100 protein-coding genes and 1 pseudogene (1 of these 101 only partly in view) are annotated in these 112,209 nt (G+C 70.1%); 59 read left to right on the forward strand and 42 right to left on the reverse strand.

The window, feature by feature from the left end; all coding sequences use genetic code 11:
- The first annotated feature begins 332 nt into the window (after positions 1-332).
- Both ABWV53_RS16475 and ABWV53_RS16480 read left to right on the forward strand, forming a co-directional pair.
- Positions 333-1,022: a response regulator gene (locus tag ABWV53_RS16475; protein WP_353367235.1), complete on the forward strand. Its 690-nt coding sequence runs from the start codon at positions 333-335 to the stop codon at positions 1,020-1,022.
- A 102-nt stretch (positions 1,023-1,124) separates the two neighbouring features.
- Positions 1,125-2,591: a sensor histidine kinase gene (locus ABWV53_RS16480; protein ID WP_353367236.1), complete on the forward strand. Its 1,467-nt coding sequence runs from the start codon at positions 1,125-1,127 to the stop codon at positions 2,589-2,591.
- Positions 2,592-2,705: 114 nt separating this feature from the next.
- Here the strand turns inward: ABWV53_RS16480 and ABWV53_RS16485 are convergent, their stop codons facing one another.
- The 3 genes from ABWV53_RS16485 to ABWV53_RS16495 all read right to left on the reverse strand — a co-directional run bounded on the left by ABWV53_RS16485 (position 2,706) and on the right by ABWV53_RS16495 (position 5,685).
- The gene (locus ABWV53_RS16485; RefSeq protein WP_353367237.1) at positions 2,706-3,083 is read right to left on the reverse strand and encodes a DUF4148 domain-containing protein; all 378 of its coding nucleotides are present in this window, start codon (positions 3,081-3,083) and stop codon (positions 2,706-2,708) included.
- A gap of 425 nt (positions 3,084-3,508) precedes the next feature.
- A complete protein-coding gene (locus tag ABWV53_RS16490; protein WP_353367238.1) occupies positions 3,509-3,859 on the reverse strand; it encodes a DUF4148 domain-containing protein in 351 nt (116 codons plus the stop codon).
- Positions 3,860-4,020: 161 nt separating this feature from the next.
- Positions 4,021-5,685, reverse strand: coding sequence for an adenylate/guanylate cyclase domain-containing protein (locus ABWV53_RS16495; protein WP_353367239.1), 1,665 nt, complete (start codon positions 5,683-5,685; stop codon positions 4,021-4,023).
- Positions 5,686-5,842: 157 nt separating this feature from the next.
- Here ABWV53_RS16495 and ABWV53_RS16500 point away from each other — a divergent pair, with 157 nt between their 5' ends.
- Positions 5,843-6,559 carry a Crp/Fnr family transcriptional regulator gene (locus ABWV53_RS16500; protein ID WP_353367240.1) on the forward strand — a complete coding sequence of 239 codons (717 nt, stop codon included), beginning with the start codon at positions 5,843-5,845 and terminating at the stop codon, positions 6,557-6,559.
- A gap of 34 nt (positions 6,560-6,593) precedes the next feature.
- Here ABWV53_RS16500 and ABWV53_RS16505 read toward each other — a convergent pair whose 3' ends face one another.
- From ABWV53_RS16505 to ABWV53_RS16520, 4 genes are all read right to left on the reverse strand, one after another.
- Positions 6,594-7,922, reverse strand: coding sequence for an MFS family transporter (locus tag ABWV53_RS16505; RefSeq protein WP_353367241.1), 1,329 nt, complete (start codon positions 7,920-7,922; stop codon positions 6,594-6,596).
- A 177-nt stretch (positions 7,923-8,099) separates the two neighbouring features.
- Positions 8,100-8,729, reverse strand: coding sequence for a response regulator transcription factor (locus tag ABWV53_RS16510; protein WP_353367242.1), 630 nt, complete (start codon positions 8,727-8,729; stop codon positions 8,100-8,102).
- The gene (locus tag ABWV53_RS16515) at positions 8,726-10,867 is read right to left on the reverse strand and encodes an ATP-binding protein (protein ID WP_353367243.1); all 2,142 of its coding nucleotides are present in this window, start codon (positions 10,865-10,867) and stop codon (positions 8,726-8,728) included. The genes ABWV53_RS16510 and ABWV53_RS16515 overlap by 4 nt, the downstream gene beginning before the upstream one ends.
- Positions 10,867-11,793 carry a LysR family transcriptional regulator gene (locus tag ABWV53_RS16520; RefSeq protein WP_353367244.1) on the reverse strand — a complete coding sequence of 309 codons (927 nt, stop codon included), beginning with the start codon at positions 11,791-11,793 and terminating at the stop codon, positions 10,867-10,869. The genes ABWV53_RS16515 and ABWV53_RS16520 overlap by 1 nt, the downstream gene beginning before the upstream one ends.
- A gap of 141 nt (positions 11,794-11,934) precedes the next feature.
- Between ABWV53_RS16520 and ABWV53_RS16525 the strand changes: the two genes are divergently transcribed.
- Complete coding sequence (locus tag ABWV53_RS16525) at positions 11,935-12,897, forward strand: tripartite tricarboxylate transporter substrate binding protein BugE (protein WP_353367245.1); 963 nt, start codon at positions 11,935-11,937, stop codon at positions 12,895-12,897.
- Between the two features lie 24 nt (positions 12,898-12,921).
- Entirely contained in the window at positions 12,922-13,851 is a 930-nt protein-coding gene (locus ABWV53_RS16530) for an N-formylglutamate amidohydrolase (protein ID WP_353367472.1), read from the forward strand.
- Between the two features lie 31 nt (positions 13,852-13,882).
- On the opposite strand, the gene ABWV53_RS16535 is transcribed toward ABWV53_RS16530, so the two are convergent.
- Together ABWV53_RS16535 and lplT are read right to left on the reverse strand one after the other, a co-directional pair.
- Complete coding sequence (locus tag ABWV53_RS16535; protein WP_353367246.1) at positions 13,883-14,764, reverse strand: EamA family transporter; 882 nt, start codon at positions 14,762-14,764, stop codon at positions 13,883-13,885.
- An 88-nt stretch (positions 14,765-14,852) separates the two neighbouring features.
- Positions 14,853-16,133, reverse strand: a complete 1,281-nt coding sequence (lplT, locus tag ABWV53_RS16540; protein ID WP_353367247.1) for a lysophospholipid transporter LplT — start codon at positions 16,131-16,133, stop codon at positions 14,853-14,855.
- Positions 16,134-16,273: 140 nt separating this feature from the next.
- Here lplT and alr point away from each other — a divergent pair, with 140 nt between their 5' ends.
- On the forward strand, positions 16,274-17,368 hold the full coding sequence (gene alr / locus ABWV53_RS16545) for an alanine racemase (protein WP_353367248.1): 1,095 nt from the start codon (positions 16,274-16,276) through the stop codon (positions 17,366-17,368).
- A 4-nt stretch (positions 17,369-17,372) separates the two neighbouring features.
- Positions 17,373-18,200 (forward strand): hypothetical protein, encoded by an 828-nt coding sequence (locus ABWV53_RS16550; protein WP_353367249.1) that lies wholly within the window; start codon positions 17,373-17,375, stop codon positions 18,198-18,200.
- A gap of 311 nt (positions 18,201-18,511) precedes the next feature.
- On the opposite strand, the gene ABWV53_RS16555 is transcribed toward ABWV53_RS16550, so the two are convergent.
- On the reverse strand, positions 18,512-20,173 hold the full coding sequence (locus ABWV53_RS16555) for an IPTL-CTERM sorting domain-containing protein (RefSeq protein WP_353367250.1): 1,662 nt from the start codon (positions 20,171-20,173) through the stop codon (positions 18,512-18,514).
- 199 nt (positions 20,174-20,372) lie between these two features.
- Here ABWV53_RS16555 and ABWV53_RS16560 point away from each other — a divergent pair, with 199 nt between their 5' ends.
- Together ABWV53_RS16560 and ABWV53_RS16565 are read left to right on the forward strand one after the other, a co-directional pair.
- Positions 20,373-21,464: a hypothetical protein gene (locus tag ABWV53_RS16560; RefSeq protein WP_353367251.1), complete on the forward strand. Its 1,092-nt coding sequence runs from the start codon at positions 20,373-20,375 to the stop codon at positions 21,462-21,464.
- Between the two features lie 133 nt (positions 21,465-21,597).
- Positions 21,598-23,208: an ABC transporter substrate-binding protein gene (locus ABWV53_RS16565; RefSeq protein ID WP_353367252.1), complete on the forward strand. Its 1,611-nt coding sequence runs from the start codon at positions 21,598-21,600 to the stop codon at positions 23,206-23,208.
- Between the two features lie 34 nt (positions 23,209-23,242).
- On the opposite strand, the gene ABWV53_RS16570 is transcribed toward ABWV53_RS16565, so the two are convergent.
- Both ABWV53_RS16570 and ABWV53_RS16575 read right to left on the reverse strand, forming a co-directional pair.
- Positions 23,243-23,860 carry a glutathione S-transferase family protein gene (locus ABWV53_RS16570; protein WP_353367253.1) on the reverse strand — a complete coding sequence of 206 codons (618 nt, stop codon included), beginning with the start codon at positions 23,858-23,860 and terminating at the stop codon, positions 23,243-23,245.
- A 284-nt stretch (positions 23,861-24,144) separates the two neighbouring features.
- Positions 24,145-24,465 carry a hypothetical protein gene (locus ABWV53_RS16575; protein ID WP_353367254.1) on the reverse strand — a complete coding sequence of 107 codons (321 nt, stop codon included), beginning with the start codon at positions 24,463-24,465 and terminating at the stop codon, positions 24,145-24,147.
- A 262-nt stretch (positions 24,466-24,727) separates the two neighbouring features.
- Here ABWV53_RS16575 and radA point away from each other — a divergent pair, with 262 nt between their 5' ends.
- From radA to ABWV53_RS16620, 9 genes are all read left to right on the forward strand, one after another.
- Positions 24,728-26,107: a DNA repair protein RadA gene (gene radA, locus ABWV53_RS16580; protein WP_353367255.1), complete on the forward strand. Its 1,380-nt coding sequence runs from the start codon at positions 24,728-24,730 to the stop codon at positions 26,105-26,107.
- Positions 26,108-26,451: 344 nt separating this feature from the next.
- The gene (locus ABWV53_RS16585; RefSeq protein ID WP_353367256.1) at positions 26,452-28,911 is read left to right on the forward strand and encodes an autotransporter outer membrane beta-barrel domain-containing protein; all 2,460 of its coding nucleotides are present in this window, start codon (positions 26,452-26,454) and stop codon (positions 28,909-28,911) included.
- A gap of 259 nt (positions 28,912-29,170) precedes the next feature.
- Complete coding sequence (locus ABWV53_RS16590; protein ID WP_353367257.1) at positions 29,171-29,638, forward strand: glycerate kinase; 468 nt, start codon at positions 29,171-29,173, stop codon at positions 29,636-29,638.
- A gap of 104 nt (positions 29,639-29,742) precedes the next feature.
- Positions 29,743-30,681, forward strand: a complete 939-nt coding sequence (locus ABWV53_RS16595) for a branched-chain amino acid transaminase (RefSeq protein WP_353367258.1) — start codon at positions 29,743-29,745, stop codon at positions 30,679-30,681.
- Between the two features lie 41 nt (positions 30,682-30,722).
- Positions 30,723-30,929 carry a zinc-finger domain-containing protein gene (locus ABWV53_RS16600; RefSeq protein WP_353367259.1) on the forward strand — a complete coding sequence of 69 codons (207 nt, stop codon included), beginning with the start codon at positions 30,723-30,725 and terminating at the stop codon, positions 30,927-30,929.
- Between the two features lie 210 nt (positions 30,930-31,139).
- Positions 31,140-32,450 (forward strand): O-antigen ligase family protein, encoded by a 1,311-nt coding sequence (locus ABWV53_RS16605; RefSeq protein ID WP_353367260.1) that lies wholly within the window; start codon positions 31,140-31,142, stop codon positions 32,448-32,450.
- Positions 32,447-33,604, forward strand: a complete 1,158-nt coding sequence (locus tag ABWV53_RS16610; RefSeq protein WP_353367261.1) for a glycosyltransferase — start codon at positions 32,447-32,449, stop codon at positions 33,602-33,604. The genes ABWV53_RS16605 and ABWV53_RS16610 overlap by 4 nt, the downstream gene beginning before the upstream one ends.
- The gene (locus ABWV53_RS16615) at positions 33,591-34,634 is read left to right on the forward strand and encodes a glycosyltransferase family 2 protein (protein WP_353367262.1); all 1,044 of its coding nucleotides are present in this window, start codon (positions 33,591-33,593) and stop codon (positions 34,632-34,634) included. Before ABWV53_RS16610 ends, ABWV53_RS16615 begins: the two co-directional genes overlap by 14 nt.
- 23 nt (positions 34,635-34,657) lie before the next feature.
- Positions 34,658-35,632 (forward strand): glycosyltransferase family 32 protein, encoded by a 975-nt coding sequence (locus tag ABWV53_RS16620; protein ID WP_502903924.1) that lies wholly within the window; start codon positions 34,658-34,660, stop codon positions 35,630-35,632.
- 65 nt (positions 35,633-35,697) lie between these two features.
- Here the strand turns inward: ABWV53_RS16620 and ABWV53_RS16625 are convergent, their stop codons facing one another.
- Together ABWV53_RS16625 and ABWV53_RS16630 are read right to left on the reverse strand one after the other, a co-directional pair.
- Positions 35,698-36,825 (reverse strand): NAD(P)H-dependent flavin oxidoreductase, encoded by a 1,128-nt coding sequence (locus ABWV53_RS16625; protein ID WP_353367264.1) that lies wholly within the window; start codon positions 36,823-36,825, stop codon positions 35,698-35,700.
- 38 nt (positions 36,826-36,863) lie between these two features.
- The gene (locus ABWV53_RS16630) at positions 36,864-37,736 is read right to left on the reverse strand and encodes a LysR family transcriptional regulator (protein ID WP_353367265.1); all 873 of its coding nucleotides are present in this window, start codon (positions 37,734-37,736) and stop codon (positions 36,864-36,866) included.
- Positions 37,737-37,810: 74 nt separating this feature from the next.
- Between ABWV53_RS16630 and ABWV53_RS16635 the strand changes: the two genes are divergently transcribed.
- The gene (locus ABWV53_RS16635) at positions 37,811-39,067 is read left to right on the forward strand and encodes a YbfB/YjiJ family MFS transporter (protein WP_353367266.1); all 1,257 of its coding nucleotides are present in this window, start codon (positions 37,811-37,813) and stop codon (positions 39,065-39,067) included.
- A 40-nt stretch (positions 39,068-39,107) separates the two neighbouring features.
- Here the strand turns inward: ABWV53_RS16635 and ABWV53_RS16640 are convergent, their stop codons facing one another.
- From ABWV53_RS16640 to ABWV53_RS16660, 5 genes are all read right to left on the reverse strand, one after another.
- On the reverse strand, positions 39,108-40,337 hold the full coding sequence (locus ABWV53_RS16640) for an ATP-binding protein (protein ID WP_353367267.1): 1,230 nt from the start codon (positions 40,335-40,337) through the stop codon (positions 39,108-39,110).
- The gene (locus ABWV53_RS16645; RefSeq protein WP_353367268.1) at positions 40,338-41,054 is read right to left on the reverse strand and encodes a response regulator; all 717 of its coding nucleotides are present in this window, start codon (positions 41,052-41,054) and stop codon (positions 40,338-40,340) included.
- A gap of 117 nt (positions 41,055-41,171) precedes the next feature.
- A complete protein-coding gene (locus ABWV53_RS16650; protein WP_353367269.1) occupies positions 41,172-41,738 on the reverse strand; it encodes an isochorismatase family protein in 567 nt (188 codons plus the stop codon).
- Between the two features lie 37 nt (positions 41,739-41,775).
- Positions 41,776-43,161 carry an AmpG family muropeptide MFS transporter gene (locus tag ABWV53_RS16655; RefSeq protein WP_353367270.1) on the reverse strand — a complete coding sequence of 462 codons (1,386 nt, stop codon included), beginning with the start codon at positions 43,159-43,161 and terminating at the stop codon, positions 41,776-41,778.
- Positions 43,162-43,422: 261 nt separating this feature from the next.
- Positions 43,423-44,370: a LysR family transcriptional regulator gene (locus ABWV53_RS16660; protein ID WP_353367271.1), complete on the reverse strand. Its 948-nt coding sequence runs from the start codon at positions 44,368-44,370 to the stop codon at positions 43,423-43,425.
- Between the two features lie 126 nt (positions 44,371-44,496).
- Between ABWV53_RS16660 and ABWV53_RS16665 the strand changes: the two genes are divergently transcribed.
- The 3 genes from ABWV53_RS16665 (at position 44,497) to ABWV53_RS16675 (ending at position 48,034) form a co-directional block, all read left to right on the forward strand.
- Entirely contained in the window at positions 44,497-45,528 is a 1,032-nt protein-coding gene (locus tag ABWV53_RS16665) for a hydroxymethylglutaryl-CoA lyase (protein WP_353367272.1), read from the forward strand.
- Positions 45,529-45,643: 115 nt separating this feature from the next.
- Positions 45,644-46,867, forward strand: a complete 1,224-nt coding sequence (locus tag ABWV53_RS16670; RefSeq protein ID WP_353367273.1) for a CaiB/BaiF CoA transferase family protein — start codon at positions 45,644-45,646, stop codon at positions 46,865-46,867.
- An 81-nt stretch (positions 46,868-46,948) separates the two neighbouring features.
- On the forward strand, positions 46,949-48,034 hold the full coding sequence (locus tag ABWV53_RS16675; RefSeq protein ID WP_353367274.1) for a Bug family tripartite tricarboxylate transporter substrate binding protein: 1,086 nt from the start codon (positions 46,949-46,951) through the stop codon (positions 48,032-48,034).
- Between the two features lie 83 nt (positions 48,035-48,117).
- Here the strand turns inward: ABWV53_RS16675 and ABWV53_RS16680 are convergent, their stop codons facing one another.
- Positions 48,118-50,394 carry a putative bifunctional diguanylate cyclase/phosphodiesterase gene (locus ABWV53_RS16680; protein WP_353367275.1) on the reverse strand — a complete coding sequence of 759 codons (2,277 nt, stop codon included), beginning with the start codon at positions 50,392-50,394 and terminating at the stop codon, positions 48,118-48,120.
- A 142-nt stretch (positions 50,395-50,536) separates the two neighbouring features.
- Between ABWV53_RS16680 and ABWV53_RS16685 the strand changes: the two genes are divergently transcribed.
- From ABWV53_RS16685 to ABWV53_RS16695, 3 genes are all read left to right on the forward strand, one after another.
- Positions 50,537-51,292 (forward strand): helix-turn-helix domain-containing protein, encoded by a 756-nt coding sequence (locus tag ABWV53_RS16685; protein WP_353367276.1) that lies wholly within the window; start codon positions 50,537-50,539, stop codon positions 51,290-51,292.
- A gap of 191 nt (positions 51,293-51,483) precedes the next feature.
- Positions 51,484-52,431: a DMT family transporter gene (locus tag ABWV53_RS16690; RefSeq protein WP_353367277.1), complete on the forward strand. Its 948-nt coding sequence runs from the start codon at positions 51,484-51,486 to the stop codon at positions 52,429-52,431.
- A 73-nt stretch (positions 52,432-52,504) separates the two neighbouring features.
- Positions 52,505-53,410, forward strand: a complete 906-nt coding sequence (locus ABWV53_RS16695) for a M48 family metallopeptidase (RefSeq protein WP_353367278.1) — start codon at positions 52,505-52,507, stop codon at positions 53,408-53,410.
- 105 nt (positions 53,411-53,515) lie between these two features.
- On the opposite strand, the gene ABWV53_RS16700 is transcribed toward ABWV53_RS16695, so the two are convergent.
- From ABWV53_RS16700 to ABWV53_RS16710, 3 genes are all read right to left on the reverse strand, one after another.
- Positions 53,516-54,898 carry a tripartite tricarboxylate transporter permease gene (locus ABWV53_RS16700; RefSeq protein WP_353367279.1) on the reverse strand — a complete coding sequence of 461 codons (1,383 nt, stop codon included), beginning with the start codon at positions 54,896-54,898 and terminating at the stop codon, positions 53,516-53,518.
- An 18-nt stretch (positions 54,899-54,916) separates the two neighbouring features.
- Positions 54,917-55,378 carry a hypothetical protein gene (locus ABWV53_RS16705; RefSeq protein ID WP_353367280.1) on the reverse strand — a complete coding sequence of 154 codons (462 nt, stop codon included), beginning with the start codon at positions 55,376-55,378 and terminating at the stop codon, positions 54,917-54,919.
- Positions 55,379-55,474: 96 nt separating this feature from the next.
- Entirely contained in the window at positions 55,475-56,764 is a 1,290-nt protein-coding gene (locus ABWV53_RS16710) for a hydroxymethylglutaryl-CoA reductase, degradative (RefSeq protein ID WP_353367281.1), read from the reverse strand.
- A gap of 125 nt (positions 56,765-56,889) precedes the next feature.
- On the opposite strand from ABWV53_RS16710, the gene ABWV53_RS16715 reads away from it, so the two are divergent.
- On the forward strand, positions 56,890-58,326 hold the full coding sequence (locus tag ABWV53_RS16715; RefSeq protein WP_353367282.1) for an aminotransferase-like domain-containing protein: 1,437 nt from the start codon (positions 56,890-56,892) through the stop codon (positions 58,324-58,326).
- 142 nt (positions 58,327-58,468) lie between these two features.
- Here the strand turns inward: ABWV53_RS16715 and ABWV53_RS16720 are convergent, their stop codons facing one another.
- A complete protein-coding gene (locus ABWV53_RS16720) occupies positions 58,469-59,107 on the reverse strand; it encodes an MBL fold metallo-hydrolase (RefSeq protein WP_353367283.1) in 639 nt (212 codons plus the stop codon).
- A 249-nt stretch (positions 59,108-59,356) separates the two neighbouring features.
- On the opposite strand from ABWV53_RS16720, the gene ABWV53_RS16725 reads away from it, so the two are divergent.
- Positions 59,357-59,911, forward strand: coding sequence for a hypothetical protein (locus ABWV53_RS16725; RefSeq protein ID WP_353367284.1), 555 nt, complete (start codon positions 59,357-59,359; stop codon positions 59,909-59,911).
- A 32-nt stretch (positions 59,912-59,943) separates the two neighbouring features.
- The gene (locus tag ABWV53_RS16730; RefSeq protein WP_353367285.1) at positions 59,944-60,510 is read left to right on the forward strand and encodes a 2'-5' RNA ligase family protein; all 567 of its coding nucleotides are present in this window, start codon (positions 59,944-59,946) and stop codon (positions 60,508-60,510) included.
- A 41-nt stretch (positions 60,511-60,551) separates the two neighbouring features.
- On the opposite strand, the gene ABWV53_RS16735 is transcribed toward ABWV53_RS16730, so the two are convergent.
- Positions 60,552-62,873 (reverse strand): TonB-dependent receptor, encoded by a 2,322-nt coding sequence (locus ABWV53_RS16735; RefSeq protein ID WP_353367286.1) that lies wholly within the window; start codon positions 62,871-62,873, stop codon positions 60,552-60,554.
- Between the two features lie 59 nt (positions 62,874-62,932).
- Entirely contained in the window at positions 62,933-65,053 is a 2,121-nt protein-coding gene (locus ABWV53_RS16740; protein ID WP_353367287.1) for a sensor histidine kinase, read from the reverse strand.
- Between the two features lie 50 nt (positions 65,054-65,103).
- On the opposite strand from ABWV53_RS16740, the gene ABWV53_RS16745 reads away from it, so the two are divergent.
- From ABWV53_RS16745 to ABWV53_RS16760, 4 genes are all read left to right on the forward strand, one after another.
- Complete coding sequence (locus ABWV53_RS16745) at positions 65,104-65,862, forward strand: response regulator transcription factor (protein ID WP_353367288.1); 759 nt, start codon at positions 65,104-65,106, stop codon at positions 65,860-65,862.
- Between the two features lie 209 nt (positions 65,863-66,071).
- Positions 66,072-69,683 (forward strand): IPTL-CTERM sorting domain-containing protein, encoded by a 3,612-nt coding sequence (locus tag ABWV53_RS16750; protein WP_353367289.1) that lies wholly within the window; start codon positions 66,072-66,074, stop codon positions 69,681-69,683.
- A gap of 240 nt (positions 69,684-69,923) precedes the next feature.
- On the forward strand, positions 69,924-70,736 hold the full coding sequence (locus tag ABWV53_RS16755; RefSeq protein ID WP_353367290.1) for an OBAP family protein: 813 nt from the start codon (positions 69,924-69,926) through the stop codon (positions 70,734-70,736).
- 126 nt (positions 70,737-70,862) lie between these two features.
- Positions 70,863-71,573, forward strand: coding sequence for an SOS response-associated peptidase (locus ABWV53_RS16760; protein WP_353367291.1), 711 nt, complete (start codon positions 70,863-70,865; stop codon positions 71,571-71,573).
- A gap of 30 nt (positions 71,574-71,603) precedes the next feature.
- Here ABWV53_RS16760 and ABWV53_RS16765 read toward each other — a convergent pair whose 3' ends face one another.
- Entirely contained in the window at positions 71,604-72,038 is a 435-nt protein-coding gene (locus ABWV53_RS16765) for a pyridoxamine 5'-phosphate oxidase family protein (protein WP_353367292.1), read from the reverse strand.
- Between the two features lie 419 nt (positions 72,039-72,457).
- Between ABWV53_RS16765 and ABWV53_RS16770 the strand changes: the two genes are divergently transcribed.
- The 3 genes from ABWV53_RS16770 (at position 72,458) to ABWV53_RS16780 (ending at position 76,037) form a co-directional block, all read left to right on the forward strand.
- Entirely contained in the window at positions 72,458-72,931 is a 474-nt protein-coding gene (locus ABWV53_RS16770; protein WP_353367293.1) for a prepilin-type cleavage/methylation domain-containing protein, read from the forward strand.
- 3 nt (positions 72,932-72,934) lie between these two features.
- Positions 72,935-75,580 carry a putative bifunctional diguanylate cyclase/phosphodiesterase gene (locus ABWV53_RS16775; RefSeq protein ID WP_353367294.1) on the forward strand — a complete coding sequence of 882 codons (2,646 nt, stop codon included), beginning with the start codon at positions 72,935-72,937 and terminating at the stop codon, positions 75,578-75,580.
- A gap of 175 nt (positions 75,581-75,755) precedes the next feature.
- Entirely contained in the window at positions 75,756-76,037 is a 282-nt protein-coding gene (locus ABWV53_RS16780; protein WP_353367295.1) for a hypothetical protein, read from the forward strand.
- A gap of 76 nt (positions 76,038-76,113) precedes the next feature.
- Here ABWV53_RS16780 and ABWV53_RS16785 read toward each other — a convergent pair whose 3' ends face one another.
- Entirely contained in the window at positions 76,114-77,013 is a 900-nt protein-coding gene (locus ABWV53_RS16785; RefSeq protein WP_353367296.1) for a LysR family transcriptional regulator, read from the reverse strand.
- 104 nt (positions 77,014-77,117) lie between these two features.
- Here ABWV53_RS16785 and ABWV53_RS16790 point away from each other — a divergent pair, with 104 nt between their 5' ends.
- The 7 genes and pseudogenes from ABWV53_RS16790 to ABWV53_RS16820 all read left to right on the forward strand — a co-directional run bounded on the left by ABWV53_RS16790 (position 77,118) and on the right by ABWV53_RS16820 (position 83,320).
- Positions 77,118-78,092 (forward strand): Bug family tripartite tricarboxylate transporter substrate binding protein, encoded by a 975-nt coding sequence (locus ABWV53_RS16790; RefSeq protein ID WP_353367297.1) that lies wholly within the window; start codon positions 77,118-77,120, stop codon positions 78,090-78,092.
- Positions 78,093-78,237: 145 nt separating this feature from the next.
- On the forward strand, positions 78,238-79,014 hold the full coding sequence (locus tag ABWV53_RS16795; protein WP_353367473.1) for a substrate-binding domain-containing protein: 777 nt from the start codon (positions 78,238-78,240) through the stop codon (positions 79,012-79,014).
- Positions 79,015-79,184: 170 nt separating this feature from the next.
- A complete protein-coding gene (locus tag ABWV53_RS16800) occupies positions 79,185-80,255 on the forward strand; it encodes a porin (RefSeq protein WP_353367298.1) in 1,071 nt (356 codons plus the stop codon).
- Positions 80,256-80,384: 129 nt separating this feature from the next.
- Positions 80,385-80,765: a hypothetical protein gene (locus ABWV53_RS16805; protein ID WP_353367299.1), complete on the forward strand. Its 381-nt coding sequence runs from the start codon at positions 80,385-80,387 to the stop codon at positions 80,763-80,765.
- A gap of 41 nt (positions 80,766-80,806) precedes the next feature.
- Complete coding sequence (locus ABWV53_RS16810; protein WP_353367300.1) at positions 80,807-81,133, forward strand: hypothetical protein; 327 nt, start codon at positions 80,807-80,809, stop codon at positions 81,131-81,133.
- Between the two features lie 169 nt (positions 81,134-81,302).
- The gene (locus ABWV53_RS16815) at positions 81,303-82,076 is read left to right on the forward strand and encodes a ferritin-like domain-containing protein (RefSeq protein ID WP_353367301.1); all 774 of its coding nucleotides are present in this window, start codon (positions 81,303-81,305) and stop codon (positions 82,074-82,076) included.
- Positions 82,077-82,137: 61 nt separating this feature from the next.
- Positions 82,138-83,320: pseudogene (locus ABWV53_RS16820) on the forward strand (hypothetical protein).
- Positions 83,321-83,440: 120 nt separating this feature from the next.
- Here the strand turns inward: ABWV53_RS16820 and ABWV53_RS16825 are convergent.
- Both ABWV53_RS16825 and ABWV53_RS16830 read right to left on the reverse strand, forming a co-directional pair.
- On the reverse strand, positions 83,441-83,938 hold the full coding sequence (locus ABWV53_RS16825; protein WP_353367302.1) for a YciE/YciF ferroxidase family protein: 498 nt from the start codon (positions 83,936-83,938) through the stop codon (positions 83,441-83,443).
- 122 nt (positions 83,939-84,060) lie between these two features.
- A complete protein-coding gene (locus ABWV53_RS16830; protein WP_353367303.1) occupies positions 84,061-84,333 on the reverse strand; it encodes a hypothetical protein in 273 nt (90 codons plus the stop codon).
- A 331-nt stretch (positions 84,334-84,664) separates the two neighbouring features.
- Between ABWV53_RS16830 and ABWV53_RS16835 the strand changes: the two genes are divergently transcribed.
- Positions 84,665-85,420 carry a LysR substrate-binding domain-containing protein gene (locus tag ABWV53_RS16835; RefSeq protein ID WP_353367304.1) on the forward strand — a complete coding sequence of 252 codons (756 nt, stop codon included), beginning with the start codon at positions 84,665-84,667 and terminating at the stop codon, positions 85,418-85,420.
- A 22-nt stretch (positions 85,421-85,442) separates the two neighbouring features.
- Here ABWV53_RS16835 and ABWV53_RS16840 read toward each other — a convergent pair whose 3' ends face one another.
- A complete protein-coding gene (locus ABWV53_RS16840; protein ID WP_353367305.1) occupies positions 85,443-86,246 on the reverse strand; it encodes an exodeoxyribonuclease III in 804 nt (267 codons plus the stop codon).
- A gap of 10 nt (positions 86,247-86,256) precedes the next feature.
- Between ABWV53_RS16840 and pyrE the strand changes: the two genes are divergently transcribed.
- Both pyrE and ABWV53_RS16850 read left to right on the forward strand, forming a co-directional pair.
- A complete protein-coding gene (gene pyrE, locus ABWV53_RS16845) occupies positions 86,257-86,958 on the forward strand; it encodes an orotate phosphoribosyltransferase (protein ID WP_353367306.1) in 702 nt (233 codons plus the stop codon).
- Positions 86,959-87,107: 149 nt separating this feature from the next.
- Complete coding sequence (locus tag ABWV53_RS16850) at positions 87,108-87,782, forward strand: DUF4124 domain-containing protein (RefSeq protein ID WP_502903931.1); 675 nt, start codon at positions 87,108-87,110, stop codon at positions 87,780-87,782.
- Between the two features lie 74 nt (positions 87,783-87,856).
- On the opposite strand, the gene gatB is transcribed toward ABWV53_RS16850, so the two are convergent.
- From gatB to gatC, 3 genes are read right to left on the reverse strand one after another with little or no spacing between them, the layout of a single operon-like run.
- Positions 87,857-89,320, reverse strand: coding sequence for an Asp-tRNA(Asn)/Glu-tRNA(Gln) amidotransferase subunit GatB (gatB, locus tag ABWV53_RS16855; RefSeq protein WP_353367307.1), 1,464 nt, complete (start codon positions 89,318-89,320; stop codon positions 87,857-87,859).
- A gap of 1 nt (position 89,321) precedes the next feature.
- Entirely contained in the window at positions 89,322-90,824 is a 1,503-nt protein-coding gene (gene gatA / locus ABWV53_RS16860) for an Asp-tRNA(Asn)/Glu-tRNA(Gln) amidotransferase subunit GatA (RefSeq protein WP_353367308.1), read from the reverse strand.
- Positions 90,825-90,837: 13 nt separating this feature from the next.
- Positions 90,838-91,137 carry an Asp-tRNA(Asn)/Glu-tRNA(Gln) amidotransferase subunit GatC gene (gene gatC / locus ABWV53_RS16865; RefSeq protein WP_353367309.1) on the reverse strand — a complete coding sequence of 100 codons (300 nt, stop codon included), beginning with the start codon at positions 91,135-91,137 and terminating at the stop codon, positions 90,838-90,840.
- A gap of 206 nt (positions 91,138-91,343) precedes the next feature.
- Here gatC and ABWV53_RS16870 point away from each other — a divergent pair, with 206 nt between their 5' ends.
- From ABWV53_RS16870 to mrdA, 4 genes are all read left to right on the forward strand, one after another.
- Positions 91,344-92,387 (forward strand): rod shape-determining protein, encoded by a 1,044-nt coding sequence (locus ABWV53_RS16870; RefSeq protein ID WP_353367310.1) that lies wholly within the window; start codon positions 91,344-91,346, stop codon positions 92,385-92,387.
- 193 nt (positions 92,388-92,580) lie between these two features.
- Positions 92,581-93,498: a rod shape-determining protein MreC gene (gene mreC, locus ABWV53_RS16875; RefSeq protein WP_353367311.1), complete on the forward strand. Its 918-nt coding sequence runs from the start codon at positions 92,581-92,583 to the stop codon at positions 93,496-93,498.
- Positions 93,495-94,013 carry a rod shape-determining protein MreD gene (gene mreD / locus ABWV53_RS16880; protein ID WP_353367312.1) on the forward strand — a complete coding sequence of 173 codons (519 nt, stop codon included), beginning with the start codon at positions 93,495-93,497 and terminating at the stop codon, positions 94,011-94,013. The genes mreC and mreD overlap by 4 nt, the downstream gene beginning before the upstream one ends.
- 76 nt (positions 94,014-94,089) lie before the next feature.
- Positions 94,090-96,030, forward strand: a complete 1,941-nt coding sequence (mrdA, locus tag ABWV53_RS16885; protein WP_353367313.1) for a penicillin-binding protein 2 — start codon at positions 94,090-94,092, stop codon at positions 96,028-96,030.
- A gap of 13 nt (positions 96,031-96,043) precedes the next feature.
- Here mrdA and ABWV53_RS16890 read toward each other — a convergent pair whose 3' ends face one another.
- The 6 genes from ABWV53_RS16890 to ABWV53_RS16915 form a co-directional block, all read right to left on the reverse strand.
- Complete coding sequence (locus tag ABWV53_RS16890) at positions 96,044-96,919, reverse strand: DMT family transporter (RefSeq protein WP_353367314.1); 876 nt, start codon at positions 96,917-96,919, stop codon at positions 96,044-96,046.
- Between the two features lie 184 nt (positions 96,920-97,103).
- Positions 97,104-97,847, reverse strand: coding sequence for an amino acid ABC transporter ATP-binding protein (locus ABWV53_RS16895; RefSeq protein WP_353367315.1), 744 nt, complete (start codon positions 97,845-97,847; stop codon positions 97,104-97,106).
- Entirely contained in the window at positions 97,848-98,630 is a 783-nt protein-coding gene (locus ABWV53_RS16900; RefSeq protein WP_353367316.1) for an amino acid ABC transporter permease, read from the reverse strand. It lies immediately after the preceding gene.
- A 66-nt stretch (positions 98,631-98,696) separates the two neighbouring features.
- Positions 98,697-99,461, reverse strand: coding sequence for an ABC transporter substrate-binding protein (locus tag ABWV53_RS16905; RefSeq protein ID WP_353367317.1), 765 nt, complete (start codon positions 99,459-99,461; stop codon positions 98,697-98,699).
- Between the two features lie 181 nt (positions 99,462-99,642).
- Positions 99,643-100,569 (reverse strand): arginase, encoded by a 927-nt coding sequence (rocF, locus tag ABWV53_RS16910; RefSeq protein WP_353367318.1) that lies wholly within the window; start codon positions 100,567-100,569, stop codon positions 99,643-99,645.
- Between the two features lie 34 nt (positions 100,570-100,603).
- On the reverse strand, positions 100,604-101,362 hold the full coding sequence (locus ABWV53_RS16915) for a sulfite exporter TauE/SafE family protein (RefSeq protein WP_353367319.1): 759 nt from the start codon (positions 101,360-101,362) through the stop codon (positions 100,604-100,606).
- Positions 101,363-101,793: 431 nt separating this feature from the next.
- On the opposite strand from ABWV53_RS16915, the gene ABWV53_RS16920 reads away from it, so the two are divergent.
- Together ABWV53_RS16920 and ABWV53_RS16925 are read left to right on the forward strand one after the other, a co-directional pair.
- On the forward strand, positions 101,794-103,173 hold the full coding sequence (locus tag ABWV53_RS16920) for an ammonium transporter (RefSeq protein ID WP_353367320.1): 1,380 nt from the start codon (positions 101,794-101,796) through the stop codon (positions 103,171-103,173).
- A gap of 30 nt (positions 103,174-103,203) precedes the next feature.
- Positions 103,204-103,515 (forward strand): hypothetical protein, encoded by a 312-nt coding sequence (locus ABWV53_RS16925; protein WP_353367321.1) that lies wholly within the window; start codon positions 103,204-103,206, stop codon positions 103,513-103,515.
- Between the two features lie 61 nt (positions 103,516-103,576).
- Here the strand turns inward: ABWV53_RS16925 and ABWV53_RS16930 are convergent, their stop codons facing one another.
- Positions 103,577-105,262, reverse strand: coding sequence for a GMC family oxidoreductase (locus ABWV53_RS16930; protein ID WP_353367322.1), 1,686 nt, complete (start codon positions 105,260-105,262; stop codon positions 103,577-103,579).
- Positions 105,263-105,558: 296 nt separating this feature from the next.
- On the opposite strand from ABWV53_RS16930, the gene ABWV53_RS16935 reads away from it, so the two are divergent.
- The 8 genes from ABWV53_RS16935 to ABWV53_RS16970 all read left to right on the forward strand — a co-directional run bounded on the left by ABWV53_RS16935 (position 105,559) and on the right by ABWV53_RS16970 (position 112,055).
- Positions 105,559-106,683 (forward strand): MlaE family ABC transporter permease, encoded by a 1,125-nt coding sequence (locus ABWV53_RS16935; protein ID WP_353367323.1) that lies wholly within the window; start codon positions 105,559-105,561, stop codon positions 106,681-106,683.
- Between the two features lie 10 nt (positions 106,684-106,693).
- Positions 106,694-107,587 (forward strand): ABC transporter ATP-binding protein, encoded by an 894-nt coding sequence (locus ABWV53_RS16940; protein WP_353367324.1) that lies wholly within the window; start codon positions 106,694-106,696, stop codon positions 107,585-107,587.
- Positions 107,587-108,573, forward strand: coding sequence for an MlaD family protein (locus ABWV53_RS16945; RefSeq protein ID WP_353367325.1), 987 nt, complete (start codon positions 107,587-107,589; stop codon positions 108,571-108,573). The genes ABWV53_RS16940 and ABWV53_RS16945 overlap by 1 nt, the downstream gene beginning before the upstream one ends.
- Before the next feature lie 50 nt (positions 108,574-108,623).
- Positions 108,624-109,337, forward strand: a complete 714-nt coding sequence (locus tag ABWV53_RS16950) for an ABC-type transport auxiliary lipoprotein family protein (protein WP_353367326.1) — start codon at positions 108,624-108,626, stop codon at positions 109,335-109,337.
- Between the two features lie 122 nt (positions 109,338-109,459).
- Positions 109,460-110,080: a phosphoadenosine phosphosulfate reductase domain-containing protein gene (locus ABWV53_RS16955; RefSeq protein WP_353367327.1), complete on the forward strand. Its 621-nt coding sequence runs from the start codon at positions 109,460-109,462 to the stop codon at positions 110,078-110,080.
- Between the two features lie 220 nt (positions 110,081-110,300).
- Positions 110,301-110,519: a CsbD family protein gene (locus ABWV53_RS16960; RefSeq protein WP_056669973.1), complete on the forward strand. Its 219-nt coding sequence runs from the start codon at positions 110,301-110,303 to the stop codon at positions 110,517-110,519.
- Between the two features lie 171 nt (positions 110,520-110,690).
- On the forward strand, positions 110,691-111,269 hold the full coding sequence (locus tag ABWV53_RS16965; protein WP_353367328.1) for a hypothetical protein: 579 nt from the start codon (positions 110,691-110,693) through the stop codon (positions 111,267-111,269).
- Between the two features lie 267 nt (positions 111,270-111,536).
- Positions 111,537-112,055, forward strand: coding sequence for a hemerythrin domain-containing protein (locus ABWV53_RS16970; RefSeq protein ID WP_353367329.1), 519 nt, complete (start codon positions 111,537-111,539; stop codon positions 112,053-112,055).
- A 17-nt stretch (positions 112,056-112,072) separates the two neighbouring features.
- On the opposite strand, the gene ABWV53_RS16975 is transcribed toward ABWV53_RS16970, so the two are convergent.
- On the reverse strand, positions 112,073-112,209 hold the 3' portion of the coding sequence (locus tag ABWV53_RS16975) for a hypothetical protein (protein ID WP_353367330.1). Its footprint extends 118 nt past the window's final position; the window shows 137 of its 255 coding nt (coding positions 119-255); its start codon lies off the right edge, out of view; its stop codon occupies positions 112,073-112,075.

Consider the following 112,209-nt stretch of genomic DNA (forward strand, 5'->3'; position numbering starts at 1 on the left):
CGGTGAGCGTGAAGGCGATATGCGCTAAGCGTTGAAGCCTAAGCAGAATACGGCGCAGATCTTCACGCTTCTTCCACTGGAACGACCTATAGATGGCAAGGCGCTAGTTGCTCGTAATGCGGTAGGTGCACGCCCCCGTAAAGACAAAGCCTGCGGAACGGCAGGAATGCGCGGCGAACGCGGAGGCCTTGTTCACGCTATCCGCAGAAGACTGGCAGATCTTCGATCAGGCAAGAGCGATTTGCGCAGACCATCCCTAGAATCCGGCATCCAGCGGCAGGGCGATGGCGCCCCAAGAAATTCCACGGCCGCGCACCAGGAGACAACGACCCATGCGCATCCTCATCGCCGAAGACGACCAGGTGCTGGCCGACGGACTGCTGCGGACCCTGCGCGGCTCGGGCGCGGCGGTGGACCATGTGGCGAGCGGCACCGAGGCCGACGCCGCGCTGATGGCCAACAGCGAATTCGATCTGCTCATCCTCGACCTGGGGCTGCCCCGCCTGCACGGGCTGGAGGTGCTCAAGCGCCTGCGCGGCCGGGGCTCCGCCCTGCCGGTGCTGATCCTGACGGCGGCCGACAGCGTGGACGAGCGCGTCAAGGGCCTGGACTTCGGCGCCGACGACTACATGGCCAAGCCCTTCTCGCTGCAGGAGCTGGAGGCGCGCGTGCGGGCGCTGACCCGGCGCGGCATGGGCAGCACCACCAGCGTCATCCGCCATGGCCCGCTGGTGTACGACCAGGCCGGGCGCGTGGCCACCATCGACGGGCGCATGGTCGAGTTGTCGGCCCGCGAGCTCGGCCTGCTGGAAGTGCTGCTGCAGCGCGCCGGCCGGCTGGTCAGCAAGGAGCAGCTGGTGGAACGCCTCTGCGAATGGGGCGAAGAAGTGAGCAACAACGCCATCGAGGTGTACATCCACCGCCTGCGCAAGAAGATCGAGAGCGGCCCGATCCGCATCGCCACCGTGCGCGGGCTGGGCTACTGCCTGGAGAAGGTGGCGCCCGACCGGGTGGTCGCCTGACCAGTTGCGGATCGATTGCTATGAATTTAATAGCTTCTGGCGCTTGATTGACGGGCGCTGCGGCATGAAAACACCTTGAAGATCGGCGGCAGGGCCGGCGGCATGAAAATCTTCCAGCGCGAGCAGCGCTCCCTCTTCGGCGAGATCCTCGACTGGATGCTCACGCCCCTGCTGCTGCTCTGGCCCGTCAGCCTGGCGCTGACCTGGCTGGTGGCGCAGGGGCTGGCCAACAAGCCGTTCGACCGGGCGCTGGAATACAACGCCCACGCCCTGGCGCAACTGGTCACGGTGCAGGGCAGCCGGGTGCAGTTCAACCTGCCGCAGCCGGCCAGCGAGATCCTGCGCGCCGACGAGTCCGACATCGTCTACTACCAGGTCGTGTCGCCAGATGGCACGCACCTCTCGGGCGAGCGCGAGCTGCCCAAGCCGTCCGACGACGAGAAGCCCTTCTCGGGCGAGGTGCGGCTGCGCGACGCCGAACTGCGCGGGGTGGACATCCGCATCGCCTACCTATGGGTGCGGGTGCCGCTGCCGGGCGCGCCGGCCGTGCTGGTGCAGGTGGCCGAGACGCGCGAAAAGCGCAGCGTGCTGGCCACCGAGATCATCAAGGGCGTGATGCTGCCGCAGTTCGCCATCCTGCCCCTTGCCGTGCTGCTGGTGTGGCTGGCGCTGGCGCGCGGCATCAAGCCGCTGTCGCAGCTGGAAGAGCGCATCCGCGCGCGCAAGCCCGACGACCTCTCGCCGCTGGACCACAAGGCCGTGCCCATGGAAGTCGCGCCGCTGGTCGATTCGGTGAACGACCTGCTCGGCCGGCTCAACGACTCCATCGCCACGCAAAAGCGCTTCCTGGCCGATGCGGCGCACCAGTTGAAGACGCCGCTGGCCGGCCTGCGCATGCAGGCCGACCTGGCGCAGCGCGAGGGCTCGGACACCGAGGCGCTGCGCCGCTCGCTGCAGCAGATCGGCCGCAGCAGCATGCGCGCCACCCACACCGTCAACCAGCTGCTGGCGCTGGCGCGGGCCGAGGGCGGCACGGGCATGGTCCGCCATCCGGTGGACCTGGCGCAGCTCGTGATCGAGGTGGTGCACGACTGCGTGCCGCGCGCGCTGGAGCTGCGCATCGACCTGGGGTATGAAGGCGCCCGGCCGGGCACGCCGGGCGTCTGGATGCAGGGCAACGCCACCCTGCTCAAGGAGCTGGCGCGCAACCTGCTGGACAACGCCATGAACTACACGCCCTCCAGCGCCAAGCACCCGGGCGTCATCACCGCCCGCGTGCTGGCCGACACCTTCGGACAGGTGCTGCTGCTGCAGATCGAAGACTCCGGCCCGGGCGTGCCCGCCAGCGAGCGGGAGCTGGTCTTTCAGCCCTTCTACCGGGCGCTCGGCACCGACGCGGACGGCTCGGGCCTCGGCCTGCCCATCGTGCTGGAGATCGCGCGCCAGCACGGCGGCACGGTGCGGCTGGAAGACGCGCACCCGGGCCACACGCCGCCCGGTGCGCGCTTCACCGTGCAGTTCGCTTCCCGTCCCGCGCCCGGCCCTGCTCCCGCACCGGCAGCGCCGTGAACGGTGGCCTGCGATGCACGGGGGCGGACGCCACGCGAGCGCGGCATGAAAAAAGCCCGCGCATCGGCGCGGGCTGGTCGCGGCAGGTCACGCCCCGAGAGGGCGCGGCGCCGATCAGTTCGTCATCGGGACGGTGCGGCTTTCGTACACCGAGGCCACGGCGCTGGTCTCGCCGCCCAGGCGACGGACTTCGGCCAAGTACTCGGGGCCGCTGCGCAGGCGCTGGTATTCGGCGTAGCGCTGCTGGTACATCGGGTCGGCGGCAGGCGAGCCTTCACCCACCTGGTACATGCCCAGGCCCGCCTTCTGCCACAGGTTCCAGTCGGCCTGCACTTCGGCGCGCGACACCTGGCGCGACGTGTCCGACACCATCGGCACGGGCGTGGGGCCCGCCCAGACTTCCTGGTTCACGGGGCCGGTCATGGCCGGGCCGGCAAAGGCGGCACCGGAGAGGGCGAGGGTGGCGGCAGCGATGATGTGCTTGCTGTTCATGGTCTGAAGTCCTTTCGGGTGTGGATCGGTGAGATCGTCGGTACGAGGATTGCAATCCAAGGGGTTGCCGGTCTGGCGGGTCGGTCGGTGACCCTGGTGCCGTGTCGGCAGCGCTTTGGGCTGCGAGGAAGTTCAGTGTCTGCCGCCCTGCGGGGCGCGCCGTGTGCGAATCGGCAGAGATTGGTGTCGGGCCCCGTCCGACGGTGCTGTGCGGTGCGGCGCCAGGCCGTGTCCGCCAGCCGTCCGTTTCTCCAATGGCGCAGTGCCACCGCCGGCGGGCCCGTGAAAGCGGTATCGTTTCCCACCGCGCCGGCGGCGTCATCGCGCCGTCACGCGCTGTCTGTATGCATTTGCACGCGTCTCGATACGAGTGGAGACGCGTATTGATGCATAGTTACAGCGCGGGCCCGCACACGGCTGTGCGATCAGTTGACCGCGTTGCGCACGGCGGCGCCGGCGGTGTTCACGCTGCCGCCCAGGCGCTGGACTTCGGCCACGTATTCCGGGCCGCTGCGCAGGCGCTGGTAGGTGGCCAGGCGCTGTGCGTAGGCGGGGTCCGCCACGTCGTTGTGGTCACCGGCGTTCAGCTGGTTCAGGCCGGCACGGTTCCACAGGTTGAGGTCGGCCTGGACTTCGGCACGCGACAGCGGAGCGCCCGAGGCCACAGGTTCTGCGCCGAACCAGACTTCCTGCGAGGGGGCCGCGGCGGAGGCGGTACCCGCGAAGGTGGCGGCGGCCAGGGCGGCGATGGCGATCAGGTGTTGGGTGTTCTTCATGGCAGTGCTCTCTTTCAGTGAATTGCAGGGCGTGATTGCCAACTGCATGGACTGAAGTGTGGGCTCGTGCGGCGCCGGTGTATGTGCGCAAACGCACAGCTTTCGGCCATCGGGCAGCGGCGTCGCAGCGGGCGCGGCGGCGCGCTCGGAGCCCAGCTGTCTCAGCCCGGCGGCCACTGGCGCGCCGGGTGCGGCACGTGCAGCACCTCGAGCGGCTGCGAGCGCCCGCGCACCGCCACCTCCACCGGCATGCCCAGCGCCCGTTCCACGCCGGCACCGCGCGCGGCCTGCAGCGACAGCACCAGCCGCGCGCCCGCCACCTTGGAATAGTCCTGCAGGCGGCTGGCGGTGTTCACCACCTCGCCCACGGCGCTGAAGGTGGTGGACTCGCCCCAGCCCACCCGGCCCACCGCCACCCGGCCCGCGTGCAGCCCCATGCCGAAGTCCAGCGCATGGCCGAACTGCGCGGCGAAGCTCTCGCCCCAGGCGTCCATGCGCGCCTCGATCAGCGCGGCGGCCTGCACGGCCTGGCGGCAGGCGGTGGGCAGGTCGGTCTGCAGGCCGAAGATGGCCATCACGCTGTCGCCCACGAACTGGTTGGCCAGGCCGCCGCTGGCCTGCACGGCGGCGCCCACGCGGGCGAAGTACTGGTCCAGCACCCAGGCCAGGTCGAACGGCCACTGCCGCTCTGCCAGGCCCGACCAGCGGCGCAGGTCCACGAACAGGATCGCCACCTCGCGCTCTTCGTGCACGGCCAGGGCCGGGGCGTGCGGGGTGGCCGCGTCGGCCGGCAGCAGCGGGGTGACGGTGGCGTCGCCCCGCGGGCGCAGCTGGCAGGCCAGCCGCACGTCGGGCGGGGCCTGCACGCGGGCCAGCGTCTGGCGCTCATCACGCCCGGGCGGGGGCAGGTCGCCCGGCGCGGCGTGCACGCGCACCCGGCAGGTGGAGCAGCGGGCGCGCCCGCCGCAGCGCGACAGGTGGGCGATGCCGTGGGCGCGGCTGGCCTCCAGCACGCTGAAGCCGCGCGGCACCTGCACGGCGCGGTCGGGGTAGCGCAGGGTGATGGGGCCGCCGCGGCGCCACTGCCGCGTGGCGTCCCACGCCCAGCGCAGCCCCAGCAGGGCGGCCAGCGCCAGCAGCCAGCCCATGCGCAGATGGTCGGTCAGCGCGCCGGCGGCGGCGGCGCCCCCGGGCGTGGGCCGGGGCGAGGGCGGCAGCGCGAGCCACTGCAGCTCGCGCGCCAGCGCCAGCACGCCCAGGGCCGCCAGCACCGGCAGCAGCACGGCGCCGGTCAGCAGCAGCGGCTGCCAGCGGCGCCAGGCGGGCCGCGCGCGCAGGGCCAGGTGCAGGCCCAGGCAGCCGTGCGTCCAGCTGGCCGTCAGCAGCAGCCATTGCAGCGTCAGGCCCTCGGGCGTCCAGATGGCGCGGACGACGCGGGCGTAGGTTGGCTCCACCCCCAGCCAGTCATGGGTGAAGCGGGTGCCCACCGCGTGGCCCGCCAGCAGCAGCGGCAGGGCCAGGCCCAGCGCCAGCCGCAGCGCCTCGATGGCCGGCATGCGCAGGCTGCGGCGCTGCCAGACGGCCACGCAGGCCATGGCCAAGTGCGTGGCGAGCGCGCCGTAGAGCACCAGCGTGCCCGGCAGCGTGGCCCAACCGGCGTGCACGGCCCCGCGCACCGCCTCGGCCGCCGCCAGCGACACCAGCCCCACCGCGTGGTTGGCCAGGTGCAGGGCCACGTAGGTCCACAGCACCAGTCCGCTGGCCCAGCGCAGGTTGCGCAGGGACGGCCAGGCGAGGCGACGGGACGAAGGTGCGGGTGTGGGCATGCGGGGAGCAGGGCAGGGCAGGGCGGAGCGGTGCGCGCGGAGGGAGCGAGAGCATAAGGGCAACGCTCGGCAAGTCCCTCGCCGGCGGGGGCTGGCCTCGCGTTGCCATAATCCGCCCCCGGCCGCCCGGCCATGCCCCCTCCCCTGCTGCGCCGCCATGACCCCTGCCACCCCCGTCCGTTCCAGCCTGGCCTTGCGCCGCATCGAGCTCTTCGAGGGCCTGGGCGACGCCTGCCTGGACCAGATCGCCGCCGACTGCGACTGGCGCGCGGTGGAGGCGCGGCGCCCGCTCTTCACCCGCGCGTCGGACGGCGGCGAGGTGTACTTCCTCGTCTCGGGGCGCGCCCGCATCACCACCTACTCGGCCAACGGCCGCGAGGTCGCCTTCCGCGACTGCGAGGCCGGCGAGCATTTCGGCGACCTGTCGGCGCTGGACGGCCAGCCGCGCTCGGCCGACGTAGTGACGCTGGAATCGTCGCTGGTGGCCTGCATGGCGCCGCAGGCCTTCCTGGCGCTGCTGCAGCGCGAGCCGATGCTGGCGATGCGCATGATGCGCAACCTGACCCGCCTGGTGCGGCGACTGACCGAGCGGGTGATCGACCTCAGCACGCTGGGCGTGCACACGCGCCTGCACACCGAGCTGCTCCAGCTGGCCCGGGCGGCGGGCGTCGCGCCCGACCATAGCGCCCGCATCGACCCGATGCCACCACACGCCGCGCTGGCCGGCAAGATCAGCACCAACCGCGAGCAGGTCACCCGTGAGCTGGGTGCGCTGACGCGGCGCGGCGTGCTGAAAAAGGAAGGCGCGCACGCCGTGCTGGTGCCCGACGTGCGCGCGCTGGAGGCGCTGGTGGCCGCGGTGCGGGGCGACTGATCGACCCGCTGCCAGTGGGGGCCGGGGCTGCCCCTTACTTGTCGTGATGCAGGTAGGACGCCTGCCTGGGCAGCAGCAGGCTCACCAGGAAGGCGATCACCATCATGCCGGTGACGTACCAGTAGAAGTACGACTCGTGGCCCATCGACTTCAGCCCCAGCGCCACGTATTCGGCGCTGCCCCCGAAGATGGCGTTGCCCACCGCGTACGACAGACCCACGCCCAGCGCGCGCACCTCGGGCGGGAACATCTCGGCCTTCACCACGCCGCTGATCGAGGTGTAGAAGCTCACCACCGCCAACGCCAGCGTGATGAGCGCGCCGGCCACGAGCGGGCTGCCCACGTGCTGCAGGCTGCTGAGCACCGGCACGGTCATCAGCGCGCCCAGGGCGCCGAACAGCAGCATGTTGTTGCGGCGGCCGATGCGGTCCGAAAGCGCGCCGAACACGGGCTGCATGCACATGTAGATGAAGAGGCAGGCGGTCATCACGTTGCTGGCCGTCTTGATCGACATGCCGGCCGAGTTGACCAAGTACTTCTGCATGTAGGTGGTGAAGGTGTAGAAGATCAGCGAGCCGCCGGCCGTGTAGCCCAGCACGACGAAGAAGGCGCGCTTGTGGTGGGTGAACAGCTCGCGCATGGTGCCCGCGCCTTGGGCCGTGCTGTGCTGTTTCGTGGCCGTCTCGGTCAGCGTGCGGCGCAGCGCCAGGGCCACCACGGCGGCCACGGCACCCAGCACGAACGGAATGCGCCAGCCCCAGCTCTTGAGCTGGGCCTCGTCCAGCGTCTGCTGCAGCAGCACCACGACCAGCACCGCCAGCAGTTGCCCGCCGATCAGCGTGACGTACTGGAACGACGAAAAGAAGCCGCGCTGGCCGCGCATGGCGACCTCGCTCATGTAGGTGGCGGTGGTGCCGTATTCGCCGCCCACCGACAGGCCCTGCAGCAGCCGCGCGGCCAGCAGCAGCGCGGGCGCGGCGGCGCCGATCTGCGCGTAGGTGGGCAGGCAGGCGATGACCAGCGAGCCGGCGCACATCATCGTCACGGACACCACCATCGACGTCTTGCGCCCCTTGCGGTCGGCCAGCCGGCCGAAGAGCCAGCCGCCCACCGGCCGCATCAGGAAGCCCGCCGCGAACACGCCGGCCGTGTTCAGCAGCTGGACCGTCGGGTCGGACTTCGGGAAGAAGGCCGGCGCGAAGTAGATCGCGCAGAAGGCGTAGACGTAGAAGTCGAACCACTCCACCAGGTTGCCCGAGGAGGCGGCGAAGATGGCGAAGATGCGCTTCTTCTTCTCCTCGAAGGTGTAGGGGGTGGGGTCGGCGGCCGCGTGGGCCGTGGCGGTGGTGATTGTCGTGGTCATGGATGCGGTCCTTGTCTCGGTCTGCCTTGCTCGGTCTGCCTTGTGTCCGTGCTGCCCGAGTCTGCGGCGCCGGGCGCCGCCTGTCGTCCGTAGCCGGGCGCCATGCGCCTGCGTACCGCTACGCAAGGGTTAACACTGAGAAGGCGCGCAGAGGCCGGACGCGCTCCGGGTGGACCGCTACAGGCCGTGCTCGCGCAGGAAGCGATCCAGCTGGTGGCTGTTGGCCAGCCCCAGCTTGGCGAAGGCGTGCGCGCGGTGCGTTTCCACCGTGCGCTGCTCCAGCGGGGCGAGCTCCTGCGCGATCTGCTTGTTGGGCTTGCCCTCGGCCACCAGCCGGGCCACCTGCATCTCGCGCGGGGTAAGCTTGTCCCAGAGCGCCTGGGCCGCCTGCCGGGCCTGCCGGCGCGTGGCGACCTCGCCCGCCCGCTGCAGCGCGCGGCCCACGATGTCCAGCAGCCGCTCGTCGTGGCAGGGTTTCTCCAGCCAGTCGAAGGCGCCGTTCTGCACGGCGGCGACGGCCATCGGGATCTCGCCGTGGCCCGAAAGGAAGACCACCACCAGCGGGCTGCCCTGCGCCCGCAGCGCATCGAACACCTCGAGGCCGCTCATGCCGCCCAGCCGCAGGTCGAGGATGGCGCAGCCCGGGCGCTGCAGGTCGGCGCTGGCCAGGAAGTCCTCGCCCGAGGCGAAGGTCTGCACCGCATGGCCGCGCGAGAGCAGCAGCAGGCCGAGCGAGCGGCGCACCGCCTCGTCGTCGTCCACCACGCAGAGGTGGTTGGCGGGGGCGGCCGGGGTGGTGGCGTTCATGGCGCGGTGGTCTCCAGTTCCAGGGTGAATACGGTGCCGCCGCCGGGCCGGTCGGCGAACGACAGGCGGCCGCGGTGGGCCTCGGCGATGGTGCGGCAGATGTTCAGCCCCAGCCCCAGCCCGGCGGGCTTGGTGGTGAAGAAGGGCGCGAACACCTGCTCGGCGAGCGCGGCGGGAATGCCCGGCCCCCGGTCGGCCACCCGGATGCACAGGCGCCCGCCGCAGGCCTGGGCGTCGATGTCCACCGTGCGGTCCTGCGGCGGCGTGGCCTCCATGGCCTGCAGCGCGTTGGCGATGAGGTTGAGCAGCACCTGCTCGAGCAGCACCCGGTCGCCGCGCACCGCGCCCAGGCCCGGCGCGATGCGCACCTGGGCGCGCGCGCCGCGCTGGCGCATGTCGCCGCGCACCAGCGCCAGGGCGTTGGCGACCAGCGCATCCACCGCGCAGTCCTCGTGGCCGGCGGTGTGCTGCCGCACGAAGCCGCGGATGCGGCGCACGATCTCGGCGCTGCGCTGGGCCTGCGCCACGGCCTCGTCCAGCGTGTCCGCGAGCAGGTCGGCCCGGCCCTGCTGGGCGAAGGCCTTGGCGGCGCTGGCGTAGTTGCTGAGCGCCATCAGCGGCTGGTTGAGCTCGTGCGCCAGGGTGGAGGCCATCTCGCCCAGGCTGGCCAGGCGCTGCGCGTGCTGCAGCTGCTCGTCGTTCTGGCGCTGGCGCTGTTCGGCGCGCTTTTGCTCGGTGATGTCCACCACCGAGCTCATCCAGCCCGCATGCGTGCCGTCGGCCAGCACCAGCGGCGCGGTGTAGACCATGGTGATGACCTCGCGGCCGCCCCGGTGCATCAGGCGCGACTCGAATCCCGAGAGCGCGGGCTCCCCGCGCATCATGGCCTCGTAGTGCTGCCAGTGCTGCGGCACGTCGTCGGGGTGCCAGTACGGGTAGGGCGGCAGCCGGCCCAGCAGCTCCTCGGCGGCGTAGCCCGTCATGGCGCAGAAGGCGGGGTTGACGTAGGTGATGCGGCCCTCGGCGTCGCGCGCGCGCATGCCGACCAGCAGCGAATCCTCCATCGCCTTGCGGAAGGCGTGGGCCTCGTCCAGCGCCTGCGTGCGTTCGCGCACGCGCAGCTCCAGCTCCTGCCGGGCATCGCGCTGCTCGGCGAAGCGCCGCTCGCGCAGCTGCCAGTAGAGGCCGCCCAGCAGCAGCACCGCCGCGCCCAGCAGGCCCAGCAGCCAGGCGCGCTCGCCGGCGCGGGCCACCTCGGCATGGTCGGACAGCACGGTGAGCGTCCAGCCCAGCTCGGGCAGGGGCTCGTCCACCGCCAGGAACCGGCGCGCCGTGCCGGCGAGCTCCGTGCGCACCAGGTAGCCGGCTTCGCCTGCCGTGCGATCGACCCGCCACGGCAGCGCCGGAAAGCCCGGCCGCGGGCCGTACTGCTGCTCGCTGCGCATGCGGGCCAGCTCGGCGGGCGGCACTGCGCGCAGGGTGTGATACAGCCAGCCGGGCACCGAGCTCAGGAACACCACGCCGCGCGCGTCCGACAGCAGGATCGGGTCACGCGCATAGGCCCAGGCGTCCTGCTGCGGGTGCAGGCTGACCTTGACCGTGACCACGCCCTGCACCGCGCCGTTCTCGGCGCGGACCGACGCGGAGAGAAAGAGCCCCGGCTCGCCGGTGGTCTGCCCCACGCCGTAGAACATGCCGCCGCGGCCCGCCAGCGCGTCGACGAAGTACGGCCGGTTGGCGTAGGAATGGCCCACGAAGCTCTGCGGCGTGTCCCAGTTGCTGGCCGCGCGCGTCACGCCGTCGGTGCCGATGAGGTAGAGCGCGTCGGAGCCCGCTTCGCGGTTGACCTGCGCGATGTAGCGGTTGGCGCGGGCTTGCGCGGCCGCGTCCTCGGGGTGGGCCAGCGCGGCGCGCAGGTCGGGGTGCAGCCCGGCGGTGAAGGGCAGGTGCCGGTACTTGCCGGCCGCATCGCGCAGCGCCAGGGCATGCACCTCCATCGACCGGCGCGCCGCATCGGCCTGCAGGCGCGCCTCGCGGCGGCCGGCCCAGGCGGCGGCCAGGCCAATCAGCAGCAGCGCCAGCCCGAGGGCGGCCGCCCACGCGGCGATGCGGCGCAGGCGGGGAGCCGGGGGCCGCATCACGCGCTTCCCGGGCCGGGCGCCGGCCGGGCCGGCGCGTTCAGGCCCAGCAGCCAGTCGCGAAAGCGCACCAGCGGCGCCAGGTGCGCGCGCGCCTCCGGGTAGCAGAGCCAGTAGCCGGTGTCGCTGGTGTAGCCGCCCTGCGCGAGCGGCTCGGCCACGGTGCCGGCGGTGATCTCGTCCTGCACCAGGCAGCGCGGCACCAGGGCCACGCCCATGCCCACCGACACCGCGCGGATCAGCGTCTGGAACTGGTCGAACTGCGGGCCGGCCAGCGTGCCCGCCAGCGGTACGCCGTGCGCCTCGCTCCAGTGCTGCCAGGCCCCGGGCACGTTGGCGTGCCGCAGCAGCGTGCAGCGCGGCACGTCGCGCGGGCTGCGCACCTCCACCTCGCCCACGCCGCTGCGCGGCGCGATCAGCGCCACGTCGTTGCCCGCCAAGTAGTGCGAACGCGCCCCGGGCCAGTGCCCGTCGCCGAAGAGGATGGAGCAGTCCAGGTTGGGGTCGGAGAAGTCGTAGCCGTGCACGAAGGGCACGAAATGGAGCGTCACCTGCGGATGCAGCTGGTGCAACTGGGGCAGCAGCGGAATCAGCCACTTGGCCGCGAAGGTCGGCAGCACCGACAGGTGCAGCGCGCCGCCGCCGTCGCTGCTGGTGATGAGCTCCAGCGTGGCGGCCTCCAGCCGGGCCAGCAGGGCGCTGACGGCCTTCTCGTAGCGCTCGCCCGCCGGCGTGAGCGACAGGCGCTTGCGGCTGCGCTCGAACAGGTCGATGCCCACCCAGCGCTCGAGCTCCTGCACCTGCTTGCTGACGGCGCTCTGCGTCAGGTGCAGCGCCTCGGCGGCGCGCGATATGCCCCCGAACCGGGCCACGGTGCAGAAGGCGCGCAGCAGGTGCAGCGGAGGGTTCAGTCGGCGCAGGGACATGGCGTGGGAGAGCAGCCGGGGCTGGATCAGTGTCTGCCAGATTCAAATCATTCCAGATCGGAATGTTATCAGGCATAAGCATTGCTTTTTGATGGGAACCGATTCCGGTAACCTGCGTCTCATATTCAAAGGAAGTCCCCTATGCAACGTCGTCACATCCTGGCCGTCCTGGCCGCTGCTTCTGTCGCTCCTGGAATGTCCTTCGCGCAAGACAAACCCTTGCGCATCGTCGTGCCCTTCCCGCCCGGCGGCGCCACCGACATCGCCGGCCGCGCGCTGCAGGAGCCGCTGCAGCGCCTGCTGGGCCAGCCCGTGGTGATCGAGAACCGCGCCGGCGCGGGCGGCTCCATCGGCATGGCCGAGATCGCCCGCGCCCCGGGCGACGGCCTGACCTTCGGCGTGGCCACGCTGTCCACCCACGGCGTGAACCCGGCCGTCTATGCCAAGCTTCCCTACGACCCGATCAAGGACTTCGTCGGCGTGACCGAGATCGTCAAGGCGCCCGGCGTGCTGGTGGTGAACCCGCAGGTGCTGCCCGTCAAGGACTTCGCCGAGCTGGTGGCCTACCTCAAGGCCAACCCCGGCAAGATCTCCTACGCCACGCCCGGCAACGGCACCATCGGCCACATGTGGGGCGAGCTGTTCAAGAGCAGCACCGGCACGGCCATGGTGCACATTCCCTACCGCGGTGCAGGCCCCGCCATCAATGACGTGCTGGGCGGCCAGGTGCCGGTGTACTTCGACCAGGTCGCCTCGTCGCTGCCGCACGTGAAGGCGGGCAAGCTGAAGGCGCTGGCCGTGTCGTGGCCCGAGCGGCTGGACGTGCTGCCCGACGTGCCCACCTATGCCGAGCTGGGCTACAAGCAGGCCAACGAACCCTCGTGGTTCGGCCTGGTGGCCCCGGCCGCCACGCCGGCCGCCGCCGTGCTGCGCGTGCAGCAGGCCGTGGCCACCGCGCTGAAGGAGCCGGCCGTGCGCGACCGGCTGGCCGGGCAGGGCCTCTATGCCTCCGGCACCACGCCGGCCGACTTCTCCAAGCAGATCGTGCGGGAGATCGACAAGATGAAAAAGGTGGCGGCCTATGCCAAGATCAAGATCGAATAACCCTGCCGCCGGAGCGACGTGCCTATGCAAGCCGTGCTGAAACTCATCCACAGCCACTACCAGCAGGCCGAACCCGGCGCGGCCGGGGCGCCCTGCGCGCCGCCGGCCCAGCGCATGGTGAGCGTGGTGCCCGGCCGCACGCCGGTGGTGCTCGACTCGCCGCACAGCGGCACGGTCTATCCGGAAGACTTCCGTGCCGCGCTGGCGCTGCCCGTGCTGCGCCGCGCCGAAGACACCCACGTCGAGAAGCTCTACAGCTTCGCGCCTTCGCTGGGCGTGGGCTGGGTGGAGGCGCACTTCCCGCGCATCTACCTGGACGCCAACCGCGACACCACCGAGCTGGACGTGGGCCTGCTCGATGCCGAATGGCCCGAGGCAGTGACCACCGACCCGGTGGTGCTGCAGAAGGTGCGCCTGGGCAAGGGCCTGATCTGGAAGTTCACCGACGAAGGCGTGCCGATCTACGACCGCCTGCTGGGCGTGGACGAGATCCGCGCCCGCATCGACCGCTGCTGGCGCCCCTACCACCAGGCGGTGGCGCGGGAGATCGACGCGGCCCATGCCCGGCACGGCTACAGCATCCACATCAACTGCCACTCCATGCCGGCCGTGGCGGCCAGCCACGCCACGCTGCACCCCGGGCTGGCGCATGCCGACTTCGTGGTGGGCGACCGGGACGGCACGACCGCCGACCCGCGCCTGTCGCAGCGCATCTGCGCCTTCCTGCAGGAGCGCGGCTACAGCGTGGACTACAACCACCCCTACAAGGGCGTGGAACTGGTGCGCCGCTATGGCGATCCCGCGCAGCAGCGGCACAGCATCCAGGTGGAGATCAACCGCAAGCTCTACATGGACGAGCAGACGCTGGCGCTGGACGCCGCCGGCTTCGAGCGCCTGCAGCGCGACCTGCGGGCGCTGGTGGAGATGCTGCTGGCGACCGACCCGCGCGGGTGACCGGCGGCTCCGGCCGCGCGGAGCCTGCCGCTCAGCGCCGCTGCAGCGCCGCCAGCAGCGAGGCCGAAACGATCAGCGCCCCGCCCAGCAAGGTGCGCGGCTGCAGCTGGGCGGCGGACAGCACCACCGACGACACGCTGGCGAACACCACCTCCGAGAGCAGCACCACCGCCGTGGTGCCCGCCGCCAGCCGCGCCGCGCCGAACTGCAGCGCCCAGTTGCCCAGCAGCAGCAGCACGGCCAGCCAGGCGGCCGTCACCACCCAGGTGGCGTTGGGCGCGGGGAAGGCCTCCACCACGCCCGCCTGCAGGCCGATGCAGGCCACCGCGGTCGCCATCAGCATGCAGCCGCCGAACATCGAGAACATGCGCGCCTGGCCGGGCACCGCGCTCAGCCGGCGCAGCGTGACGTTGGTCATGGCGAACATGAAGCCGCCCAGCAGCGCCAGCCCGTCCGCCAGCGACAGGCCCTCCAGCAGCCGCGCCGGCGTGGCGCCGGGCGGCACCAGCACCAGCCCCAGGCCGGCGAAGGCCAGCAGCAGCCGGCCGATGGCCATGGGCGTGGGCCGCTCGCCCAGCACGCGCCACGCCAGCAGCACGGCCCAGGCGGGCATCAGGTAGAAGAGCAGGATCACCCGCACCACGTCGCCCACCGTCACGGCCCAGTTGAAGGCGACGTTGTTCAGCCCCGAGCACACCGCCAGCAGCCACAGCTGCGGATGCGCTCGCACCTGCGCCCAGAGGCCCGGGCGCAGCGCCAGCAGGGCCAGCAGCACGCCGCAGTACATCACCGCCGTGGCCCAGAGCGGATGCAGCCCGGCGCCGTGCATCAGCCGGAACGGCCACCAGGCCAGGCCCCACACCAGGGCGTTGAACAGCAGGGCGCAGATCGGCAGCAGCGGAGACGGGTTCATGGGTCAAATACGGTGCTGGCGCTTGATGTATCAGCGCGGACAGCTATTCAATTGATAGCAAGCCTGCTCTGCGTGGGCCGCGGGCCGGTCAGTGGTGGTGGTCGTGCCGGGCGATGTGCAGCAGGTGCGCCACCTCTTCAGGGTGGTGCGTGCAGTTGTGGCGGTGCCAGCGCTGGATCAGCCACATCACGCCCGCCACCACCAGCCCGAACGCCGTGATGGCGCCGAACACCGACAGGCCCATTTTCAGCGACAGGCTGTAGAACGCGCCCAGCGCCAGGATGCAGGCCTGCTCGTTGAAGTTCTGCACGGCGATGGAGCGGCCCGCGCCCATCAGGTTGTGGCCCCGGTGCTGCAGCAGCGCGTTCATCGGCACCACCAGGTAGCCGCCCAGGCCGCCCAGCAGGATGAGGAAGGGAATGGCGATCCAGATGTTGCTGATGAACACCATCAGGATCAGCAGGAGGCCCATGGCGATGCCCAGCGGGATGACCTTGGTGGCCGCGTCCAGCCGCATGCGCATGGAGGCCACCACCGCGCCCACGGCCGTGCCGATGGCGACCACGCCCGTGAGCGCCGATGCCTGCGTGGTGTTGTAGCTCAGGGCGGCGGCGGCCCAGGCCAGCACGATGAACTTCAGGTTGCCGCCCGCGCCCCAGAAGAGAGTGGTGGTGGACAGCGAGATCTGGCCCAGCTTGTCGCGCCACAGGCGGCTGTTGCAGGCCCAGAAGTCGGGCAGCATGGCCAGCGGGTTGGCGGGCATGGGGCGCATCTCCACGCCGGTGTGCGGAATGCGGGTGTTGAACCAGGAGGCCACCAGGTACAGCAGGATCATCGCGGCCACGGCCGCCTCGGCGGGGGTGTCCACGCCCGTATCGAAGACCGGCATGTCGAACGACAGGAGCTGGCCCGACACGGCCGGCCCGATCAGCTGGCCGCCCAGCAGCACGCCCAGGATGATCGATGCGATGGTCAGCCCCTCGATCCAGCCGTTGGCCTTGACCAGCTGCGAGGCGGGCAGCAGTTCGGTGAGGATGCCGTACTTGGCGGGCGAGTAGGCCGCCGCGCCCAGCCCCACCACCGCGTAGGCGACGAGCGGGTGCGAGCCGAACAGCATCATCAGGCAGCCCACCACCTTGATGGCATTGCTGAAGAACATCACCCGGCCCTTGGGCATGGCGTCGGCGAAGGCGCCCACGAACGGGGCCAGCACCACGTAGAACAGCGCGAACATGGGCACCAGGGCGGCGCGCTGCCATTCCGGAGCACCTCCGGTGCGCAGCAGTTCGACGGCGGCCACGAACAGCGCGTTGTCGGCCAGCGAGCTGAAAAACTGCGCCGACATGATGGTGTAGAAACCGCGCTTCATCGATTGGCTGGGGGCTGCATCAGTCGGGCTGATGTCCTGTGAAATATCTCAACTTGCAACAAGCGAGCGGCGGTTATATCACGCACCCCGCGGCGGCCAGTGCCAGAATTCCGACCTTTCTCCCCGTAGAAATACCTGCCATGCCGCGTCCCATTCTGGCCACCGTCCACCCCGCTGCGCTCCAGCACAACCTGGCGCGCGCGCGCCGCGCCGCGCCCGACGCGCTGGCCTGGGCGGTGGTCAAGGCCAATGCCTACGGGCACGGCATCGAGCGCGTGTTCGGCGCCCTGCGGTCGGCCGACGGCTTCGCCCTGCTGGACCTGGCCGAGGCCGAGCGCGTGCGGGCCCTGGGCTGGCGTGGCCCCATCCTGCTGCTCGAAGGCGTCTTCGAGCCGCGCGACCTGGAGCTGTGCTCGCGCCTGGGCCTGTGGCATGCCGTGCATTGCGACGAGCAGATCGACTGGCTGGCCGCGCACAAGACGCAGGCGCCGCACCGCGTCTTCCTGAAGATGAACAGCGGCATGAACCGGCTGGGCTTTCCGCCCGACCGCTACCGCGCCGCGTGGGCGCGGCTGAACGCCCTCACGCAGGTCGACGAGATCTCGTTCATGACCCACTTCAGCGACGCCGACGGCCCGCGCGGCACGGCGCACCAGATGGACGTGTTCCGCACCGCCACGCAGGACCTGCCGGGCGAGCGCAGCCTGAGCAACAGCGCCGCCACGCTGCGCCAGGGCGGCGACGCGGCGGTGCGCGCCGACTGGATCCGCGCCGGCATCGTCATGTACGGCAGCGCCCCGGACCACCCCGAGCGCACCGCCGCCGACTGGGACCTGCAGCCCGCGATGACGCTTTCCACGCGCATCATCGGCGTGCAGCACCTGCGGGCGGGCGACACGGTGGGCTACGGCTCGCGCTTCACCGCCGACGGCCCGCTCACCATCGGCATCGCCGCCTGCGGCTACGCCGATGGCTACCCCCGCCATGCGGGCGACGGCACGCCCGTGCTGGTGAACGGCGTGCGCACCCGGCTGGTGGGCCGCGTCAGCATGGACATGGTCACCGTGGACCTGACCGGCGTGCCCGACGCCGGGGTGGGCAGCGAAGTCACCCTCTGGGGCCGCGCCGCCAGCGGCACGGTGCTGCCCATCGACGAGGTGGCCCATGCGGCTGGCACGGTGGGCTACGAGCTGATGTGCGCCGTGGCGCCGCGCGTGCCCTTCGCGGTGGATTGATTTGATGCGGAACGTGGCCCGCAAGCCGGCGCCTGCATCGAACTGGCGCCGCATCCAGGCGCCGCGCCGGGCGCTGGCCGAGCGGCTGCAAAGCCGCCACCGCCTGCGCGTGCACGGCTGGTGCATCGGCAGCTTCACGCTGGCGCTGATGTGGGCCACGTCGCACCTGCAGATGCTGTGGGGCGTCGATTCGCTGGCCCTGCGCTACCTGAGCACGTTGGGCGTGGGCTACGTCGCCTACCTGCTCGTGCTGCGCGCCTGGGCGGCCTGGCTGGTGTGGCCGCACCGGCGCGGCGAGGGTGTCGACCCCGGCCTGGACCTGGTACCCGAATGGCCCGGCACGCAGCCGGCCGGCCGCGGCCCACCCGAGCCCGGTGGCGGTGGCGACTTTGCCGGCGCGGGCGCCAGCGGCGATTTCGACGGGCCGCTGGCGCAGGCGGGCGAATCGATGGGCGACGGCTTCGGCACGGCGGCCGGCCACGCCCTGGAAGCCGCGGCCGGCGCCGACGAAGGCGCGGTGGTGGTGGTGCCGGTGGTGGCCATCTTCCTCATCGGCCTGGCCATCGCCTTCGGCGCGGGCGCGCTGGCCTGGCTCTATTTCGGCTGGGAGGTGCTGCTCACCGTGGCGGTGGAACTGGCCTTCTCGGTCGCCACGGCCCGCGCCGCGATGGGCGCCGAGCGCGCCGGCTGGCTGGGCGCCGCCGTGCGGCTGACCTGGAAGCCGCTGCTGGGCGCGCTGCTGTGCGCCGTGGCGCTAGGCGCGGCGCTCGACCATTTCATGCCGCACGCGCAGTCGCTGCCGCAGGCGCTGCGCATGCTGCGCGCGCATTGACGCGGCGGCCCCGTCTCCGCGTGCCCGGGGCCGCCACCCCTTAGAACGTGTTGACGATCTCCCAGGGGTCGCGCAGCGGTGTGGGCGGGTGGGGTGCAAGGCGCGGTGCGCAGTGAATAGCTTGGGCTATTCACAAGCGCCGCAACGCCGCAGAGCGCCCGCCCACACCGCTGCCCTTCGGGTTGGAGCGAAATCGGGCGATTGGAGGCTCCGGCTGCTTGCATGGGCACGAGCCCATGCGGCGCATCCGCAGCATCCACTCATCCCGATTGCGCTCCAACGCGATCCCCTGCGAGATCGTCAACACGTTCTTAGGCGCCGCGTGAGCCCGGGCTGCGCCGGCGCCGCAGGAAGGCGGCCATGCCCACGAGGCCCGAGAGCATCGCCAAGCCCCATTCCGACAGCGTGGGAATGGCTTTCGCCCCGGCGCCGGGCCCCGCATCGGCGGCGGCCGAACCGCGCACCAACTGGTAGGCGCGGCTGCGGCCCGCCGTGTTGACCTGCAGCGTGTAGTGGAATCCGCCCAGCACGACCGAGCCGCCCTGCAAGGTGACCGTGGGCGCGGCGTCGATGTTCCCGCACAGCATCAGCGTATGCGGCGAGGTGGCCGGAGCAGGCTGGCTGGTCGGAATCTGCAGGGTCACCGTGGCCGTGCCGCAGCCGGTGCCCAAGCTGGGCGCATCGCCCCGCAGCTCGATGCGGTCGTTGATGTCGTCCATGCGGAGGGTGAGCGTGCCGCTCATGCCCGACAGTGAGTTCAGCGTCGCCGACCCGGGGTCGCCGCCGGTGTTCCATGTCGAGTCATTCGGGTTCAGCCACAGCCGTGCGCCGGTGTCGGTGACGACGGGGCCATTCAGGCGGCCGCCGGTCATGAAGAGGCGGTTGTCGGCGCCCGAGGTGCTGACGACGGCATAGCCGATGGGCACCGAGTCGGCATCCACCCCGCCCAGCGTCGGAGACTGCGACGCGACCGTGACATCGCCCAGCTCGACGTTCGCCGTGCCGGCCCCGCCCGTGAACGCGATGGCGCTGCCATGGGTGGACGTGATGCTCCCCGATTGCTGGAGGTAGTACATGACGGAGCTGCTGGAATTGCCGTGGTGCAGGTGAACGCCCGAGTCGTGCGCGGTGATGGCCGCGCTGCTGAACTGCGCCGTGCCGACGTTGGCATTGCCGCTGGAGGCGCCCTCCAGTGTGACGCCGTTGCCGCCCGCCTGCAGCGTGAACAGCGGGGCTGCCATGCTCACGCTGCTGGGGAGGGTGCCCGTGCCGGCGGCCCTGACATAGATCCCCGAGCGCGCGCTGCGGAGTGAGCCGCCGCCCCAGATGGTGATCGCTCCGCCGTCCGTGGCCTCGACCGCGAAGGCGGTCTGCGCGGCCTGCGTCGTGTCTACCTCCAGCGCTCCGTCCACGGTGACGCCCGATGGCGTCGTGGCCAGCGCGCCCACCCCGGTGCCGTGGGCCACCACCGCCCGGGCCGTGGTGCCCGGCTGGGTGGTACTGGTGGTGACGCTCAGGCCGCCGCCGATCTGAACCTGCGCGCCGTTCGACGCATAGACGCCTTCATTGGAGGTCGGGTTGTAGACGCTCGTCGCTTCGATCGTGATCGTGGTGTACCCGTCGGTGCGGGCGCGGCTTGGCTCCGGCGGGCTCGCCGCGCTCTGCCCATCGGCATAGATCCCCCGCGTGCCGCTGTTGCCGCCCCCCGGTGGTGGCTCGTTGCTGTTGTAGATGGAGAGGCCGGAACCCACCCTCGCATACTGCCCGCCGTACACCACTTTGATGATGGCCGGGTCGAACTCGCCGTGGCCTGACCAGGAAATGGTGTTCATGCAGCCCGCGGGCGTGACACCCGCCACCGCGTCCACATAGCAGGCAGGGGCCGCGTGGACCGATGCCATGGCCATGCATTGCAGCCCCAGCAACGTGGCGGCTTTCGTGGTGCGGGAACGGCGGCGAAGGTTTCGTTTCATGGTGAGAGGGGCCGATGTGGGACCGATGTGGGACAGGTGCCGCGATCCTTGCGCAGCCGTCCTGGCGGCGCCATTCCCCCCAGGGGTACCCCCCGGCGCCCAAGGCGGCCGGAGGGCACGGGCCCTGCCTACAATGAATCCACAGGCGCTCTCATCGCCAGCGCGCCGAAGAACAGGAACGCTAAGGAAGGGGTGGGCCATGCGGCGTCTGACCGAGAAGAAGCGCCACGAACTGGATCTGCTGTGCCGCGCGGGGGCGGGCCTGGCACCCATCGCGCCGGCCGTCTGCCGCCTGGCCCGCGAGATGGTGGGCGCGGAGGCCTGCGCCCTCTTCTGGCTCGATGCCGACGGGCACCCCGAGGGTTTCTTCCACGAGCACTCCACCGCCGACGCGCAGGAGCTCTTCCTCAATGAATTCGACCGGCTCTTCGTGGGCCCGGCGGAAATCAATGTGGCCGCATTGGCGCAGACCCAGGGCGCGCGCGTGGGCCGGCTGCTGGACGTGCCCGCTTCCTACTACCGCTCCAACACCTTCAACCTGCTGGTCAGGGCGAGCGGCCACCACCACAGCCTCGACCTGCGGGTGGACGTGGACGGCCGGGCGCGGGCCGTGCTGCTGCTCTTTCGCACGCGGGTGCGCGCCTTCGACGACGGCGATGCCGCCCTGCTGACGCGCATCGAGCCCTACCTGCAGCGGGCGCTGAGCGGTGCGCGGGAGGCTGCCGCGCGGAGCAGGCCGCCGCTGCGCACCGGCCACCTGCTGCTGGGGCAGGGCGGCCGGCAGCTGCTCATGCTCTCCGGCGACGCGGAGGCGCTGCTCAAGGCCTGCACGCTGGTCGGCCAGGACGTGCGCCTGACAGGCCCCCTGCAGGTGGTGCCGCGCTTCGTGCGCGACCTGTGCGCCCAGATGGAGGCATCGGGCCAGCCCACGGCGCGCCGCTGGCTCGACATCCCGGCGGGCCGCCTGGCGCTCACGGCCTGCCGCCTGCACGCGCCGGCGCAGCATGCGCAGGGGCCCGCCCTGCCGACGCTGGTCACCCTGGAGCTGGCGGCGCCCGAGCGCCTGCACCTGGTGCAGCGCGTGCTGGAACTGGAGCTGTCGCCCCTGCAGCGCGAAATCGCCCTGCATGCCGGCCTGGGTGGGGTGCGCGCCGATTGCGAGCGCGAGATCGGCGTGAGCAAGGAGGCACTGAAGAAGCACCTCAAGGCCATCTATCGCGCGGCGGGCGTGGTGGACTGGACGGGGCTGTCTTCGAGCCTGGGCGGCGTTGGCGAGCGGGCCAGCGGGTGAAAACCGGTGGGCGGTGCGCGGCGCCCACCGCGGATGCACGGGCCCGGCATATGGATAACACCAGAAATTGCTTACGTTCGGCGGCCCGGGGCGGCATAGTGCTGCCACGTTTCACTGCAACCCTCCGCCCGACATGCGCACTTCGCCCCCCCTGACACAGACCTTGTTCGCCCCCGCCGCCGCGGCCGTTCTCGCCGCGTCCGCCCTCCTGCCGCTGGCGGCCGATGCCGCCACCTTCCGCTTCGCCCGCTCGGCGGACGTGTCGTCCTGGGACATCCATGCGCAGAACGTGGGCGTGAACAACGCGCTGCATTCGGCGGTGTACGAAACGCTGGTCGAATACAACAGCAAGACCTTCAAGCCCGAGCCGCAGCTGGCCACCGGCTGGAAGCAGGTCACGCCCACGCAGCTGCGCATCAGCCTGCGCCTGGGCGTGAAGTTCAGCGACGGCTCGCCGCTCACGGCCGGCGACGTGAAGTTCTCGCTGGAGCGGGCCAAGGCCAAGACCTCGAACTACGCCGTCTACACGCAGGGCATCGACCGCGTCGAGGTGGTGGACGCGAACACTATCGACATCTTCTCCGACGTGCCCAACCCGGTGCTGGTCAACCAGCTGACCGAGCTGCGCATCATGAGCAAGCCCTGGGCCGAGAAGAACAACGCCCTGCTGCCCAAGGACATCAAGACCAGCGACGAGCCCTACACGCACCGCAACACGCTGGGCACGGGCCCGTTCGTGCTCACGTCGTGGGCGGCCGACCAGCGGCTGGTGCTGGCCGCCAACCCAAACTGGTGGGGCCGGGGCAAGTTCGCGGGCAACGTGACCGACGTGGTCTACACGCCCATCAAGTCGGACGCCACCCGCACTGCCGCGCTGCTGTCGGGCGAGGTCGATTTCGTGCTCGACCCCAGCCTGCAGGACGTGCCGCGCATTCGCCAGCAGCCGGGCCTGAAGGTGCTCGACGGCGCCGAGAACCGCACCATCTTCCTCGGCATGGACCAGTTCCGCGACGAGCTGCAGAACTCCAGCGTGAAGGGCAAGAACCCGCTCAAGGACGTGCGCGTGCGCCGCGCGCTGTACCAGGCCATCGACATCAACGCCATCCAGCGCGTGGTGCTGCGCGGCCTGGCCCAGCCCACCGGAGCCATCGTTGCGCGGCAGGTCAACGGCTGGACGCCCAAGGCCGACGTGCGCTGGCCCTACGACCCCGCCGCCGCGCAGAAGCTGCTGGCGGAGGCCGGCTATCCGCAGGGCTTCGAGGTCGACTTCGCCTGCAGCGCGGGCCGCTACATCAACGACGAGCAGCTGTGCCAGGCCATCACCGCGCAGTGGGCCAAGGTGGGCGTGAAAGCCAAGCTGCGCTCGCTGCCCTTCGCCACCTATTTCCCGATGATCCAGCGCAACGAGGCCAGCATCTACCTGCTGGGCTGGGGCGTGCCCACCTTCGACGCGTTCTATTCGCTGCAGTCGCTGATCCGCTCGCCGGGCGCGGGCGGTGACGGCAACTTCAACCTGGGCCGCTTCAGCAATCCGCAGCAGGACGCGCTGATCGAGCGCATCAAGAAGGAAACCGACACCGCCACCCGCAACGGCCTGATCGAGCAGGCGCTGGTGAAGGACCACGAGCTGATCTCGCACATCCCGCTCTACAACCAGGTGATCCCGTGGGCGGCGACGCAGAAGGTGGAGATCATCCACCGCGCCGACAACCGCATCGACTGGCGGCTGCTGAAGGTGAACTGACCCGGCGCGGCGACGCGGCGGCGCGGCGCCGCCGCTACGCCAGCGCGCGCTGCACCGCAGGCCGGGCGGCCACGCGCTCGTGGTGGGCGTGCACCTTCGGAAAGCGGGCGATGTCCACGCCGTCGCTGCGCAGCCAGCCGGCCACGGTGAACAGGTAGCCGTCGGCCACCGAATACCGGTCGCCCAGCACCCAGGGGCCCTGCAGGTAGTGGCGCTCGATGAGCTCGAAGCCTTCCTCCATGTTCTGCGGCACCTTGCGCTGCATGGCGGCGATGGCCTCGGGCTCGTCCGCCCAGCGGCTGGCACGCGGGCGGTGCGCATGGGCCACGTGCACGGTCGAGGCGAGGTAGGCGTGCACCTCCTGCATGCGGGCGAAGCCGAATGCGTCGGTGGGCGCGAGTTGCGCGGCCGGAAAGCGCTGCGCCACATAGGCCAGCAGAGCCGGGGTTTCCGTCAGCACGCCTTCTTCCGTCACCAGGGCCGGCACGCGGCCCTTGGGGTTGACCGACAGGTACCCGGCCGACTGCTGCTGGCGCGCGGCAAAGTCCAGCAGGTGCAACTGGTAGGGCGCGCAGGCCTCTTCCAGCGCGATGCGCACGGCCAGCGCGCAGGTGCCGGGGGCGTAGTAGAGGGTCAGGGGGGTGGCGGGCATGGCGGGGTCTCCGTGGCGTGGAAGCAGGCGAGGGGGATGAAGCCAGCAATGCTATCGAAAGCGAAGCGGGATGCGCTCGCCGGCTCGAGGTTTCAGGCATTTTGGTGCCGAGCCGCCCGGAACTGCTGCGCCGGGAGCTATCAATATGGTAGCAATCGGATGAGCCGGTGCCCCAACGACAAGGCCCCGCCACGGGCATGCCGTGCGGGGCCTGGGAAATGCGGAACCTGGAAAGTGCGGAACCTGGGAAATGCGCGCCCGGTGCCGGGCGCGAGCGGAGCCGGTCAGTTCGTGCGGGGTGCGCTCGACGGCTGCGACGCGGGCATGGCGGGCGATGCCGGCGTGGTCGTGCTGCCGCCAAAAGTGGGGGCGGCGCTGCTGCTGGTGCCCATGGAAGCGCCTGTGCCCGTGCCGGCACCGGTGCCCGTCGTGGCGTCGGGCGTCGGCGTGGGGGGAGCGGAGGGGGCCGGCGTCATCGGCGCGGGCGTGGTGGTGTTGGCGGGCTCACCGGGCTTGTTGCGGTCGCAGGCGGTCAGTGCCAGGGCCGACACCATCACCAGCGGTGCGGCCACCAGCCAGCGAGGCGTGTTGCGGGAAGAATTCATGGCTCATCTCCTTGGAATAAAGGGTCGCGGCGAACTGCTGCGAGAGCCGCCATGCTAGGCAGCGCCCGGGCCGCCCAGGGTAGGATAGTGCTGACATCGCATTTGCTTACGTCCGGCCCTGATGCCTCCGAACACGGGGTTGCCTCAAGGCCCTTGCAGACGGGGTCGCGGCTCGCATCTGTGCGGGGTGCCGCCGCGGAAATCCCCCGGCGCCTGCGCACCTTCGCCCGTGGCGGCGCTTCCGATCAATCTCCCCTCCCCCATGGCCAAAGAAAAGACCCTCTTCACCTGCACCGCCTGCGGCGGCACCAGCCCGCGCTGGCTGGGCAAATGCCCGTCCTGCGGCGCCTGGAACACGCTGGTCGAGACCGTGGCCGAGGCCGGCCCCGGCAAGAACCGGCTGAGCGCGCCGCAGTACGCCGGCCTGGCGCAGGCGCAGGCCGTGATGCCGCTGGCCGCCATCGAGGCCAGCGACGTCGCGCGCACGCCCAGCGGCATCGACGAGCTGGACCGCGTGCTGGGCGGCGGCGTGGTGGAGGGCGGCGTGGTGCTGATCGGCGGCGACCCGGGCATCGGCAAGTCGACCCTGCTGCTGCAGGCGCTGGACGCGCTGCAGCGCCTGGGCCTGCCCACGCTCTACGTGACCGGCGAGGAAAGCGGCGCCCAGGTGGCGCTGCGCTCGCGCCGGCTGGGGCTGGACCACAGCCAGGTCAACGTGCTGGCCGAGATCCAGCTGGAGAAGATCCTCGCCACCATCGAAGCCACCCAGCCGGCCGTAGCGGTGATCGACTCGATCCAGACCGTGTATTCCGACCAGCTCACCAGCGCGCCCGGCTCGGTGGCGCAGGTACGCGAATGCGCGGCCCACCTCACGCGGGCGGCCAAGGCCACCGGCGTGACCATCGTCCTGGTGGGCCACGTGACCAAGGAGGGCGCGCTCGCCGGCCCGCGCGTGCTGGAGCACATGGTCGACACGGTGCTGTACTTCGAAGGCGACACGCACAGCCAGTTCCGCCTGGTGCGCGCCATCAAGAACCGGTTCGGCGCCGTGAACGAGATCGGCGTGTTCGCCATGACCGAGAAGGGCCTGAAGGGCGTCACGAACCCCAGCGCCATTTTCCTCAGCCAGCACAGCGAGCCGGTGCCCGGCAGCTGCGTGCTGGTCACGCTGGAGGGCACGCGGCCCATGCTGGTGGAGATCCAGGCGCTGGTGGACGAGGGCGGGCCCAGCCCGCGCCGCCTGTCGGTGGGGCTGGACCGCGACCGCCTCGCCATGCTGCTGGCCGTGCTGCACCGCCACGCCGGCGTGGCCTGCATGGACCAGGACGTGTTCGTGAACGCCGTGGGCGGCGTGCGCATCAGCGAGCCGGCGGCCGACCTGGCGGTGATGCTCGCCATCACCTCCAGCCTGCGCGGCAAGCCCCTGCCCAAGGGCTTCATCGCGTTCGGCGAAGTGGGCCTGGCCGGCGAGGTGCGGCCCGCGCCACGCGGGCAGGAGCGGCTCAAGGAAGCTGCCAAGCTCGGCTTCAGCGTGGCCGTGGTGCCCAAGGCGAACGCGCCCAAGAAGCCCATCGAAGGGCTGACCATCCACGCGGTGGAACGGGTGGACCAGGCCATGGAAGTGGTGCGAGGCATCGGCTAATTCTTGCTGCGTCAAGGCTTCGCTGCCAGAGTTTTGAACCTGGCCTCTCGTTGGCAAGGCAATGTGGACACCTGGGACGGGGCGCGGACAAATTGCTGCTGTGCTCCTTGGTTCGGGCAGCATCAGGTGAGCGGAACAACAAGCTTCGCCTAACTTTTAACAAATGTTAACTGCTGTATCTTTTTGTTGGCTATTACGATACTCTGACGATAGCTTTTCCCTTTTATGAAGCGAGGCTGCATAGAAACTCCTGCTGATTTCACAGCTTGGTTTCTCTTGGGGTGAGAGCGAAGTTGCGGCTCTCAACGGGTCTGTCGTCTACCTGCTCCAAGGATGGTTGCCAAATGTTCCGACCCACCACACCCCACGACTTTTCCCCGACAGATCCTTCTAGCGGCAAGCGGTCCCTGACGACAATTGGCAGCCTAGTCGTGGCGGTTGTTCCAGCGCTGCTCTGCAGCACCTCGGCCTGGGCCGACTGCACCAGCACGGACAGCGTGACCTACACCTGCGCGGGCACGACTACGAGCAATCAAACCATCTCAGGCTCGAATTTGAATATATCTGTCGACAGCAGCTTCAATTCGACCCTTGCCAGTGGCGATGTCATAGGAGTGACCAATTCCAGTGGCCCCGTGTCCTTCTCGTCGTCTGGAAACTTTTCAAGCACCGGCAGTCCAGCAGCGGCAAGCGGATTGAAACTTCGGCAGACTGGCAACGGGTTGGTCACGGTCAACCAAGTCTCCGGCAGCGTTACCGGCTACTACATGGGTCTGGAGATCGTGAACGCTGGCACAGGAAGTGCGACGCAAATCAATACTGCGGCCGACATTACGGCGCAGACCAACTACGCTGTCTACTTCAACGGGCAACCTGACGCGGGCGACGCCACCATCCAGCAAACTGCCGGTGCGCTGTCGGGAGTCATTGCCGGCATCGTTGGTACTTCTACAGGTCTAAGCTCCATTCAGGTGAGCACGGCTTCTACCGTCACGGGTGGAGTTACCGGCATCAATGTCAGTAGCCTTTCAACTACCAGCGGTGCTCGACTGAGCGTTTTTCAGACGGCGGGGAGCATCACGGGCGCTGAGTCAGGCATCCAAGCCTCGGGGTCGGCAAGAGGCTCTGTCAGTGTGGCTACAGCCAGCGACGTCACTGCGACCACCGGAGCGGGGATTCAAGCGTCGCAGGTGAATACCGGAAACACCCAACCGCTGTCCGTTAGTCAAACTGGCGGACGCATCATCGGAGCCAGAACGGGTATCGAAGTCCGAAACGCGAACGCCGCTTCTGGCACCACCTCCGTCGACGTCGGCGGGCGGACTTCCGCCTCTGGTAGCACCCAGGTCACGGACGTCTTTGACACAAATACTGTTTTCTCCTCGGGTTCACTGCCCACGCAAACCGCCACCACCACCGAACTGGTCGCGACCGTCTCGCCCGCGGCCATCGCGGTGCGCTCTGTCGGCGGCACTACCGCACTGAATCTCAACGCAGGGGCAGACATTGCTGCCACCTCCGGGTTGGCGATTCGTGCCTACCGCAGCAGTGACAAGGTCACTCTCAATAGCGGCTCCAAAGTAGCAGGGCAGATTGCACTTGGCAGCGGGAACGACGCGCTGGCGATCAAAGGTTCTGCGGATATCAGCGGAGTGACTTTGCTCGATGGCGGAAACTCGCTCTACGACGAACAGCAAGTAGTGACTGTTCGCAGGCGCTTGAGCAATGCGCTCATCTCTGGCCCCACCGTGACCGGGGTACTCAGCGACATTCTGGGCACGGCTAACGCCGCGACAAACCAGCTGAGTTTTGAGGGTACTACCCAGAGCCTGGCGGGCTCAGTGATGAAGAACTGGCAAACCGTCACGCTGGATGCTTCCCGAGTCACCTTCACAGGAGACGCCGCACTGGTGACCGGTACGGGCTCCAATCCCGACAGCAGCCTGCAAGGCCTGGTTCTGCAGGGTGCTTCAACACTCGCCAGCCCGGTGGCGCTGGTGGTCACGGGTGACGTCCATGTGGGTGCTGGCTCCACGCTGAGGCACGCTCTAGGCGGCAATATCGTCGGCAACCTGGCCAATGCCGGGCTGATGTATTGGGGAAATCTCGGCCAAACGTTGACCGTCACGGGCAACTATTCCGGCGCTGCGGGCTCGGCGCTGTCGCTGGAGACCTACTTGGGCGGCGATGGCTCGGCCAGTGACACACTGCGCGTCACCGGTGATACCACCGGCACTACCGAAATTACCGTGCGGTCCGCCAGCGGCAGTCCTGGAGCCCTGACCGGTACCGGAATCCTGTTGGTTCAGGTCGATGGCAATTCGGATGGAGTTTTTTCTTTGGCAGGTGGGCAGATCAGGGCTGGGCAATACAGCTACACATTGAAGAAAGTCGGTAAAAACTGGTATCTGCAATCTGCCCTTGCGCCGGTAACCTCTACGCCCTCAGGTACGGTGGTGAGTACAACCACTACTGATACGACTCCTCCGATCACCGGCACGGTCAATGACCCGACTGCCACGGTCCAGGTCACCATCAACGGGGCGACTTACACCGCCACCAACCTTGGCAACGGTACTTGGACGCTGGCAGACAACATGGTGGCTGCCTTGTCGGTGGGCACTGCTTACCCCGTCACTGTGACGTTCACCGACACGGCTTCAAACGTGGCAACTGCTTCAGGGACGATAGCGATCGTTTCGGCAACCGCTGCAGCTCGGCCCGTTCCAACGCTGTCTGGTGCAGCGGTCTGGCTGCTGTCGCTCATGGTCGCTGGGTCTGCATTTTTCCTGCGCCGCAGATGATTCCGACTCGGCAGCATTGCAGAAACGCGTATCGGCAGTAGTTCTACGGCTCCGCCAGCCAAGCCCGGCGCACCATTCGTCCAATGGGCCGGTGGACGCTGGCTGATTTGGCCCTGAGCAATGCGTGCCGCTGGCTGGAGCGAGTTGCACGCCATTAATGCACCCTGCAAGTCATTGCTGGTGGCAGCGTTACCTCGCACCTGGCTGCCGTCAGGTGTGCTGGGGAGTTAGGTCGCTCGGCGCTGCGACAATCTTCTCCATGAATTTCAAGAAATTTTTGATTCCGCTAGGCATTCTCGTGCTCTGTTTCGCCGCCTGGCGCGCCATGGGCTGGCAAGGCCTCTTTGCCGTTGGCGGCGGCCTGCTCATGTGGGCGCTGCTGCACTTCACCCGGCTCATGAACGTGATGAGCAAGGCCTCCAAGCGGCCCTTGGGCTACGTCGGCAGCGCCGTCATGCTCAACGCCAAGCTGCGCGAGGGCGTCAACCTCATGTACGTGGTGGCGCTCACCCGCTCGCTGGGCGAGCCGCTGACGCCCGAGGGCACCGACCCCGAGCGCTACCGCTGGACGGACGGCACCCAGTCGCACGTGACGTGCGAATTCCGCGGTGGCCGGCTGGTGCAGTGGGAGCTGGTGCGCCCCTCGCCCGCCGAACCGTCCTTCGCCGAACCGTCCACCACCGAGCCGCCCGCCGCCTTGCCGGATGCGCCGGACGCGCGGCGCTGAGCCGGCCACCCCGCCCGGGGCGCATCCCGGCGGAGGCGCCGCCGGGCCCACCGTCGCCTAAAATCGCGGGTTTTGCGACTTCCCGCTACCACACAAGGATGACGATGAGCCCCGTAGTTCCCTCGATGGCCGACCGTGACGGCAAGATCTGGATGGACGGCCAGATGGTCGACTGGCGCGACGCCAAGATCCACGTGCTGACCCACACCCTGCACTACGGCTGCGGCGCGTTCGAAGGCGTGCGCGCCTACAAGACCGCGCAGGGCACGGCGATCTTCCGCCTGGAAGAGCACACCGAGCGGCTCTTCAACAGCGCCAAGATCCTGCGCATGAAGATTCCCTTCACCCCGCAGGAGGTGAACGAGGCGCAGCGCGCCGTGGTGCGCGAGAACCAGCTCGAATCGTGCTACCTGCGCCCGCTGACCTGGATCGGCTCGCAAAAGCTCGGCGTCTCGCCCCGCGGCAACCAGATCCACCTGATGGTGGCCGCCTGGGCCTGGGGCGCCTACCTGGGCGAGGAAGGCATGCGCCGCGGCATCCGCGTCAAGACCAGCAGCTACACGCGCCACCACGTCAACATCACCATGACGCAGGCCAAGGCCGTGAGCAACTACAGCAACTCCATCCTCGCGAACATGGAAGCGCTGGACGACGGCTACGACGAGGCGCTGCTGCTCGACGCCTCCGGCTTCGTCTCGGAAGGCGCGGGCGAGAACGTGTTCGTGGTCAAGAACGGCGTGGTGTACACGCCCGACCTATCAGCCGGCGCGCTCAACGGCATCACCCGCAACACCATCTTCCACATCTGCAAGGACTTAGGGATCGAGCTGGTGCAAAAGCGCATCACCCGCGACGAGGTGTACATCGCCGACGAGGCCTTCTTCACCGGCACGGCGGCCGAAGTCACGCCCATCCGCGAGCTCGACCGCATCGAGATCGGCGCCGGCTCGCGCGGCCCCATCACCGAGAAGATCCAGGCGGCCTTCTTCGACATCGTCAATGGCCGCAATCCGAAGTACGCCCACTGGCTGACGCTGGTCTGATCCCTTTCTTTCCTTCCTGCCTGCACGGACCGAACCCCACCATGACGCAAGCCATCATCGAACTGCTCGCCAAGGACCTGAATCCCCAGGGCGGCGTCTTCTGCCCCAGCCCCAAGGCCGACATGAAAATCTGGAACACCCATCCCAAGGTGTACCTGGACGTGGCCCAGACCGGCGAGGCCAAGTGCCCGTATTGCGGCACCGTGTACCGGCTGAAAGCGGGCGAAACCGTCCGTGCCGGCCACTGATCCAGCGCCAGGGCCCGGCCTTCCGGCCGCACGGGCTCTGACCCGCCGCCCGCCGGGCGGCTCCCAGCGGCGCCTTCGGGCGCCGCTTCGCACCACCGGGCGCCGCAGGGCGGCCCGCTCGCCCATCGGCCCCTGCGCCACGCCTGCGCGGTTCGCTGCCACCGCGTTTTTTCCTGTCCGTGCGCCCGCGATGCCTGGATCGCCCACCCGATGAACTCCGCCCCCTTCCTTTCGCTCCTGGGCCCCGGTCCCTGGCCGCGCCGGCTCGCCACGCTGGCCGCCTTCCTCGTTCCGGCCCTGGCGCTGACCGTGGCCTCCGGCTACTCCTACGGCGCGATGCTGCTGCTGCTGGGCGCGCTGGCCACGCTGCCGCGCTGGCTGCGCCACCAGCCTGACAGGGGCACCCTGGTGCTGGCCTGCGTGATCGCCTGCATGGGCGGCTTCTGGTTGATCCTGGCGGCGCCCGAACCCGGCTGGAACCAGTTTGACCGGCCGGTGAAGTTCTTCCTCGGCGCGGCCTGCCTGCTGTTCGTGACCCGCTATCCGCCCCGGCCGGCGGCGTTCTACGCCGGCCTGCTGGTGGGCTGCATCGGCTGCGCCGGGGTGGCGCTCTGGCAGGTGTACGTGGAGCACCAGGCGCGCGCCTCGGGCTTTCCCACCGGCCGCACCAACGCCATCCAGTGGGGCAACCTGGCGATGCTGCTGGGCGCCATCCTCGCCGTGCAGACCATCGCCCTGCGCCGGCAGCTGGGCCGCTGGCGCGTGGTGCTCGCGGGCCTCGCGTCGCTGGGCGCGGTGAACGCCTCGGTGTTGTCGCAGTCGCGTGGCGGCTGGCTGGCGCTGCTGCTGTGCATCCCGGTGATCCTGCTGCTGCTGTTCCAGCTCAACCGCAAGGAGATGTGGCGCTGCCTGGGCGTCACGGCCGCCGCGCTGCTGGTGATGACGGTGCTCAACCACCAGATGCTGGCCCAGCGCTGGGCCGTCATGGAAGTCGAGGTGCAGGGCTACGAGGCCCAGCGCGCCGCCGACAACTCGGTCGGCCAGCGCCTGGAGCACTGGCGCTTCGCCTGGGACATGGGCCGCGAGCGGCCGCTGCTGGGCTGGACCACCCGCGGCTACATGGAGGAAAAGGAAAGGCGCGTCGCGGCGGGCCTCTACAAGCCTGCCATCACCGAATACGTCTACGTGCATAACGAGGTGCTCGACGTCTTCGTCAAGGCCGGCGCGGCGGGGCTGGCCTGCCTGCTGGCCCTCTACCTCTGGCCCGTCTACCTGTTCTGGCCCAGCCGCAGGCGGCTGGCGCGCCACGCGGCCCTGCCGGCCGACTGGCAGGCGGGCCTGCTGGCCGTGCGGCTGGGTGGGCTGTGCGTGCCGCTGCTCTACATGGGCTTCGGGCTCACGCAGGTGTTCTTCGCGCACAACAGCGGCATCATGGGCTACCTGTTCCTGGTGATGCTGCAGTGGGCGGCGGTGCTGGGCCTGGAGCGCCAGGCCGCCGCCGCGCAGGCCACGCCCGCATGACCGCCCCCGCCGCCGGCGCCGCGGTGCGGCCCAGGGTGCTGCATTTCGTCACCGGCGGGTTTTCCGGGGCGACGCAGGTGGCCGTCGATCTGGTGCGCGCCCATGCCGCGTCGGGACATTTCCAGCCCCTCCTAGTGCTGCGCCGCAAGCGCACCACATCGTCCGAGCGCGTGGCCGCACTGCGCGCCGAGGGCATCGACGTGCGCATCGTCCCCGGCTGGGCGCACCTGGCCACCGTCTGGCAGCTGGCGGCGCTGTGCCGCGCCTGGCGGCCCGACGTGCTGGTCGCCCACGGTTTCAGCGAACACCTCTGGGGCCGCTATGCCGGCCTGCTGGCCGGCGTGCCGCACCTGGTGCATGTGGAGCACAACTCGCGCGAACGCTACAGCGCCTGGCGGCTGCGGCAGGCGCTCTGGCTCAACGGCCGCACCGATGCCATCGTCGGCTGCTCGGAGGGCGTGCGGCGCAGCCTGCTCGGGCGCGGCTTTCCGGCGGACAAGACCCAGGCGATCTCCAACGGCATCCGGCTCGAACCCTTCGCCGTGGCCGATGCGCGCCCGTGGAGCGAGCGCGAGCCGGCCATCGTGATGTCCGCCCGCTTCGCCCGCCAGAAGGACCACGCCACCCTGCTGCGGGCGGTGGCGCTGCTGCGCACGCGGGGCCTCGCGCCCCCCGTGCGGCTGGCCGGTGGCGGCAAGGCCGGCGCGCGCCGCCAGGCCGAACAGCTCGCCGCGCAGCTCGGCCTGCAGGATCAGGTGCAATTCCTGGGGCATTGCAGCTCGGTGCCCGAACTGCTCATGCGGCACCGCATCTGCGTGCTCTCCACCCACTACGAAGGCATGCCGCTCGCGCTGATCGAAGGCATGGCCGCCGGCTGCGCGGTGGTCGGCAGCGACGTGGTGGGCGTGCAGGACGTGGTGGAGCCGGGCCGTAACGGCCTGCTCGCCGCTGCGGGCGACCCGCAGGCGCTGGCCGACGCGCTGGAGCGCCTGCTGACCGAGCCCGCCGAGGCCGAGCGCCTGGCGCAGGAGGCCCGGGGCGACGCACTGCGCCTCTACGGCCTGCCCACCATGACGGCGCGCTACGAAGCCCTGCTGCAGCGGCTGCTGGTCCCCGGCGGTGCCCATTGCGGAGGCTCTCATGTCGACGCCTGACACCGGCCTTCCGCCGCCGCCGCCCTGGCTGAGCGTGCTCATCCCCGTCTACAACGTCGAGCCCTACCTTGCCGCCTGCGTGAAGTCGGTGGTCGAGCAGTCGGCGGGCGACGCGGCGGGCGTGGAGCTGCTGCTGCTGGACGACCGCTCCACCGACGGCTCGGCCCAGCTGATGCAGGAGCTGGCCGGGCGCTGGCCCGGCCGGCTGCGCCTGCTGCAGCACGACGCCAACGCGGGCCTGAGCGCCGCGCGGAACACGCTGATCGAGCACGCCCGGGGCGACTATCTCTGGTTCCTCGACTCCGACGACAAGCTGCTGCCGGGCGCTATCGACGGCCTGCGCCGCATCGTGCAGCGGCATGCGGTGGACGTGGTGCTGTGCGACTTCCGCGTATGGCGCAAGAAGGAGCGCATCAAGCACGTGCTGCGCGGCGAGCGCCACCGTGCCACGTTCGATGGCCGCTCCGGCGGGCCGCAGCCGGGCGGCGACGCGCTGGCCGCCGATTTGCTGATGACCGGGCAATTGCATGCCTGGTCCAAGATCTCGCGGCGCGCCCTGTGGACGGGCGACCTGCGCTTTCCGGTGGGCCGCTATTTCGAGGACATGGCCACCATGCCGCTGCTGGCCCGGCGCGCGCAGCACTTCTACTACGCGCCCCGGGCCTGGGTGGCCTACCGCCAGCGCGAAGGCAGCATCCTGGCCAGCACCGACCTGCGCAAGGCGTCCCACCAGTCGGCGGCGCTGGCGGAGTTCGCCGCCGAATGCGCCGCGCAGCCGGCGAGCGGGCCGCTGCGCTTCGCCCTCGCGCACCAGAGCGCCCGCAACCTCGCCGGCGCCCTGCGCAGCCTGCAGCGCTTGGGGGGCGAGGTGCCCCTGGCAGAGCGGCAGGCGGCGGCTGACCGCTTTCGCGCCGAGTTCGACCGCCAGTCGCCCCTGCCCGTGCCCGCGCTGCGCTGGCAGTACCTGCGGCGCGGCTGGTGGCTGCGCGCCCTGCGGCTGGGCCGCTGGTACGCTTGGCGACCCCGATGACGACCGCCCCGAGCGCTGCCTCCGTGTCCTCTTCCCACCTGAGCTTCAAGAACCGCGCCGAGCTGTGGCTGGCGCGGGCCGTGCGCGGCTATTGCCGGGCCACGGGCCGCACGCTGGAGCCGTACCAGCCGCAGCCGCTGCGCTGCTACCCGATCGGCACGCCCGCGCCGCTGGCGGCCTCCGCACCGATCCCGCGCGTGGTCTGGACCTACTGGAACAGCCCCACGCTGCCCCTGCTGGTGGAGCGCTGCATCGCCAACTGGCGGCAGATGAATCCGGGCTTCGACATCCGCGTGCTGGACGACGCCAGGCTGCGCGAGTGGGTACCCGACGCGCCCGATGCCCTGGCCCGCGTCGCCCCGGCCCGGCGCTCCGACTGGATCCGCCTGCGCCTGCTGCGCGACCACGGCGGCATCTGGATCGACGCCAGCACCATCCTCACGCGCTCGCTCGACTGGGTGATCGAGGCGCAGCAGCGGGAAGGCGGCTGCGACCTGGTGGCCTACTACCTGGACCGCTTCACCACCGACGCCGACCACCCGGTGGTCGAGAGCTGGTTCCTCGCCGCGCCGCCCGGCAGCCGCTTCGCCGCCGATGCCTTCGCCGAGTTCGACGCCCACTGCCTGGAAAGCACCGGCGAGGCCTACATCGAGCACCTGCGCGCGCAGGGCGTGTTCGACCAGGTGCGGCAGGCCATCGACGCGCCCGCCTACCTCAGCATCCACCTAGCGATGCAGTACGTGATGCGCACGCGCGGCGGCTACCGGCTCTGCCTGGCCTGCGCCGAGGACGGCCCCTTCCAGCTGCACGTGCTGGGCCAGTGGCGCCGCACGCCGCTCAAGCTGCGGCTGCTGTTCTCCCGCGTGACGGGCGAGCTGCCGCCGGTCATCAAGCTGCGCGGGCCAGACCGCCGGCGGCTGGACGACTACCTGGCCCGCGGCCTGTACCTGCCCGGCAGCGTGGCCGACCGCCTGCTGATAAACCGCCGGCCGGGTTGACCTATTGCTACTATTTCGATAGCTACTGGCGCTTGATTCACAAGCGCCAGAGCCATTTCTGATGCTCAATGCGCAGGCTGCGCCGCCGCTCGCGCCCATTCCTGCGCCAGCAGCCCCACCAGTTGGGCCGCCGGCAGCGGCCGCGCCGCCGCCACGCCCTGGCCGGCCCAGAGTGCCACGCCTTCGGCCCGGCCCTGCGCGGCCGCCGCGCGGCGCAGTGGGCCCATCAGCGCGTTCTGCACCGGGTAGGCCGGCACGCTGGCCTCGCAAGCCGCCAGCCGCTCCATGGTGGCGTTGACGATGCCCCGCGCCGGCCGGCCCGAGAACACGCGGGTCAGGCGCGTGTCGGTGTCGCCCGCTTGCGCCAGCGCGGTGCGGTAGGCGCTGCCGATGCCCGATTCCGGGCACACCAGGAAGGCCGTGCCCATCTGCACGCCCTGCGCGCCCAGCGCCAGCGCGGCGGCGATGCCGCGCCCGTCCATGATGCCGCCGGCCGCGACCACCGGAATGCGCACGGCGTCCACGCACTGCGGCACCAGCGCCAGCGTGCCCACCTGGCTGGCGGCGAAGTCGGCAAGGCTCGGCCCACCGGGTGCGGCCGGCCCGGCCCGGCCCACCTGCAGGAAGGTGCCCCGGTGCCCGCCGGCTTCCACGCCGCTCGTGCAGACCGCGTCCGCGCCCACGGCGGCCCAGGCGCGGGCCTCGGCCACGGTGGTGGCGGTGCCCACCACCACGCAGCCGGCGGCATGCAGCCGCTCGACCTGCGCCGCGTCAAGGATGCCGAAGGTGAAGCTCGCCACCGCCGGGCGCGCCTCGACCAGCGCCTCGAACTGCGCGGCGAAGTCCTCGCACCACTGCGCGGGCACGGCGGGCTGCAGGCCGTAGTCGGCGTAGAGCGGCTCCAGCCGCTGCAGCGCCGCGCGCACCGTGGCGTCGTCGGGCCGGGGTGTTTCCAGCACGAAGAGGTTCATGCCGAAGGGCTTGTCGGTCAACCGGCGCACCTCGGCCGCGGCTTCGCGCATGGCGGCGGGCGAGCGCATGCCGCAGCCCAGCTGCCCCAGCCCGCCTGCGCTGGAGACGGCTGCGGCCAGGGTGGGCGTGTCGGCACCCGTCATCGGCCCCTGGAAGATGGGCAGGGCGATGCCCAGGCGGTCGGTGAATGGCAAGGCCGGGAAGGTGCGGGGCTGGGTCATGACGGCTTTTCGGAAAAAGGAAGGACGAGGACTGCGGGTCAGGCGCGCTGCAAGCTGGCCAGCAGCGCGTCCAGCGCGGCCGACTGGTAGCCACGCCGGCGCACCAGCACCGTGTCGCAGGTAGCCAGCGGCAGCAGGCGCAGCGCGGGCGGCTCGCGCATCAGGTCGATCACCGCCTGCGGCACCACGCCCGCGCAGCGACCGGCGGCCACGCAGGCCAGGATGGCGTGGTAGGAGGCCAGCTCCAGCACCCGGGGCGCGGCGCCGTGGAAACGCCCGTGCAGGTGCTGGCGCATCCAGTCCTCGCCCATGCGGCGGTAGGTGCAGGCGCGGGTGAAGGCGGCCAGCGTGTCCACCTGCAGGTCGCCGGGCCGGTCGACCGGCGGGTGGTCGGCGGGCAGGGCGATGCAGAGCGATTCGGTGAACACGGCGGTGCGATCGAGCGGCGCTTCCGGGTCCACGCCCGGCGGCGGCCAGGCGACCAGGGCGCAGTCGCTGGCGTGGGCCAGCACCTCGTCCACCAGCGTGCCGGAGGCACCCGTGCGCAGCTCCAGCTGCACCTCGGGCCACTCGGCATGCAGCCGCGCCAGCGGCGCCGGCAGGCGGGCGGCGGCGGTGCTTTCCATGGCGCCGAGCCGCAGCCGCCCGCCGGGGCGGCCCGGGTGCACGCTCTGGCGCGCCTCCTCGGCCAGGGCCAGCAGGCGGTCGGCATGGCCGCACAGCGACTCGCCGGCCGGCGTCAGCACCATGCGGCGGCCCTCGCGCAGGAACAGCGTGGCGCCCAGCTGCTCCTCCAACTGCTGCACCCGCGTCGTCACGTTCGACTGCACGCGGCCCAGCCGCTCGGCGGCGCGCGTCACGCTGCCTTCCGAGGCGACGGCGCGAAAGATCTCGAGTGCGGACAGGTCCATCGAATGGTTCTCTTGTGGAGATGGTTGATGGTTATGATAATCTGAAAAAGAGATCGATCCAATCGCCAGCCCCGATGCCCCCCACCCCTCTTTCCCAACGCCCGCTGGCCGTCGCCCTGGCCGGCATGCTCGCGCTCGCGGCGGCCATGGGCATCGGCCGTTTCGCCTTCACGCCGCTGCTGCCGATGATGCTGCGTGACGGCACCGTCAGCCTGGCGGGCGGCAGCTGGCTGGCCGCCGTCAACTACACCGGCTACCTGGTGGGGGCGCTGGCCTGCATGGCGCTGCCCTGGGTGGCGCCGCGCACCGCCCGGGCGTGGCAGGGCGCGCGGCTGGCGCGCTGGGGGCTAGCGGCCACGGTGCTGCTGACCGGCGCGATGGCGCTGCCCGTGGCGCCCGCCTGGCCGGCGCTGCGGGGCGCGGCGGGCATCGTCAGCGCGGTGGTGTTCCTCAACGTGGCGGCGTGGTGCATGGTGCGGCTGACGGTGCTGGGCCAGCCCGCGCTGGGCGGGCTGATCTTCTGCGGCCCGGGGGTGGGCATCGTGCTGACGGGGCTGTCGGCCAGCGCCATGGTGGCCGCGCACTGGCCGGCCGCGTTGGGCTGGGCCGCCTTCGGGGTGCTCAGCGCGGCGCTGGCGGCGCTGGCGTGGCCGGTGCTGCGCGGCGCCGCGCTGGGCGAGGAGCCTTCCGCCCAAGCCGCCGGTGCCGCCGCCAGCACGCGCACCGCGCCGCCGCCGGGCGGCTGGGCGGCCTGCGGGCTGCTCACGCTGGGCTACGCGCTGGCAGGCCTCGGCTACATCGTCACCGCCACCTTCCTGCCCGTCATCGCCCGCGCCGCGCTGCCGGCCGGCTCGCCCTGGCCCGACCTGTTCTGGCCGCTCTTCGGCGCGGGCGTGGCCCTGGGCGCAGCGCTGTCCACCCGCACGCCGGCGGCGTGGGACCGGCGCTGGCTGCTGGCCGGCTGCTACGCGCTGCAGGCCGGCGCCATCGGCCTGGGGCTGGTATGGCCGCAGGCGGCCGGGTTCGCCCTCGGCAGCCTGCTGCTGGGGCTGCCCTTCACCGCCATTACCTTCTACGCCCTGCAGGAAGCCCGGCGCCTGTGGCCCGGCGCGGGCGACAGCTTCGCCGGGCTGCTGACAGCCGCCTACGGCCTGGGCCAGATCGCCGGGCCGCCGATGGTGGCGTGGATGCTGCACCACGCGGCCACGCCGGGCCAGGGCTTCGTGTGGGGGCTGTCGGTGGCGGGGGGTGCGCTGGTGTTGGGCGCAGGCCTGTGGGTGGCGATGGCGCGGCGCTGGCCGCCCCAGGATGCGATGACCGGGACGCGATGACCGTGACCGGATGATCGTGGCGCGATGAAGGCCGCTGCGCTCAGCCGCCGCGCGGCAGGCTGAGCACGAAGCAGGCGCCCGGCGCGCCGTCCGGCCGGTCGGTGCAGCGCACCGCGCCGTCATGCCGCTGGGCGATGGAGCGCACCAGGGCCAGACCCAGGCCCACGCCGCCGGAGCGCTCGCTGGCCCCGGGCAGGCGGTAGAAGGGCTCGAAGATGCGCTCGCGCTGGTCGGGCGGCACACCGGGGCCGTGGTCGCACACGCTCACTTCCACCCGGCCGCCCACGGCGCGCAGCGTCATGGTGATGTCGCCCTGGCTGTAGCGGCGGGCGTTCTCCAGCAGGTTGCGCAGCGCCCGGCGCAGCAGCTTGGCCACGCCGCGCACTTCCAGCGCATCGGCCGGCGTGCCGGGCTCGGCCTGCAGTTCGGCATCCACCCGCACGCATTCCTCGGCGGCCAGGCCCATCAGGTCCACCGCCTCGACGGTGCCCACGTCGGCCTCGCGGGCGTCCAGCCGGCTGGCCAGCAGGATCTCGTCGACCAGCTGGTCCAGCTCGGCGATGTTGCGCAGAATCTCGGCGCGGAAGTTGGGCGAGGGCGCGTTGCCCTGCATCAGCTCCAGCCCCATGCGGATGCGCGTGAGCGGCGAGCGCAGCTCGTGCGAGGCATTGGCCAGCAGCGACTTGTGCGAGGCCACCAGCGTTTCGATGCGCGCCGCGGCGGCGTTGAACTGGCGCGCCAGATCGGCCACCTCGTCCTGCCCGCGCTCGGCCACCCGCACCGACAGGTCGCCCTCGCCGAAGCGCTGCACGCCGCGCTGCAATGTCTCCAGCCGCTGCAGCAGCCGGCGGATGATCGGGAACACACCCACCGTCACGGCGATGCCCACCAGCGCCAGCACCCAGAGAAAGCCGAACGGCGGGCTCAGCCAGAACGCCGCGTCGTAGCGGCCGGGGCGGGGCGGGCGCGGGCGGGGCGACATCTCCAGCGTGTAGGCCGCGCCGTCCAGGCCTTCGAGCATGAATTCCAGCCCCTCGCCGGGTTCGGTCGGCCGCCGCAGTGCCTGGCCCTTGAGCTTGGGGTGGCCTTGCGCATCGCGCAGCACGAACTCGCGCCCTGGTGGCTGCTGCACCGCGTTCTGCTGGGCGTTGTGCTCGGCCGCGATGCGCCAGGCCACGCCCACCACCAGCGCGAATACCGCCACGCCGCCCACCACGGCGAGCCAGATGCGCAGGTAGAGCCGGCGGGAAAAGGGGCTGACCAGGGACATCTAGTCTTGCTGCTTGGCGAAGACGTACCCGACGCCCCGCACCGTCAGGATGCGGCGCGGGTTCTTGGCGTCCTGCTCGATGGCGGCGCGGATGCGGCCCATGTGCACGTCGATGGAGCGGTCGAAGGCCTCCAGCTCGCGGCCGCGCACGGCCTCCATGATCTGGTCGCGCGTCAGCACGCGGCCGGCGCGCTCGGCCAGGGCCACCAGCAGGTCGAACTGGTAGGAGGTGAGTTCCGCCGGCTGGCCGCCCACCGACACGGTGCGGGCGTCGCGGTCGATCTCCAGCGTGCCGAAGCGCAGCAGCTGCGGCGCGGGCCGGGCGCCGTTTTCGCGGCGGCGCAGGATGGCGCGGATACGGGCCAGCAGCTCGCGCGGCTCGAAGGGCTTGGGCAGGTAGTCGTCGGCGCCCAGTTCCAGGCCGATGATGCGGTCCATCGGGTCGCCCTTGGCGGTGAGCATCAGCACCGGCACCTGGGCGGCGGCGCCGGGCAGGGCGCGGATGCGGCGGCAGACCTCCAGGCCGTCGATGTCCGGCAGCATCAGGTCGAGGATCACCAGGTCGGGCAGCGTGGCGCCGCCGTCGCCCTGCAGGTGCGCCAGGCCGCTGCCGCCGTCCGCCTTGTGCGTGACCTGCAGGCCCGACTGGGCCAGGTACTCGCCCACCATCTCGGCCAGGCGGGCATCGTCTTCGATCATCAGCAGTTGAGAACTCATGGCGGGGTGTCGGGTGGTGGGGGTGCGTGGAGTTTCATGGTCGCGCCGGGCCATCTCGGCGCGTTGAAGTCTCTGTAAAGTTAGGTAAACCGGGCGGCGCGCTCGGGCTTCAGTCCATCACGCAGCCGCTGGTGCGCCGGCCGCGAAGTCGATGGCGTCCGCCGGCACGGCGCGAATGGGTGTGCCGAAGCTGGTGAGCGAGGGCAGCGTGGCGTTGTGGTGGGCGCGGATGGCGGCCGCGCCGGCATGGGGCTTGTCATGCGTGGTGTGCGCGTCGGCCGCCAGCGTGACCGGAAAACCCAGCGCGGCGGCGCGGCGCACGGTGGTGTCCACGCAAAACTCGGTGGCGTAGCCGCAGACCACCAATTCGGTCGCGCCGCTGGCCAGCAGCTTGTCGGCCAGATCGGTGCGCAGGAAGGCGTCGGGCGTGGTCTTGCGCACCAGGGCGTCGCCGTCCTCCACCCGCAGGCCGGCCTGCAACTGCCAGCCCGCGCTGCCATGCACCAGCGGCCCGCCGCTGTCCTCTGCCTGCTCGTGCTGCACGAAGACCACGGCCGCGCCCGCCGCGCGCGCCCGGGCGGCCAGCGCATCGATGCGGGCGATGACGGCGTCGGCCTCGGCCGGGCGCGGGGCCGGGTCGAACAAGGCGGCCTGGGTGTCGATGACGAGCAGTGCGATGGGCATGATTGCTATTGATTTGATAGCTGCAGGTATTGATAAATCAAGCGCCGGGAGCCATTTTGACCTTGGAAGCCAGCGCCACCAGCAGCAGGACCGGCAGGCCCAGCAGCGCGGTGGCGACGAAGAACTCGGGGTAGCCGTACGCATCGACGAAGCGGCCCGAGAAGCCGGCGATCCATTTGGGCGCCAGCAGCATCATGGAACTGAACAGCGCGTACTGCGTGGCCGAATATTGCACGTTCGTCAGACTGGAGAGGTAGGCGATGAACGCGGCCGAGGCGATGCCGCCCGAGAGGTTGTCGGCCGACACCACCAGCATCAGCAGCGTGACGTCGTGGCCCTGCGTGCTGAGCCAGGCGAAGAGCAGGTTGCTGAGCGCGCTCAGGCCCGCGCCCAGCATCAGCACGCGCATGACGCCCAGGCGCATCGACAGCACGCCGCCCACGAAGGCGCCGGCCAGCGTGGCCAGCACGCCGAACACCTTGCTGACGGCGGCCACCTCGTCCTTGGTGTAGCCCATGTCCACGTAGAACGGGTTGGCCATGATGCCCATCACCACGTCGCTGATGCGGTAGACGGCGATGAGCGAGAGCAGCAGCGCGGCCTGCCAGCGGTAGCGGCGGATGAAGTCGGCGAACGGCTCGATCAGCGCGCCGCGCAGCCATTCGGCCGCGTTGCGCGCGGGCGGCAGCGGGCGCGGCGCGGGCTCGCGCGAGAGCAGCACGGTGAGCGTGCCCACCAGCATCGATGCGGCCATGACGAGGTAGGCCACCTGCCAGGCGCCGTGCTGGTAGGTACCGGCGGCGGCGGGCGATTCGGCCCGCGCCGCCACCCACAGCACGCCCGCGCCGGCCCAGATCATCGCCAGCCGGTAGCCCGTCTGGTAGGTGGCGGCCAGCGCGGCCTGGCGGTCGGCGTCGGCCGATTCGATGCGGAAGGCGTCGAGCGCGATGTCCTGCGTGGCCGAGCCGAATGCGACGAAGAGGGCGCACCACACCATGGGCGCCAGCGCCACGCGCGGGTCGTTGAACGCCATGCCGGCCAGCCCGCCCATGACGAGCAGCTGCGACAGCAGCAGCCAGCTGCGGCGCCGGCCCAGCGCGCGCGTCAGCCAGGGCAGGGGCAGCCGGTCCACCAGCGGCGCCCAGACCCACTTGAAGGCATAGGCCAGGCCCACCCAGCTGAGATAGCCGATGGTGGTGCGGTCCACCCCCGCCTCGCGCAGCCAGAAGGACAGCGTGCCCAGCACCAGCAGGAGCGGCAGCCCGGCCGAGAAGCCCAGCGCCAGCATGCGCAGGCTGGCGGGCTCGCGGTAGACGCGCAGGGCCTGGGCCCAGGTGCGGCGGGTGGCCAGGGGCACTGCGGCCGGTGCGTTCGCAGGTGTCTGATCGGAGGGCAGCGGGGCAGGCGTGGGCGTCGAAGACATGGCGGGCGGGGCGCGGGAGGAAGGGGCGTGCCGGCGCCCGAAGGCTGATGGCGGGTGCGGTCAGGACCGCCTGCGGGCAGATCCGGCAGGCCGGGTCGTTGGCACGGACAGGTGCGATGGACGGTGATTATCGGCCTGCACCGCCTCGTGCCGCGTCGTGTTGCCTTGTGCCGCCTTGTGCCGTGGGCGGCGGCCGGCCAGCGGCGGGTGGCCGCCGCTGGCCGGGTGCCTGTGGCTTCGGGGCGCCGGCCGTGCCGTCCATCATCCGCGTGGCGTGCGAACGCCTGCCGGTTGCATTCCCGTCTCCGGGCCACCCCCTCGGCGGGCGAGGTAGTCGGCCAGCAGCGCGGCGGCGGCAGGCAGGCCGTCGCCGGCGCGGGCGCAGATTGCGAAGCGGCGCTGGGCCCACGGGTCGGCGAGCGGCACCACCCGCACGCCGCTCGCGGCGGCGAAAGGCTCGGCGACTTCGCGCGGCACCACGCTGATGGCGAGGTTAGCGCGCACCACGCGCAGCGCCGCGTCGAAGTTGGAGACGAACACGCGGTGCAGCAGCGTGCGCCCCTCCAGCGCGGCGGCGCGTGCCAGCAGCACCTGCACCGCGCTCAGCGCCGGCATGCTGACGAATTCGTGGCCCAGCACGTCGGCGAACCGCACGCTGTCCAGCGCCGCCACCGGGTGCGAGGGATGGGCCGCGATGGCCAGGTGGTCGCTGCGGTAGGCGCGCGTGTGCAGGCCCTGCAGGTCGGCCGCGTCCCAGCAGATGCCCAGCGACGCGCTGCCCTCGCGCACGCCGCGCACCACGTCCGGGCTCACGCGCTCTTCCATGCTCACCTGGATGTCGCGGTGCGCGGGCTCCTGCAGAAAGGCGGCCACGTCGTCGGCCAGCGATTCGGCCATGACGGAGGCGGTGACCAGCATGCGCACATGGCCGCGCACGCCCGTGGCGAAGCCGGCCATGTCCCGCTCGATGCGGCCGGCGGTGGCGAGCATCTCGCGCGCGTGCTCCAGCAGCGTCTCCCCCGCCGGGGTGGGCGCCACGCCGTGGCGCTTGCGCACCAGCAGCTGCGTGCCCACCGTGTCTTCCAGCTGCGCCAGGCGCTTGCTGACGGCCGAGCCCACGATCGCTTCGCGCTCGGCCGCGCGCGCGATGTTGCGCTGCTCGCAGACGGCCACGAAAAGCCGCAGGGTCAATAGATCGAGGGAGCGCATGGGGCAAGGTGGAGATGTTCCATTCGGGAAATTCTGGCCTTCCCAAATTGAGATCATGGAGTGTGCGGGAATTTCTAGAATGGGGCGTTCCTCCTGCACACAGGCCCGGCCCGTCCGGGAGCGCCCATGCCCGCCACCCCCCTGCCCGCCACCCCGCCCGTCGCTCCGTCCCCCACGCTGGCGTCCGCCGCGTCCGGTCGCACGGCAGGCCGCCCCCGCGCCGAGGTGCGCGAGGTCGGCCTGCGCGATGGCCTGCAGAGCATCGCGGCCACCGTGCCCACGCACCGCAAGATGGCCTGGATCGCTGCCGCGCACGCGGCCGGGCAGCGCGAGATCGAGGTCGGCTCCTTCGTGCCCGCGCGCCTGCTGCCGCAGCTGGCGGACACGGCCGAGGTACTGGCGTTCGCACGCACGTTGCCCGGGCTGGTGGCCTCGGTGCTGGTGCCCAACCTGAAGGGCGCCGAGCGTGCGCTCGAATGCGGCGCGCACCTGATGGTGGTGCCGCTCTCGGCGAGCCACGCGCACAGCCTCGCCAACCTGCGCAAGACGCCGGACGAGGTGGTGGCGGAAGTGGCGCGCATCCGCGCCGCGCGCGACGCCGCCGGCAGCCGCACGCTGATCGAAGGCGGCGTGGGCACGGCCTTCGGCTGCACGCTGCAGGGCGACGTGGCCGAGAGCGAGGTGCTGCGGCTGATGCAGGCACTGCTGGATGCCGGCGCCGACCGCGTGAGCCTGGCCGACACTGTGGGCTATGCGGATCCGCAATCGGTGCTGCGCCTTTTCGGCAAGGCCCGGGCACTGGTCGGCGACCGCCTGGCCTGCGCGCATTTCCACGACACGCGCGGCATGGGCCTGGCGAATGCCTACGCCGCCTGGCAGACCGGCGTGGCGCGCTTCGACGCGAGCCTGGCGGGCATCGGCGGCTGCCCGCATGCGCCGGGCGCGAGCGGCAACGTGGCCACGGAAGACCTCGCCTTCATGCTGGAACGCATGGGCGTGGACACGGGGCTCGATCTGCCCGGCCTGCTGGCGCTGCGCGAGCGCGTGCGGGACTGGCTGGGCGGCGAAACCCTGCACGGAACGCTCTGGCGCGCGGGCCTGCCCAAGGGCGGGCTGGTGGCGCGGCCCGCGGCGCTTGCCGAAACCGCCCCCGCCTGAGCGGGCCCGGCGAGCGCTCTCTACCATCTCCCTTGCGACATCGCTGCCTCGGCCGTTCGCCGCACTGCATCGGGTCACCCCTTCCTTCACTGCCTCTTCGTCCCAGCGCATTCCCATGACCTCTTCTGCCGTCTCCGACACCCGCTCCCCGGAACGCACCCTGCCGCTGGCGGGCTTGCGCGTGGTGGAGTTCACCCACATGGTCATGGGCCCGACCTGCGGCATGGTGCTGGCCGATCTGGGTGCCGAGGTCATCAAGGTGGAGCCGGTGGAGGGTGACCGCACGCGCGAGCTGCTGGGCGCGGGCGCGGGCTTCTTCCCGATGTTCAACCGCAACAAGAAAAGCATCGCGATCGACCTGCGCAGCGCCGAGGGGCTGGAAGTGGCGATCCGCCTCGCGTCCTCCGCCGACGTGGTGGCGCAGAACTTCAAGCCCGGCGTGATGGCCAAGTACGGCCTGGACTACGCCGCGCTGTCGCGCCTGAACGAGCGCCTCATCTATGTGAACCACAGCGGCTTCCTGCCCGGGCCGTACGAGCACCGCACCGCGCTCGACGAGGTGGTGCAGATGATGGGCGGCCTCGCCTACATGACCGGCCGGCCGGGCGACCCGCTGCGCGCCGGCACCAGCGTGAACGACATCATGGGCGGCATGTTCGGCGCCATCGGCGCCATGGCCGCGCTGATGCAGCGGGGTATCACCGGGCGCGGGCAGGAGGTCGATTCCGCCCTGTTCGAGAACAACGTCTTCCTCGTCGGCCAGCACATGATGCAGTACGCCGTGACCGGGCAGCCGGCAGCGCCCATGCCCGATCGCATCTCCGCCTGGTCGCTCTACGACGTGTTCGACGTGAAGGACGGCGGCCAGATCTTCCTGGCCGCCGTGAGCGATGCGCAGTGGGCCACCTTCTGCGACGCCATGGGCTATGCCGACCTGAAGGCCGACCCGGCGCTGGCGCTCAACAACGACCGGGTGCGCGCGCGCCCCACGCTGCTGCCCGAGCTGCGCCGCCGCCTGGCCGCGCACACCGCCGAGGAACTGGCCGCCGTCTTCGAGCGCCACGGCCTGCCGTTCGCCCCCATCGTCCGCCCCGAGGAGCTGTTCGACGACCCGCACCTGAACGCCACCGGCGGCCTGGCCGAGGTGACCCTGCCGGACGGCGAGCGCGCCGGCAGCACCGCCCGCGTCACGCTGCTGCCGCTGCGGCTGGATGGCGAGCGCCTGGGTGTGCGCACCGGTCCGCCCCGGCTGGGCGAACACACGCGTGAACTGCTCGAAAGCCTGGGCTATGCACCCAGGGCCATCGACGCGCTGCGCGAGGCCCGTGCCGTGGCTTGATGGCCGACCGTTTTCCCCGGGCCTTATCGACCAGCGCGGCGCCAGTCCGCGCGGCCCACCCACCACGATGGAGACATGCGCATGCCGATCCCGACACCCGAACTGGCGACCTCCAGCCGCCGTTGCCCCGCTGCCGATGACCGAGCGCCCCCGGCGCACGCCGGCCGTTCAGCCGGCGCCGCCACGGCCCTGACGCGGCGCGCCGCCGTCACCCTCGGCACCGCGGCCCTGGCCACCGCCTGGAGCGGCCTGCGGCCCGCCCGGGCCCAGGCCCACCCGGACAGGCCGCTGCGCATCATCCTGCCGCTGTCGGCCGGCTCGGGGGCCGACGGCGCCATCCGCGCCATCAGCGCCAGCCTGGGCAAGGCGCTCGGCCAGCCCGTGGTGATCGAGAACCTGCCCGGCGCGGGCGGCATCACCGGCACCGCGCAGATCGTGCGCGCGCCCAAGGACGGCTCCGTCATCGGCGTGGTCTCCAACAACCACGTGGTGAACCCCAGCGTCTACAAGAACATCCCGTTCGACTCGCTCGCCGACATCGCCCCCATCACCATCCTGGGCGCCACGCCGTTCGTACTGGTGGCGAACCCTGCGGTGCCGGCGGCGAACGTGCGCGAGCTGATCGCCTATGCGAAAGCGAAACCGGGCGTGCTCAACTACGGCTCCTCCGGCAACGGCACCATCCTGCACCTGGGCGCCGCGATGTTCGTCGACCAGGCGAAGCTGGACATCAAGCACATCCCCTACAAGGGCATGGGCCCGCTCATGAACGACGTGCTGGGCGGGCAGGTGCAGCTGGCCGTGGTGGCGGCGGCGCCCGCCGCGCCGCACATCAGGTCCGGCGCGCTGCGGGCGCTGGGCGTGACCACCGCGACGCGGGTGCCCACGCTGCCGGGCGTGCCCACGATCGCGGAGCAGGGACTGCCGGTCTTCGAGCTCGACGGCTGGATCGCGCCCGTGGCGCCGGCCGGCATCCCGGCCGCCGAACTCGCGCGACTTTTCGCCGGCTTCAAGACCGCAATGGAGATGCCCGAGGCACGCGATGCGCTGGTCGCCCAGGGCTACGAGATCAAGCTCACGCCGCCCGAGCAGGCGGCGGCCTTCTTCCGCAGCGAGGCCGCGCGCATGGCACAGGTGGTGAAGAGCGCGCACCTGACCATGGATTGAGAGGGGCCCGAGGCCCTCGGCCTCAGAAGGTGTGACCGAATCCGTCGCGCCCGAGCAGGCATGGCGGGTTCTTTCACGCCTTCTCAGGCCGCTGGCGCCATCCGCAGTGGCGCCGCCGCGGCCGGCTGCGCCTGGGCGGGCTCTGCGGACTCGCCCGGGGCGGGCGCGGTGCTGACCAGGAACGCGCCGGCGGCCTCGGCCGCCATGGGCCGCGCGAACAGGTAGCCCTGCAGCAGGTGGCAGCCCCAGTGCTTGAGCAGCTGCGCCTGCTGCACCGTCTCCACGCCTTCCGCGACGATCTCCAGGCCCAGGTCGAAGGCCAGCCCGATGGCGGTGGCGCAGACGGCCTGGCCGCGGCCGCTCAGGTCCACGTCGCGGATGAACGAGCGGTCGAGCTTGAAGGCATGCACCGGCAGGCGGCGCAGGTAGGTGAGCGACGAGTAGCCGGTGCCGAAGTCGTCGATGGACAGCCGCACGCCCAGGGCGCGCAGGGCGGCCAGCCGTTCGCTGGCGCGTTCGATCTGCGGCATGAGTACCGACTCGGTGATCTCCAGTTCCAGGTCGGCCGGGCGCAGGCGGTGGCGTGCCAGCGTGTCGGTGATGAGCGCCTCCAGCCCTTCGTCTTCCAGCTGGTGCGCCGACAGGTTCACGGCCATGCGCAGGCCGGCGTGGCCCTGGGCATGCCAGGCGGCCAGCTGGCGGCAGGCCTCGTTCAGCACCCACGCGCCCAGCGGGTGGATGACGCCGCTCGATTCGGCCAGCGAGATGAAGCGCAGGGGCGACACCAGCCCGCGCACCGGGTGCTGCCAGCGCACCAGCGCCTCCATGCAGGCGACCTGGCCGGTCTCGCCGTTCACCTGCGGCTGGTAGTGCACCACGAATTCGTGGCGCTCGATGGCCTGGCTGAGCGCGTCCTCCAGCTCCATCTGCTCCTGCAGGTGGTCCTTGAGCGCGGGCGTGAAGGTCTTGAGCGGGCCGCCGCTGCGGCCGTTGGTCTTGGCGTCGTGCAGGGCCAGCTCGGCCGCGTTCATCACCGCCTCGGCCGTGACGCCGTCGCCCGGGAAGCGCGCCACGCCCGCGCTGGCGCGCACGTTCAGCACCTTGCCCGACACCGCGACGGGCAGCGCGAAGGCATTGTCGAGCTGCGCGTACCGCTGGGCCACCGCCTGGGGCGCCAGGCCCGTGCAGACCACCACGAAGCTCGCCCCATGGCCGCGCGCCAGCAGGCCCTGGCCCTGCACCGCCTGCTGCAGGCGGCCCGCCAGCTGGGCCAGCAGCGCGTCGCCGGCCGCATGGCCGTGGGTGGCGCACAGCAGGTCGAACCGGTCGATGTCGAACACGAACACGGCCAGCGACGCCGCCTTGCGCTGGTGTTCGTCCAGCAGCGGGGTCAGCTGGCGCAGCAGCCCGGCGCGGTCGGTGAGCGCGGAAAAGCGGGTGTCGTCCGCGTCGGCCGCGCGGCGCGCCAGCCGGCCCGCGGGCTGCAGCGCAGCGGACGTCTGCGCCGGCTGGGGCTGCTGCTGTTGCTGCGGCTGTGCGGCGGGGCGTGGGCGCGGCGTGGCCGCCGGCGGCATGGCAGACGTGGTGGTGGGACGCGACAGGGCGGCGTCGCCCGCCTGGGCCCGGCGCCGGCGCGACCGCAGGCGCGAATGCAGCCGGCCCAGGTCGGCCATCACCACCCAGAGAAACCCCACGCTCATCAACAGGAAGGCGAAGCCCGACAGGTAGGGCAGCGACAGCGCCCCGGTGTCCGACAGCAGGGCCAGCACGGCGGTCACGGCCATCAGCGCCATGCCCATCCAGGGCAGCTGGCGCCAGTGGGCGCGGTCAGGGCGGCCGGCGTCTGCAGGGCGCAGTCCCGGCAGGCTGGCGGCCATCAGGCCCAGCGTCACCACCCGCAGCAGCTGGAAGGGCATGTCGGCCGTGCCGGAAAGCAGGCGGATCGATTCGCCCCAGGGCAGGGTCAGCACGCGGTCGCCCTCCACCTGGCTGAACCGGTAGCCGTGCGCGGACAGGAAGTTGTACGCCACCAGCACCAGGGTGATGGCGCCGGTCGCTGCCGTGAGCCGCAGCCGGGGCCGGCGCACGCCCAGCGATTCGAAAAGGAACACGGTGACCGGCATCACCAGCAGCGACCAGAGGTTCAGCCACCGGTGGGCGCGCAGCGCGGTGGCCGTGTCCGGGGCGGCGTACTGCATGGCGCAGCACATCTGGAACAGCGCGAACAGGACGCACAGCGCCCCGTAGCCCCACTGCAGCCGCGGCTGGGTGCTGTGGCGCGCGAGCACGACGGAGTACCCGGCACCCATGAGCAGGAAGCCGACTGAGATCAGGTACGCCGTGACGAGTGGGCTTTCCATGGACGAGGCGCGGACAGGCGCGCCTATTACAAAGTTTGACATTTCATTGTGCCCGAGTTGTGTGAAGTCGGGTGGCCCGCTCTCCACGGCTGTACAGAAGCTGGCGGTGCCGTCCTACAGCCTTGGCGGTACCATCGTCCGAATGACCTCCCTTCCGCTCCCTGCGGCGTGCTCCGTGCGCACCTACAGCGGCGAGTACGCCGTGCACGCGCATGACCATGCCCAGGTGGTCTATGCCGTGGCCGGCCGCATGGAGCTCGAAGTGGACGGCCGCGCCCTCTGGGTGGACCGGGCCAGCGGCATCGTGGTGCCGGCGGGCGTGCGGCACGGGTTCCTCGCCCCGCCCGGGGCCCGTTTCTGCGTGATCGACCTGCCTGCGGGCCGGGGCACCGAGCGGGTCCGGCGCTTCGCCGTGCCCGAACGGGCCCGGGGGTGGATCGAAGCGAGCGGGCCGGTGGCGGCGCACGACCCGGAGACCACCGCGCCCGCCTGGCCCAGCGGCGTGGCCCAGGCCTGGCTGGCGCACGGCCCCGCGCTGGCTCAGCAGCTGGCCGGCCTGCTGCACGCCCCGCGCGTGCTGGCGCGGCGGGCCGTGCCGGCCGAGCGGGTCGAGCAGGCCGTGCGCGGCGCGCTGCACGAAGCCTGGCCGACCGCCCGCATGGCGGCCCTCTGCCACCTGAGCGTGCCGCGCTTCCACACCCGCTGGATCGAGCTGACCGGCGCCACGCCCCAGGCCTGGCTGCGCGGCGTGCGGCTGGATGCGGCCGCGCGCTCGCTGGCGGCGGGCCAGCCGCTGGAGCGGGTGGCACTGGCCTGCGGCTATGCCACGGCGTCGGCGCTGGCGTCGGCCCTGCGGCGCGAGCGCGGCGTGGGCGCGCGGCAGTTGCGCCGGCGCTAGGGAAGCTCTGCACGAATCGAGCGGAAAGCAGGCACTGCGGATCGGGAGGGGCTGCAACGCCGCAGACCGCCCGAGTCCGCAGATGCACACGGCGCGGTGATTCGTGCAGAGGTTCCCCAAGCGCCCGGACACGTTCCCAGGTTGAGCGTTGCGCGACATTCGCGCGCGGCCCCGCATGGCAACCTCGCGGCATGGCTGCTTCCTCTCCTTCTTCGTCTTCCCCGTCGACTGCCCCCGCCTCCACCGGAGCCTCCAGCGCGGCGCGCCACGGCGCGCGCGGCGTGGCCATGGTGCTGCTGGCCGCCATGCTCTGGGGCACCACCGGCACGGCGCAGAGCCTGGCGCCGGCGGGCCTGTCGCCCTACTGGGTGGGCGCCCTGCGGCTGGCCGTGGCGGCGGCCTTCTTCGCCGTGCTGGCAGGGGTGCTGCGCCAGCGGGGCGGCCGCCTGGCCTGGCCCCGCGTGCTGGCGGCGGGCGCCTGCGTGGCCGTCTACAACCTGAGCTTCTTCGCGGGCGTGAAGGCCAGCGGCGTGGCCCTGGGCACGGCCATCGCCATCGGCAGCGCGCCCATCTGGGCCGGCCTGCTGCAGACGGTGCAGCTGCGCCGCTGGCCCACGCCCGCCTGGTGGGCGGGCACGCTGCTGGGCGTGGGCGGCGGCGTGGCGATGGCGCTGGACGGGGCGGCCGGCGGCCGCGGCGGCGCCACGGTCCTGGGCATCGCGCTGTGCCTGGCTGCCGGGCTGACCTATGCGGGCTACACGCTGTTGAACAAGCCGCTGGTCGAGCATGCCAGCGCCCCCACGGTCAACCTGGCCGTGTTCGGCACGGCCGCCGTGCTGTCGGTGCCGGCCGCCGGCTGGCTGGCCGGGCCGCTGGCCCTCTCGGCCGGTACCTGGGTCACGGTGGGCTACCTGGGCCTGGTGGCGACCGGGCTGGCCTATCTGCTGTTCACCAGCGCGTTGCGGCACATCTCGGGCGCCACCGGCGTCACCCTGGCGCTGGGCGAGCCGGTCACTGCCTTCGTGCTGGCCGTCGTGGTGGTGGGCGAGACGCCCTCGGTGCTGTCGGTCGCCGGGCTGGTGGCCGTGCTCTCGGGCCTGCTGGTGGTGGTGTGGGCCGAGCTGCGGACGGCACGCTGACGGCGGGCGCTGGCGGCAGCGTGGCTCGGCTGCCTACAGCGGCGCGGGGCCGGCGCCACTAGACTCGGGCGCCATGAAAAACGACCACCTCTCCGCAGCCCCGGCCCTTTCCCGCGATGCCGGTGACGGCCACGACGCCGGCTGCCGCCTGTGCGCGCTGCGGCAGGGCCACGGCGCGTGGAATGCACGCCGCGGCTTCCTGCTGGCGGCGGGAGCGGCCCTGGCCGGCCCGGCGCGGGCGCAGGTCGACGTGGGCTCGTCCTCCGCCATGCGCCAGCTGGTGCCGGCCGAGGGGCTGGAGCAGGCTGCCACCCAGCAGTACGGCAAGATGCTGGAGCAGGCCAAGGCGCAGCGCGCGCTGGCGGGCGACTCCAACCCGCAGCTGCAGAAGCTGCGCGGCATCTCGCAGCGCTTGATTCCGTTCAGCCCGCAGTGGAACAGCCGCGCATCGTCTTGGAAGTGGGAGGTCAACCTGATCGGCAGCAAGCAGATCAATGCCTTCTGCATGCCCGGCGGCAAGATCGCCTTCTACACCGGCATCCTCGACCAGCTGAAGCTGACCGACGACGAGGCCGCCATGGTCATGGGCCACGAGATGGCACACGCCCTGCGTGAACATGCCCGCGCCCGGCTGGCCAAGACGCAGGCCACCAGCATGGGCCTGTCGCTGGGCGCGCAGCTGCTGGGCCTGGGCGACCTGGGCAACGCGGCGGCCAACCTGGGCACGCAGCTCATCACGCTGAAATTCAGCCGCACGGACGAAACCGAGGCCGACCTGGTGGGGCTGGAGCTGGCCGCCCGCGGCGGTTTCGACCCGGACGCCTCGGTCAGCCTCTGGCGCAAGATGGGCGAGGCCACCAAGAACCAGGGCGGGCTGGCGTTCCTCTCCACCCACCCCAGCGGCCCGGACCGCATCCGCCAGCTGGAAGCCAACGTGCCGCGTGTCGAAGGGCTGTACCAGGCCGCCAAGCGCGGCTGACCGCAGGCGCCGTTCGCGCCACCGGATTTCATGCCAAAAGAGCTGCCAGCGCCCGTCCGAAGGGCGTTGGCAGCTCTTTTTTTGATAGCGCGGTGAAGGCGCCGGTCAGAACAGCCGCACGATGGCCGGCACGCTCAGCACCGCCGTGTAGTAGCCCATGAACTGCACGCCGGTGTTGAAGCCGAAGTTGCGCGACAGCAGGCCGCCCAGCAGGCCCATGGTCAGGATGACGAGCAGGCCCAGCAGCTGGCCTTCCCACACGCTGATGACGATGATGAGGCCCACGAAGGTGGCGATGATGGCCTCGTGGCTCACCCGGCGCGAGACGAACAGCGCCGCGCGCCGCGCGAAGTTCATGGCGAACGGGTACGACACCACGGCGGCCAGCAGCACGGCTAGCATGCCGTAGCCCAGGAACTCCCAGTGGTTCAGCAGGTTGTGCAGGTTGTGCGTCTGGCCGGTGGCGGCATCGACGGTGAAGCGCGGCGGTGCGTTGAAGAGCGGCGCGGCCGGGCCCGCGGCCACGGGGCTGAGCGGCAGGCCGAAGGCGATCAGCGGGATCAGCGCCTCGGCGATGTAGGTCGCCTCGGTCACGCCGTTGCGCGCGCTCAGCACGGTGGTCAGCCGGTGGTAGGCGTGCTTGATGCGCGAGCCGACCAGTTCGCCGAGCACCACCGTCATGGCGACGGGGCTGAACACGAAGGTTGCGCTGGAGATGGTGGCGGTGATCAGCGTCCAGCGGGTCTGCACGCGGTCCATCACCTTGAGCGGGTTGGGGAAGTAGCCCGACCAGCCCTTCACGTCCGGCGCCAGGTTGAACTGCCGCACCTGGTCGCGCAGCATGCGCTGGCGGCCGGCCGGCGCGATCACGGTGAATAGGTCGGCGATCAGCGGGCCGATGGCGATGCCGAGGAAGTAGCTGATGCTGAGCTTCACCTCGTACTTCGCCGTCAGCGCCTGCAGCGCGATGATCACCACCACGAAGGGCACCAGCAGCGCCACCGAGGCCCAGCGGCCCGCCGAGAAGTAGGCGATGAGCAGCGCGGCGGCCAGGAAGATCCAGGGCGCCGTCTTGGTGATGGCGGCGCCGAACGGCGCGAGCATGACGGCGAACAGCACGGCCAGCGGCACGGCGACGAAGGCCGCGACGATGGCGCCCGACACCATCTTGCGCAGGGCGATGTGCGGCACGCCCAGCTTGCGCAGCATGTTGGCGTCCTGCAGCAGCGGCGTGGCCAGCGTGTCGCCCGGTATGCCCAGCAGGGCGGTGGGCACGGCATGCGTCATGTGCTTGGCGACGGCGCCGGCCAGGAAAAAGGTGAACACGCCGGCGGGCGGCACGCCCAGCAGCACCACCAGCAGCGTGAGCGGTGCCAGCGTGGTGGTCTCGTCGGTGCCCGAGACCAGGCCGATGGCGGCGAACACTACGGCGCCGATCAGCCCCATGGCGGCGGCGACGGCGATGTCGTTGAGGAGTTGCGGATCCATGTCTTCGGCTCCTTTGCGTCAGCGCGGCGCGCGGCCGGGGGCCGCGGCCGGGGTGGTGGGAGCGTGTGCGTTTTCCAGGAACAGGTCGTAGAGCTTGAGCTCCTTCAACTCCTGCACCACCACCGGCGGCAGGTCGGCGATGGAGCCCAGCCCGCCGGGCTGCGCGGCCAGTTCCTCCAGCACCTCGCGGCGCCAGGCCGGGTCGGTGGAGATGTCCTGCTCTGTCACCTCGCGCTTCGGCGGAAACGCCCGCGCGCAGATCACGCCGGCCGTCACGCAGCCGGCCAGGCCCGCGAGCATGGCGTAGGCGTGCGCCAGCTGCTTCGATTCGACCATCGTGGCGAGCCAGCGGCTGGCCAGGTAGAAGCCGACCACGCTGATGCCGATGCCGATCGCGATGGACCAGGCCAGGTGCCGCAGGTCGACGGTGTCGCCCCAGACTTCGGCCAGCCGCCAGCCGGCGGGATTCGGGGTTGCCATGTGTTGTCTCCTTCGTTGTAGTGTGGCGTTGTGCAGGAAAAGTGCGGGCCGCCCGACGGCGCGGTCGCCTGGCCGGTCGGCGTCCGTGCTGGAGGATCAGCCCTTGGCGCGCAGTTCCTGCAGCACTTCCAGCGCGCGGTCGGTGCGCACGTCGTGCTCGGCGGCCAGGCGCCGGGCCACGGCGTCCACCTCGTCGCCCGTGGCGCCCGCCACCAGGGCGATGTTGCGGGCGTGCAGGGCCATGTGGCCGCGCTGGATGCCTTCGGTGGCGAGGGCCCGCAGGGCGCCCATGTTCTGCGCCAGTCCCACGGCCGCGGCGATCTCGCCGAGTTCCTGCGCGGTCTTCACGTCCATCATCTTGAGCGCCAGGCGCGCCAGCGGATGCGTCTTGGTGGCGCCGCCGACCAGGCCCACGGGCATGGGCAGCTCGATGGTGCCGACCAGTGCGCCGGAGCCGTCCTTCTCCCAGCGCGTGAGCGAGGTGTAGTGGCCGCCTCGGCTGGCGTAGGCATGGGCGCCGGCTTCCACCGCCCGCCAGTCGTTGCCGGTGGCGACGATGACCGGGTCGATGCCGTTCATGATGCCCTTGTTGTGCGTGGCCGCACGGTAGGGATCGATGGCGGCGAAGGTGTAGGCGTCGAGGATGCCTTCGATGATCTCCTCGCCGCTGCGCTCCCTGGTCGCCAGCATCCCGGCCGTGAGCCGCACGCGGGCGCGCGCCAGCCGCAGGTCGGCCAGGTTGGAGAGGATGCGCAGGCGCACCGCGCCGCCGGTGATCTCCTCCACCAGCGGCGCCACCGATTCGGCCATGGTGTTGACGGTGTTGGCGCCCATGGCGTCGCGCACGTCCACGATCAGGTGCATGACGATCATCGCGCCACGCGGCGAGTCGGGGAACACGTGCACCTCGATGTCCTTGCAGCCGCCGCCCAGGCCGATCAGCACCTTGTCGCGGCTGTTGGCGCGCTCGATGATCCGATCCCGCGCCTGCAGCACGGCGATGCGGGCGCCGTACGGGTCGGTGATGCCCACCACCTGCACCTGGGCGCGCATCAGCGGCAGCGTGCTGGAGGTCTGGAAGCCGCCGCCCTCGCGCGCCAGCTTGGCCATGTACGACGCGGCGGCGACGATGGAGGGCTCTTCCACCGCCATCGGGATCAGCACGTCGCGGCCGTTGATCTGGAAGTTGCTGGCCACGCCCATCGGCAGCTCGAAGGTGCCGAACACGTTCTCGATCATGCCGTCCGCCAGGGGCAAGGGCAGGGCGCCGGGCTGGCGCACCAGCGCACGCTCGGCGTCGGTCAGGCCGCAGGCGTCGGCGAGGAAGTCCCAGCGCTGGGCGGGGGTGAGGGAGCGGAACTGGGGCAGGCGCGAATCGGCAACCATGAAGGCGATCTCCTGAAAGTCATGAATCCATCGGATCGCCGGACTGTAGGCAAGGTGTACCATTTTCAAAAGGTACAGTTTGCGAGAACAGTACCATCGCAGTGCAACATGAACGGGAACTGGGAATGGACATGGAGAAGCCAGGCAAGCGGGCGCGTTCGGCTCCCATCGCGAGCCAGCTGGCCGACCTGATCGGCCAGCAGATCGCGGACGGCGTCTACCGCCCCGGCGACAAGCTGCCCTCGCTGCGCGAGCTGGCGCAGCTGCACCGCTATGCCAAGAACACCATCGTGGCGGCGTTCGATCTGCTGGTCTCGCGCGGGCTGGTGGAGCCGCGCCGGGGCTCGGGCTTCTACGTGCTGGGCACGGCGCGGGCCGCGCAACGGGCGCAGGAAGAGTCCGGCCAGCTGGGCCGCGCCATGGACATCGTCTGGCTGATGCGCGAGCAGCTCAAGACCGAGCCCGATGCCGTGGCCGTGGGCGACGGCTTTCCGCCGGTCGAATGGCTGGCCGACATGCGGCTGGACCGCTACCACCAGAAGGTGGTGCGCACCGGCCTGGGCGCGCTCTTCCGCTACGGCAGCCGCTACGGCTACGCGCCGCTGCGGGACAGCCTGGTGCGCAAGCTGGGCGACTTCGGCCTGCAGGCCACGCCCGGCCAGCTGGTGCTGACGCACGGCGCCAACGACGCGATGGACCTGGTCATCCGCTACTTCGTGCCGCCCGGCGCCACGGTGCTGGTGGACGAGCCCGGCTACTACCCGCTGTTCGGCAAGCTCCAGCTGGCCGGCGCGCGGGTGATCGGCGTGCCGCGCCTGGCCGACGGCCCCGACGTAACGGCGCTCGAGGCCCTGCTGCAGCAGGAGCGCCCGCGCCTTTTCTTCACGCAGTCGCTGGCGCACAACCCCACGGGCTCGGACATCACCGCCGCCAAGGCCTACAAGGTGCTGCAGCTGGCCGAGCGCCACAACCTGCTCATCGTGGAAGACGACCCGCTGGCGGACTTCAAGCCCACCTCGGCCGTGCGCCTGTCCACGCTCGACCAGCTGGAGCGCACCATCTACATCGGCAGCTTCTCCAAGTCGTTCTCGGCCGCGCTGCGTGTGGGCTTCATCGCCTGCAACGACGCGCTGGCCAGCGACCTGGCCGACCTGAAGGCGCTGATCCACGTGAGCGGCTCGGAGTACTGCGAGCGCATGGTGGACGTGATGCTGCGGGAAGGCCACTACGCCCGCCACCTGGTGCGCCTGCGCCAGAAGCTGGGCCAGGCCACGGCCCAGGCGCTGGCCTGGCTGGACGGCGCGGGCTGCGAGGTGTTCGCGCGCAGCGCGCAGAGCCTCTACCTGTGGGTGGCGTTCCCCGGCGTGGCCGATTCGCTGCCGCTGGCCGAGCGGCTCATGGCCCGCAAGGTGACCATGGCGCCCGGCCGCGTGTTCCAGGTCGATCCGGCCGTGACCTCGCGCTGGTCGCGCTGCAACGTGGGCGCGATGGCGGACGCACGCTTCGCGGCGGCCATGGCCGGCGTGCTGCCCCAGGCCGGTGGCCGGGCCCGTTCGCCGTGAGCTCTCCCGGCGGTGGGGCTGCCAGAATTTGAGTCAAAATGGCCGCAGGCGCTTGATCTATCTGGGCTTGCAGCTATAAAGATGGTAGCGAAAGGCCTGGCCGGTGCCCTGCTCCTGGCCCGCCGCCCGCCGCCCCGCCGCGTCAGGTATTGCCCACGTAGGGGTTGCTGCGCCGCTCGCGCCCGAACGAGCTTTCCGGCCCGTGGCCGGGAATGAACACCGTCTCGTCGCCCATGGGCCAGAGGCGCTGCACGATGCTGTCGATCAGCTGCTGGTGATTGCCCTGCGGGAAGTCGGTGCGGCCGATGCTGCCGGCGAACAGCACGTCGCCCACGAAGCAGCGCTGGATCTGCGGCGCATGGAACACCACATGGCCGGGCGTGTGGCCGGGGCAGTGGCGCACATGCAGCGTCTCCCGCCCGATTTGCACCGTGTCGCCGTCCTGCAGCCAGCGCGTGGGCGTGAACGATCGCGCCGGCGGAAAGCCGAACATCGCGCTTTGCTGCGGCAGCCCGTCGATCCAGAACTGGTCGCCCGGGTGCGGGCCGGTGATGGGCAGCTGGTGCGTCTCTGCCAGCTCGCCCGCGCCGCCGGCATGGTCGATGTGCGCATGGGTGAGCCAGATCTGCGTGAGCGAGAGGCCGCGCTCGGCCACGGCGGCCAGCAGCCGGTCGATGTCGCCGCCCGGGTCGACCAGCGTGGCTTCGGCGGTGGCATCGCACCAGAGGAGCGAGCAGTTCTGCTGGAAGGCGGTGACGGGGATGGTGTGGTAGTGGAGCATGGGGCGGATCGGCGTGGTTGTCCCGAACGGCGGGCGATGGACGATGGTGGCCAGGGGGTGGCGGTGGAGGGGGCCGGCTTGCGGATTTCCGATTGTCCGTGAGTACGGCAGGGCGCCTGGCGATCACCCGTGGGGCGTTGGCGTGCCGACGTCTTTCAGACATTGCAGCACAGGGCCTACGCCCTCCTGGGACGACGCACCCGAGGCTCTGCGAGGCCGGAGTCTCCCGGCGCCGACCACTCATCGACCATGAACATTGCTTGCCTTGGCTGGGGTTCTCTCATCTGGAAATCGGGGGTGCTTCCGGTGGCATCCGAGTGGCACGACGATGGCCCACGGCTTCCCATCGAATTTGCGCGCGAAGGCGATCACGGCGAGCTGGCGACTGTCCTCTGCGCTGGCGCAGAGGAGCAGGCCGTATGGTGGGCGATGCTCTCGTCCACCGACCTGCGCCAGGCCCGCGAGCTGCTGCGCCAGCGCGAAGAGATCGACCCTGAGCACCCCGAATGGGTGGGCGATACCGAGGCGGATCGGCACGGAGCGGCCGGCGAAGCCATTCGCGCATGGGCGCGTGCCGAGGGCATCGACGCCGTGGTCTGGACCGCCTTGCCGCCGCGGTGTGACGGCATCGACGGACAGGTGCCTTCCGAGGACGATGCAGTCCGGTATCTCGACGCGCTGGAGGGCGAGGAGCGTGCGCATGCCGAGCAATACGTCAGGCGCGTGCCGGCCATGATCGCCACCCGCAACCGTGCGGCCATCGAACGCGCGCTGGGCTGGACGCCGGCGCCTTTCGATTCGTGACCCGCTCCTGCCCTTCGGAAGACTGCAAGCCGATGACCGAGTCATTCCAGCCTTTGCCCAAGAGCGGGTCGGCTGCCGAACCGGATGCGACGGCGCTCATCGTCACGCTGCAAATGGACCCTACAGCCTCGGCACGGTTCACCGCGCTGCGGCGACAGCATTTCCCTGCGCATCGGAACTGGCTGGACGCGCACATCACGCTGTTCCACTCCCTGCCCGTGGGGTCCGTGGACCTCGTACTGCGAGACGCGCAAGCGCTCGCATCGAGCATCGAGCCGTTCGGGCTGCATGTCGATCGGGTGCAGTTCCTCGGCGCCGGCGTGGCCTATGCCTTGTCGTCCGTGCAGGCGGTGCGGCTGCGCAGCGCGCTGGCCGAGCGCTGGTCCTCCCTTTTAGGCCCGCAAGACCGGGCCAAGCGGGGAGCGCTGCACATCACGGTGCAAAACAAGGTGCCGCCTGCCGCCGCCAGGCAGTTGCAGGGCGAACTCGAACAGGCGTTCGAGCCGCACGACATTGCCGCGGTGGGCGTTCAGGTCTGGTACTACGTCGGCGGTCCGTGGCGGCACGCAGCGACTGTTCCGTTCTCGGGCAGGGCATGAAACCAGGTCATCGGGCCTGACGCCCTTGCGCACTCGGCCCCTCAGAAATCCACCTTGAGCGTGATGCCCACAGTCCTCGGGGAACCCACCGTGGCCACGTAGGCACCGTTGGCTGTGGCCGTCACCGCCGGGAAGTACCGCTTGTCCAGCGCATTGCGAACCCACAGTGACAGATTCCACAGCCGCCCCCCTTCCGCCAGGTCCCAGCTGCTGGCCACGTTGAACACGCCGTACGAGGGCGTGCGGGCATCGATCGAGGCTTCCAGCGTGCCGTCCTTGCCGGACTGCCAGGCATAGGCTGCCGTAACGGCATGGGTGACGGAGGGCGACCAGCGGTAGCGGTACTCCCCGCCGGCCCGGAACATCCAGCGCGGCGCACCGGCCACCTGGCGGCCGGAGAGGCTGCAGCGGGCCGCCGGCTGCGCCAGGGCAGTCTCCGGCGGGCAGGGCGCATTCTCGTAATTCGAATAGCGCGCATCGTTGAAGGACCCGTTCGACCAGAGCGTCAGCCCCCGGGCCGGCCGGCCCTGGACTTCGAGCTCAACGCCCCTCGATCTCACATCCCCCGCATTGGTCAGTATCTGCACGAAGTTGCCCACCCCGGCGCCGGATGGCACCAAGTAGGCCGTCTGGTATCCGCCCACCAGGGCCGCGAAGACATTCACGTTGACGTGCAGCCGGTCATCGAGAAAGCGCCCCTTGAAGCCGACGTCCAGGCTGTTTATCCGTTCGGGGCCGACCATCAGCGACTGCACGCCCAGCGGGCCCGGAGCGGCGCCCGGGCCCGCGAGGTTGATGCCGCCGGACTTCTCCCCATGCGACAAGCTCACATATCCCAGCAGCGCCGGGTCCCATCGGTAGCTCGCGCTGAGCAGTCCGGAGGGGCTGAACTGGCGTGTGCGCAGCGGACCGGTGTCGTAGGCGCCCAGCACCAGCGGGTTGTTCCGCAGGCTGGCAGTGGCAGGCGAGCCGCCGATGGAGTCCCCGCGGTGGATGCGCGCCTTCTTCGCCTCCTGCGTGACGCGCAGCCCCGCAGTGATGTCCAGCCGGTCCGTGGAGTGCCAGGTGGCCTGGGAAAACAGCGCATGGCTCTGCGTGTCCAGCGCACCGTGATTGATGCTGTAGGCGTTCGCGAATACTGGGATGGGCGTGCCTTGCAACACGATATCGGCGCGGGGGCCGAAGTCGGTCCACCCCGCATTGCGGGTCCGTTGACGCAGCAGGTAGGTACCGACGACGTAACTGAGCGGTCCGCCGGATGGGCCGGCCAGCCGCAGTTCCTGCGACAGCTGCTGCTGCCTGAGTGCGCTGCCGCCTTCCAGCAGCACCGGAATGTTCAGGCTGTCGTTGGTGATCCGGGCAAAGCGCCAGTCGCGTGCGGCGGTGATCGATGTGATCTCGGCGCCCGAGGCCAGGCGCCAGCGTGCCTGGGCAGAAACGGCGTTCTGGTCGCTGCGGGCGGATTCCTCTCCGTCCACGTTGATTTCGCGCCGGCGGGGATCGGTGACGATGCCGGTCGCACCGCCCGCGATCGCCCGGGCGAGGGCCAGGCCGGGGCCGAGGCCATAGGTCACCGCAGTGGCGCTGCTGCCGCGCTCGCGGTGGTGCTCCGCAATGAGCCGAAGGTCGAATTCGCCGCCGTCACGCGCCAACAGTTGCGCCCGCACTCCCGATCGATCGCTGCCACCCAGCTTCTCTGCGTTGTAGAGGTTGGTGATCGAACCGGGCTCATGGGTGTCATACACCAGCAAGCGGCCTGCCGCGTCTTCGGCCAGCGGGCCCGACAGAATGGCCTGCGCCTGTCGCAGCCCGCGCGCGCCGGTCGTCCAACGGACGCTCCGCTCTGCCTCGAAGGCTGGCGGCCTGGTATGCACGCTCAGAACACCTGCCGTGGTGTTCTTGCCGTAGAGCGTGCCCTGCGGCCCTCGCAGCAAATCCACGCTTTCCACGTCCAGCAGATCGAACGCGGCCATGCCCGCGCGGCCCAGGTAGACGTTGTCGATGTAGACCCCGGTGCTGCCCTCCAGGCCATCGTTGCTGGGGTTCAGGCCGATACCCCGCACGGCGATGGTGAGGCGGCGCGCGTCGGGGGTGGCGATGTTCGTGCTCGGCAATCGCTGGGCCAGATCGCCCAGGCGCTGCATGCGCGACGCGTCGATCTCGCGCTCCCCGACGACGGTGACGGGCACGGGAACGGATTGCACAGGCTCTTCGTGCCCACGGGCGTTCACGGTCATCGATGGCAGCTCCCCTCCATCGAGCGGCTGCGCAGCGGTCATGGCGGGCGTCACGCCGACGGCCAGACTCAACAAGGCGAGCGACAGTTCCAGGCAGCGAAAGAGGGCAGTGGGTGAAAGCGTCATGGGGTGGGGCAACGGGTCACTGTCTCAACAGGCGGCGGGCACGCATCGGCCCGGGCGGCTCATCGTTTTTCCGGCGCGGGGCCGAAGATGGGCAGAACCAGGCGGAAGGTGGCACCTTGCGGGCTGTTCGCGACTAGCAGCACGTCGCCGCCGTGGCGCCTTGCAATCTCCCGGGCGAGATGCAGGCCCAGGCCCGAGCCAGCGACGGTGGCCACCGTGTCGGAGCGAAAGTACTTCTCGAAGATCTGCCGGACATCCGCTGCCGGGACGCCAGGGCCCCGGTCGGCGACATCGATCCGGGCGGTGTCGCCGGCACGGGTCAGCGTGATCGACACGCTGCTTTCCGCCGGCGAATACTTGAGTGCGTTGTGCATCAGGTTCTGCAGCGCGATCTCGATGAGTGCCCTGTCCGCGACCACCTCCAGAGCGCCTTGCGTCGTGAGCTGAAGCCGTTCCGCCCCGGCCTGGTTGAAACCTTGGCACAGTTGAAGCAGCACGGCTTGCAGGTCGAGGGATTGCAGCCGCAAGGAGCGCTCATCCAGGCGGAGCCGGTCCGCCATCAGGATGTTCTCGATGAGCAGGGACAGGCGGAGCACCGACCGGCGGATCCGCTCCGTCCTGCGCCGTACCGCCGACTCCCCGCCGAATCGGGACAGGTCCAGCGACTGGGCTGCCGCGTCGATGACCGCCAGCGGCGTACGGAATTCATGCGAAACCATGGAGACGAATTCCTGCTGCTGGTCCGCCATCCGGCGTGTGTCCTCCAACGACTGCCGAAGCCGTGTCTCCAGTCGACCGCGCTTGCCGATTTCATCGCGCAGTGCGGCATTGGTGCCCGCCAGCTCGGCCGTGCGGCGTGCCACGGTGGACTCCAGCGCCTGCTCGGCGGCAACGCGAGCGGACAGTGCGAGCTCGCGTTGCCGCAGCACTTCCCGCTCGGCGCGCCGCGTGCGGTCTGCCACGGCGACATTCAGCAAGATCAGATGGGCCAGCACTCCCAGCAGATAGAGGTGCTCGGGGGCTGCCCCCGGGAGAGCGTCGCCCAGCCACACCTTGACCAGGTTGTAGAGGCCGATCAGCGTGCCGACGGAGAACGCTGCCGCGGGCAGAAGATATTGCACCAGCCTTCGAACGGCGATGAGATAGAGGACGAAGGCCGCACCGAAGACGGTCGATGCCGTCGCCATCAGGCTGACCCCAGGGCCGATGGGCACGTGCAGGGGCGTCAGCGCCAGCACGAACGCCATCAGGTTGAAGGCCGCAACGGCCATGAACCCTCGGAAGGCCGGTGGCCAGTGCCTGCGGAACCCGAACAGACGCGCCATGAACCAGGTGGCGACCGTGTTGAAGAGGCAGTTGACGGCCAGCACCGCTTGCGCGACAAGGTCCGGGCGTGTGTCCAGCGCCCACTCCGCAAGGTAGCCCAGACGGGCCATGGCCAAGCCTGCGACGGCGATGACGTACAGCGCATAGTGTCCGTACAGCGTGTCTCTGAGCCACGACATGAAGACCAGGTTCATGCAGACCGACAGCAGCGCAGCGCCCAGCAAGACGCCGATGGCCGTGTAGTCCCGCTTCTGGAAGCGGTCGAACCCCGCTGCTTGCCACACATCGATCTCGGCCCGCAGCGGGGCGCCCGCATTGCTGAGCTTCAGGTAGTACGCGCGCGGCTCGGGTGCGACATCGATGGGAAAGACGAAGTTGTGATCGGGGACGGCGCGGCCTGTGAAAGGCTGGCGGTCGCCCAGACGGGTTTCAGCGTAGCCGCCGTGCCCGTCCGGTGCGTAGAGTGTCGCGTGGTTGATTCGGGGAGGGCGCAGTCGCAACAGCCATCCCGCCCTGGAATCGGGCGTCCGCTGCAAGGTGAAGCGGACCCACACCGTCTCCCGCGTGAAGCTCTGTTCCACGGCGCCCGGCAGATGAACGAAGCTGTCCTTCCGCGGGCCATGGACCATGTCTTCCAAGGTCTGGGCGCCGGATGGATCGGTGTGCATCCACAAGGCGCCGGCGAGGTCCTTCGGAGCCTCCAGACCATCGCTGGCGTCCAGAACCACCGCATGTGCGGGGTGAGTCGCCATCACCGCAGCCGCCAGGGCCAGCGCAAGAAAACGCAAGACGCGCAAACGCAGGCAGACGAGGGCAAGAAGTGACGGATAGGGCGGCATGGAATGGCCGTGCATGCCGGCCAGCCCGGGCAGAGCGTAAAGCGTGCGAATCTACAATTATTGTCATGTCATCGGCAAGCCTTCATCTCGCCTCGCGCATCTACGTGGTCGAGGACGACGACGATCTCCGCGACGAAATGGTCTTCTCGCTGGGGGAGGTGGGCTTCGTGGCGGAAGGTTTTGCGTCCGCGCCGGCGTTCTACAAAGCCTTTGCGCTGGCGCCGTGCGACATCGCGGTGGTGGACATCGGCCTGCCCGGTGAGAGCGGCTTGTCGATCGTGGCCCACCTGCGCAGCACCCGCGGGGTGGGGCTCGTACTCGTCACGGCCCGCGGCCAGCTCGAGGACCGGCTGAATGGCCTGCGGCAGGGTGCCGACGCCTATTTGGTGAAGCCGGTCCACCTGCAGGAGCTCGCCGAGACGCTGAACGCCCTGGGACGGCGGCTGCACCGTGACCAGCCTCCTCCTGCACCGTTGCAAGCGCCCGTGCTTGCCGCTGCATCGGTGCCGGCGGCCACGGCACAGGACAACCGGCGCCCGAATGAATGGCGGCTCCTGGAGGGCAACTGGGTCTTGTGCGATCCCGAGGGGCGCCGCATGAAGCTGACCACCACGGAGCGCGTCTTCGTTGCGCGCCTGTTCAAGAGCAGGGGTAGCGCGGTGAGTCGGGACGACCTCATCCGCGCCCTGGGTGGCGACGTTTTCGACTTCGATGGACACCGCATCGACGCCATCGCCAGCCGGGTCCGGCGCAAGGCCGAAAAGCAGGGCATGCAGTTGCCCCTGCATTCGGTCCGCGGTACGGGATACGTGTTGGTGCGCTGACGCCGACCGCCGCGTTCCCCTCGCGGCCAAACCGATCCCGTCGGCGCGAGGGCGTACCACTGATTTCCTGCTTTCCACACCGATCCATGGGCGCCGGTGTCAGAGGGGTGGCCGTCAGAAATGGTCAGAAACCGTGATGAAGCATGCATGAATGTCCAGAGCCTTATGGGAGACTCCGCGCCGTTGCACGCTAAAGGCTCTCATCCCCGATGGACACTCCACGTCACCTGGCGCAGTTCGACCACGCAGTCACTCCGCAAGTTCCTTCCAAAAATCCGCATGTGAACGCCCGCAGCTGGGCACTGGCAGCGGGGCTCGTACTTCCGCTCCTGGGCTTTTCATCGGCTGCAATGGGCCAAAGTGCCGATCTGGTGCTCGCGCAGCACGTGGTCGCCCCCGATCCCGTGCCCGCTGGCGGCATCGCCACCATCACGATGACCGTCCAGAACAACGGCGCGAACGCGGCGAGCAATGTGGTGCTGACGGACAGCATCCCACCCGGCTCCACCTTCGTGAGCATGACCGCAAGCAACGGCGGATCGTGCACGGCGGCCCCTCCCTACGAGTGCGCATGGGGCTCCATACCCTATCCGGGATCACGCACCGTCACGCTTCGCGTCCGGCTGCCCTCCGCAACGGTGTGGACCAACTCGGCTTCCATCGATGCGTCCACGCCGGATTCCAACGCTGCGAACAACTCCCTGACGCGAAACATCACCGTGGTGGCCGCCGCCGACCTGGGAATCATGGCCTCCAGTTCGGCGGGTACGGGAACGGTGGCCGCTGGCACTCCGTACACCTACAGCCTGGCCGTCAGCAATTCCGGGCCGGACCCACTCCCGCCAGGGCAGGCGCCGGTCCTCACGTTCAACGTGCCCACGGGCTCATCCGTGAGGAGCGTGCCGACGGGCGCCGGCTGGTCCTGCCAGCCAGCCAACGGCTATCCCAGGACCGCCCCTGCCGGAGGCGCACCAGGCGCTCAGATCACCTGCTCCCGCGACGACGCCCTGGCCGTGGGCTCCAGCTATCCCACCATCACCGTCCCGGCGGTAGCCAACGTCACCGGCGCCGTCGATGCGACTTTCGATGTGCGCTCCGACTTCCCTGATGGAGACACCGGAAACAACACGGCGACGGTGCGCGTGGATCTCAGCGACGGCACGGACATGAGCATCGACAAGACCGCGAGCCTGAGCGCGTCTGGCAGTGCTACCCGAGCGACCTATACGCTCACGGCGCGGCAGCAAGGCGGAAGTGCGCCGACTGGGGTTACCGTACGCGATACGCTGCCAGCCGGTCTCAACTACGTTTCGCACACTGCGTCTCCGCCTTGGACATGCGACTTCGCGCTGACGCAAGCGAACACCCTGACGTGCGTGTACGCAGGAACCTATGCGGGAGGGCCCTACACCGCGCTGCCCGCGATCACCCTGGTCACCGAAGTGGCAGGCCTGGGCGACATCCCGAACACCGGCCAGGTGAGTGCGGATCAGACCGATCCCAATGGCGCCAACAACACCTCCACCGTGACGGTGAACAACTCGGCCGACCTGGGCATCGCCAAGACATCAGACATCAACCCTGTCGTCGTGGGCGCACCCTACAACTGGACCATCGTCGTACGGAACTATGGCCCGATGCCGGTGTTGGCCGGCCAGACCATTCAAGTGGTGGAGAACCTGCCCGATGGCATGGTGATCCGGGCCCCTGTCACCAGCACGGGTTGGACTTGCACGGGTGCCTATACGGCGGACAGCACCCCCGTGGGCTATCCCACGAATGGCAATGCAGTGACATTGTCTTGCTCGAATCTGCGAACGACCAATCTAGCATTCAATGCGGCTTCCGGGATTGCTGCGCCGACCCTTGTCGTGCCGGTGTCAAACTCAGTGCCCGGTGCGGTTACCAATTCGGCGTGTGTGAGTTTGACCGGCGCAGGGCCTGTTGAGCCAGGCTCTGCCGGGTCCCTCAGAGATAATTGCGTGGCGGCAGGCACTACCGGCACGGATGTCAATAACTCCGCGGATCTCCAGATCATCAAGACCGCATCGCAGGGTTCGGTGGTGGTGGGTCAACCTCTGACCTACACGTTGGAGGTCAAGAACCTTTCGACGACCAACTCTGCGACGCGTGTGCATGTATACGACACGGTGAGCAATCTGCTCACCAGTGCCGGATCGCCAGGTTTGGTGTCTATCGTTGCACCAGCGGGTGACTCGTGCACTCCAACAGCGCCGAACGACACGGGCTCGGCAAGCATCGACTGCAACCTCAACACGCTGGCGGCGAATACATCGAAGACGGTGACCATCACCATCCTGCCGAACAACGCAACGGCGGCTCCATTGGCGCGGGTCAATACCGCGACCGTGAACTCGCTGGACATTGGCGATCCGACCCGGGGCAACAACAGCGATTCCGTGACGACGAGCATCCTGCCCCGCGTCGATGCCACGGTGGCCAAAACGGTCAATCCGAGCAGTGGCGCCCGAGTGGGCCAGCCGATGGTCTACACCGTCACGGCGCGCAATGCCGGCCCCTCCACGGCCAACGAACTGGTGATCACCGACGTGATGCCGGCCAATACCGCGTTCATCAGCGTGGGCACGCCGTCCAACGGCGGGACGTGCTCCTCCGTCCCCGCGGTGGGTGCTGGCGGAACGCTGTCGTGCCGCTGGACGAACGTGGCCGGCAACAGCAACCGCACGGTGACGTTCACGGTGCGCCCGCTGGCAGCGGCGTTGAACACCACGATCACCAACGTGGTCAACGTCACCGTCGGCGCGAACGATACCGAGACCGACACCACGAACAACTCCGCGAGCGTGGATGCGACCGTCACGGACTCGCTGGTCGATATCCTGGTTCAAAAGACCGACACCGTGGATCCGGTCCCTCTGGGCGGTGACACCACGTACCGCATCAACATCCGCAATGCGGGCCCGTCATACGGCACCAACCTGGTGTTGGTCGATACCTTCCCGATCGCAGGGAACACGGCCCGCTTCAGCTATCAGGGCCAGCTGACGGCGTCAGTGGCCGGCACCACTGTCACGCCAGCATGCAGCGAGCCCGCCATCGGCGCGATGACCGGCACGCTGCGCTGCACGTTCCCCACTTTGGCGGTCGGCGTGGCCAACGAGGTCGTACTGACCTATCGGATGCGCGCGGAGAGCATCATCGCCGCAGGGGATTACTCGGGCACGCAGGGCAACAAAGCAGTGGTCTCGGTGGATGAAGTCGAAGTCCAGCTGACCAACAACGAAGTGAACGAAGACACGACGACGAGTCGCGCTGCGCCTGCGCCAGGTGGTGAGATCGATCTCGGCATCGCCAAGACCGTGGCGACAGGTCAAGCGCTGCCGGGCACCGAGTTCGACTACACGCTGACGGTGACGAACAACCAGGCGGTGGGAAGTGGACGTGACGTCGTTGCAGCCAACGGCGCGCAGGTCACGGATACGCTGCCAGCAGGGCTGTCATTCGTCTCGGCCGCAGGCTGCTCGTACGCTTCGGCCACCCGCCAGCTGACTTGCGTCGTCCCGAGTCTTGCCGCAGGCGCGACGACGGCCTTCACGTTGCGAGTGAAGGTGGATTCCCCCTACACAGGTGAAGCCACGCTGAGCAATACCGCATGCGTCGACATGCCGGCAGACCCGGTGAGCGCGAACAACTGTTCCACCGCCACCAAACCGGCGGGCACGCCTCCCGCGACGCCCGTTCCCACCCTGTCGCAGTGGGCGCTGATCGTCCTGTCCCTTTTGGTGGGCGCACTGGCGATCCGGCGCATCGGAGGGATCGCCCGTCATCCTCGCCCTTGAGTTCCAGGGATGAACCGCAAAGGCCCCGCAGTCCACGGCTGCGGGGCCTTTGTGCTGGTGCAACTCCTGCCCCGTTGCTCAGAGCGCAGTGGGAAGCGCCGGAGTCCTCGGCGGCACATTACTGATCTCCGGTCGCAGGTGGCGGTTGGGCGCTGATGATGGAGGTCGCCATCCGCCGGGTCCTACATCCTTCGCGGCAGCGCCGCCATAAGTTGGCCCGATGCACATCGGAGACCCACCATGACATTCACGCCCCTTGCGGCCACGCTGCTGCTGGCCGCCGCAGCGCTCGCCGGTTGCGGAGACAGAGACACCGCGTCGAACGTTGCCGCCCCCGGTGCGCCGGAGACTGCGAAGACCAAGGTCCTCGAGGCCGGCGCGATGGTGCTTCAGAACAAGCCCCCCGTCGAGGCCATCAACACCTACCTCAACGGCTTTCACTTCTACAACGGCCGGCCTGGGGTGCAGATGGAGGCCCATCACTACTGTTCCATCCTCAACGAAGACGTGACCCAGTGCGTGATCTTCGACGGCAACCAGAAGGACGCCAAGATCATGGGCATCGAATACATCGTGAGCGCGAAGCTCTTCGCGGCGCTGCCTCCCGAAGAGAAGGCGCTCTGGCACAGCCACGTACACGAGGTCCGATCCGGCCAGCTCTTCGCACCCGGAATTCCAGAAGTGGCCGAGAAGGAGCTGATGAAGAAGCTGATCGGCACCTACGGCAAGACCTGGCACACCTGGCACACCGATGTCGACAAGCCGCTGCCGCTCGGCCTCCCCCAGTTGATGATGGGCTTCACCGCCGACGGGCAGACCGACCCGGCCATGGTCGCGGCGCGCGACCAGCGCTTCGGCATCGACAGCGCCGACAAGCGCAAGGGACGCGAAGACCTGGCCACTCCCGCCATCGACCCGGGGGCGGATGCCTGGCAGAGGGGCCACGTCGTGCAGATCGCCGATCCCACGGGCAGCCAGCACGCGCACGAAGCGGCCACCCGAGGCGCGCAAACCAAGGGGCCGGACGTCAACGCCCGATCCAACAGGCCGTAGAGGGTGGGCGCGGCGCGGGCCGTGCGCGTCGACGGGTGGATGCCCCGGCCGCGCCTGCCGACAACCTCCTACGGTATGCGATGCGAATGGGCCGCACGCTCGCCCTTTTTTGTTGGAGGAGCGCGCATGTGTAACACCTACAAGCCACCGGCTGACGCAAGGGCCATCGAGCAGGGCTGGGAGATCAGCAACAGCCGGGGCAATGGCCGCTGGTGGGACGATGTGCTCTACCCCCATGGCAACGGGCCCTTCGTGCGCCGCGCAAAGGGTGATGCGGGCTTTTCGCGGGAACTGGTGGTGGGGCAGTGGGGATTGATCCCCTGGTTCGCGAAGGACCCGCGACCAAAGTACCCGACCCACAACGCACGCAGCGAGGAGCTGGCGCAAAAAGCGAGCTACAAGGATCCATGGGCGCGTGGACAGCGCTGCATCATCGCGGCCGAGACGTTCGACGAGCCGAACTGGGAAACAGGCAGGAACGTGTGGTGGCGCTTTCGCCGAGCGGATGGCCAGCTCTGGGGCCTGGCAGGCCTGTGGAACACCTGGACCGACCCCGCCAGCGGGGAGGTGCGCGAGAGCTACACCATGCTGACCCTCAACGCGGACGCCGACCCGCTGATGCGGCGCATGCACAGACACAATCCGAAGCGGGCGGCAGAGCACCAGGACAAGCGCAGCGTGATCGCCCTCGCCCCGGAGGACTACGACCAGTGGCTTTCCGGAACGCTGCGAGACGCCCAGTCGCTACTGCGGCTGGCGCCACCCGGCGTCTATGACGCAGGCCCCGCCGAGGGCGAGGCGCCGGCCGTGCCGGTCAACGCCCCGCTGCTGTTCTGATCAGGCAGGTGGGGCCGATGGCCGGCGGCGTCAGAGCGGAATTTCGCCTTCGTCCGCGCCCTTCCAGTAGTGCATGCGATTCGCGTGCACCTTGATCATCACGACCCCGGGCGTGTCCACCCCCTGTGGGAACCAGTGGTCCAGATCCTTCGTCCAGTGTTCGGCGAACTGCGCCTTGTCCCGGATCAACTCCGCATGCCCTTCGATGGCGATGAACAGCCCAGGGCCGCTCGACCGATCCGCCGTGCTGGAGAAGGTCAGGCCGACCTTCGCATCGCGTTCGATATCGCCCACCGTGCGCGCATCCTCGAAGGTGAAGAAGTAGCTGTCGCCCTGGTATTCGACTTCGCCGTTGTTGCTCATGGGGCGGCTCGCGATCTCTCCGCCTTCGGTGCGGGTCGAGAGCATTCCGAAATCGATGCGGCGCATTGCATCGGACAGGGTTTGCAAGGTCATCTCAGCCATGGGATTCTCCGAAACGTTGGAACGAGACCACTGATTTGCCGGGTGTTTCGGTGGGCGCGCTGTAGTCCCGCAGCGCCAAACCGGCGCAGTGGAGTTCTACCCTTCAAGCAACAAGTGGTTGAACAGGTAGGAACATGTCGCCGCTGACGCCGCCCACTCTGGCGCGACCTATCAAAAGACCTTCGCGCCCTGTCGTTTCACGCTCGATTGGTCTTCAGTGTGCGTTTCTGCCTCGTTCCGAAGCGGCAGAAGCAGTTCCTCTGGTTTGGAAAGAGGCTTTTCCTGACACGCGGACACCCATGTTTCAGACGTTGCGAAGCCTATGATCGCTAATGCAACCAATTGTTAGCCGTCGCGGGCCGGAACGCTTTGCCATGTCCCATCCACCCCAAGCCTTGCCAAAGGCCTGAAGCTCGCGCATGCAACGGATCATGATCCGCCATCGCCGCGCTCTGCATGCCCTGGGCGTGACCCTGCTGGAGCTGATGATCGCGGTCACCCTGGTCGGCTTGCTGATGGCGGTGGCGCTGCCCAGCTACCACGCGTATGTCGAGCGGGGCAAGATCGCCATTGCCAAGCGGGACATCCTCGAGATCAGTTTCAAGCTGGAGCGGTACCTCTACTTCAAGAATGCGTTTCCCGACACCCTGGCCGACCTGCCCGACACGCGCCTGGACCCGTGGGGAGCTCCCTACCGGTATCTGTCCATGGAAGGTGCCAAGGTCGGCGAGAAGCGCAAGGACAAATCGCTTCATCCCCTGAACAGCGACTATGACCTGTACAGCATGGGCCCGGATGGCCAGAGCCAAACGCCACTGACCGCGAAAGCCAGCCGTGACGATATCATCCGCGCCAACAACGGCGGCTTCATCGGCGTGGCCGCGGATTACTGACACATGCGCCTGACTGCGGCCCATGCCATCCTGCAAAGCCGCGTGGGCCGGCAGCTGCTTGCCACCTTCTTCGTGCTGGTGGCCCTGCCGGTGGTGACCGTCTCGCTGCTGGCCTACCAGCTCACGGAATACGCCCTGCAGCAGTCAGCCGCGCAACTGGGCAGCGAGCTGGCCAAGACAACGGGTATCCAGGTCATCGATCGATTGCGGGCCGCAGAGCGGCTGTTGACACGGATCGCGCTGTTCGAGCAGCAGGGCCACGAGGCCGTGGCGCCGGAATCGGGGCTTCAGGACCTGTTCGCCAGCGTGCAGCGTGAGCCCAGGATGGCGCTGCCGGAGCCGTCGCCACCACCCCGGACCGCACTGCACATCACCGGCGCTGCCGAGCCGCAGACCCCGCCCACGGTGGAGATGGTGGTAACAGCGGCAGACGTGGTGGTGCGGGGGCGGTTCACCGCAGAGCACCTCTGGGAGAACGCCCAATCGGGCACCCACCGCATCTGCTTTTCCGGGCCGCAGCTGCGCCTGCCGTTCTGCCAGGGGGTGGAGCCGCCGGCCGTGGCGGAGCAGGGGGTACGAACACAGCGCGAGATCTTCTTCGCCCCCTATTTCGACTCGCCGGCCTGGACGGTCGTCACCACCGTGCAGCCGGACCTGCGGCGCTATTTCCCGATCGGTTTGGCGGCGCTGATCGGCAATGTCGCGGCCATCGCCTTCTTCCTGGCGTTGATCAGCAGCTCGGTGGTGCTGCGCAGGCTGACCCAGCCGCTCGACGCGCTCACCTCGGGCACCCGCGCCGTGCTGCGGGGCGACTTCACCGGCCAGGTCCGGATCCGCGGCGAACGCAGTGAGTTCACCGACCTGGCCGACTCCTTCAATGTCATGGCCGCCGAGGTGGGGCGCGATCTGGCGCTCTTCCGGGTGCTCGCGCAGATGGACCAGGCCATCATCGAGCAAAAGCCCTTCGCCGAGGTGGTGCGGCTCATGCTGCTGCATCTGCGCGAGCGGGGCGCCGATGAGGCGGCGGGGGTGGTGCTGCGCTCGTCCGGCGCGGCGGGCGCCCTGCTGCTGACGCTCGAGCCGGGCGGTACGGCACTGCGGCATGGCAGCCCCCACGCAGGCTCCTCCGACCCCGTCGGCGCACTGCCTTCCGCGCACCACCTGCCGGTGGCACGCACGGCCAGCCAGGGCGTATGGCTGCACCTGACGCAGCCGCCGCCGCCCGGCAGCCGCGCCGACCGCGAGCTGGGCGCGTTCCGCCAGCGGCTGGCCGTCGCCCTGCACGCCGAGCAGCACGAACAGCAGTTGCGCGAGCGCGCCATCCGCGACAGCCTGACGGGCCTTCTCAACCGGCTGGGATTGCAGGAAGCGATCGAGCAGCGGATCCAGGCCTGCGCGGACCTTGCCACGCCGCATCCGACGCCCTTCGCCGTGGTGTACATGGACCTGGACGGCTTCAAGGAAGTCAACGACGCGTTCGGGCATGCGGTGGGGGATGGCGTGCTGCGCGAGGTGGCGAGCCGGCTGCGCAGCACCTTGGGCGACCGCGCACTGGCCGTGGCCAGGCCGGCCGGTGACGAGTTCGTGGTGGTGCTCACGGCGGACGGACAGGGCCTTTTCAGGACGGATATCGACGCGGTGCGGCAGGCCATGCGCCAGCCTTTCAACCTGTCGCCGCACTCGCTGGACCTGGGCGCCAGCCTGGGCATGGCGCTGTTTCCCGCCCACGGCGCTACGTGGGATGGACTGCTCGGCCATGCCGATCTGGCCATGTACACCGCGAAGGCCGCGGGCCGCAACCTGCTGGTGGAATTCCAGCCCGCGCTGGCAGCCGACCAGGCCGAGCGGCTGGCGTTGCGCCACGACCTTCACCAGGCCCTGGCCGCGCAGCAGATGTTCGTGGTTTTCCAGCCGCGCGTCGGCGCGCGGGACCGCCGGGTGGCGTCGGTCGAGGCATTGCTGCGCTGGCGGCACCCCGACAAGGACATGGTGTCGCCCGATGTCTTCATCGCCATGGCCGAGGAATCGGGGTTCATCCTGGAGCTGGGCTTGTGGGTGCTGCGGCAGGCATTGCAGCAGCTGGCCCGGTGGCGCGCCGACGCCCGGATACCCGTGCGCCATCTGTCGGTCAACCTCTCGCCGGTGCAACTGGCCGACCCCGGCTTTCCCGCCGCGCTGCAGGGGTTGCTGGACGAGTTCGGCGTCGAAGCCGGCGAGTTGGAGCTCGAGATCACTGAGGGTGCGCTCATCCAGGACGTGGACGCCGCCGTGGCGCGGCTCTCCGCCCTGCGCGCGCAGGGCGTGGCGATCGCGTTGGACGACTTCGGCGTGGGCTACTCCGCCATGCGCTACCTGAACCGTCTGCCGTTCGACACGCTCAAGATCGACAAGAGCTTCGTCTTCGCTTTCGGTGCGGACCGGCCTGCGCTGGCCATCGCCACCGCCATCGTGGCGCTGGCCAAGGCGCTGGACAAGCGCGTGGTGGCGGAAGGAGTGGAGACACCGATGCAGGCCGAGCTTCTGCAAGCGCTGGAGGTCAACGAGCTGCAGGGCTATCTGTTCGGAAGGCCGCAGACGGCGGCTGAACTGGAGCGCCTCTGGGAGGGTGGTGCCGGCCCCCAACCCGGCGAGCCGAAGCGTCTGAGCTGACGGGCCGCGGCGGCTCTGGCCCTGCTGGCTGGACAGCCATCCGCAATGACCAGGCGATACGGCGAGCGGGCCAGCGCCAAACCGGCCCTCGCTTTCGACACGGCCTTGGCCTTTCTTCCTACGCCGGTGGGCCGTGCACGGGCGCCTCATACGCCTTATTTCCGATGGTGAGCCCATGAATTCCACACCAGAAGCTGCACAGTCCTCGCCCCACCTCCCCGCGACAGGCGCACCGAGCGAAGAGCCCGTGCCGGGTTCCGCCTACAAGCGCACGCCGCTGCAGCAGTTGCGCCCCTGGGACCACCAGGAGCTGGCCGGCCCGGCCCCTGGAAATTCCCGCCACGGCGGCGGCCGGCGGGCGCCGAGCCCTGAAGGAGCGGGCGTGTCGCCACTGGGGACGCTGGTGCTGACCGCGCTGGTCGCGGTGATCGGCCTGGGCCTGATGCGTAGGCGTTAGTAGGAAGCCTCGCGGGCAGCCGGGCGCTGGCTTGCGTCCGGCCTGCAATCAAGACTGCGCGAGCCGGCGCGAGGCGTCATGCCGTCTTGTGCGTCTGGACGATGCAGTCCCGCAGCGCCTGGGCCATCGGGCTCAGCACCCGGTCGCGGCGCTGCAGCAGGCCCAGCGTGCGCCAGACTTCTGGTTGGGTGAGCGGCACGCTCCGCACCCGCGGGTGGGACGGCTCCAGCGCCAGTTGCGGGATCGCCGCCATGCCCAGGCCCGCCTCCACCAGCGCCAGGGCGCCGGACACGTGGTTGCATTCGTACCAGGCCACGGGCTGCTCCGGCAGCTCGGCCATGACCTGGTCCAGCACCAGGCGGTTGCCGCTGTGGTGCGACACCGATACCAGCCGCTCACCCGCCAGTTCCGACCAGGCTACCTCGCGGCGCCCGGCCCAGGCATGGCCCGGGGGCAGGGCCAGCACGTAGCGTTCGCGCGTCAGGGCATCGAACCGCAGGGCGGATTCCTGGCTGCCCGTGAAGCTCACACCGAAGTCCGCTTCGCCGCGCAGCACGGCGTCCAGCACCTGCCGGGCGTTCTCGTCGAGCACGTGCACCTGCACCTCGGGCTGGGCGGTGGCGAAGGCCTTGAGCACCTGCGGCAGCAGGTTGCCGGCCACCGACGGAATGCAGGCCACGGTGACGCGCCCCCGTCGCAGCTTCAGCTGGTCGCCGACCCGCTGTACCGCCTCGTCCAGCCCGTTCAGGGCCGCGCGGGCTTCCTGCAGGAACTCCTGGCCGACGGCGGTCAGGGCCACGTGCCGGGTGGTGCGCTCCAGCAGCCGGATGCCGAGGGCCGTCTCCAGCCGTTCCACGCGGCGGCTCAGCGCGGGCGCGGACAGGTACAAGGCGTCCGCCGCCAGGCGGAAGCTGCCCTTTTCGGCGGTGACCACGAAGGCCATGAGCTCGCCCATGTCGAAATTGATGCGTCGCATGCAACAAACCGCCCGTAAATTGCAATTCACATAATATTACGTGGTGCCTAGGATGGCGACCTTTCACAAGGCCTGCCTTTGCAGGCCGATACGGAGACAACAACATGCAACGCCGTACCTGGCTCACCGCCGCCGCTTTCGTGGCTGGCGCCCCCTTTGCGCTCTCCGCTGCCCACGCGCAGGATTTTCCGCCCAAGAAGGCCGTGACCATGGTGGTCGGCTTCGCCGCCGGCGGCTCGGCCGACATCGCTGCCCGCGTCATCGCCAAGAAGCTGGGCGAGAACATCGGCCAGACCGTGGTGGTGGACAACAAGCCCGGCGCGGGCGGCAACGTGGCCCATGCCCAGGTGGCCAATGGCCCGTCCGACGGCTCCATGCTGCTGTTCGGCTCCATCGGCCCGCTGAGCATCGCGCCGCACTTCATGAAGGTCGGCTACGACCCGCTCAAGAGCTTCGCGCCCATCACCATGGGCGTGACCTTCCCCAACGTGCTGGTCACCCCCGCCAGCACCGGCATCAAGACGCTCGCCGACTACGTGGCCAAGGCCAAGCGCGAACCGGGCAAGCTCGACTTCGCCTCCACCGGCCCCGGCTCGGCGTCTCACCTGGCGGGCGAGCTGCTCAACGACATCGCCAAGATCGACACCGTGCACGTGCCCTACAAGGGCGGCGCGCCGGCCCTGCAGGACGTGCTGGGCGGCCGCGTGGCGTCGTTCTATGCGGCGCCCCCCACGGCGCTGCCGCACATCGAATCGGGCAAGCTGATTCCGCTGGCCACCACCGGGCTGACGCGCCCGGCCTACCTGCCCAACGTGCCCACCGTGGCCGAGACCTACCCCGGCTTCAACGCCACCAACTGGTATGCGTTCGTCGCGTCCTCCAAGACGCCCAAGCCGCTGCTGGACCGCTGGAACGCCGAGCTCGTGAAGGTGCTGAACACCCCCGAAGTGCGCGACAACCTGCTCAAGCACGGCCAGACGGCCGCACCCGGCACCCGCGACGAGCTGGCCAAGTTCATGGCCTCCGAGTACGAGAAGTGGGGCCGCATCATCACCGAGCGCAAGATCACGGCGGACTGAAAACCACCCCGGGCCGCGCCACACGACGACATAACAACATCCAGGAGACAAGTCCATGCCCACCATCCCGCAAGCCACCGCTTCGCTGCCCTTCGCCACTTCCGCTCCCTTCGCCGCGCTGCGCCGCCGCGCGCTCGGCGCGCTCATGGGCGTCGCCGTCAGCCTGGGCGCTGCCCTGGGCGCCGCAGCGCCCGCCACGGTGCAGGCGGCCGAAATCCGCGTCGTCACGTCCGGCGGCTTCTCGGCCGCCTACGACCAGCTCATTCCGCTCTACGAGCAGGCCACCGGCCACAAGGTGACCACGGAACGCGGCGCCTCCATCGGCAATGCGCCGGACTCCATTCCCAGCCGCATGGCGCGGGGCGAGCAGTTCGACATCGTCATCCTGGCCGATTCGGCGCTCGACAAGCTCATCGAGCAGGGCAAGGTGCAGCCCGGCAGCCGCGTCGATCTGGCGCGCTCCATGATCGGCATGAGCGTGCGCAAGGGAACGCCCATCCCGGACATCACCACGGTGGAGGCGCTCAAGCAGACGCTGCTCAACGCCAAGTCCATCGCCTATTCGGCCAGCGCCAGCGGCACCTACCTGTCCACCGAGCTGTTCCAGCGCCTGGGCGTGGCCGACCAGATCAAGGACAAGGCCACCAAGATCTACAGCGAGCGCGTGGGCGCCGTGGTGCTGCGGGGCGATGCGGAGATCGGCTTCCAGCAGGTCAGCGAACTGCTGCCCTTCAAGGAGCTGCAATACGTCGGCGCCCTGCCCGACGAAGTGCAGCAGCGCGTGTTCTTCTCGGCAGGCGTCGCCACGGGCGCGCCGCAGGCCGAGGCGGCCCGCCACCTGATCCGCTTCCTGGCCGCACCGGCGGCCGCCGCCATCGTGCGCAGCACCGGCATGGAGCCCGCCGCCACCACGGCGCGCTGAGGCTCCGCGCACGCGGCCGGGCTGCTGCGGCTTCGCGCAGGCCCGGTCCCGCCGTCGCCCTTCCCCTGGCCTCCTGGCCCCCGACCCCCTTGGCTGCAGCACGACCGCCGCGCCGTCACCCGGCGCGGCGCAGCCCTGCGCGCCACGCACACAACGACATGGAGACATCGATGCACCGCACGCACTTCACCTGCGCCCTGGCCCTGGCCGCCGCGCCCGCCCTGGCGCTCGCGCAGCCCAGCAGCCTGACGATCTACGGCATCGCCGACGCCGGCGTGCGCCACACCTCGGGGCTGACGGCCGCCAACGCGGCCAGCGACGGCTCCACCAACGGCGTGGCGAGCGGCGTGAACAGCACCAGCCGCCTGGGCTTTCGCGGCCGCGAGGATCTGGGCGACGGGCTCTTCGCGCTGTTCAACCTGGAAACGGGCCTGAACCTGGACACGGGCACCACCGCCAACGCCACCAAGTTCTTCGACCGCGCCGCCACCGTGGGCCTGGGCGGCCGCTGGGGCCAGGTCACGGCCGGCCGCCAGACCAACCTGCTGGCCGACGCCATCAGCCCGGTGGACGCGGTGGGCATGCGTTTCGCCGCGTTCAACCCGAACATCGCCACGGCAGCCCTGAGCAGCCATGGCCTGGGCGTGGAATACGGCACCGCCGGCGCCAACACCGGCTCGTACCGCCTCGACAACGCGCTCAAGTACACCGGCCGGTTCGGCCCGGTCACCGCGCGGGCCATGTACAGCTTCGGCGAGAACGCGGGCGGCGGCTCGCGCCAGTCGTCGGCGGGCCTGGGCGCCGCCGTCGCCGCAGCGGGCTGGACGGTGTCCGGCGCCTACCAGCGCTTCAAGAGCGCGGCCGACCTGGAGCTGGACGCCGCCACGCTGGGCGCGGCCTACCAGTGGGGCGCCGTGCGGCTGGCCCTGAACACGGCACGCAGCGACGCGGACACCTCGGCCACCGCCCGCGCGGTGCAGCGCTTGCACTCGGCGGGCGCCACCTGGGCGGCCACCTCGGCGGTGGACCTGACGGCCGCCTTCTACCGGGTCGAACGCCAGCGCACCGCCCGCCGGGACGACGCCTACAACCGGGCGATGCTGTTCGCCGAATACAAGCTCTCGCAGCGCAGCCGGCTGTATCTGGAGGTGGACCGCACCCACTGGTCCGGCAGCTACCAGGGCAGCGCCAACAAGGACAAGGCGACGGGCATCACCGCGGGCGTGGTCCACCACTTCTGACGCGCCCGGGGCCGTTCAGGCGCGGCGCGGTGATTCGTGCAGCGCTTCCTTAGGCAGCTTGTCCGACACGGGCCCGCCACGCCCCTGCGTAAGTTGAAGGCCTGTCTGCACTACCGCAAGAGGCCTCGCATGAACGCACCCCACACCCCGGGCCCCGGCAAGGCGCCGGCCGCCACTCCCTCCGGCCCCCCGCCGCGCACCGCCCGCCCGGACGGCAACCGCGACAGCCGGCGCGTCTTTCGCATGGCGATCGTCATCGCCCTGGCCGCGCTGGTGGCCGTGGTGGCGTTCAACCTGATGGCGCCCAAGAACCGTCTGCAGCCGCCGGGCGGCACGGGCGGCGACACGCCTTTCACCCAGGGTGCGCAGCAGAGCGGCGGCCCTCCGGCCGGCGGCACCGACGCGGCCGGCGGTGCCGCGCCGCAACGCGCCGACACGCCCACGCCGGCCGGCCGCGAATCGGTCGGCGCCCCGGCGGGCAGCACGCCCGCCACCGCCGCCCCGCAGTGAACGCGCACGCCGCGCCCTTTTCCCACCGACCGGAGCCCGCCATGACTTCTCCCGCTTCCCCATCCTCCCCGCCCGCTGCCGAACCCGCCACCACACCGGTGCGGGGCGCCGGTGACGCCCTGTCGCTCGCCCGCTCCGTGGCGGGAGAGGAAGACCCCGGCGCCTCGCTCGACGCGCCCACGCACGTGCCGCCGCCGGCGCCCGGCCGCGCCGCGCAGGCGCCTGGCGACGAGGCCCCGCCCGGCACGCCCGGTACGGGCGAGACGCCGTGCCGCGCCTGTGGCGGCACCGGCCGGCGCGGCGACGGCGCCCCGTGCCCCGAGTGCGCGGGGCAGGGCCGCGTGACCGTGGGCATCGGCGGGGGCTGATTCCGCAGCGTTCCCGCGGCACGGCGCAGCACCGTGCCGTGCATGCCGCACGTGGCACCCGCCGCACCACGCGGCACCGGCGAGATGAGCGCGCTGGTCCTACAAGCCTCGCGCCAGGGGCTTCCTGAGCATGAATGACTCCCGCCCATTCACCACGCAAGGAAACCCCATGGAACCCACCACCCAAGGCAGCAACCGCACCGGCGCGGCCACCGCCCCGGAAGGCGTCACCGCCATGCTCTACATCGCCGAGCGCTGGTCGCCGCTCAAGGCGCCCGACGTCAGCCTGGCCGACCAAGACCGCGGCAGCTACATCGCCGCGTCGGACGCCCTCGGCTCCGTGCCGCCGCCGCCCACGCTCAAGGGCATGATGAAAGCCGGCATGTACAAGATGCTGGGCCAGCGCCCCGAGATGCTGTTCGACAAGATCGGCGAGCGCATCGCCTTCGAGCGCGGCGGCACGCGCCTCTACGACGCCCTGCTGCTGAAGTTCGACGTGCTGGCCAGCACCACTGGCGTGCCCGAGCTGCCGATGCTGGAAGGCGGCGTGCGGGCCGACAGCCCGCGTGCGGCGCTGCTGCGCATCCGGGCGCAGGAGCACCAGCATTTCCTGATGCTGTCCGAAGCCATGCGCACGCTGGGCGGCGACCCCACGGCGCAGACGCCGTGCGCCGACGTGGTGGGCGTCGCCTCGATGGGGCTGATCCAGGTGGTGACCGACCCCCGCACCACGCTGGCGCAGTCGCTGAACGCGGTGCTGACGGCCGAGCTGACCGACACCGCCGGCTGGAACCTGCTGGTGCAGCTGGCCGTGCAGTCGGGCCACACCGATCTGGCCGAGCAGTTCGGCCTGGCGCTGGCCGAGGAGGCGCAGCACGTCAACACCATCACCCGCTGGACGGCGGCCCTCGCCACCGCGCAGATCGCCACGCCGGCCATCTGAACCGCCGCGCGCCGGCCGCTCCCGTTCGCACCTTCACCCCCATCCACTTCGAGGAACATCCATGACCATCAATCTGCTGCAGGACAAAGGCACGCCGCTTGGCCGCCAGACGCTTTCGTGGAAGGACATGGTGGGCAAGCCCATCAGCAAGCTCGACGACGACGCCTTCACCCGCGCGTGCGCGCCATCCTGATGAACGGGCAGGAGCTCGATTCGCTGCGCACCAAGCAGATGGCGCTGCGCATGAACGCCGACGCCCGCGTGGCGCTGGCCCAGCTCATGCGCGTGGAGCAGCACCAGGCCACCACCATCAACTGGCTGATCGGCGCCGACCATTCGCCGCTGGAGACCACCATCGGCTACGAGCAGACCGCCATCGAGGTCACCGCCGCCGTGGCGCAGATGGAGCCCGACCCCTACCTCGCCCAGGGCTACCGCTACGCGCTGCTGGAGGACTTCGACCACCTCTACCGCTACAGCGCCATGCTCGACCGGCTGGAGGGCAAGGATCCGAACAACATCACCCAGGGCTACACCGACATCGTGCCGGCGCGGCCCACCTGGCTGCACCACCGCGCGCCCGAGCACGACCTGCTGGAGCCCTACGGCGCCGATGCGGAACTGGCCACCAAGCTGCATGCGCTCACGCTGACCGGCGGCGAATACCAGACGCACGACTACTACATGAACATCGGCCCGCTGTTCGCCGACCCGCTGGCGCGCCAGCTCTATGCGGAGATCGCGTCGGTGGAGTCGCAGCACATCACGCATTACGGTTCCATGCTCAACCCGCACGAGACCCTCCTGGAAAAGCTGCTGGTGAGCGAAGCCTCGGAGGTGTGGAACTACGCGGGCTGCGCCGCGCAGGAAACCAACCCCGCATCCGCGCGCTGTGGGAGCGCTTTCTCGACTATGAGCTCGGCCACCTGCAGGTCGCCATGCAGCTCTTCCAGGACATCGAGCGGCGCGACCCGGCCGAGGTGCTGGGCGACGGCCGGCTGCCGCGCGTCATCGAGTTCCGCAGCCAGCGCGACTTCGTGCGCCGCGTGGCGCAGGAAGAAAGCACCCTGCGCAAGGACGGCACCGTGTTCGTGCCGCAGGCCGAAGAGGGCGCCTCGTCGCTGGCCTACCGCGACGCGGTGAACGCCGGCGGCTCGCCCTCGCGCAACGTGTCGGCCACCTGGTCGTGGATGCCGGGGACCGAGCTGGTGCGTGAAGAAACGCCGCGCCGGCACGCGGGCTGACACGGGCCGGCCACGGCATCGCGGCCGGGCGAGCCCGCCCCAAAGAAAGCAGCCGGCAGGTGCTGCACCTGCCGGCTGTGGGCTTACTTTGTTCCGCGTGGGCCTCGCGGCCGAGGGCGATCAGGCGGCCGCTTCGGCCTCCAGGTTGATGGCCGACTCGGCGAACGCCGACAGCTTCTTGTCGGTGGCCTTTTCCTCTTCCAGCGTTTCCTTCAGGAGCTTCGCCGCCTCGGCGAAGCCCAGATGCTTGGCGAAGGTGGCGAGCGTGCCGTAGCTGGCGATCTCATAGTGCTCGACCTTCTGCGCGCAGCCTATCAGCGCCGCGTCGCGCACGGCGCTCTTCTCGCCTTCCGAGATCGCGTCCTGCGCCTCTTCCACCAGGCCTTCCATGGCCGAGCACTTGATGCGCTTGAGCCGGATGTCGCACAGCTCGACGATGCGGTCGATGCGCTCGATCTGGCCGCGGGTCTCTTCCAGATGGGTTTCGAACGCGGCCGCCAGCTCGGCGTTCTGCGCGGCGCGGGCCATCTTGGGCAGCGCCCGGGACAGCTGCTTCTCGGCGCTATAGACGTCCGAGAGGTCGTGGATGAACAGGTCTTTCAGGGTCTTGACGGTCATGCGGAATCCTTGGGTTGGAGGGTAGAACACACAGTGAAGGTCCAGCCTAGAAATGCTGCTTTCCGCCCGATGTAGGACGGTACCGCCTGGCCGCGAGATGCCACGCGGCCCGGCGGGTCCGTTCAGGTCTCGCGGTCGCGGGGCGATGCGCCGCCCGGGGCGGGCGCCGGCGCGGCGTCGGCGGGCACCACCTTGGTCGCGACCACCGCCACCGGGTCGCTCGCGGGAAAGGTGTCGCTCACGGCGTCGTCGAGCGTGTCTTCGCTGACGTGCCGGACCTGCACGTTCGCGCCGCCATCGGGCGGGGGCGCCGCCGGCGCCGGAGCGGCGCGTGGGGCTTGCGGGTCGGGGTGGTGGTCCTTGGTGGGGAAGGGCCAGGGCTGGCGTGGCGTCATGGGGATGGCCTCCGGGTCGAGTGCGTGGACGAAACGGATGTGAACGCGCGCCCGGCCCAAGCGGGCAAAGGGCCCGTGCGGCCGCCGGGCGCTGCGCGTCTCGATCACAGCCTGCGACGCGGCGCGAGCGGCGCGCTGTAGGAATACCCCGCTGCCGGCGCCGCGAGGCCCGTCGCGGAGGCGTGGATGCGAACAACGACGCGGGGGCATCCCTGTTCAGCCATCAAAATTCCATTCGGCGTCCGTCCTATAAGCGCTTAAAGCTATCAAAACTATAGCTAACGGGCGGATTCCGCCAGCACGTGGGCCCGCACCGGAGGTTCACCTGCGGATGGGCCGCAGGCTGGTAACGACCGAGTTCGCACTGCAGATCGCCCACGAGTCCGAGGCGCTGTCGGGCCGGATCGGTGCCTTGACGGCGACCCCGCCTCTCGGGGTGGACGACAGGGTGCTGCGCATCGGGCTCACGCCCTCGGCGGCCCTGGTCTGCGGACTGGCGGTGCACGACCACTGGTGCGGCGACGACCCGCAGCGCAGCCTGCAGCTGCACAGCGCCGACGAGGGCCAGCTGCTCGCCAGCCTGGCCGCTGGCGCGATCGACTTCGCCATCGCGCCCCGTCCGCGCGGCTACCCCGAGACCGATCTGGCCTGCGAGCCGCTCTACCGCCTGCAGTCCACCGTGTGCGCCCGGCGCGGCCACCCGCTCGCCGCGGCGCAGGCCCTGGCCGACTTGCAGCCGGCGCGCTGGGCCATCGTCGGCCCCGGCGTCCGCGGTCCGGTGGACGTGCTGACCGAGGCTTTCTCTGTGCGGGGCATGGAGCCGCCCCGCGTCACGGTGAGTTGCCCCGACTACCCCAGCATGCTGCACCTCGTCGCCCACACCGACCTGCTGGCCGTCGTGCCACACCCGGTGCTGGTGAGCGGCCCGCTGCAATCGCAGATCGTGCGGCTGGCACTGCGCGAGACGCTGCCGCTCTACGACATGTGGCTGTTCCACGCCGATCCGCTCTCCGCCGACCGGGCGCGCACGGCGCAGCACCTGCTGCGCAGCCTGCGCGCCGTGGGCGCCGAGGCGGCAGCCCCGTGACGCCTGGCGCACTGGCGCCGCGTCAGATCTGGAAGTCGTAGTCGATCGTCAGCGGCGCGTGGTCGCTGAACTTCACGTCCTTGTAGATGGCGGCGCCGCACGCGGTGCGGGCGATGGCGGGCGAGGCCAGGTGGTGGTCCAGCCGCCACCCCACATTGTTCAGATACGCCTGGCCTCGGTTGCTCCACCAGGTGTAGGCCGCCTCGGTGGTGTCGGGGTGCAGTTGGCGATAAACGTCGATCAGGCCCCCGGTCGGCTCAGTGATGTGCAACAACTTTGTCATCCAGTCGCGCTCTTCGGGCAGGAAGCCACTGTTCTTCTGGTTGCTGCGCCAGTTCTTCAGATCGATCTGCTGGTGCGCGATGTTGATGTCGCCGCAGAGGATGAATTCCCGCTCGGCCTTCAGCTGCATCAGGTGCGGGTGGAATTCCGCCAGGAAGCGAAACTTGGCCAGTTGCCGCTCCGGGCCTGACGAGCCGCTCGGAAAGTACGCGCTGATGATCGACAGCTTGCGGGCCGGGGTGTCGAAGCGGGCCTCGACGTAGCGGCCCTCGGCGTCGAATTCGGTGGAGCCGTAGCCGATGCGCACGTCGCTGGGTTCGTGGCGCGAATAGATGCCCACGCCCGAGTAGCCCTTCTTCGTCGCGAAGTGGAAGTGCCCTTTGAGGCCTGCCAGCTGCTCGAAGCGGTTCTGCATGTCGGCCGACTGGGCCTTGATCTCCTGCACGCAAATACAATCCGGCCGGGTCGCGGCGATCCAGGCCTCGACGCCCTTGGAGGTGGCGGAGCGGATGCCGTTGAGGTTGAGGCTGGTTAACTTGAACAAGGATGAACTCATGGTGACAGACAAGGCGCAGCAGGTGGACACGGACCGCCTGGCGCAGGATTTCGTGGAGTTCGCCGAGGCCTCCGGCGTGCTGAGGTTCGGCGAATTCAAGACCAAGGCCGGCCGCATGAGCCCGTATTTCTTCAACGCGGGACTGTTCGACGACGGCGCCAAGATGGGCCGGCTGGCGGAATTCTATGCAAAGGCGCTGCTGGCCAGCGGCATCGAATTCGACATGGTGTTCGGGCCCGCCTACAAGGGCATTCCGCTGGCCGCGACGGTGGCGGTGGAACTCGCCCGCCTGGGCCGCAACGTGCCCTTCGCCTACAACCGCAAGGAAGCCAAGGACCACGGCGAGGGCGGCACGCTGGTGGGCGCGCCGCTGCGGGGCCGGGTGCTGATCGTCGACGACGTGATGTCCGCAGGCACCGCGGCGCGGGAATCCATCGCTCTCATCCGCGCCGCGGGCGCCACGCCGCACGCGATGGCGATCGCGCTCGACCGGCAGGAAAAAGCCACGGAAAACGGCAAGGACGTCGACCACAGCGCGGTGCAGTACGTTCGTCAACAATTGGGTATGCAAGTCTGCACGATCGCCACCCTGGCCGATTTATTGCAATATCTGGATCGGGACGGCGGATCGGCCGGCACGGCGGCCCACCGCGACCGGGTCATGGCCTATCGCCAGCGCTACGGCGTGCAGGCGGCCTGACCCGTCCCCGTCCGGCGCGGATGCCCCTTCCCGTGTATCCGCCCCTTCCTTCACCCGCCCGACTGGACCTGGCATTGACCGACGCTTCCGCCACCCTCGCACAGACACTGCCCGTCCCCCCGGCGGGGTGGCGCAGCGGCTCCAACGCCGTGGCGGCGGGCATCGTGGTGGCGGTGGGGCTGTGGACGGCATCGGCCTGGGCCGACGGAGGGCCGGGCGCATCGGCAGGCTCGGTCTACAGCTGCGTCGATCGGACGGGCCGCCGCCTCACGGCCGACCGCCCCATTCCGGAGTGCACCGACCGCGAGCAGCGCGTGCTGGACCAGACCGGCGCCGAGCGCCGACGCCTCGGCCCCACGCTGACCGAGCAGGAGCGGGCCGTGGTGGAGGCGCAGCGCCAGCGCGAGGCCGCCGAGCGTGCCCGCGCCGCCGAAGAGCGCCGCCGCGAGCGCGTGCTCGTCAACCGCTACCCCGACCAGGCGGCGCACGACGCCGAACGCGCCGCGGCGCTGGCCCAGGTGGACGAAGTCACCGCCGTCGCGCAGAAGCGGGTCGATGACCTGCTGCGCGACCGCAAGAAGCTCGACACCGAGATGGAGTTCTACCGCAAGGACCCGAACAAGGCGCCGATGGTGCTGCGGCGCCAGATCGCCGAACAGAACGACGCGCTGGAAGAGCAGAAGCGGTTCGTGATCGCCCAGGAGGCGGAAAAGCGCCGCGTCAACCAGCGCTTCGACGCGGAACTGGCCCAGCTGCGGCCGCTGTGGGCGGCACGGGCCGCGGCGCAGGCGGGCGCGCCGCTGGTGCTGCCGCCGCTGCGCTGAGCGTGAGCGCACCGCCGCGCGGCGCGGCGCGAGCAGCAGTAACAGCCGGGTGTTGGCGCTCGCGCTGGCGACGGTCAGCCGGCTGCCGCCAGCCGGGCACGCAGCAGGTCGTTCACCTGCTGCGGATTGGCCTTGCCCCGGCTAGCCTTCATGGCCTGGCCCACCAGCGCATTGAAGGCCTTGTCCTTGCCGGCCTTGAACTGGGCGACGTTGTCGGGGTTGGCGGCGATCACCTCGTCGATGATTTGCTCCAGCGCGCCGGAATCGTTCATCTGCTTGAGGCCCTTGGCCTCGATGACGGCATCCACGTCCTGGCCTTCGCCCGTCCAGAGCGCCTCGAACACCTGCTTGCCGGCGTTGTTGGAGATGGTGCCGTCGGCAATGCGCGCCACCAGCTTCGCCAGCAGCGCGGCGCTGACCGGCGCGGCGGCGATGCCAGCGGCCTCGCCCGCATTCACGCGGCGCGAGACCTCGCCCATGATCCAGTTGCTGACCAGTTTCGGCTGGCCGCTGGCCCGGGCCGCTTCCTCGAAGTAGGCCGCCATCGCCTTGGACTGGGTCAGCGTGACCGCGTCGTACTCGGGCAGGCCGTAGTCGGCCACGATGCGCGCCGCCATGGCGCGGGGCAATTCGGGCATGCGCGCCCGCTCTTCCTGCACCCACTGCTCCGAAATTCGTAGCGGCGGGAGGTCCGGATCGGGGAAGTAGCGGTAGTCGGCCGCGTCTTCCTTGGTGCGCATGGCGCGGGTCTCGCCCGTGTCGGGGTTGAACAGCACGGTCGCCTGCTGGATCGCGTGGCCGTCCTCGATCTGCTCGATCTGCCAGCGGATCTCGTAGTCGATCGCCTGCTGCATGAACCGGAAGCTGTTCAGGTTCTTGATCTCGCGGCGCGTGCCCAGCGGCTGTCCCGGCTTGCGCACCGACACGTTGGCGTCACAGCGGAACGAGCCCTCCTGCATGTTGCCGTCGCAGATGCCGATCCAGGTGACGATCTTGTGCAGCTCGCGCGCATAGGCCACGGCCTCCTCGCTGCTGCGGATGTCGGGCTCGGTCACGATCTCCAGGAGCGGCGTGCCGGCGCGGTTCAGGTCGATGCCGCTCTGGCCGATGAAGTCTTCGTGCAGCGACTTGCCGGCGTCCTCTTCCAGGTGCGCGCGCACCAGCTTCACCGTCTTCTTCTCGTCGCCCAGGAAGAACGACACCTCGCCGCCCTGCACGACCGGAATCTCGAACTGGCTGATCTGGTAGCCCTTGGGCAGATCGGGGTAGAAGTAGTTCTTACGGGCAAAAATGCTCTCGGGCGCAATGGTGGAGCCGAGGGCCAGTCCTAATTTGATAGCACAGGCCACGGTCTCGCGGTTCATCACCGGCAGCGTGCCGGGCAAGGCCAGGTCCACCGCGCAGGCCTGCGTGTTGGGCTCGGCGCCGAAGGCCGTCGAGGCGCGGCTGAAGATCTTGCTCTGGGTGGCGAGCTGGGCGTGCGTCTCGAAGCCGATGACGACTTCGTAGCCGTGGATCAATTTGCTGGTGGTCGTCATGTCACAGGCCTCCTGGCGCACGGAGGTGGAAATCGGTCGCCTGCTGCAGCCGGTGCGCGGCATTCAGCAGGCGGCTTTCCTGGAAGTAGTTGCCGATGAGCTGCAGGCCCACGGGCATGCCGCCGTCGCCAAAGCCGGCCGGCACGCTCATGCCGGGCAGTCCGGCGAGCGATGCGGGCAGGGTGAAGATGTCGGCCAGGTAGTCGGCCAGCGGGTCGTTGCCGTGCTCGCCCAGCTTCCAGGCCACCGTGGGGGCCACGGGGCCGGCGATGACGTCGCAGTCCTTGAAGGCGTTCTGGAAGTCATCCGCGATCATGCGGCGGATCTTCTGCGCCTGCAGGTAGTAGGCGTCGTAGTAGCCGTGGCTCAGCACGTAGGCGCCGATCATGATGCGGCGCTTGACCTCGTCGCCGAAGCCCTCGGCGCGGGTCTTCTTGTACATGTCCACCAAGTCGGTGTAGTCCTGGGCGCGGTGGCCGAACTTCACGCCGTCGAAGCGGCTCAGGTTGGACGAGGCCTCGGCCGGCGCGATGATGTAGTAGACCGGGATGGAGAGTTCCGTGCGCGGCAGCGTGATGGGCACGAGCCTGGCGCCCAGCTTTTCGTATTCCTTCAGCGCGCCGTCCACCGCGGCGCGCACGTCGGGCGCCAGGCCCTCGCCGAAGAATTCCGCCGGGATGCCGATGCGCAGGCCGTCTATCGAATCGTTCAGCTTCGCGCTGAAGTCCTCGGCCGGCACGTCCAGGCTGGTGGAATCGCGGTCCAGGTCGGGGCCGCACAGGGCCGACAGCAGCAGGGCGCAGTCCTCGGCCGAGCGGGCCATCGGGCCGGCCTGGTCCAGGCTGGAGGCGAAGGCGATCATGCCGTAGCGGCTGGCGCGGCCATAGGTGGGCTTGATGCCGGTGATGCCGCAGAACGAGGCCGGCTGGCGGATGGAGCCGCCGGTGTCGGTGCCGGTGACGGCCGGCGCCAGGCGCGCGGCCACCGCCACGGCGCTGCCGCCCGAGGAGCCGCCCGGCACGCGGGCCGTGTCCCAGGGGTTGCGCACGGGTTGCGGCGCATCGAAGCCCACGGGGGCGACGGCCGAATTCTCGTTGGCCGAGCCCATGGCGAACTCGTCGCAGTTGAGCTTGCCCAGCGTCACCGCGCCGGCATCGGCCAGCCGCGTGACTACGGTGGCGTCGAAGGGCGAGCGGTAGCCGGCCAGCATCTTCGAGCCGGCCGTGCTGGGGAAGTCGCGGGTGACGAAGATGTCCTTGTGGGCGATGGGCACGCCCGCCAGCGGGCCGGCCGTGCCGGCGGCGATGGCGGCGTCCTGCGCGCGGGCCTGGGCCAGCGTCGCCTCCTCGTTCACGGAGACGAAGGCGCCCAGGTGCTGGTGCGACCGGGCGCGGGCCAGGAAATGCTGGGCCGCTTCGACGGCGGAGACCTGCCGGCCGGCCAGCTGGCGGGCCAGGTCAGCCACGCCGAGGTCGTGCAGGGAATGAGTGGTGATGTCGGTCATGCGGGGCGCTTCCTCACTCGATGACCTTGGGCACCAGGAACAGGCCCCGCTCGACCGCGGGCGCGCTTTGCTGGTTGGCCTCGCGCTGGTCGGGCTCGCTGGCCACGTCCTCGCGCAGGCGCAGGGCCACGTCCTGGATGGCGGCGATGGGGTGGGGCAGCGGGGTGATGCCGGCGGTGTCCACCGCGCGCATCTTCTCGACGATGCCGAAGAAGCCGTTGAGCTGGGAGAGCATGCGCTCGCTGTCCGCGGGGCTCAGTTCGAGCCGGGCCAGATGGGCGATGCGGCCGATGTCCTGGGGTGTCAGTGCCATAGGGGGAAAAGGGGCGAGCAACCGGATGTAAAGCCCAATTCCGGGTCGCACCATGGAGAGTTATTCACAGGGGATGCGGTATTATCCCGCCTTTGCCGCAATCGCCTCTCCAACGCCGGTCATTGTGCGAAAAAAGTCCACAAACACACCCTAAAAACCCGGCGATGGCAGGCCGACGCGCATGCCGTGCCCAAGAGGAATATTGAATGTTCGGAGCCTTTCGTCGGTACTTCTCCACCGACCTCGCCATCGACCTTGGCACCGCCAACACCCTGATCTTCGCCCGCGACAAGGGCATCGTGCTGGACGAGCCGTCCGTGGTCGCCATCCGCCACGAAGGCGGCCCGCACGGCAAGAAGGTCATCCAGGCCGTCGGTCGTGAAGCCAAGGCCATGCTGGGCAAGGTGCCCGGCAACATCGAGGCCATTCGCCCGATGAAGGACGGCGTGATCGCCGACTTCGTGATCACCGAGCAGATGATCAAGCAGTTCATCAAGATGGTGCATCCGCGCACGCTGCTGACGCCCAGCCCGCGCATCATCATCTGCGTGCCCTGCGGCTCCACCCAGGTCGAGCGCCGCGCCATCAAGGATGCGGCCGAGGCCGCCGGCGCCACCGCCGTCTACCTGATCGAGGAACCCATGGCCGCCGGCATCGGCGCCGGCCTGCCGGTGTCCGAAGCCTCCGGATCCATGGTGGTCGACATCGGCGGCGGCACCACCGAGGTCGGCGTGATCTCGCTGGGCGGCATGGTCTACAAGGGCAGCGTCCGCGTGGGCGGCGACAAGTTCGACGAAGCCATCATCAGCTACATCCGCCGCAACTACGGCATGCTCATTGGCGAGCCCACGGCCGAAGCCATCAAGAAGAGCATCGGCTCGGCCTTCCCGGGCTCCGAGGTGCGCGAGATGGAGGTCAAGGGCCGCAACCTGTCCGAAGGCGTGCCGCGCAGCTTCACCATCTCCAGCAACGAAGTGCTGGAAGCGCTGACCGATCCGCTCAACCAGATCGTCTCGGCCGTCAAGAACGCGCTGGAGCAGACCCCCCCCGAGTTGGGCGCCGACATCGCCGAGCGCGGGATGATGCTGACCGGCGGCGGCGCGCTGCTGCGCGACCTGGACCGCCTGCTGGCCGAGGAAACCGGCCTGCCCGTGCTGGTGGCCGAAGACCCGCTGACCTGCGTGGTGCGCGGCTGCGGCATCGCCCTGGAGCGCATGGACCGCCAGGGCAGCATCTTCACCAGCGAGTGATGGTGCGGCGCCAACCTTTTCAGGCGCTTCGCGCCTCCCCTCTTCTCTCGCACCGCTGCGCGTTGCGGGAGGGGGGCTACGCCAGTGGCCGGGCGAAGCCCGTTCCACGGCGTCTGCTGGCGGTGGCGCTCCCGGCGTTCTGATGGCGTGACGGCGCGCGGCGCCGTCGGCACAACACGACACGATCTCTCCGATGCCTCTGGGAACCCTGGAACGGTCTGCGCCGTCCTTCTTCCGGCAAGGGCCGTCGCCGCTTTCCCGACTCATCCTCTACAGCGCCCTGGCGCTGTTTTTGATGGTGGCCGACGCCCGTTTCGGCATGACCGAGCCGCTGCGCAAGGCCGTCTCCACCGCGCTCTATCCGCTGCAGTGGGCCGTGCTGCAGCCGGTGCAGTTCGCCGGGCGCGGCGCGGGCTACTTCCAGTCGCTGGAGGCTGCCGAGCAAAGCCGTGACGAGGCCCAGCGCAAGATGGCGCAGCTGTCGCAGCGCGTGAACCAGGCCGAAGACCTGGAGCAGGAGAACGCCCGCCTGCGCAAGCTGCTGGAGCTGCGCGAGCGCCTCACCACTCCGGCCCAAGCCGCGCAGGTGATCTACGACACCGCCGACCCCTACACCCGCCGCGTGATGATCGACCGCGGCCAGACGGCCGGCGTGGAGCTCGGCTCGCCCGTGCTCGACGAGTCGGGCGTGCTGGGCCAGGTGACCCGCGTCCACCCGTTCCTCAGCGAGGTCACCCTGCTCATCGACCGCGACCAGGCCATTCCCGTGATGAACATCCGCACCGGCGCGCGCAGCGTGGCCTACGGCGACCCGATCGCGGCCCATGGCGGCGGCATCGAGCTGCGCTTCATGCCCGGCAACGCCGACGTGCAGGAGGGCGACCTGCTCACTACCAGCGGGGTGGACGGGCTTTATCCTTCCGGCATGCCGGTGGCGCGCGTCATCGGCGTGGAACGCCGGGCCGATTCCGCCTTCGCCCGCATCTACTGCGCGCCGCTGGCGCAGATGCAGGGCGCCCGCCACGTGATGGTGCTCAAGCCGCTCACCGCCGAGCTGCCGCCCAAGCCGGCCCCGGCCGAGGCGGCCGTGAAACGAAAGGGTCGCCGATGATCATGCCCAAGGGCCAGCCGCTGCTGATGCCGGCGCGCCCGCTCTTCATCGCGCTCAGCCTGCTCGCCGCGCTGGCCTTCAACATGCTGCCGCTGGGCCGCGTGGTCTGGACGCCCGACCTCGTCATGGTGCTGCTGGTGTTCTGGGGCGTGCACCAGCCCCAGCGCGTGGGCATGGGCGTGGCCTTCGCCATGGGCATCTGCATGGACGTCTACCAGGCCGCGCTGCTGGGCCAGCATGCCCTGGCCTACACGGCGCTGATGTACGGCGCCATCTTCGCGCACCGCCGCCTGCTGTGGTTCAGCGTGCCCTCGCAGGCGCTGCAGGTGCTGCCGCTCTTCGTGGTCGCCCACGCCATCGAATTGCTGGTGCGCCTGCTGGCGGGCGGCATCGTGCCCGGCATCGAGGGCCTGGCCGCGCCGGTGCTGGAGGCCGCGCTCTGGCCGCTGGCCAGCTGGGTGCTGCTGGCGCCCCAGCGGCGCCCGCCCGACCGCGACGAAAACCGGCCGCTGTGAAGAAGACAGAGACGAAGGCAAGGGCGATCGTGACGATCGCGACGGCCACGGCGGTGCGCGGCGCCGGGGTGCGCGCATGACCGAGCTGCGCAACAACGAAGCCGACGCCTCGCGCTTTCGGCTGCGCGTGGTGGTGGTGGGCCTGGTCGTGTTCCTGGCCTTCTGCCTGATCGTGGCGCGCCTGCTGGTGCTGCAGGTCGCGCGGCACGACGACCTGGCGGCCCAGGCGGAGAGCAACCGCACGGCCGTGGTGCCCATCGTGCCCAACCGCGGCCAGATCATGGACCGCAACGGCGTGGTGCTGGCCACCAACTATTCGGCCTATACGCTGGAGATCACCCCCTCCAAGGTCGACGACCTGGAGGCCACCATCGACGAGCTGTCGAAGGTCGTGGACGTGCACCAGCGCGACCGCCGCCGCTTCAAGCGGCTGATGGAGGACGCGCGCAGCTTCGAGTCGCTGCCCCTGCGCACCCGGCTCACCGACGAGGAGGTGGCCCGCTTCACCGCCCAGCGCTACCGCTTCCCGGGCGTGGACATCAAGGCGCGCCTGTTTCGCAACTACCCGCTGGGCGAGGTCGCGAGCCACGCCATCGGCTACATCGGCCGCATCAACCAGCGCGAGAAGGAACGCATCGACGATTCGGAAGACGCGGCCAACTACCGCGGCACCGAGCACATCGGCAAGCTGGGCGTGGAGCAGAGCTTCGAGACCACGCTGCACGGCCAGACTGGCGTGGAGCGCATGGAGACCTCGGCCGGCGGCCACGCCGTGCGCCGCCTGGCCAGCCACCCGGCCACGCCCGGCAACACGGTGATGCTGTCCATCGACATCAAGCTGCAGAAGCTGGTGGAAGACATGTTCGGCGACCGCCGCGGCGCGCTGGTGGCCATCGACCCGCGCAACGGCGAGATCCTGGCGCTGGTCAGCAAGCCCACGTTCGACCCCAACCTGTTCGTCGAAGGCATCGACACCGAGAACTGGCAGGCGCTCAACGAGTCCATCGACAAGCCGCTGCTCAACCGCGCGCTGCGCGGCACCTACCCGCCCGGCTCGACCTACAAGCCCTTCATGGCGCTGGCGGCGCTCGAGCTCGGCAAGCGGCCGGCCGCGCAGGTCTACAACGACCCGGGTTTCTTCAACTACGGCGGCCGCACCTTCCGCAGCCACGAAGGCGGCCTGGGCGGGGTGGACATGCACCGCGCCATCCAGTTCTCCAGCAACACCTACTTCTATTCGCTGGCCGTGGAGATGGGCGTGGACACGATCCACGACTTCATGAAGCCGCTGGGCTTCGGCCAGATCACCGGCATCGACCTAGGGGGCGAGGTGCGCGGCGTGCTGCCCAGCACCGAGTGGAAGCGCAATACCTACAAGCGCCCCGAGGCGCGGCGCTGGTATTCGGGCGAAACCGTGTCGCTCGGCATCGGCCAGGGCTACAACAACTTCACCATGCTGCAGCTGGCGGTGGCCGAGGCCACGCTCGCCAACGGCGGCACCCGCTACAAGCCGCACCTGATCAAGGCCATCCGCGACACCGTCACCGGCCAGGTGACCGAGGTGCAACAGCCGCCCGGCGAGCGCCTGGGCTATTCGCAGAAGAACGTGGACATCGTGCGCAACGCCCTGGTGGCGGTGAACAAGGGCGGCACCGGCACACGCGTGTTCGCGGGCGCGCCCTACACCTCGGGCGGCAAGACCGGCACGGCGCAGGCCGTGAGCCTGGGCCAGAACGTGAAGTACAACGCCCGCGCGCTGGAAGAGCACCAGCGCGACCATTCCCTCTTCGCCGCCTTCGCCCCCGCCGAAAACCCCAAGGTGGCCGTCGCGCTGATCGTGGAGAACGCCGGTTTCGGCGCCGCCGCGGCCGCGCCCATCGCCCGGCGGGTGTTCGACTACTGGCTGCTGGGCGACTACCCGAGCGAGCAGGACCTGGCTGCCGTGGTCAAGGGCCAGGCCAGCGCGCCCATCGGCACGCCGCGCCGGGCGGCGGACATTCCCGTCGCCACGCGCTGACGGGCCCGGGCGCTCAGCGCGGCGGCTGCACCTGGCTCACCACCAGCGCCAGCACGATCAGCGCAGCGCCCGCGATGCCCGCCGCGCCCAGGCGCTCGCCGATCAGCCACCAGGCCGTGAGCGCGGCGAACACCGGCTCCAGCCCGAAGACGATGGCGCTGCGCATCGCGTCCACCCGCTGCTGGCCCCAGGCCTGCAGTGTCACCACCAGCACGCTGGCGACCACGCCCAGGTAGATCAGCGCCGCCCACGACGGGGCGGGCAGGGCGGCGAGCGTGTCGATGGACGACGCCACCCCGCCATGGCGTTCCAGCAGCAGCACCGCTGCCGCCGCGAACATCACCACCGCCTGGGCCGCCGCCATGCGCGTGGCGCGCAGCGGCTGGTGCGCGGTGCGGCGGGCGCATTCCTCCAGCGTGAGGATGTAGATGGCATAGAACAGCGTGCTGGCCAGCGTCAGCGTATCGCCCAGGTTCCAGGGCTCGTTCTCGTGGAACATCAGCACCATGCCGCCCAGCGCGAGAAGGCACGCCACCCACAGCATCCAGCCGTAGCGGCGCCCCAGCACGGCCATGGCCAGCAGCGGCACCACCAGCACGTTGAGGCCCGTGACGAAGGCATTGCGGTTGCTGCTGGTGCGCGCCAGCCCCTCGATCTGCAGCCAGAACGCGAGGAACAGCAGCCCGCCCAGCAGCAGCCCCCAGCGCAGCTCGGGCCGGCGCATGCCGCGCCAGAGCGGCGCCAGCACCACCAGCGCGATGGCGAAGCGCAGCCAGATGAGCTGCAGCGCGTCCAGCTGCGCGGACAGCAGCTTCATGGCGGGGAAGGTGGTGCCCCAGACCAGGGTCACCAGCAGCAGGGCCAGCAGGCCTCGGCGGTCAGCGCGCATGCGTTCGTTTCGTGCCGGCCAGGCCGGCGATATCAAAAAGAGGAGCGGGTGGCGCAGGTCTGCCAAGGGTTTTCAGGGCGATTGGCCCTGAAAGCCTTATGAAGCCAGCGCAAGCAGCTCACATTTCAGGAGCAAATGCCCTGCGGACGAGCATCCGGGGGTGCCAGGCGCCGCAGGGCCCTTCTCAGGCGCTCATGCGGCCGATGAAGGCGCGGATGCGGTCGTTGGCCGGGTTGCCGAAGAAGTCGGCCGGCGGCGCGTCGTGCGCGATGCGGCCCTGGTCGAAGAACATCACCCGGTCGGCCACCTCGCGGGCGAAACCCATTTCGTGGGTGACCACGATCATGGTCATGCCGCCGCGCGCCAGCTCGCGCATCACGTCCAGCACTTCCTGCACCATCTCGGGGTCGAGCGCCGACGTGGGCTCGTCGAACAGCATCACCTTGGGCTCCATCGCCAGCGCCCGGGCGATGGCCACGCGCTGCTGCTGCCCGCCCGACAGCTGCCAGGGGTACTTGAGCGCATGGTCCTGCATGCCCACGCGGCGCAGCAGGGTCATGGCCTTCTGGTTGGCCTGGGCGCGTGGCGTGCGGCGGATGCGGCGCGGCGCCAGCGTCACGTTGTCCAGCACGCTCATGTGGCCGAACAGATTGAACTGCTGGAACACCATGCCGACCTCGCTGCGCTGCCGCTGTAGCGAGCGCTCGTCGTCCGTCACCTCGGCGCCGCCGATGGTGATGGTGCCGCTGTCGTGCGGCTCCAGCCGGTTGATGGCGCGCAAGAGCGTGCTCTTGCCCGAGCCCGAGGCGCCGATGATGACGGTGACCTCGCCGGTGTTGAAGGCCGTGGAGACCTCCTTCAGCACCTGGTGCGCGCCGAACGACTTGCAGACGCGGTCGACGACGATGTAGTGGTTGCCGGTGCTCATTTACTTGACCCGTCCTTCCACGTCGAAGCGGTGCTCGATGGCGTTGGACACCTGCGTGACCAGCGTGGTCAGCAGCAGGTAGGTGACGGCCACGGTGGTCAGCGTGGCGATGGGCTGGAAGGTGGCCGACTGGATGCGGTTGCCCACGTTGGTCAGCTCCACCACGCCGATGGCATAGGCCAGCGAGGAATCCTTCAGCAGCGCGACGAAGTTGCTCACCAGCGGCGGCAGCGAGATCTTGAACGCCTGCGGGAACACCACGTCGAAGAACACGTAGGTGCGCGACAGGCCCAGCGCGCGGGCGGCCTCGGTCTGGCCGCGCGGCACGGCCAGCAGGCCGGCGCGGATGGCCTCGGCGTTGTAGGCCCCCACGTTCAGGCCCAGCGCCACCACGGCCGCCGCGAAGTCCGGCAGGTTGGCGCCCGGCACCAGCACCGGCAGCGCGAAGTAGACGAACAGGATCTGCACCAGCAGCGGCGTGCCGCGGATGACCCAGATGTAGAAGCCGGCCACCCAGCGCAGGCCGATGAAGCGCGCCGTGCGGGCCAGCGCGGCGGCGGTGCCCAGCACGATGCCCACTGCGCCACTGACCAGTGTGAGCCACAGCGTGGTGCGCGCGCCTTCGGAAAACGCCTGGGCGTTGTTGCCGATGGGTTCAGGGAGGAAGGAGAGCGCCCAGCCCAGCAGGGACAGGGCCAGCACCATCAGGACGAGGGCCGAGACCAGCGTGGCATTGCTGCGTTGCTGGCGGCTCCACTGCGTGGGCCAGATTGCGGTCAGCATTTGATGAAAATGAGGCCGGCGCCCGCAGCGTGAGCTACGGGCGCCGGTGGGTCCCTGGGCAGGCTGTTACTTCGTGCAGCGCACGTCTTCGTTGAAGTACTTCTTGGAGATGGTGGCATAGCTGCCATCGGCCAGCGTCTCGGCGAAGGCCTTGTTCCAGGCGTCGGCCAGGCCCGTGTTGCCCTTCGTCATGGCGGGCGCGATGCGCTCGACGAACAGCATGTCGCCCAGCTTGAAGCCGGCCTTGGCGTTCTTGGCGGCGGCTTCCTTGGCGACGAACTTGTCGCTGACCCAGGCGTCCACGCGCTTGGAGATCAGGGCGCGCTGGGCGTCGGTGTCCTGCGGGAAGTTCTTCACTTCCTTCACGCCGGTCAGCTTCTGCACGTTCTCCAGGTAGCTGGTGCCGGTCTGCACGGCCACGACCTTGCCCTTCAGGTCGTCCGCCGTGCGGGTCTTGCCGTCGATGGAGACGATGATGCCGCCCGAGCAGTAGTGCGGATCGGCGAAGGTCACGGCCTTGGAGCGCTCTTCGTTGATGCCGTGCGATGCGATCACCACGTCCCAGCGGTCCTGCGGCAGGCCGGTCAGCAGGGCGTCGAAGCCCAGCGTCTTCCATTCCAGCTTCAGGCCCATCTTCTTGACCACGGCCTCGGCCACTTCGACCTCGAAGCCGGTGAGCTTGGTGCCCTGGAAGAAGTTGAACGGGGCGAACTGCCCTTCGGTGGCGATGATGATCTTGCCGTCCTTCTTGATGGCGTCGACCGTGCGGGCCTGAACGGAAAAGCCGGCACAGAGGGCCACGGCCAGGGCAATCGTCTTGAGCATCTTCATCTGCTGTTCCTGCGGGGGATGATTTCAGGTACAAAAAATCCGGCTGGGGCGGTAGACCGAGCCGGAGCGTTGTCGTGCGTCGTCTGCTGGGTGAGAGAGGGCGTCACGGAGTGGTCACATTATAGGGATGCGGCCTTGCCGCGAGGCACTGCCGCAAACCCTGAGCGTCTGTCAAGCAAGGTCAGTGCCCGCGCCGGATCAGCGTGGATTTGCCGAACAGGCTCTCCAGCAGATCCACGGCCAGCTCGGCTGTCTGGTTGCGGATGTCGAGCGCCGGGTTCAGCTCCACCAGGTCGGCCGAACGCAGCGCGCCGCTGTCGGCCAGCATCTCCATGCACAGCTGCGTCTCGCGGTAGGTGGGGCCGCCGCGCACCGCCGTGCCCACGCCCGGCGCGACCGACGGGTCCAGGCAGTCCATGTCGAAGCTCACGTGCAGGTGGGTGCCAGCGTCCACGTCGGCCAGCGCGCGCTCCATCACGGCGCGCATGCCCAGCTCGTCGATGGCGCGCATGTCGTGCACCTCGATGCGGTGCTCGCGCACGAATTCCTTTTCGCTGTCGTCCACGCTGCGCACGCCCACCAGGCCGATCTGGCCGGCCTCGAGCGCCGGCACGCCGGCCAGCCGCGTCAGCCCCGCCGGGCCGTGGCCCAGCAGGCAGGCCACCGGCATGCCGTGCAGGTTGCCGCTGGGCGTGGACTGGGGCGTGTTGGCATCGGCATGCGCATCGAACCACAGCACCTTCAGCCGCCGGCCGTGGTTGCGGCAGTGCTGGGCCGCCGCGCTGATGGAGCCGATGGCCAGGCAATGGTCGCCGCCCATCATCAGCGGCAGGTGGCCGGCTTCCAGGTCGGCCAGCACGGCGGTGTAGACGGCCTCGTTCCAGGTCGTCACCTCGGCCAGGTGCCGGAAACCGCTGGCCGGCTGCGCCTGCGGATTGCCCGGGCCGGCCAGGTTGCCCCGGTCGATCACCTCGAAGCCGCGCCCGCGCAGGGCGCGCGCGATGCCGGCGATGCGCAGCGCGTCCGGCGCCATGCTGGCGCCCAGCACGCTGGCGCCCACGTCGGTGGGCGCGCCGATCAAGGTGAGGGTGGGGGGCTTCGGTGTCATGTCGGGGCTCCGTGCAACGAAAGGAAAGAGCGGCTCAGCGCAGGAAGGCGTCGTAGCCGGTCTTGAGGATCAGCGCGCTGACCACGAAGATGAAGATGCCGCGCACGAAGCCCGTGCCGTGCTTGAGCGCCATGTGCGCGCCCAGCACGCTGCCCACCACGTTGGCCACGGCCAGCGGCAGCGCGAAGTGCCACCACACGTGCCCCTTGGCGGCAAAGAGAATCAGCGCGGCCACGTTGGTGGCCAGGTTCAGCAGTTTCGCCGACACCGAGGCATTCAGGAAGTCGTAGCCCAGCAGCCGCACGAAGAGAAACACGAAGAAGCTGCCCGTGCCCGGGCCGAAGAAGCCGTCGTAGAAACCGATCACCAGCCCGATGGCGCAGGCCACCAGGGTTTGCGCCCGGCCGGCCAGGCGCGGTGCGTGGTGGCGGCCCAGGTCCTTCTTGATGAGCGTGTAGGCCAGCACCAGCAGCAGCACGAGCGGCAGCAGCCGGCGCAGGAAGTCGGCGGAGATGACGGTCACCGTCCACGCCCCGGCAAAGGCGCCCGCGAAGCCGGCGGCAGCGGCTGGCAGCATGGCCTGCCACGGGATCTGCACGCGGCGGCTGTACTGCCAGGTGGCGATGCCCGTGCCCCAGAAGGCGGTGCCCTTGTTGGTGCCCATCAGCGTGGCGGGCGGGGCGTTGGGGAAGGTGGCGAACAGGGCCGGCAGCAGTACCAGGCCGCCGCCGCCCACCACGGCGTCCACAAAGCCGGCCAGCAGCGAGGCCAGCGAAACGATGATCCATTCCATAGGGCGGCGATTGTCGCACCGCCCATCGGGCGCGGCTGCTATGCAATTAGGAGCTAGACATGCCCGCCGGCCGTGCGCTGGACGGCCGTGCGATCCAGGCGCCAACGCCGGAAAAAAAAGGCGCCGGGATCGCCGGCGCCTTGGAAGGAAATGCATCTCAGGGGGATGCTTGGGTCATGTCTTGTTGGAGTTGCTAGGGTTGTCTCCCCGGTCCCCTCGTCTTGCACGCCGGGGCGCGCTGTCGAGTGCGTGGACTGTAACGGCGCGCACTGCGCTGGTGCATCAGTGGTTTCCCGCAGACGGCGCACGGCACGAAGCGGCATCAGGCGGAGCGCAGCGTCCCGAAAACGGGGCGGGCGCGCACCGCAAAGGTTCGCGGCCCCCTCTTGGCATGCGATATGCGAGGGGCCCGCCGTTACAAGGAGTCATACATGCATCCAACAGCAAAGCAGCCGATAGGACAGAGGGCACGGAAGCTGGCGGTAAGCACCGCCGCCCTGGCGGGCAGCGCGTGGATCGGCGGCGCGGTGGCGCAGACCGAGGCGGCCGCCGCCGCAGCGCCGGCACTCGTGCGGCCAGGGCTGGTGCCGGTGTCCTCGCTAAGCGGCGCGGACACCGCCTGGATGATGACCGCCACGGCGCTGGTGCTGCTCATGACGCTGCCGGGCGTGGCCCTCTTCTATGCCGGCATGGTGCGGCGCAAGAACGTGCTCAACACCCTGGCCTGCGTGGTGGCCATCGCGGCGCTGGTCAGCCTGCTGTGGTTCGCAGGCACCTACTCGTGGGCCTTCACGCCCGGCTCCGCCTGGTGGGGCGGGCAGGCGCGGGTCGGCTTCGGCGGGCTGGACTTCGACCTGACGGGCGGCATGGTGGCGGTGAGCCACATCGCGCCGCACATCCCGGAGTCGGTGTACGCCATGTACCAGCTCACCTTCGCCATCATCACCGCCGCGCTGGTGGTCGGCGCCTTCGTCGAGCGCATGCGCTTCGCCGCCATGCTGGTTTTCATCGGGCTCTGGTCCGCGCTCGTCTACACGCCCATCGCCCACTGGGTGTGGGAGCCGGGCGGCTGGCTGGCGCGCATGGGGGTGCTCGATTTCGCGGGCGGCTCGGTGGTGCACGTCAACGCCGGCATGGCGGGCTTGGCCTGCGCCTGGTACCTGGGCCCGCGCCGCGGCTATGGGCGCGAGCCGTTCGAGCCCTACAACCTCGGCTTCACCATGGCGGGCGCGGCGCTGCTGTGGGTGGGCTGGTTCGGCTTCAACGCGGGCTCCGCCGTGGCGGCGGACGGCCGGGCGGGCCTGGCGATGGCCACGACGCACATTGCCGCCGCCGCCGGGGCGATGTCGTGGATGCTGGCCGAGGCGCTGCTTCGCGGCCGGGCATCGCTGCTGGGGCTGTGCTCCGGCCTGGTCGGCGGGCTGGTCGCCATCACGCCGGCCGCCGGCTTCGTCACGCCGCTGTCGGCGCTGTGCATCGGCCTGGCGGCGGGGCTGGCCTGCTACTGGGGCGCGACCGGCATCAAGCGGCTGCTGCGCGTGGACGATTCGCTCGACGTCTTCGGCGTGCACGGCATCGGCGGCATCGTCGGTTCGCTGCTCACCGGCCTGCTGGCCGAGCCGCGCATCGGCGGCGTCGGCGGCAGCGTGGTGACGCAGGCGCTGGGCGTCGGCGCCGTCATGGCGTTCAGCCTGGCGGGCACGGCGCTGCTGCTCTGGCTGGTGGACGCGGCCCTGGGCCTGCGCGTGCCCGAGCGCGACGAGCTGGCCGGGCTGGACCTGGCGCTGCACCGCGAGCGCATTGGCGGTTGAGCGCGCGGCGCCCCATCCGAAAGGACTTCCATGCGACACAGTGAACGACTCGCCATCGCCGCCCATCTGCATGTGCTGCTGCGCCGCAAGACCGGGCGCGTGACCGACACCGAGTGGATGGCGGCCGACAGGGCCTACGCGCTCGAGATCGTGCGCTTCGCGCGCGAGCGTGCCCAGAGCGACGGCCTGCCCGAGCTGAACGAATGGGCCGACAAGCTCGAGGCGGCCACCTACCAGGCCGCCGCCGCGCCCGCCCCGCGCCGGCCGCTGGCGCAGGCCCTGGCGCCGCAGCCCCCGGATCCGCCGCCGGTGCCCGACCGTTACGTGGGCGGCATCCGCTGAGCGGCCGGCATCCCCGTCCGGGCCGGCATTCCCACCATTGCCGCCCGCCTGGGTGCTCCGCCTACCCCGCGTCGGCGCGAATCCACTCCGCCGCCTTCTCCGCCATCATCAGCGTGGGCGAATTGGTGTTGCCGCTGGTGATGGTGGGCATGGCGCCCGCATCGACCACGCGCAGCCCCGCGATGGTGCCGCCCCGCCCGTCGCGCACCCGCAGGCGCGAATCCAGCACCGCCATCGGGTCGCCGTCCCGTCCCATGCGGGTGGTGCCCACCGGGTGGAAGATGGTGGTGGCGATGTCGCCCGCCAGGCGGGCCAGGTCTTCGTCGCTCTCGTACTGCGGGCCTGGCTTCCATTCGGTGGGCTCGTAGCGGGCCAGGGCCGGCTGGGCGGCGATGCGGCGCGTCACGCGCAGGCTGTCGGCCGCCACCTGGCGGTCCTCGGGGGTGCTGAGGTAGTTGGGCGCGATGGCCGGGCCCTGGCGGAAGTCCGCGCTCTTGATGCGCACCGTGCCCCGGCTGGTCGGGTTCAGGTTGCACACGCTGGCCGTGAACGCCGGGAAGGCGTGCAGCGGTTCGCCGAAGGCCTCCAGCGACAGCGGCTGCACGTGGTATTCGAGATTGGCGTAGGGCTGGTTGGGGCTGCTGCGGGTGAAGGCGCCCAGCTGCGAGGGCGCCATGCTCATCGGGCCGCTGCGCCTGAGCGCGTATTCAAGGCCGATCCTGGCTTTGCCCAGCCAGCTGCCCGCCAGCACGTTGAGCGTGGGCACGTGGTTGACCTTGTAGACGGCGCGGATCTGCAGGTGGTCCTGCAGGTTGGCGCCCACGCCGGGCAGGTCGGCCACCGCGTCGATGCCGTGCCGGGCGAGCAGATCGGCCGGGCCGATGCCCGAGAGCTGCAGCAGCTGCGGCGAATTGACGGCGCCGGCGCTCAGCACCACCTCGCGCGTGGCGTGGGCCTGCACCATCTCGTCGCCCGTCCAGACCTGCACGCCGGTGCAGCGGAGGCTGCCGTCGCCTCGCGTCTCGATCAGCAGCCGCGTGGCCTGCGCGGCGGTCCACATCTCGAAGTTGGGCCGGCCGTAGCAGGTGGGTCGCAAGAAGGCCTTGGCGGTGTTCCAGCGCCAGCCGGCCTTCTGGTTCACCTCGAAATAGCCCACGCCCTCGTTGTCGCCGCCGTTGAAGTCGTCGGTGGCCGGGATGCCCGCCTGCTGCGCGGCCTGGGCGAAGGCGTCCAGCACGTCCCAGCGCAGGCGCTGCTTTTCCACCCGCCATTCGCCCAGGCCGCCGGTGGTCTTGCTGCCGTGCAGCTGGCGAAAGCGCTCGCTCGCGGTGTCCGGCTTGTCCAGGCGCCAGTGGTCTTCATGGCGGCGGAAGGCGGGCAGTACGTTGTCCCAGCGCCAGGTGTCGTCGCCGGTGGTGTGGGCCCAGTGGTCGTAGTCGCGCGCCTGGCCGCGCATGTAGATCATCCCGTTGATGCTGCTGCAGCCGCCCAGTGTCTTGCCGCGCGGGTAGCGCAGGCTGCGGCCGTTCAGGCCCGGCTCGGGCTCGGTGTGGTAGAGCCAGTCGGTGCGCGGGTTGCCGATGCAGTAGAGGTAGCCCACGGGAATGTGGATCCAGTGGTAGTCGTCCTTGCGGCCCGCCTCGACGAGCAGCACGCGGTAGCGCCCGCCCGAGCTCAGGCGGTTGCAGAGCAGGGCGCCGGCCGTGCCGCCGCCGATGATGATGTAGTCGAAAGTGGTGTCGCTCATGGCGGGCGTTGGCAGGCGGGGGAGGGCAGGGCGGGAAGAGGGTGGAAAGGGGGCGGGAACGGGGTGCGGGCGCGGGCGCCAGGGCCGCTGCCATTGTGCGGAACGCCGCTGCCGTGTCGATAGGGAAAAGGCGGATTGCTATCAGTTTGGTAGCTTAAAGCGCTCATGGATCGGGCGCTGCAAGCGTTTTGTGATGGTTTTTTCACACCCCGCCGCGGCGCCCGGCTCCCCGGCGGCACGGGGCGCGACTTTGGCTGACGTGGCAAGCTGTTGCACTCAGCTACGATCCCGCACCGATGACCGACCGCCAGCCCAGCATCACCCGCACCGACGCGCCCGAAGGGCCGTCCGCCGTGCTGCACGGACGCTGGGGCGCGGCGGAGCTGGGCGAGCGGCGCCGCTGGCGCAAGCTCTCCGCGCAGCTGGCCGAATCGCCGGCGGCGGCCGGCCTGGGCTGGGACCTGCGTGAGCTGGACTGGCTCGACCACGTGGGCGCCCAGCTGCTCTGGAACCATTGGGGCCGCGCCTGGCCCGAGCGCATCGCGCTGACCGATGCGCAACGCGACATCCTCCAGCGCATCGAGGAGTTCAGCACCGAGGAGGCGCCCGCCGAGCGCTGGAGCCTCGCCGAGCAGGTCGACACGCTCGGCGCCAAGGTGATGCACGGCGTCGGCCACGGCCGCGACCTGCTCACGCTGATCGGCCAGCTGGTCATCGACGGGCTGCGCCTCGTGCGCAACCCGCGCCTCATGCCCTGGCGCGACGTGTCGGGCCACCTCTACAGCATGGGCGCCACGGCGCTGCCCATCACCGCGCTGGTGGGCTTCCTCATCGGCGTGGTGCTGGCCTACCTGATGAGCCTGCAGCTGCGCCAGTTCGGCGCCGAATCTTTCATCGTCAACATCCTGGGCATCTCGCTGATCCGCGAACTCGGCCCCATGCTGGGCGCCATCCTGGTGGCGGGCCGCTCGGGCTCGGCCATCACCGCGCAGATCGGCGTGATGCGCGTGACCGAGGAGCTGGACGCCATGCGCGTCATGGGCATCGCCCACGGCCTGCGGCTGGTGCTGCCGCGCGCGGTGGCACTGGGCATCGCCATGCCGCTCATCGCGCTCTGGACCACGCTGGCCGCGCTGGGCGGCGGCATGCTGGCGGCCGACATCGCCATGGGCATCTCGCCCGCCTATTTCGTGCAGGCGCTCCCCGCCGCGGTGGCGCCGTCCAACCTGTGGATGGCGATGGCCAAGTCGGCCGTGTTCGGCGTCGCCATCGCGCTCATCGGCTGCCACTGGGGCCTGCGGGTCAAGCCCAACACCCAGAGCCTGGGCCAGGGCACGACCGCCTCGGTGGTGAGCTCCATCACCATGGTCATCGTGGTGGATGCGCTCTTTGCCATCGGCTTCAAGAACCTCGGGATCTGAGCCTGACGCCATGACCGACGACGCCCGCCTGTCCCACCCCGCTCCCGATCCGGCCCCCGGTCCGGCCACGGCCGCCCCCGCGCCGCCGCCCGCCGATGCGCCGGCCGTGGTCGAGGTCAAGGGCCTGGCCACCGTGTTCGGCAAGGGCGACGAAGCCTTCACCGTGCACAAGAACCTCGACCTTACCGTGCAGCGCGGCGAGATCCTCTCGGTGGTCGGCGGCTCGGGCACCGGCAAGACGGTGCTGATGCGGCACATTCTCGGGCTGACGCAGCCCACCGAAGGCAGCGTCACCGTGCTGGGCGAGCCGGCGGCCCGGCTCACCGCCCGGGGCGCGGCCAGCCGGGTGGGCATGCTGTTCCAGCAGGGCGCGCTGTTCTCGGCCTTCAACGTGCGCGACAACATCGCCTTCGCGCTGCGCGAGCAGGGCACGCTGCCCCAGCGCCTCGTGTGCGACGCGGCCATGGTCAAGCTGCAGATGGTGGGCCTCAAGCCCGAGCACGCCACCCGCATGCCGGCCGACCTGTCGGGCGGCATGATCAAGCGCGTGGCGCTGGCGCGCGCGCTCATCATGGACCCGCCGCTCTTGATCCTGGACGAGCCCACCGCCGGGCTCGACCCCAACAGCTCCGACGACTTCTGCGAGCTGCTGCGCGAGCTGCATGCCTCGCTCGGGCTCACCGTCATCATGGTCACGCACGACCTGGACACGATCTTCGCGCTCTCCACCCGCGTGGCCGTGCTGGCGGAAAAGCGCGTCATCGCCAGCGGCACGCCCCAAGAGGTGGCGCAGGTCGACCACCCCTTCATCCACCAATTCTTTCTCGGCGAACGCGGCCGGCGCGCCATGGCCCCGGCGCCCGTGGCGGCCCCCGCATCGCCAGACACCTCCAAGGACGACTGATGGAAAACAAGTCACACGCACTCGCAGCGGGCATCTTCGTCGTGGTCGTGGCCGCGCTGCTGGCCGGCCTGGGCCTGTGGCTCACGCGCGACCGCACCGACTACACGCTGTACGAACTCTCCAGCAAGGACAGCGTCAGCGGCCTGCAGCCCGAAGCCGCCGTGCGCTACAAGGGCGTGGCCGTGGGCAAGGTCACGCGCATCGGCTTCGACCCCAAGGTGGCGGGCAACGTGCTGATCCGCATCGCCGTGAACGAGTCGGCCCCCATCTCGCCCACCACCTTCGCCCAGCTCGGCTACCAGGGCGTCACGGGCCTGGCGCACATCCAGCTCGACGACGCCGACGCGCCCATCCAGCCGCCGCCCCCGGGCGACAGCGGCCTGCCGCGCCTGACGCTCAAGAGCTCCTCCTTCAGCCAGATCGCCGAGCAGGGCCCGGCCATCCTCGCGCAGGTGCAGGAGGCCACCGAGCGCATCAACAAGCTGCTGGGCGACGAGAACCAGGCGCGCTTCGCCGTCGCGCTGGACAACCTGGCCAAGGCCGCAGGCAGCGCCAACACGCTGGTTCAGCGCATCGACAACACCGTGGCCACCAAGCTCGACCCGGCGCTGGCCACCGTGCCCGCCGTGGCGCAGGACGCCCGCGCCACCCTGCAGGCTCTGCGCACGGCGGGCGACAATGCCTCGGCCGCCGTCGGCGAGGTGCGCAGCGCCGTCGCCAAGCTGAGCGTGGAGGGCGGGCCGATCGACAAGATCGCCGACAGCTCGCAGTCGCTGTCCGACGCGGCCGACCGCTTCGGCCGGGTGTCGCTGCCGCGCCTGAACAACGCGGCGGACGAAGCCGCCCGCGCCGCGCGCCGCCTGGGCCGCACCGCCAGCGGCATCAGCGACAACCCGCAGTCGCTCATCTACGGCAACGGCAGCGCCTCGGCCGGCCCGGGCGAGCCCGGCTTCGTGCCGCCCACCCGCCTGGCCCCCGCGCCATGAGCCCCGGCCGGCGGCGGAACGCATCTTTCCCGAGAGTGGAGTCAATCGGCATGTTTACTATCAAAACAATAGCTGCTCGCGCTGGTGGAACAAGCGCCAGAGGCATTTTGGGCCTGTGTCTCGCAGCCGCGCTGGGCGGTTGCTCCGTGCTGCCCACGCCGCCCACCCGCGCCGAGGTGTACGACTTCGGGCCGGGGCTGACCGTTTTCCAGCCGAACACCGGCTCGCAGGGCGCTGCCGCGACGCTGGCGCCCGGCGGTGCCGCCATGCGGGCGCCGGTCGCGCTGGCCGAAGTCGCCACCACCGGCGTGCCCGAGGGCAGCAGCGCCGTGCTGTACCGCCTGGCCTACGCCAACGCGCAGCACCTGCGCCCCTACACCCAGGCCCGCTGGAGCCAGCCGCCCGCGCAGCTGGTGCAGCAGGCCCTGCGCGACCAGATGGGCCAGCGCCGTGCCGTGCTGCTGGGCGAAGAAGGCATCGCCCAGCTGCTGGACGACGGCCGCCCGCCGCTGGTGGTGCGCGTGCAGCTGGAAGAATTCAGTCAGGTCTTCAGCGCGCCCGCCAGCAGCACCGGCCTGGTGCGTCTGCGTGTCTCGCTGGGCGAATCGACCACGGCCGGCGAGAAACTCGTCGCCCAGCGCGTCTTCACCGTGCAGCGCCCGGCGCCCACGGCCGACGCGGTGGGCGGCACGCGGGCACTGGCGGAAGCCGCGGCGCAGGCCGCCGCCGACGTGGAACAGTGGCTGGAGCAGCTGGGGCGCTGAGCACGCAGCCAGCCCATCCCCTGCAATGACGCCACGGCGGCAAGGGCCGCACGCGGCGGGCACAATCCCGGCAGCGGGGCGCCACCTGGGCGCGCCCTATCCACGCCACTTCCGGGACATCCATGAGCATCGACCTCGCACACATCAACGCCACCCTGGGCCGCGACGCCCAGGGCCTGGTGGACTGGGCCATCGGCCTGGGCCGGCCGGCCATCGTCACCACCAACTTCCGCCCGTTCGAGGCGGTGATCCTGCACATGTGCACCCGCGCCCGGCCCGACATTCCGGTGGTGTGGATGGACAACGGCTACAACACCGAGGCTACCTATCGCTTCGCCGACGAAGTGACCAAGCAGCTGGGGCTGAACCTGAGCATCTACCTGCCGCGCCGCTCGCGCGCGCACCGCGAGGCGGTGGAAGGCCCGGTGCCCGCGCTGGACGACCCGCGCCACGCCGCCTTCACCGAAGAAGTGAAGCTCGAACCCTTTGCCCGCGCCCTGCGCGAGACCGCGCCGCAGGTGTGGTTCACCGCCTTGCGGGCCACCGACACCGCGGTGAGGGCGCAGATGGATCCGGTCAGCATCAATCCCGACGGGCTCGTCAAGGTCGCGCCGCTGCTGCACTGGTCTTCGAAGGAGCTGTACGAATACCTGCAGGCGCACGGCTTGCCCAACAACTTCGACTATGTCGATCCGACCAAGGGCGAGGACAACCGCGAGTGCGGGCTGCATCTGTCGCACTGACCCGCGGGCCGACCGCGACTGCGGTGGTGAAACGAGCGTGCCGGGGTGCACGCTTTTTTTGTGCCTGCCGCCACCGTAGGCTTGAACTGACGCGGGCTGCGTGACCGCGCCTACGGACCTGCCCCGGGGGCGCTTCTACAGTGCTTGCATCGCATCCGGACCAGCGCTGACCCATGTCGGGGAAGCAAAGGAAGCGACAACCAACGCAAAGGAGATGGCCATGAACGAAGACACCGTCAAGGGCAACTGGAAGCAGTTCACCGGCAAGATCAAGGAGCAATGGGGCAAGCTTACCGACGACGATCTCGACGTCGCCGCCGGCAAGCGCGACCAGCTGCTGGGCAAGCTGCAGGAGCGCCACGGCCTGGCCAAGGACGCCGCCGAAGAGCAGCTGAAGTCGTGGGAAGGCCGCAACCCGGACTTCCGCTACGACCGTTGATGGATTCCACCCGCCGAGCCCACCGGCGCGGCGGGCGCCCGGGGCCCACACCGGTCCCTGGCTGATTCCCTGATTCCTTTTCCCCAAACCACAACAAGCCTGAGCCCGGTTGCCCGATGGGGCAGCCGCCTGGCCCGGCATCAAAACCGCAACAGACCCGAGGAGACTTCCATGAAGCACGCACGTCACCTGATCGCCATCGTCGCCGCCGGCATGCTGGCAACTTCCGCCATGGCCATGACCAGCGCCGAACACAAGGCCGCCAAGGACCAGATCTCTGCCGACTACAAGGCCAACAAGGCGAAGTGCGACGCACTGACCGCCAACGCCAAGGACATCTGCATGAAGGAAGCCAAGGGCGCTGAAAACGTCGCCAAGGCCGACCTCGAATCCCGCTACAAGCCCAGCGACAAGAACACCTACAAGGTGGCCGAGGCCCGTGCCGACGCCGACTACGCCGTCGCCAAGGAAAAGTGCGACGACCTGAGCGGCGACGCCAAGAACGTCTGCCAGAAGGACGCCAAGGCCGCCCATGTGACCGCCAAGGAAAACGCCAAGGTCGCCCGCGCCCAGGCCAAGCCCGCCGACAGCGCCGCCAAGAAGGATGCCAACGTCGCCGAAGTGAAGCAGGAAGCCACGGCCGAGAAGCGCGAAGCCCAGTACAAGGCCGCCAAGGAACGCTGCGACACGATGAGCGGCGATGCCAAGGACAAGTGCGTGGCGGACGCCAAGCGCATGTACGGCCAGTGATCGGCTGATCTCCACGGCAACTGCGCCTGTCACTCCACTACACAAGACGCGGAGCGCCCGCGGCCTGGCGCCGCTGCCGCTACCGTGCTTCGAGCCCCGCCATGGCGGGGCTCGCTCGTTTCCGCACGGACGGCGGCGTCGCTTCGGCAGATGGTGCGCTCGCCCGGCCGGGCACGCTGATCTGGCGCAAGGCCGGCCGCCGCCACACCGCCTAAGCTGCTTTTTCGCCCGCCACCCCGGCCGGCGCAGCAAAGGACGGTGAATGCAATGACGCGATTGGAATGGTCGGACGGGCTGGCACTCGAGCTGCCGGCGATGGATGCGACGCACGAGGAATTCGTCCATCTGCTGGCGGCCGTGCAGGCGGCCGCCGATGCCGCGCTGCTGCCGGCGTGGCACGCGCTGGTGGACCACACGGTTGCGCATTTCGGGCAGGAAGACCGCTGGATGCAGGCCACCCGCTTTGCCGCCGGCAATTGCCATTCGCTGCAGCACCGCGTCATCCTGCAGGTGCTGGGCGAAGGCACCGAGCGCGCGCAGCGGCATGGCGAACTGCACGTGCTGCGGACCATGGCGGATGAACTCGCGGCGTGGTTCCCACGGCATACGCAGACCATGGACGCCGCCCTGGCGCTGCACCTGCGCCGGGTCGGCTTCGACCCGGCCACCGGCGAGGTGGCGTTGCCCGCGCACCTGCCTGCCACGCCCCTGCAAGGCTGCGGCGGCGCCTGTTCGGGCCAGTCGCCCGCCCGGCCCGCCCGGCCCGCCCCGGCCATCCCGGCCTGAGGCAGCCGGCCGGGGCGTCAATCGGCCCGCCTGCGCGGCAGCCGCAGTGCCGCCATGCGCCAGGCCAGCAGCCGCAGCGCCCGGCGCAGGCCCACCGACCGCACGCCCTGCGGCGCCGTCGCGTAGGCGGCCTGCAAAACTTCCTGCTTGACCT

It is taken from the genome of Acidovorax sp. FG27, from assembly GCF_040365715.1.
Classification (GTDB): domain Bacteria; phylum Pseudomonadota; class Gammaproteobacteria; order Burkholderiales; family Burkholderiaceae_C; genus Paracidovorax.

Bases quoted from the DNA above. Each gene is read 5' to 3' on its own strand.
- ABWV53_RS16600 (WP_353367259.1), top strand. From the start codon at position 30,723: ATGACGCAAGCCATCATCGAACTGCTCGCCAAGGACCTGAATCCCCAG.
- ABWV53_RS16510 (WP_353367242.1), bottom strand. From the start codon at position 8,729: ATGAACGCCACCACCCCGGCCGCCCCCGCCAACCACCTCTGCGTGGTG.
- ABWV53_RS16710 (WP_353367281.1), bottom strand. From the start codon at position 56,764: ATGGTTGCCGATTCGCGCCTGCCCCAGTTCCGCTCCCTCACCCCCGCC.
- ABWV53_RS16605 (WP_353367260.1), top strand. From the start codon at position 31,140: ATGAACTCCGCCCCCTTCCTTTCGCTCCTGGGCCCCGGTCCCTGGCCG.
- ABWV53_RS16915 (WP_353367319.1), bottom strand. From the start codon at position 101,362: ATGGAATGGATCATCGTTTCGCTGGCCTCGCTGCTGGCCGGCTTTGTG.
- ABWV53_RS16830 (WP_353367303.1), bottom strand. From the start codon at position 84,333: ATGACGCCACGCCAGCCCTGGCCCTTCCCCACCAAGGACCACCACCCC.
- ABWV53_RS16750 (WP_353367289.1), top strand. From the start codon at position 66,072: ATGGACACTCCACGTCACCTGGCGCAGTTCGACCACGCAGTCACTCCG.
- ABWV53_RS16800 (WP_353367298.1), top strand. From the start codon at position 79,185: ATGCACCGCACGCACTTCACCTGCGCCCTGGCCCTGGCCGCCGCGCCC.
- ABWV53_RS16950 (WP_353367326.1), top strand. From the start codon at position 108,624: ATGTTTACTATCAAAACAATAGCTGCTCGCGCTGGTGGAACAAGCGCC.
- ABWV53_RS16485 (WP_353367237.1), bottom strand. From the start codon at position 3,083: ATGAACAGCAAGCACATCATCGCTGCCGCCACCCTCGCCCTCTCCGGT.
- ABWV53_RS16675 (WP_353367274.1), top strand. From the start codon at position 46,949: ATGCCGATCCCGACACCCGAACTGGCGACCTCCAGCCGCCGTTGCCCC.
- ABWV53_RS16480 (WP_353367236.1), top strand. From the start codon at position 1,125: ATGAAAATCTTCCAGCGCGAGCAGCGCTCCCTCTTCGGCGAGATCCTC.
- ABWV53_RS16905 (WP_353367317.1), bottom strand. From the start codon at position 99,461: ATGAAGATGCTCAAGACGATTGCCCTGGCCGTGGCCCTCTGTGCCGGC.
- ABWV53_RS16690 (WP_353367277.1), top strand. From the start codon at position 51,484: ATGGCTGCTTCCTCTCCTTCTTCGTCTTCCCCGTCGACTGCCCCCGCC.
- ABWV53_RS16530 (WP_353367472.1), top strand. From the start codon at position 12,922: ATGCAAGCCGTGCTGAAACTCATCCACAGCCACTACCAGCAGGCCGAA.
- ABWV53_RS16970 (WP_353367329.1), top strand. From the start codon at position 111,537: ATGACGCGATTGGAATGGTCGGACGGGCTGGCACTCGAGCTGCCGGCG.
- ABWV53_RS16660 (WP_353367271.1), bottom strand. From the start codon at position 44,370: ATGCGCTCCCTCGATCTATTGACCCTGCGGCTTTTCGTGGCCGTCTGC.
- ABWV53_RS16500 (WP_353367240.1), top strand. From the start codon at position 5,843: ATGACCCCTGCCACCCCCGTCCGTTCCAGCCTGGCCTTGCGCCGCATC.
- ABWV53_RS16575 (WP_353367254.1), bottom strand. From the start codon at position 24,465: ATGAATTCTTCCCGCAACACGCCTCGCTGGCTGGTGGCCGCACCGCTG.
- ABWV53_RS16815 (WP_353367301.1), top strand. From the start codon at position 81,303: ATGGAACCCACCACCCAAGGCAGCAACCGCACCGGCGCGGCCACCGCC.
- ABWV53_RS16685 (WP_353367276.1), top strand. From the start codon at position 50,537: ATGACCTCCCTTCCGCTCCCTGCGGCGTGCTCCGTGCGCACCTACAGC.
- ABWV53_RS16715 (WP_353367282.1), top strand. From the start codon at position 56,890: ATGGACATGGAGAAGCCAGGCAAGCGGGCGCGTTCGGCTCCCATCGCG.
- ABWV53_RS16700 (WP_353367279.1), bottom strand. From the start codon at position 54,898: ATGGATCCGCAACTCCTCAACGACATCGCCGTCGCCGCCGCCATGGGG.
- ABWV53_RS16895 (WP_353367315.1), bottom strand. From the start codon at position 97,847: ATGAGCACCGGCAACCACTACATCGTCGTCGACCGCGTCTGCAAGTCG.
- ABWV53_RS16610 (WP_353367261.1), top strand. From the start codon at position 32,447: ATGACCGCCCCCGCCGCCGGCGCCGCGGTGCGGCCCAGGGTGCTGCAT.
- ABWV53_RS16765 (WP_353367292.1), bottom strand. From the start codon at position 72,038: ATGGCTGAGATGACCTTGCAAACCCTGTCCGATGCAATGCGCCGCATC.
- ABWV53_RS16900 (WP_353367316.1), bottom strand. From the start codon at position 98,630: ATGCTGACCGCAATCTGGCCCACGCAGTGGAGCCGCCAGCAACGCAGC.
- ABWV53_RS16630 (WP_353367265.1), bottom strand. From the start codon at position 37,736: ATGGACCTGTCCGCACTCGAGATCTTTCGCGCCGTCGCCTCGGAAGGC.
- ABWV53_RS16655 (WP_353367270.1), bottom strand. From the start codon at position 43,161: ATGTCTTCGACGCCCACGCCTGCCCCGCTGCCCTCCGATCAGACACCT.
- ABWV53_RS16670 (WP_353367273.1), top strand. From the start codon at position 45,644: ATGACCTCTTCTGCCGTCTCCGACACCCGCTCCCCGGAACGCACCCTG.
- ABWV53_RS16560 (WP_353367251.1), top strand. From the start codon at position 20,373: ATGCGGCGTCTGACCGAGAAGAAGCGCCACGAACTGGATCTGCTGTGC.
- ABWV53_RS16505 (WP_353367241.1), bottom strand. From the start codon at position 7,922: ATGACCACGACAATCACCACCGCCACGGCCCACGCGGCCGCCGACCCC.
- ABWV53_RS16525 (WP_353367245.1), top strand. From the start codon at position 11,935: ATGCAACGTCGTCACATCCTGGCCGTCCTGGCCGCTGCTTCTGTCGCT.
- ABWV53_RS16615 (WP_353367262.1), top strand. From the start codon at position 33,591: ATGTCGACGCCTGACACCGGCCTTCCGCCGCCGCCGCCCTGGCTGAGC.
- ABWV53_RS16835 (WP_353367304.1), top strand. From the start codon at position 84,665: ATGGGCCGCAGGCTGGTAACGACCGAGTTCGCACTGCAGATCGCCCAC.
- ABWV53_RS16785 (WP_353367296.1), bottom strand. From the start codon at position 77,013: ATGCGACGCATCAATTTCGACATGGGCGAGCTCATGGCCTTCGTGGTC.
- ABWV53_RS16920 (WP_353367320.1), top strand. From the start codon at position 101,794: ATGCATCCAACAGCAAAGCAGCCGATAGGACAGAGGGCACGGAAGCTG.
- gatC (WP_353367309.1), bottom strand. From the start codon at position 91,137: ATGGCACTGACACCCCAGGACATCGGCCGCATCGCCCATCTGGCCCGG.
- ABWV53_RS16795 (WP_353367473.1), top strand. From the start codon at position 78,238: ATGGGCGTCGCCGTCAGCCTGGGCGCTGCCCTGGGCGCCGCAGCGCCC.
- ABWV53_RS16635 (WP_353367266.1), top strand. From the start codon at position 37,811: ATGCCCCCCACCCCTCTTTCCCAACGCCCGCTGGCCGTCGCCCTGGCC.
- ABWV53_RS16665 (WP_353367272.1), top strand. From the start codon at position 44,497: ATGCCCGCCACCCCCCTGCCCGCCACCCCGCCCGTCGCTCCGTCCCCC.
- ABWV53_RS16745 (WP_353367288.1), top strand. From the start codon at position 65,104: ATGTCATCGGCAAGCCTTCATCTCGCCTCGCGCATCTACGTGGTCGAG.
- ABWV53_RS16870 (WP_353367310.1), top strand. From the start codon at position 91,344: ATGTTCGGAGCCTTTCGTCGGTACTTCTCCACCGACCTCGCCATCGAC.
- ABWV53_RS16680 (WP_353367275.1), bottom strand. From the start codon at position 50,394: ATGGAAAGCCCACTCGTCACGGCGTACCTGATCTCAGTCGGCTTCCTG.
- alr (WP_353367248.1), top strand. From the start codon at position 16,274: ATGCCGCGTCCCATTCTGGCCACCGTCCACCCCGCTGCGCTCCAGCAC.
- ABWV53_RS16965 (WP_353367328.1), top strand. From the start codon at position 110,691: ATGAAGCACGCACGTCACCTGATCGCCATCGTCGCCGCCGGCATGCTG.
- ABWV53_RS16725 (WP_353367284.1), top strand. From the start codon at position 59,357: ATGAACATTGCTTGCCTTGGCTGGGGTTCTCTCATCTGGAAATCGGGG.
- ABWV53_RS16705 (WP_353367280.1), bottom strand. From the start codon at position 55,378: ATGGCAACCCCGAATCCCGCCGGCTGGCGGCTGGCCGAAGTCTGGGGC.
- ABWV53_RS16590 (WP_353367257.1), top strand. From the start codon at position 29,171: ATGAATTTCAAGAAATTTTTGATTCCGCTAGGCATTCTCGTGCTCTGT.
- ABWV53_RS16930 (WP_353367322.1), bottom strand. From the start codon at position 105,262: ATGAGCGACACCACTTTCGACTACATCATCATCGGCGGCGGCACGGCC.
- ABWV53_RS16935 (WP_353367323.1), top strand. From the start codon at position 105,559: ATGACCGACCGCCAGCCCAGCATCACCCGCACCGACGCGCCCGAAGGG.
- radA (WP_353367255.1), top strand. From the start codon at position 24,728: ATGGCCAAAGAAAAGACCCTCTTCACCTGCACCGCCTGCGGCGGCACC.
- mrdA (WP_353367313.1), top strand. From the start codon at position 94,090: ATGACCGAGCTGCGCAACAACGAAGCCGACGCCTCGCGCTTTCGGCTG.
- ABWV53_RS16720 (WP_353367283.1), bottom strand. From the start codon at position 59,107: ATGCTCCACTACCACACCATCCCCGTCACCGCCTTCCAGCAGAACTGC.
- ABWV53_RS16945 (WP_353367325.1), top strand. From the start codon at position 107,587: ATGGAAAACAAGTCACACGCACTCGCAGCGGGCATCTTCGTCGTGGTC.
- ABWV53_RS16475 (WP_353367235.1), top strand. From the start codon at position 333: ATGCGCATCCTCATCGCCGAAGACGACCAGGTGCTGGCCGACGGACTG.
- ABWV53_RS16740 (WP_353367287.1), bottom strand. From the start codon at position 65,053: ATGCACGGCCATTCCATGCCGCCCTATCCGTCACTTCTTGCCCTCGTC.
- ABWV53_RS16790 (WP_353367297.1), top strand. From the start codon at position 77,118: ATGCAACGCCGTACCTGGCTCACCGCCGCCGCTTTCGTGGCTGGCGCC.
- ABWV53_RS16495 (WP_353367239.1), bottom strand. From the start codon at position 5,685: ATGCCCACACCCGCACCTTCGTCCCGTCGCCTCGCCTGGCCGTCCCTG.
- ABWV53_RS16940 (WP_353367324.1), top strand. From the start codon at position 106,694: ATGACCGACGACGCCCGCCTGTCCCACCCCGCTCCCGATCCGGCCCCC.
- ABWV53_RS16960 (WP_056669973.1), top strand. From the start codon at position 110,301: ATGAACGAAGACACCGTCAAGGGCAACTGGAAGCAGTTCACCGGCAAG.
- ABWV53_RS16585 (WP_353367256.1), top strand. From the start codon at position 26,452: ATGTTCCGACCCACCACACCCCACGACTTTTCCCCGACAGATCCTTCT.
- ABWV53_RS16955 (WP_353367327.1), top strand. From the start codon at position 109,460: ATGAGCATCGACCTCGCACACATCAACGCCACCCTGGGCCGCGACGCC.
- ABWV53_RS16780 (WP_353367295.1), top strand. From the start codon at position 75,756: ATGAATTCCACACCAGAAGCTGCACAGTCCTCGCCCCACCTCCCCGCG.
- ABWV53_RS16925 (WP_353367321.1), top strand. From the start codon at position 103,204: ATGCGACACAGTGAACGACTCGCCATCGCCGCCCATCTGCATGTGCTG.
- lplT (WP_353367247.1), bottom strand. From the start codon at position 16,133: ATGAAGCGCGGTTTCTACACCATCATGTCGGCGCAGTTTTTCAGCTCG.
- ABWV53_RS16775 (WP_353367294.1), top strand. From the start codon at position 72,935: ATGCGCCTGACTGCGGCCCATGCCATCCTGCAAAGCCGCGTGGGCCGG.
- ABWV53_RS16890 (WP_353367314.1), bottom strand. From the start codon at position 96,919: ATGCGCGCTGACCGCCGAGGCCTGCTGGCCCTGCTGCTGGTGACCCTG.
- ABWV53_RS16825 (WP_353367302.1), bottom strand. From the start codon at position 83,938: ATGACCGTCAAGACCCTGAAAGACCTGTTCATCCACGACCTCTCGGAC.
- gatB (WP_353367307.1), bottom strand. From the start codon at position 89,320: ATGACGACCACCAGCAAATTGATCCACGGCTACGAAGTCGTCATCGGC.
- ABWV53_RS16565 (WP_353367252.1), top strand. From the start codon at position 21,598: ATGCGCACTTCGCCCCCCCTGACACAGACCTTGTTCGCCCCCGCCGCC.
- ABWV53_RS16555 (WP_353367250.1), bottom strand. From the start codon at position 20,173: ATGAAACGAAACCTTCGCCGCCGTTCCCGCACCACGAAAGCCGCCACG.
- ABWV53_RS16805 (WP_353367299.1), top strand. From the start codon at position 80,385: ATGAACGCACCCCACACCCCGGGCCCCGGCAAGGCGCCGGCCGCCACT.
- rocF (WP_353367318.1), bottom strand. From the start codon at position 100,569: ATGACACCGAAGCCCCCCACCCTCACCTTGATCGGCGCGCCCACCGAC.
- ABWV53_RS16760 (WP_353367291.1), top strand. From the start codon at position 70,863: ATGTGTAACACCTACAAGCCACCGGCTGACGCAAGGGCCATCGAGCAG.
- ABWV53_RS16625 (WP_353367264.1), bottom strand. From the start codon at position 36,825: ATGACCCAGCCCCGCACCTTCCCGGCCTTGCCATTCACCGACCGCCTG.
- ABWV53_RS16595 (WP_353367258.1), top strand. From the start codon at position 29,743: ATGAGCCCCGTAGTTCCCTCGATGGCCGACCGTGACGGCAAGATCTGG.
- ABWV53_RS16520 (WP_353367244.1), bottom strand. From the start codon at position 11,793: ATGTCCCTGCGCCGACTGAACCCTCCGCTGCACCTGCTGCGCGCCTTC.
- ABWV53_RS16550 (WP_353367249.1), top strand. From the start codon at position 17,373: ATGCGGAACGTGGCCCGCAAGCCGGCGCCTGCATCGAACTGGCGCCGC.
- ABWV53_RS16770 (WP_353367293.1), top strand. From the start codon at position 72,458: ATGCAACGGATCATGATCCGCCATCGCCGCGCTCTGCATGCCCTGGGC.
- mreC (WP_353367311.1), top strand. From the start codon at position 92,581: ATGCCTCTGGGAACCCTGGAACGGTCTGCGCCGTCCTTCTTCCGGCAA.
- ABWV53_RS16695 (WP_353367278.1), top strand. From the start codon at position 52,505: ATGAAAAACGACCACCTCTCCGCAGCCCCGGCCCTTTCCCGCGATGCC.
- gatA (WP_353367308.1), bottom strand. From the start codon at position 90,824: ATGACCGACATCACCACTCATTCCCTGCACGACCTCGGCGTGGCTGAC.
- mreD (WP_353367312.1), top strand. From the start codon at position 93,495: ATGATCATGCCCAAGGGCCAGCCGCTGCTGATGCCGGCGCGCCCGCTC.
- ABWV53_RS16570 (WP_353367253.1), bottom strand. From the start codon at position 23,860: ATGCCCGCCACCCCCCTGACCCTCTACTACGCCCCCGGCACCTGCGCG.
- pyrE (WP_353367306.1), top strand. From the start codon at position 86,257: ATGGTGACAGACAAGGCGCAGCAGGTGGACACGGACCGCCTGGCGCAG.
- ABWV53_RS16535 (WP_353367246.1), bottom strand. From the start codon at position 14,764: ATGAACCCGTCTCCGCTGCTGCCGATCTGCGCCCTGCTGTTCAACGCC.
- ABWV53_RS16755 (WP_353367290.1), top strand. From the start codon at position 69,924: ATGACATTCACGCCCCTTGCGGCCACGCTGCTGCTGGCCGCCGCAGCG.
- ABWV53_RS16650 (WP_353367269.1), bottom strand. From the start codon at position 41,738: ATGCCCATCGCACTGCTCGTCATCGACACCCAGGCCGCCTTGTTCGAC.
- ABWV53_RS16730 (WP_353367285.1), top strand. From the start codon at position 59,944: ATGACCGAGTCATTCCAGCCTTTGCCCAAGAGCGGGTCGGCTGCCGAA.
- ABWV53_RS16515 (WP_353367243.1), bottom strand. From the start codon at position 10,867: ATGCGGCCCCCGGCTCCCCGCCTGCGCCGCATCGCCGCGTGGGCGGCC.
- ABWV53_RS16645 (WP_353367268.1), bottom strand. From the start codon at position 41,054: ATGAGTTCTCAACTGCTGATGATCGAAGACGATGCCCGCCTGGCCGAG.
- ABWV53_RS16810 (WP_353367300.1), top strand. From the start codon at position 80,807: ATGACTTCTCCCGCTTCCCCATCCTCCCCGCCCGCTGCCGAACCCGCC.
- ABWV53_RS16490 (WP_353367238.1), bottom strand. From the start codon at position 3,859: ATGAAGAACACCCAACACCTGATCGCCATCGCCGCCCTGGCCGCCGCC.
- ABWV53_RS16735 (WP_353367286.1), bottom strand. From the start codon at position 62,873: ATGACGCTTTCACCCACTGCCCTCTTTCGCTGCCTGGAACTGTCGCTC.
- ABWV53_RS16640 (WP_353367267.1), bottom strand. From the start codon at position 40,337: ATGTCCCTGGTCAGCCCCTTTTCCCGCCGGCTCTACCTGCGCATCTGG.